This window comes from Kitasatospora sp. NPDC096140 (genome assembly GCF_040303045.1).
Classification (GTDB): domain Bacteria; phylum Actinomycetota; class Actinomycetes; order Streptomycetales; family Streptomycetaceae; genus Kitasatospora.
The window spans coordinates 1-113,046 of sequence record NZ_JBEOUW010000015.1 but is presented as its reverse complement, the minus strand read 5'-3'; the positions used below and the strand labels follow the sequence as shown (position 1 = coordinate 113,046).

Genomic DNA, 113,046 nt, shown 5'->3' with positions numbered 1-113,046 from the left:
CAGCGGGGAGAAGCTGACCGAGGACGTCGGCGACGTCCGCCCGGACCGCGCGGTGCTCGCCACCCGCTCGTACGTCGCGTCGTTCTTCGACCACTGGCTGCGCGGCCAGGACGACCACCTCCTGGACGGCCCGTCGCCGCGCTTCCCCGAAATGGTCTACGAGCGGTAGTGCGCACGGGGAGACGCGCGTGACGGCCCTCGGCCCGGTCGTTTCCGACCGGCCCGAGGGCTGGCGGGCGGCCGCGACGGGGGTGCGGCCGCCCGCCGCGCGGACACCGCCGTGCCCGTGCGCCCGGTGGTGGACAGGCAGAACCAAGGGCACTGAGAACCGCTGAAGGCTCCTCCGGTCGTACCGGGGGAGCCTTCACCGTTCACCCCGTCATGGCGGCGCGGACGCCGGCGCCGGGGCGCCGGAGCTGCCGGGTCGACGGTCCGGCGTGCGGTCAGTGGCCCAGCACGCCGCGGATCCAGCCGTCCACCGTGCCGGTCAGGTCGTGTTGGCCGGCTGCGTGGTCCAACAGGAACGTGCGCACCGAGTCGCCGTTGTGGAACATGCCGCGCTTGTCGAACTCCAGCACCACCTCGACCCGGTGCGGGTCGGTGACGAAGGACAGCTCGATCTCGTTGCAGCGCCGGGCGAACTGCGCCGCCGCCTTGTACTCGATCTCCTGGTAGAACGGCAGCGTCTGGCCCGTGCCGTGGATCCGCCCGGCCTCCAGATCGGCCCGGTGGAAGTGGAAGCCGAGCGCCGCCAGCGCCTCAAGTACCCGTTGCTGCACCGGCAGTGGCTCCACGGCGAGCGGGTCGGTGTCCCCCCGGTCCAGCTGGCCCGCGATGTCCACGTCGGTGCGGACCCCGAGCACCATGCCCGCCAGGTGGTGGCCCCCGATCGCCGTCAGCGGCGTCTCCCACGGCACGGGGAAGGCGAACGGGACGGCGCGCCGCTCCCCGGCGGCCAGCCGCATCGGGCCGCAGACGGGCACCCGGGCGAACTCCCTGACGGTGTGGCTCTCGCCGTCCTCGTGCTCGACCTCGACCCGGGCGGCCAGGCACAGCGTGATGCCGTTGATCTCGGCGTCGCGGTCGCCGCCGACCAGGTCGACCTGACCGTGCACGGTGCCGCCGGGCCGGACGGTCGGCGTGGACAGCACTGTGTCGACGGTGGGTCCACCGACGCCGAGGGCGCCGAGAAGCCGCTTGAACACCATCCGGGGTACTCCTGACAGGGTCGGGGACGCGAGCGCACCGATCGTACTTTGCCTGCGCTTTGCCTCCGGCGGGCGGTCCCCGCCCCGGCGTCTCTCGCCGGCCCACCACCCCGAACCCGCCTAAGCACAGATATTTGCTTCCGGGGCGGCAGGGGTCTACAGTCCTCTTCGCAAGCACAGATCTGTGCTTGCGAGTGAAGGGGAGTGTGTGTGATGAAGCAGCTGCTGTTCCCGAACAACATCCAGTTCTGGTACGAGACCCTGCGCTCGATGAGCCACATCGCCTACGGCGGCGCGGACTTCGGCGAGGTCGTCTCCACCGCCGAGCGCATCACCGAGGGCGACTACGGAAGCTGGTACACCGAGTGGCTGGCCACCGCCGACCGGGTCTCCCGCGACGCCGGGAAGGCACTGGCGGCCGGTCACACGGTCAGCGCCCGGGACGCCTTCCTGCGGGCCTCGAACTACTACCGCTCGGCCGAGTTCTTCCTCCACGGCCACCCCTGCGACCCCCGCCACGACCACGCCTACGAGCGCAGCGTGGCCTGCTTCCGGTCGGCGGCCGCACTGTTCACCCCGGTCATCGAGCCGGTCGAGATCCCGTACGAGGACACCACCCTGCCGGGCTACCTCTACCGCGCCGACGACTCCGGTACACCGCGCCCCACGCTCATCATGCACAACGGCTTCGACGGCACCGCCGAGGAACTCCACTTCTTCGGCGCGCTGGCCGGCGTCGAGCGCGGCTACACCGTGCTGGTCTTCGACGGCCCCGGAATGCCCGGGCCGCGCCACCGCGAGGGCCTGGTCTTCCGCCCCGACTGGGAGAACGTCATCACCCCCGTCGTGGACTTCGCCCGGACCCTCCCCGAGGTCGACGACAGCCGCATCGCGCTCCTGGGGATCAGCATGGGCGGCGTCCTCGCCCCCAGGGCCGCGGCGTTCGAGCACCGCCTGGCCGCGCTGGTCGCCGTCGACGGCCTCTACGACCTCGGCCAGACCTCCGTGCGCAACATCCCCGGCACCCGTGAGGACGCCGAGCAGCTCCTGCGCGCCCGGTCCGCCCCCGAACTCGACGCCGCCCTCGACCGGATCATGGCCACGGACCCGATCGCCCGCTGGGCGATCAACCACGGCATGTACGTCATGGGCGTCGACACCCCGCGGGCCTTCAACGCCTCCTACCTCGACTACAGCCTCGCCGGCGGCATCGCCGAACAGATCCGCTGCCCCACCCTGGTCTGCGATGCCGAGGACGACATGTTCTTCAAGGGCCAGCCCGAGCAGCTCTACGACCACCTCACCTGCCCCAAGGACCTGATGGTGTTCACCGCCGAGGAAGGCGCCGGCGCCCACTGCCACCCCGGCGCCATGCGCCTGACCCAGGCCCGCATCTACGACTGGCTCGACGACACCCTCAAGACCAACGCCTGACGAGCCGACGCCCGGAAGCTCCGAGGGGCCGACGCCCGGAACGGCCGAAGCCCCGAAGAGCCGACGGCCGGACGACCCGATGACCGGACGACCCGGCAGAGCGACGGGGCCCTGCCCGCGGGCCGTCCGTCGACCGTGAGCACAGCGACCGTGAGAGCACAGGGAGACACAGTGCGCCTGATCGTCGGAATGACAGGAGCGACCGGAGCCGTCCTGGGGGTCCGGCTCCTCCAGGAACTGCGCCGGCATCCCGATGTGGAGACCCACCTGGTGCTGACGCGCTGGGCGCGGGCCACCGTCGAGCTGGAGACCGGGATGAGCACCCGCGACGTCTCGGCGCTGGCCGACACCGTCCATTCTCCCGACGACCAGGGGGCGTCCATCGCCTCCGGCTCGTTCCCCGCCGACGGGATGGTGATCGTCCCGTGCAGCATGAAGACGCTCGCCGGGATACGCACCGGCTACGCCGACGGTCTGGTGGCCCGTGCCGCGGACGTCACGCTCAAGGAGCGCCGGAAGCTGGTGCTCGTCCCCCGCGAGACCCCGCTGAGCGAGATCCACCTGGACAACATGCTCGCCCTCGCCCGCATGGGCGCCGCCATCGTGCCGCCCATGCCCGCGTTCTACAACCATCCGGCCACCGTGGACGACGTCGTCGACCACATCGTGGCGAGGATCTGCGACCAGTTCGGCATCGACTCCACACGGGCCCGGCGCTGGGAAGGCATGCGTGCCGCTGCCACCACGCGTCCGACGGCCCTCCGGATCAACCAGTGAAGGAACCGAACCCGTGAACCACCGCAAGGACCTCCGTGAGCACATCGCCGCACTCGAAGCCCTCGGCGACCTCAAACGCGTGAAGCGCGAGGTGAGTTGGGACCTGGAAGCCGCGGCGATCACCCGCCTCTCCTACGAGCGCACCGCTCCCGCGCCGTTCTTCGAGAACGTCGGCGGGGCGGAGCCCGGCTTCCGTCTGATGGGCGCGCCCGCCTCGCTGAGCTCCGTCCCCGGCAAACCGCTCGCCCGTGTCGCGCTCTCCCTGGGGCTCCCCACGGACCTGACGGCCGCGCAGCTCGTGGACACGCTGGCGGCGACCCGCGACATGCCCCCGGTGCCGACCCGGCGCGTGCCCCGCGCCGAGGCCCCCTGCAAGCAGAACGTCCTCCTCGGCGAGGACGCGACGCTGGACCGCTTCCCGGTGCCCCGCGTCCACGAGCAGGACGGAGGCCGGTACCTCAACACCTGGGGCATCATCGTCGCGCGCACCCCGGACGGCTCGTGGACCAACTGGTCGATCGCCCGCATCATGATGATCGACGGCACCCACATGACCGGCCTGGTCATACCGCCCCAGCACATCGGTCTCATCTGGCAGGAATGGGTGAAGATCGGCAAGCCCATGCCCTACGCACTCGTCCAGGGCGGCGATCCGGCGATCCCCTTCGTCGGCGGCATCCCGCTCCCCGACGGTGTCGACGAAGCCGGTTTCATCGGCGCGCTGCGTGGCGAGCCCGTCGAGGTGGTGAGGTGCGAGCTGTCGGACCTCGAAGTACCGGCCGGTGCGGAGATCGTCATCGAGGGCCATCTGTCCGTGGAACGCTCCGCCGTCGAGGGCCCGTTCGGGGAGTTCGCCGGATACGTCCCCGACGAGGTCTCCCACCAGCCCGTCTACACCGTCGAGTGCATCACCCACCGCGATGACCCGATCTGGCCGATCGTCGCCGAAGGGCGCCCGGTGGACGAGTTCCACACCGTCACCGGAATCGGCATCGCCGCCGACGTCCTGCACGACCTGCGCGCCGCCGGCCTGCCGATCACCACGGCCTGGTCACCCCTGCGCGCGGCCTCCCACTGGCTGGTGCTCACCGTCCCTGCGAACTGGCGCGAACTGCTCCCGGACACCGACTCCCGGGAGTTCGTCCACCGCATCGGCGACGCCATGGACACGGTGACCCGGACCGGGAGACTGCACGCCCGGGTCTTCGTCCTCGACGACGACATCGACCCCGCCGACGACACCGACCTGCTGTGGGCCCTGGCCACCCGCATCCACCCCACCGACCGTGCGGAGGCGTGGAACGGCCTGATCCACCCCCTGATGAACTGCTACCACCACAGCGAGCGGGCCGCCATGAGCGGCCCGGTCGTCCTCCACGACGGACTCCAGCCCGCCCCCGGCCAAGGACGCATGCCGCACAGCTCGTTCGCCGGGGCCTACCCGGCCCGGATCCGTCGACTCGTCCTCGACCACTGGGACGAGGACTGAGGACTGAGGACTCAGGGCTCAGGGCTCAGGAAGGGACCGAGGTCCGCCGGCGCCGACCCGGCGGACCGTCGCGGCCGGGCGGCGGGAGCCGGGGCCCGCCCGCGTCGCCGTCAGCCCCCGGTCCGTCTGCGATGCGCCGGAGCGAGCGCATGCCCGGCCGTGCCCGATCGCTTTCCGAGTCGGTCTGCAGCGCTCACCCGGCCCCGGTGAGCAGGGTGAGGACGGCGTCCAGCGGTGACCGGCCCACGGTCGGCACGAGCGCCCCCAACAGGGTCCCTGCCAGTGCGCCGCAGCCGGTCAAGGCCCATCGGGATCTCGGGGCCGACCCGGGTCGTGTCAGCCCGTAGCCGAACCAGGTGAGCCCCGCCACACCGGCGGTCCAGGCCAGCGGCAGGAGCACGAAGGCCGCGGCCCAGTCGATCGAGTGGTCCGGGTGACGGCCGATGGTCGCCAGTGCGATCAGTGTGCCCAGCAGCAGCCAGACGAACGTGGCGATGGCCGTCAGGATCCAGCTGACCAGGCAAAGGGCAGTCCGGTCGGCCGTCGCCGCGCCCGGTGACGGCAGGTGGTGCGTGTTCACGTTTCCCCCGAAGTTGATCATCTGCTGTTCCGGACGTCCGCTCCCCGGAACACGGTTCCCTGCTGCCCGTCGCCGCTTCAGGTCACTCGTGCCCGGTTCAGCCGCCCGTCGGGACCCGGAGGGTGCCGTAGCGCTGCATCCGCTGCCAGCGCAGACGGGATCCCGCGAGCGCGGTGAAGACCGACTGGATCACCACCAGGTACATCAGCTGGCGGTAGACGAACTGCTGCAACGGCAGGCTCCACAGCGGCCCGAGCCGCTCCTTGTCCAGGCGGAACGCGTAGGCGCCCATCAGCATCTGGACCAGGAGGAACGCCGCCCACAGGCCGATGATCCGCGCCGGGTCCAGGAAGACCAGCCCGTACAGCGCGAACACGTCGACCACCGGTGCGAGCAGGGGCAGGAGGACCTGGAACATCAACAGGTAGAGCAGCCCGCGTCGGCCCAGCTTGCCGGCCTGGCCGCCCTGGACGAGGGCGCCGCGGTGCTTCCACATCGCCTGCAGGGTGCCGTAGCACCAGCGGTAGCGCTGGCGCCACAGGGCGTCCAGCGAGGCGGGGGCCTCGGTCCAGGCCTTGGCCCGCTCCTCGTAGACCACTCGCCAGCCGGCCCGGCACAGCGCCATGGTGAGGTCGGTGTCCTCGGCGAGCGTCTCCTCACCCACGCCGCCGACCGCCAGCAGCGCGGAGCGGCGGAAGGCGCCGACCGCTCCCGGCACGGTGGGCATGCACTCGGCGAGGTCGAAGAGCCGGCGGTCCAGGTTGAAGCCGACCACGTACTCGATGTGCTGCCAACGGCCGAGCAGGCCGCCGCGGTTGATCACCTTGGCGTTGCCGGAGACCGCTCCGACCGAGGGGTCGGCGAACGGCTGGACGAGGTGGCGGACGGCGTCCGGCTCGAACACGGTGTCACCGTCGACCATCACCAGCAGCTCCGCGCGGGCGGCTGCGATGCCGGTGTTGAGGGCGGCCGGCTTGCCCGCGTTCTCCTGCCGGATGACCCGGGTGTACGGCAGGTTCAGCGACTCGACGAGGTCGGCGGTGCCGTCGGTGGATCCGTCGTCGACCACGATCACCTCCAGCGGGTGGTCGGAGGCGAGCAGCGAGCGCAGCGCGGCCTCGATCCCGGCGGACTCGTTGTACGCGGGCACGATCACGCTGACGGGCTCGGTGACCGGCGGGCCCCAGGGCCGACGCCGAAGGCGCTCGTGCCGGCGGGCGGCCGCCAGGACGGCGACGGCCCGCAGCACGCTGATCGCGCCCGCCGCCCACAGCAGCCAGCCCAGGGCGGTGAGCGTCCAGTCGCCGCCCCGGAGGAGCCAGATGAACGCGGTCCCCTGGAGCCGGTCGGCGGTCCCGGCCGCGTGCACGGGGTCGGCGAGGCCGACCGCCTCGCTGACGGTGGCGAGGTGCAGGCCGCGGGCCTTCAGCCGGGGCAGCAGGTCGGCGAGCGCGGCCACGGTCTGCGAGCGGTCGCCGCCGGCGTCGTGCATGAGCACGATCCGGCCCGGACCGCCCGGGGCGTCGTCGAGGGTCTGCACGATCTGCGCGGTTCCGGGCCGGCGCCAGTCCTCGCTGTCCTGGGTCGTGAGCACGGTCAGGTATCCCGCTCGCCCGGCCTGCCGTACGGCGTCCCACCCGCGGTCGTCCAGGGCGTCCGGCTGGGAGGAGTACGGCGGCCGCAGCAGGGAGCTGGTCACCCCGGCCGAACCCGCCAGGGTGAGCTGGGTCTCGCGCAGCTCCAGCGAGCGGCGCCAGTCGGGCGCGGCGCCGAGGTCGGTGTGGGTGAAGGTGTGCACGCCGATCTGGTGGCCCTCGGCCACGATCCGGCGGATCAGGTCCGGATGGGCGGCGGCCTGGGTGCCGACGACGAAGAACGTGGCGTGCACCCCCTCCCGGCGCAGGACGTCGAGGATCTGCGGCGTCCACGTCGGGTCGGGGCCGTCGTCGAAGGTGAGGGCGACGGTTCCCGGCTTCGGGGTGGCGCTGCGCGGCTCGGGACCGGCGGCGTCGATCACCGGACCGCCGTCGCGGATCGCCTCCGGCACGGTGGTCGCGCTCGTGTGTGCGGCCGACTGGTCGGGGCGGTCGTCGAAGCTGTGTTGGGTGTACCCCTGGAGCAGCAGGGCACCGGAGAGGGTGAGCAGCAGGGCGGTGAGCAGCAGCCAGTGGGTGCGCAGCGGGCCCTGCCGCACGACTCCTCGACGGCCCCCGCGGGTGCGTGCGGGGGCTCGTCGTCGTCGGTGTGTTGTGCTCATGGTGCTGCTTTCGGGTCCGGGGCGGGGGGGGGGTGTCGTGGGGGCGTGGGGGCGTGGGGGCGTCAGGGCTTGACGGGCTTGTTGCCCGAGTTGCCCGGCGGGGTGGTCGGGCGGCCGTGCCCGGACGGGGCGGCGGGTGTCGGTTTGGGCGCCGACGTGGGGACGGTGACGGGATCGGGGGAGCCGGTGTCGGCGGCGCCGGGTGTGCCCGTGCCGGACCCGCCGGGCGAGGGCGCGCCGTTCGCCTGGGGGCGGTGGTCTCCGGCCGACCCGGTGTCGGCCCGGCGGGCGGCGGGCGCCACCGCGGGCGGTGCGCTGGGCCGGTCCGCTGCCTCCGGCGGGTCGGACGCCGCCTCGGACGGAGTGGCCGCCGACGCGGGAGCAGTCGGTGCCGGCGGCTGGGGAAGCGGGAGGAACGGCGCGTTCACGGTGGGGCCGCCGAGCAGCGTGCTGCCCAGCAGCACGAGGTACCCGCCCGCCGGTACGGCCAGCACCGCCCCGAGCCGGCGGATCCGGCGCTGACGTCGGCCGGAGGCGTCGACGAACACGGGCGGGGGCGCGGGCGCGGGCGGGGCCTGCCGGTCCGCGACATCGGTGGCGGCCTGCTGGTCCACGGCGCCGATGACGGCGGGCAGTTCGACGGTGGACGGGCCGTGCGCGTCGTCGTCGTCGGACCACGAGAGGTCGTCGGCCGGACCGTCGACGGGGGCGAAGTGCCCGGTCGGGGCCCCGTCGGCTCCGACGGGGGGAACGCCGGGGAAGTACCTCGGAACCAGTGGAGGGTGCGACTGCTCCTCGGTGGTCGGCCACGGGCCGTACGACGTGACGGGCACGGTATCGAGTCCAAGCGTTTGTCGGTGCAGGAATGACCACGGATGCCCCCCCATTGATCGTTGGTGGGCGTCCGGCGCGGTGGTCGTACCTGTACAGCGCCGCCGCGCGGCGTGCTGTCACACCCTTCCGGTGGGACCTCGACGGGCCGGGCATCATAAGCAGTTGATCGACATATGAAGGATGATGACCTATGTTCGTCACATGGCGGGCGGCCGACTCCGGAGAACGGACGAGTCGTGGGGTGGGCGCCCGCTGCGCACGCGTGGTCCGGCATGCGACCGGACCCCCGCTTTCCCGAGGGAGGACCCGCAGTGCACCACCGTTCCCGTACGCCCAGGCTGCTCGGTGCCGCAGTGGCCGTCGTTCTGGGCCTCGGCGTCGGCGTGCCGCCGGCGCTCGCCGGACCGGCCGGGGATCCGGCCGCCGACACCGACCCCGTGCCCGGCCTGGTCGCCGGCACGGACACCACCGCCCCGCAGCTGGTCACCGGCGTGGACGAGCCGGCCCCGGGGGACGCCGCGGAGGCGGCCCGCGCCCACCTCGCCGCCCACCGCGAGCGCTACCGGGTCGACCCGGCGCAGCTCGTCGTGACCGGCGTGGAGCGCTCGGCGGACGGCCGGCGCACCGTCCGGTTCGAACAGCGGTACGGCGGCCTGCCGGTCTTTGGCGCCGCCTACCTGGTCCACCTGGCCGGGGAGGGCAAGGCGCAGCACGTCGAGTCGGTCGGCGGCAAGTACTTCACCGGCCTGACCGCCCCGACCGTCCAGGCCCTGCCGGACGAGGTGCTGCGCGGCCTCGCGCTCGCCTCCGTCGAGGACGGTCCGGCCCGCACCGGCGTCACCGCCGAGGACGGCGGTCCGGTGGTGATGCCCGGCGGCACCGGCCGACTGGCCCGGCACTACACCGTGCGCGGCACCGACCGGACGGTCTGGGAGGGCAGGGCCCGCGAGATCTACGTGGACGCCACCACCGGTTCGGTCGCCCTCGCCCACACCGTCCGGGCCCGCGCCGCCGGGGCGCCCGCCGCCGCGGCCGCGACTACGCCGGCGGCCGGCCTCGAACCCGCCGTCGGAACCGCGCCGGACGTCCAAGGCCGTCCGACCCGCGTCAACATCGCCCGCCTGCCGGACGGCACCTACCAGCTGATCGACCTCACCCGGCCCACCGCCCTGACCGTCTACGACGCCGGCGGCCGGGACGAGTACGAGGTGGGCGGCCCGTTGCCCGACGGGGTCCGCCCGGTGAGCTCGCCGACCCCGGACTTCCCGGCCTCGCTCGCCGCCATCGGCGCCGCCGAGGCGCAGCGCAACGCCGGCGCCGTCTACGACTTCTTCCGCGACCGGCTCGGCCGGGACGGGATCGACGGCGTCGGCGGCCCGGTCAACGCCGTCGTGAACGTGACCAGCGGGGGCGAGAGCCTGGCGAACGCCTACTGGGGCAGCGGGCGGATGACCTACGGGAGCGGCAACGCCAAGTACTACCCGTTCGCCGCCGCGCTCGACGTCTCCGGCCACGAGATGACGCACGGCGTCGTCGAGAACACCGCCAAGCTCGTCATGCGGGACCAGTCCGGCGCCCTCGACGAGGCCCTCGCCGACTACTTCGGCAACGCGGTCGAGGCCACCACCCTCGGCATCCCGATGACCGACCCGCGGGCCGCCCTGCTCGGCGAGAGCCTCTGCCGCACCGGCACCCCGCAGGACTGCGCGGCGCGCCGCCTCGACACCGGCCGCAGCACCGTGAACGACTACATCGGGTTCCCGGTCCACTTCAGCGAGGACGCCTCGCACGACAACTCGGCGATCATGAGCGGCGCGCTGTGGGACATCCGGCGCACCCTGGACCCGCTGCTCGCCGACCGGCTGGTCTACCGGGCGCTCGCCGAGTACCTCACCCCGCTGGACACCTTCGTCGACGCCCGCAACGCGGTGCTCGCCGCCGGTCGCTCGCTCGGCCTCACCCGTGCCCAACTCCGCACGGTGACCGCCGCGTTCGACGCGCACGGGATCAAGGAGGGCTGGGAGCGGCGGATCGGCATGGACAGCCGCACCCTGGTGCGCTCGCTCACCGTGGGCACCCAGAACCGGCCCGACGTCGTCAACGGCCGCTGGGTGATGGCCAACGGCGAGGCGGGATTCCTCGGCATCCTCACCGGGACCGTCGGCAGCTCCGCCGAGCCGGTCCGGCTCAGCCCGGTCGGGGACAAGCGCTCGCACAGCGCGCCCGCCACCGACGGCACCGTCGCGGCCTGGGTCTCCCAGGGCGAGACCACCCCGGGCCGGCCGGACTGGTCCGTGCTGGTCCGCCCGCTCGACGGCGGTGCCACGCGCACCGTCCACAGCACCACCGGCCAGATGCTCTCGGGCGTCCGGGTCGCCGGCGGGACCGTCGCCTTCGAGGCGATGGACTTCAGCACCGGCCGCACCCTGCCGTGGCTCTCCGTGAACGGCGCGCCCGCCGCACCGATCGCGCTGCCCGACGGCCACCACGGGCAGGCCCTCTCGCTGCGCGGTGACCTGCTCGCCTGGACCGAGCGCTGGCAGGAGGGCGAACGCACCGTCTACGCACCGACCGTCTACTCGCTCTCCGCGGGCAGGGTCGTCGCCCAGTACGTCGCGGGCGGTGCGGGCAACACCGTGGAAACCCTGGCGGTCCGCACGCTGCTGACCGAGAAGCGGCTGCTCTGGCTGGAGACGCCGTCCGATAGGAGCCGCGGCACCTCGATCCGCTCAGGCGCCCTCGACGGCTCCGGTGTGAGCGACCTGCTGACCGGCAGCACCACGCAGCCGCGCCAGATCGACGAACTGACCGCCTCCGAGAAGGCCGTCACCTTCGCCTACGCCTTCACCTGGCCGAAGGGCCGGCGCGTCGCCAACGCCGACCTGCCGAAGCTGTGGCAGCTCCCGATCGAGGGCGGTACCCCGCAGCGGTTCTCCTGCAACCGGGGCGGCCAGTACATGCCGGCGGCCGACCGCGGCACCCGGGTGCTCTGGGCCGACGCCACGCCCGGCCGCACCGACCTGGTCATGCGCGAGGGCGCGGCCGTGACCTGCTGACCGAGGAACGCTGCCCCCGGGGTCCCACCCCGAGCGTCCCGACCCCGAGCGTCCCGACCCCGGACGCCAGGACCCCGCTGCTCCCCGGTCCCCCCGCCCGGCCGCTTCCCCTTCGCGGCCGGGCGGGGCCTCTTCACGTCGGGCCCGGAGCACGGTCGGGACACCGGGTCACCGGGTCGGCGCCGGGCCAGCCCCGGGCCGGCCCCCGGGCCGGTCGTGTCGGCGTCGGACCGTATCGTGTGCGGCGATCACCAACGGAACGCACACGGGGGCACCACACATGACCGTTCACCGGCCGGGACTGCCGCAGGACCTTCCGCCGGCCGAGGAGTTGTGGGCGCGCTGGGCACTGCTCGCAGCCCTCGGGGCGACCACCGAGGACGAAGAGCGCCCGCCCCGTCACCGCACCGGCCGGTGGATCGACGACGAGGGCCTGCACTGGGACGACTGCGGCTGCACCTGGTGGGTCATGTCCAAGGGCGGCGACGGCCGGTTCGTGCTCTACGGCGAGGACGAGGCCAGCGGCGTCAAGTGGCACGAGCCGGCGATCGACGTGCTCGCGGGCGGCCCGGACTGGCTGCCGTACGAGGAGCTGCGGGACCGGATCGAGGCGTACGAGATCGGGTGCGTCTACTGGTACGAGAACGGCGCCTGGGCCCGGGCGCCGTACCCGGACGACCTCGACGACGACGGCCTGGACTGCGGCATGAGCTCCTTCATCGACCGCGGCGAGGTACTGGCCGAGCTGACGGCCAACCTGGACCGCACGGTCGGCGGGGCGAGCGCCGACAGCCTCCTGGCCGACGCGGAGGCGTACCGGCTGGAGCCGCAGAAGCTGCTTGACCGGTTGGTCCGGACCGACTGCCACGATGACTCGTCGGACCGGGATTCGTCGGACCGGGATCCGTCGGACGGGCCGGCCATCGTCCGGGCGTTGGCCCGCGCAGGCCTGACGGGGGAGTACGCGGCGACTGACACTCCTTGACGCGCAGGGCGGCACGGGCTCGCCCTGCCTTCAGGACTGCCTCCTTGAGAGCCCCGTTCTCCTGGACGCCGCCCGCCCCCGACACGGCAGGCAGGGGCGGGCGGGTCCGTCCGGGAGGCGGATCAGGAGGGGCGGCGGACGTACGGCTCCCAGGACACCTTGATCGACCGTGCCCCCTCGGCGGGGGCCGGGCCGCGCTGCTGCCCGGTGCCGAACGGCGGAGCGCCCGACTCCGACTGCCGAGCGGGCTCCGAGGAGAGCAGCGCCCACGGGTTCGGGCAGCTCACCGGCGACGTGTTGCTCGCGAAGGTGCAACTCGTCTGGTACACCACGCCGTTCGTGGTGATCGCCTGGAGAATGACGTGGTCGCCCTGGTCGACCACGGAGACGCTGCACGCGGGCGAGGCACCCGCAGGCAGGGCCTGGGCGGACGCCCAGGTGGTGGTCCCGGCCCCCGAGCCGTTGAGCGGCTGGCTGCCGACCTGCACGGCGCCGTTCTTGACCACGCCGGTGTAGAGGAACTGACCGTGGACCGCGGTCTCCAGCGAACTGCACGGGCCCTGGGCGCCGGTGGCCCCTGCAGCGCCGGTGGGCCCGGCGCTTCCGGTCGGACCGGTGGGGCCGGTCGGACCGGTGGGTCCCGTGGCGCCTGCGGCACCTGTGAGCCCGGTGGTGCCGGTCGCGCCGGTTGCACCTGTGGCTCCTGTGGCCCCGACCGCGCCAGTGGCTCCCGTGGGCCCGGTGGGTCCGGTGGCGCCAGTATTGCCGGTCGCGCCGGTCGCGCCGGTCGCGCCGGTCGCGCCGGTGGCTCCCGTGGGCCCGATGGGCCCGGTTGCACCTGTAGCCCCGGTCGCGCCGGTGGCTCCTGTGAGCCCGGCACTTCCGGTCGCGCCGGTTGCACCTGGGGCCCCTGTGGCCCCTGTGGCCCCGATCGCGCCAGCGGGCCCCGTGGCCCCATTGGCTCCCGTCGCGCCGGTTGGACCGGTCGCACCTGTCGCGCCGGTTGGACCTGTGGGGCCGGTTGGACCTGTGGCGCCGATGCCGTCTGCGCCGGTCGAGCCGGTTGCTCCTGTGGCCCCGGTCGCACCTGTTGCGCCGGTTGGACCTGTGGGGCCCGTCGGTCCTGTGGTGCCGATGCCGTCTGCGCCAGTTGGGCCGGTGGCTCCCGTGGCTCCTGTGGCCCCGGTGGGTCCGGTCGGTCCGGGTGGACCTGTGATGCCGATGCCGTCTGCGCCGGTCGGACCGGTTGCTCCTGTGGCCCCGGTTGCTCCTGTGGCCCCGGTCGCACCTGTCGCGCCGGTTGGACCTGTGGGGCCAGTTGGACCTGTGGTGCCGATGCCATCTGTGCCGGTTGCTCCTGTGGCCCCGGTCGCGCCCGTCGGACCCGTCGGTCCCGTCGGACCCGCGATGCCGATGCCGTCTGCGCCAGTTGGGCCGGTGGCTCCCGTGGCTCCTGTGGCCCCGGTCGGTCCGGTTGGACCTGTGATGCCGAGGCCGTCTGCACCGCTCGGACCGGTGGCTCCCGTGGCCCCGGTCGCACCTGTCGCGCCGGTTGGACCTGTGGGGCCCGTCGGACCTGTGGCGCCGATCCCGTCTGCGCCAGTTGGGCCGGTGGCTCCCGTGGCCCCGGTCGGCCCGGTCGGCCCTGTGGGCCCTGTGGGCCCTGTGGGTCCGGCCGGGGCGGGGTTGCACCCGTCCCCGTGGCCGTCACTGCCGTGGCCGCCGCTGTACTGGTTGCCGCCGCCGGCGCCCGACGGCGTCGCCGGGCGGGCGCGGCTGGCGGCCGCCGAGCCCTGCCCGTGCTCGTCTCCCTGGCCGAACCAGTGCCCGTGCCCGTGGTCCGGCGGGCAGTGCTGCGAGCCGTCGACCCGGTGGTCGCCGGGGTGGGTTTGGAAGGCGTACAACCCGCCGGCGGAAGCCGTGCCGGCGGTCGACACGACGGTCGTGATGAGCAGTGCCGCACCCGCGGCCAGCTGCACGCGGCGGTCCTGCGCCGCCGTCCTCGGCCCTGTGTTGCGTGGTGACACCCGGTACACCTCATTTCCCTCGGAGAGCGGCAGGGCGGACCGGCCCGCCACAGCGCTCCGATAATTCGGTGAGCTGAGCGGTCCGGATGGCGGCGTCCCGGGAAATCACCGACCTGGCCCACACCGGCCGTGCACATGGGGCGCCCCCGGACGGCGGGAGGCTGTGTTGGACCGCGGAACGAACGGGCGGCCGAAATAGAGTCAGGACCCACCGCGCGGGACCAGGGGCGGAACTCCGCCTGCCCTGCTCCGTTCACCCGCCGCTCCCCACGCCCCCGCGCCCCCGCAGCCCCACCCCCGAGAGGCCGTTGTGGCACCACAAGAGAACCCCCGCCCCCGTGGGGCGCGGCCCACCGTCTGCCTGTGCATGATCGTCAAGGACGAGGCGGCGGTCATCGAACGCTGCCTCGCCTCCGTGCGCGACCTGGTCGACACCTGGGTCATCTCCGACACCGGGTCGACCGACGGGACCCAGACGCTGATCCACCGCGCGCTCGCGGGAATCCCCGGCGAGCTGCACGAGGAGCCCTGGGTCGACTTCGGGCACAACCGCACGCTGAACATCCGGCACGCCCACGGCAAGGCCGACTACCTGCTGCTCGTCGACGCGGACATGGTGGTGCGGCAGGAAGGCCCGCTCCCGGAGCTGACCGCCGACTCGTACCTGCTGCGCCACGCCGCCGACCTGGAGTACCGGATCAAGCGGCTGGTCCGAGGCTCGACGGCCTGGCGCTACGAGGGCGCCACCCACGAGTACCTGACGACGGATCAGGCGGACCGGTCCGCCGACCTCGACGCGCTGGTCATCGAGCACTTCGCCGACGGCGGGTCGCGGTCCGACAAGTTCGAGCGCGACGCACGCCTGCTGCGGGAGGACCTCGAACGCGACCCCGCCAACCCGCGCACGGTCTTCTACCTCGCCCAGACCCTCCGCGACCTCGGCCGCACCGCCGAGGCCGTCGAGCTGTACCGGCGGCGCGCGGGGATGGGGGCGTGGGCGGAGGAGGTCTACTACGCGCTGCTCCAGGTCGGCGTGCTGACCGCCGAGCAGGGCGACTGGCCGTCGGCCATGGAGGCGCTGCTGCGCGCCTGGGAGAGCCGGCCGCAACGGCTGGAGGCCTGTTACGAACTGGTCTCCCGCCTGCGCCTGATGGGACGCCACCACAGCGCTCACGCCTTCGCCCGGGCCGGCCTCGACCGCGCGATGCCCGACGACTGGCTGTTCACCCAGCCCTGGGTGTACCGCTGGGGGCTGCTCTTCGAGTACTCCGTCACGTCGTACTGGGTCGGCGATCCGAAGGGCTCGCTGGAGGCCTGCGACCGTCTGCTGGCCCTCGCCGACCTGCCCGAGCGGTACCGCGAACAGACGCTCGCCAACCGGGAGTTCGCGGAGCGGGCCGCGCGGGCGGTCGTGCCGGTACCGGCCTGAGCCCGCGGCCGGGTTCTCCTGCGACGGAGCCCGGCCCGAACGTCCGACGGTTCAGTCCCGGAGGGAGTCCAGCCAGGAGGTCAGCAGGCGGTTCACCTCCTCGGGACGCTCCTGCTGGACCCAGTGCCCGCAGCCGTCCAGGACGTGGGCGGAGGCCAGGCCGGGGAGGGTGACCGGGTAGGCGTCGATCGCGTCGGCCATCCAGGTCGTGGAGGCGTCCAGGGCGCCGCCGATGAACAGGGACGGCTGCTTGATCGGGGCGCCGGCGTACGGGGCGAGGTCCTCCCAGTCGCGGTCCATGGTGCGGTAGCGGTTGAGGGCCCCGGTCATGCCGGTGCGCTCGAACTCCCCGGCGTACACGTCGAGGTCGTCCTCGGTCAGCCAGGCGGGCAGCTTGCCGGCGGGGAAGCGGTCGCGCAGCCGGCCGCCGGTGCGGGTCACGAAGTGCGGGTCGGGCTCGCCCTCGGTGGGCATGGTGTCGGCGGACAGGGCCGCGTAGAAGCCCGCGAGCCAGCCCCGGAGGTCGGGCTCCATCTCCGCTTCGGCCCGGCCGGGCTCCTGGAAGTACGAGACGTAGAACTCCTGGTCGCCGCCCATCTGCGCGAAGACGTCGGTGGGGCGGGGGCCGCCGGGCGGCGCGTAGGGGACGCTCAGCAGCGCGACGGCCCGGAAGACCTCGGGGTGGAGCAGGGCGGAGGTCGCCGCGATGGTGGAGCCCCAGTCGTGCCCGACGACCACCGCGCTCTCCTCGCCCAGGGCGCGCACCAGGGCGACGTTGTCCGCCACGAGGTCGAGCATCCGGTAGGCGTCCGTCGCGGCCGGCTTGGAGGAGCGGCCGTAGCCGCGCACGTCGAGCGCCACGGCCCGGTACCCCGCTGCCGCGAGGGCCGGGAGCTGGCGGCGCCAGGAGTACCAGGACTCGGGGAAGCCGTGGACGAGCAGGACCAGCGGTCCGGTGCCCTGTTCGACCAGGTGCAGGCGGCCGGCGGGCGCCTCGATGGTGTGGTGGCGCAGGTCGGTGGACGGCGCGGGCTGGTGCATGACTTCTCCTCGGTTCACGGTCGGCCGCGGTTTCCCACCGATCTTGCGACGTGGCGGCCGCCCGACGCGAGCACCCTTGTCATTCTGGCAAACTGGCAGGACAAGGCGGTGGAGGCGGCACGACTGGAGGGAGTCGGGCGACGGTGACGGACGACGTCGTGGCCGAAGCGCTGGCGGCCATGGGCCCGCGGCTGCGGACCGCGCGCGAGCAGCGCGGTGCCACGCTCACCGGCGTCAGCCGCGCGACCGGCATCTCGCTGAGCACGCTGTCGCGGATCGAGACCGGGCGGCGCAAGCCGACCCTGGAGGTGCTGCTGCGCCTCGCGAAGGCGTACGACGTCTCCCTGGACGAGCTGGCCGGCACCGCGCCCGGCCCTGCGCCCGGCACCGTACCCAGCCCTGCGCCCGGCACCGCGCCCGCCGCCGCGGCCGGATCGCGCATCCCGGTGCCGCAGCGTCCCGGTGACGGCAAGGCGGTGCTGCCGTTGACCCGCTACGTCGGGGGCCTGCACGCCCACAAGCACGTGCTGCCGCCCGTCGACGCGCCGCCGGCACGGCCGCGGCAGGTCTCCCACGACGGGTACGAATGGCTCTGCGTCCTGTACGGGCGGCTGTGGCTGGCGCTCGGCGAGCAGGACCTCGTCCTGAGCGCCGGGGAGGTGGTCGAGTTCGACACCCGCACCGCCCACGGGGTCGCGAACGCCGGACCCGGCGGACCGGTCGAATACCTGGTCATGTTCGGGCCGCAGGGGGAGCGCCTACGGCCGCGCATCCCGGCCCCCGGCCGCGCGGCCCGGTAGCGCGGAGCGGACCTCGGGCGTCACCATCCGTCACCCGGGCTTCCGGGGAAGCCTCGCCGGGTACCAGACGCCGAAGCTCGGGCCGGGGCGGGGCGTGCCGTTCACGCTCGGGTTGTCCTCCCAGACCTGGCCGGCGGCCCGACCGGTGACGATCAGGACCGTTCCTCGAACCGGCGCACCTGCTCGGCGGACAGGACGGGATTCATTCCCGCCCTGGTCCGCGCCGGCCACGGTCGGGCCCCTGCCGGCGCTGCGAACCGAGCGCCCCACGCTCCCACCTGGTCTGCTCCCCACCCGAGGTCCGTCCGTCCTGGTCCGTGAGGATGGATCAGCCTTGATCGCGGCTGTCTCACGCCCCGGTGGTGGGTTCACGCGGTCCCGGCGGGCCACTCCTCGCCGGTGGCGCCGTCGAGGCGCCGCATGTCGATCTCGTCCGCGGCGACCAGGGCGACCCGGTCGCCCACCCGGACGGCGCACACCCCCATGCAGGTGTCGTCCTCCCACCCGTCGGCCGGCTCGCCCACCGGCTGCCCGGTGAGCGCGTCGTACCGGTAGAGGCGGTCCGAGGCCACCGCGAGCACGGCCCGGCCGTCCACCTGATAGGCGCACAGGCCCAGCGTGTTCTCGGGTTGCACCATCATCCTGCCGAGCGGCGTCCGGGTCTCCGGGTCCCAGATCCGCACCGAGTGGTCCGTACCGCCGGTGGCCAGCAGGATCCGGCCGTCCGCCGGGTACGCGACGAGGCGGGAGATCGGCCCGTTGTGCGCCTTGACCGGGCCACCGACCGGCCGGCCGGTCGCCAGGTCCCACACCCGGAGCAGCCCGTCGGCGTCCGCGCCGGCCGGCCGGGGCGTGCCGTCCGCCGCGGTGAACGCGGCCAGCGACCACACCTCCCTGCGGCCGGTACCGCGCATCCGGGGCCCCGCGGCCTCCCCGGTCACCGCGTCGACCGGCTCCACCCGCCCGTCGCTCCACCCGAGCAGCAGGCTCCGCTGCCCGTCGGGGCCGAGGTGGGACGCCACCGCCGACATCCGCGGCCACGTGCGGCCCCACGGCTTGCGCCGCTTGCCCCACGTGTCGGGACAGACCCGCTCGCCCGTCACCAGGTCGACCTGGAACAGCGTCCCGCGCAGCCCCCGGAACTGATCCAGGACCACCAGCACCGGCGATCCGCCGCCGGCGTCGACGTGCATCCGGCAGAGCGGGCCGCCGATGAAGCCTGGGCCGAGCGCGAACTCCCGTACCAGGGAACCGTCTTCGGCGTCGTACACCGAGAAGCCCCGGCCCTGGGTCGAGCCCGGCCGGATGACCACCGGTCGCCCGTCGAGCTCGGCACCGAGCAGTTGGCCCGGGCCGGTCAGCACCGGTCCGTCCCGGGCCGTGAAAGGGTCGCCCTGCGCATTCCTGCCGAACCTCACTGTCCTCGAAGAGGGAGAGGGGGGCGTCACCGTCCGCGCGGCGGCCCCCGAACCGCGGACGCTACCAGCCGGACCGACCGGCAACGGGCGCGCCCTCGTCAGCTCCGGCTCCGGCACCGGAGTCGGAGCCGGAGCCGGCGATCCCCCGGCCGCCGGCGCAGCCTCGACCGCCGGCGCCGCCCCGGCCACGGGCTCGGGCCGACTGTGGGCCGGCGTCGGCCGGTGTCACCGTTCCCGGGCGATGCGGGCGACGTGGGCACCCGGGGGAACGGGGGCGGCCTCGGTGGCCGGCGGGCCGGGCGTTGCGGGGGCCTCGGCGCGGCCGAGTCCGACGCGCCGCCGGAGCGCGGTCAGGGCACGTGGGGACCACCAGGCCCAGCGGCCCAGCAGACGCATCGTCGCGGGGACGAGGAGCCCCCGGACCACGGTGGCGTCGACCGCGACGGCAACCACCAGTCCGACGCCGATCATCTGCATGAAGGCGATGGAGGAGGCGAGGAAGCCGCAGACCACGACGATCAGCAGCAGTGCGGCGCTGGTGATCACCCCTCCGGTGCGCTGGAGCCCGAGGGCGATCGACTCCTCGGTGCCCGCGCCGCGGTCGTGGTGCTCCTTGATCCGGGAGAGCAGGAACACCTGGTAGTCCATGGCCAGGCCGAAGGCGATGGCGACGATCAGTACCGGGAAGTCGGCGTCGATCGCGCCGATCGGGGTGAACCCCAACAGGCCGTGCAGGTGGCCGTCCTGGAAGATCCAGGTGATCACGCCGAACGCGGCGAACAGGGAAAGTGCGCTCAGCAGAACGGACTTCAACGGGATCGTCACCGAGCCGAAGGCCAGGAAGAGCACCAGGGCGGAGACCGCCGCGACGAACAGCGCCATCCACGGCACCCGGGAGCCGATCATGCGGACGATGTCCACGCGGGAGGCCGGCATGCCGGTGAGCAGCGCGGTGGCGCCGTCCGGTGGTGTCTGCGCCCGCAGGTCGCGCACCATCGCGGCGGCCTCCTGCGACATCGGGTCCGCGCCGTACCGCAGGGTGATGCGGGCGGTGTCGCCGTGGGTGGCTGTCACCGCGGCGCCGGTGACCCCGGGTACCGCGTCCAGCCGTCGGGCGTAGGCCTCCAGCGCGGGGGAGGCGGTGCCCGCCGGACCGTCGAGCCGGACGACGGCGGTGAGCACCTTGGTCGGGTCGTGGTCGAACCCGGTGCCCAACTGACGGGCGACGACGCGGGCGTCGGCGTCGGCGGGCAGGACCCAGTCGCCGGGGCGGGCCCAGTTCGCGCCGAGGAAGGGCGCACCGGCGGTGAGCAGCAGGGCGACGGCTGCGAGGCAGGTCGGCACCGGACGACGCATCACCAGGCGTGCGGCGCGGTACCAGTGGCCCTGCCCCGGTGCGGGCGCGGCCCGGCGCCGGGAGCCACCGGCCCGGTGGCCCCACGGCAGCGGGATCCGCAGGGCGTCGACGCGGTGCCCGGTGATGCGCAGCAGCGCGGGCAGGACGGTGAGTGAGCTCAGCACGGCGAAGGCGGTGACCGACACGGCGGCGTAGCCCATCGAGCTGAGGAAGCGGGAGGGGAAGAGGATCAGGCTCGCGAAGGAGATGGCGACGGCCAGCCCGGAGAAGGCGACGGTGCGTCCGGCGGTGGCGGTGGTGCGTTCGACGGCGAGGTCCGGCGGCGTGCCGGCGGCGAGCTCCTCGCGGTAGCGGCTGACCATGAACAGGGCGTAGTCGATGGCCAGTCCGAGCCCGAGGATGGTGATCACGTTGATCACGCTGCTGGAGATCGGCACGGCATAGGCGATGATCCGGAGCACGGTGAACGAGCCGAGCGCCACGACGGCGCCGGTGGCCAGTGGCAGCAGGGCGGCGATCGCGCTGCGGAAGACCAGGACGAGCAGGACGAGGAGCAGCGGTACCGAGAGCAGCTCGGCGCGCCCGATGTCGCGGCCGGTCAGCGTGTTGACCTGTTCGGTCATCGCGGTGACACCGCCGAACGCGACGTCCAGGCCCGGCACCCGGAAGCGGTCCGCGATGCGCTGGAGCGCCCTGACCCGCTCCTGGTCGTCGGACGCCGCGAACTGCAGGGTGACGTACGTGGAGCGGCCGTCGCGGCTGACGAAGTCCGCGGAGCCGTGGCTGGACCAGTACGACTCCAGATGCGTCAGGTCCTCGCGCGGGACGGCGTCCAGGGCGGTGCGGAGCCGCGCGGAGAGGTCGGGGTCGTCGATGCGGCGGTCGGCGCTGCGGTAGAGCACCACGGTGTCGGGCTGCAGGCGGCCGAGCGGGCCGGCCAGCACCCGGTCGGCCCGGACGGAGGGGCTGTCGGGGTCGTCGAAGCCGGCGCCGCCGGTGATCGCGCCGAACACCTGGGTGCCCCACAGGCCGGCCACCAGGGTGAACAGGAGGGTGGCGACGACGACCGGTCGTCGTCGCCGGGCGGCGAATCTTCCGAGCAGGGCGAACACGGGTGACTCCTTGGGAGGGTGGGACACGGGGCCCGTGGGGCGTCAGCGGGCGCTGTCCCGAGGTTGGCGGTCCGGGCGGGGTTCCGGCCTCGGGCGACCGGCCCGATCCCGGCCGACCGGAAGGAGGAGGCGTCTCCTCCGCTAGGGGGAGGAGATCCCGTCCTGACGGGACGTAGGGTCTGGTCCCGTGCTGCGTGGACGGATGGATCGCCTCTTCGGTCGCAGGTTCGGCCCGATGCGGCTGGCCCTCGTGGCCTTCGGCCTCGGCTACCTGCTGCTGTTGCGCCGCCCCGGCGAGCTGGGGGCGGCCGACTGGGCGGTGGGCCTCGGGGTGCTGGCGCTGTCCGCGCTCGGCGGCTTCGGGCCGTGGGGGACGGCGATGGGCCAGTGCGCCATGCTGGCGCTGGCGGAACTGTGTGCCCCGCTGGTCACGGTGGAGGCGAAGGTCGGGGCGAGCGCGGCCCTGTTCGAGCTGGCGGTGCGCCGCTGGGGGAGACCGACCGCTGTCGCCTCCGCTGCCCTGGCCCTGGCCCAGCTGGTCCGCACCGGCTGGCCGCCGTCCGCCGAGGTGTTCCCGGCGCTGTACCGGGCCGCGGTGATCGTCGGCGTGCCCGTCCTGCTGGCGGCCTACATCCGTTCCGCGGAGCGCGCCGCCGGCATCGCCCGGGAGCGGGCCCTGGAGGCCGAGCGCAGCCGACACCTGGCCGAGTGGGGCGCGAGGATGGGCGAGCGGGCGGCGATCGCGCGCGAGCTCCACGACATGGTCGCCCACCACCTGGCGTCCACGGTGCTGCGGGTCGGCGTGGCCCGGCACGTGCTGGCACCGGCCGACCCGCGCCTCGCCGAGGTGCTGGACGACGTGCACACGAGCGCGAACACCGCGCTGACCGACCTGCGCAGGCTGCTGACCGCGCTGCGCGAGCCCGCCGCCGACCACCTCGCCCCGCTGCTCGCCGAGACGACGGATCTGCCCGCCGCCGTCCGGGGCGTGGTGGAACGCAGCCGCCAGTCCGGAATGGCGGTCCACGCCGAGGTGGACCCCGGGATCGCCCGACTCGACGCGATGCGGTCGCTGACGGTCCTGCGGCTGGTCCAGGAGGGGCTGGCCAACGCCACCAAGCACGCCGGCCCCGCGGCCCGGATCCGGCTGCGGATGGAGATGGAGGACGGGACGTTGTCCCTTGCGTTGGAGAACACCCTGCCGACGGGCGCGACCCCGCCGTTGCCGGGCCACCCGGAGCGGTCCGGGGGTCACGGCCTGCTGGGCATGCGCGAGCGCGTCGCCCTGGTCGGTGGGACGCTCGACGCCGGGCCCGCCCCGGGCGGCTGGCGGATCGCGGCGACCCTGCCCCCCACGGCGACCGGAGTGGGCCTGTGATCAGTGTGCTCATCGTCGACGACCAGCAACTGGTCCGCGCCGGGGTGCGGATGCTCTGCGAGTCCGCGCAGGACCTCGTCGTCGCCGGGGAGGCCGCCGACGGCGAGGAGGCGGTCCGTCTGGCCGAACGGCTGCGGCCGGACGTGGTGCTGATGGACCTCCACATGCCCGGGACGGACGGCATCGCCGCCACCGCCCGTACTCTCCGCGTCCACCCGGCCGCCCGCGTCGTCGTGTTGACGACCTTCGACGACGACGACCGGCTCTACCCCGCGCTGAGCGCCGGCGCCTGCGGCTTCCTGGGCAAGGACGTCGAACCGGCGGCCGTGCTCGACGCCGTCCGGCGCGCCGCGGCGGGCGACAGCCCGTACAGCCCGACCGTGCTGCACCGGGTGGTCACCCGCGCCGCCCTGGCCTGGGGCGGAACGGCCGGACGACCGAGCATGGGCACACCGTTCACGCAGCGGGAACGGGAGGTCCTGCGGCTCATTGCCGCCGGCCTCTCGAACAGCGAGATCGCCGCCCGCATGCACATCGGCCTGACCACGGTGAAGACGCACGTGTCCAACCTGATGACCAAGACCGACGCTCCCAACCGGGTGCGCCTCGCCGTCCTGGCCATCCAGGAGGGCATCGCCGACGACTGACACCCGGGCCGGGCCGGCCGGTGGCCGGTGGCCGGTACCGTCGCCCGGCGTCCGGCCCCAGCCTCGGGATGTCGGCCGGAAAGAGGCTGACCAGCAGGCCGTAGGCTTCCGCGGTCGGACGCTCGCCCGCGCCCAGCCGTGCTGCCCGCACCCCGGCCTTCTGCAGTTGACCAGGCGGTGGCGCAGCGGGTGCCCGAGGGCCTTGAGCCAGCGTCGATGATCATCGATGCTTGACCCGGCTTCACATCACGTGCCCGCCCCGCATCACACGCCCCACCGCACCACGCTGGCGAGAGGAACCCCATGCCGCTGTCCATCACCCACGTCACCACCGACCGCCCCGAGCGCTACCTCAAGCAGCTCGTCTCCCACCTGGGCCACAAGACCGGTACCACGCTCGACGCCCAGGACCGCGGCACCGTCACCCTCGGCAACGGCGCGAACTGCGTCATGACCGCCCGCCCGGGACAGCTGGAACTGATCGCGGCCGCGGCCGACGCCGAGGCGCTGAGCCAGGTCCAGGACCTGGTCGCCCGTCACCTGGTGCGCTTCGCCGCCCAGGAGGAACTCACCGTCGAGTGGAACACGCCCGTCGACGGCGCCGAACTGGAGCCGGTCCACCCCCTGGTCGACGGCTACGCACTGCGCCACTGCACCCCCGCCGACCAGGTGCTCCACGACCTCGCCGAGCGGACCAGGGAAGCCACCGGCCGGGCCGCCTGGATGCAGGTCTCGGCCGACGAGGGCGCGCTGCTCACCATGCTGGTGCGGATGCTGGGCGCGAAGTACGCCGTGGAGGTCGGGGTCTTCACCGGCTACTCCTCCCTCTGCATCGCCCGCGGCCTGGCCGAGGGCGGCCGCCTGCTCGCCTGCGACACCAACGCCGAGTGGACCGCCATCGGCCGGGAGCACTGGGAGCGCGCCGGGGTGGCCGACCGGATCGACCTGCGGATCGCCCCCGCCCTCGACACCCTCCGGGCGCTGCCGGACGAGCCGCACATCGACATCGCCTTCATCGACGCGGACAAGCAGAGCTACCCCGCGTACTACGAGGAGATCCTGCGCCGGCTGCGCCCGGGCGGCGTGGTCGTCCTCGACAACGTCCTGCTCGGCGGCCGTTCCCTGGACCCGGCCTACCAGGAGGAGCACCACCTGGCGATGCGCCAGCTGAACGAGTTCATCGCGGCGGACGACCGGGTGGACGCCGTGATGCTGACGGTCCGCGACGGGGTGACCCTGGCGCGCAAGCGGTGACCGCGTGGTGACCGCCGCCGACCCTACGCCTCCTCGCGGCGGCGCCGGACCGGGCCCTACGTGTTCAGGGCCCGTCGTGTCGTGTCGGTGAACGTCTCCACGACGTCCCGGAGGTCCGCGCAGCTCGCGGGGAGTCCGGCCGGGTCGCCGGGGCCTTGCAGGATGTTCTCCACGACGTGCGCCCGGCGGATCCGTCCCCGGGGGTGAGTGCCGGGCGCCGCGCCGTGCTCTAGACGCGTGCCTTCCGCGCCGAGTGCCAGGCCGCCCCGGCCAGTGCCCGCGTGGACCGGAGGAGCGACAGCTGCTCGTGATCGCGGTAGAGCCTCCAGTTGTGCTCGACCAGCGACAGCTTGTTCGAGGACAGTGACCCCGCCCGGCCGGACCGGTAGATCGCCAGCGGTTCCCGCAGCCCCCGGGCGGGGTGCCCGTCCCGCATGATCGCCAGCCACAGCGCGTAGTCCTGCCGCTTCGGCATGTCGGGCATCAGCCGGGTGCCCAGCCGACTCCGGTCGTACATCGCGGTCAGGGCCCCGATGTGGTCCTGCACCAGCATGTCCCGGTACGTCACGCGATCCCTGGCCTCGATCACCCGTCCGTTGGGCGTGAAGTCGCAGGCCTCGCCGGAGTGGTCGCCGTCGACCTTGTAGTAGGAGGTGAACGTCAACGGGGCATCGCCGTCGGCGGCGAACGCGAGCTGCCGTTCCAGCTTCTCCGCGAGCCACATGTCGTCGCTGTCCAGGAAGGCCACGTACTCGCCGCGCGCCCGTGCGAGGGCGAGGTTGCGGGCCTTGGCCGCGCCGCCCTGCCCGGGCGCGGCCTCCGGGCGCACCCGTTCGTCCTGGCGGGCCAGGTCCCGCAACAGGTCCATGGAGCCGTCCGTGGACGCGTCGTCGGTGATCAGCAGCTCGACGTCGGCGTGCGTCTGCGCGAGCACGGAGCGCACCGACGCGCCGACGGTGGCAACCGAGTTGTGTACCGGCATCACCACAGAAACCAGGGGCACAGCAGTTCCTCACCCACCCCCGTTCGGAGGCGTCATGGATCTTGTCGTCGCCGGCCAAGGCTACGTGAGTCCGCCGCCGTGTGCGTCGCCGGGGCGGGCCGTCGCGTGGCCGACCACGCCGTGGACCTGCACCGCAGCGAGCAGCGCACCGCCGATCCACTGCCGGACGGCCCCGGCCCCACACGCCGGCCCCACACGCCGGCCCCATGTCCCGGCCCTACGCGCCGACCCCGCCCCCCCAGCCGTCGGCCCGTCGGCGCGGCAGGCCGCGGTGCGGGTGGCGACTTCGGCCGAACCCGTGCCGATCGACAGTGTCCCGCGCAAGGATGTGGTCCGTCACACCGATTGACGGAGGATCAGATCATGGACGAAGTGACGCCGCCGCAGCGGTCGGGGGACGGCGCGGAGGCGGAGAGCCGGACGACCGTCGTCAACGCGATCCACAACTCGACGGTCAACGGCTCGGTGATCCAGGGCGGCACCGTCACCGTCCAGCTGCCGTCGCCCGCTCCGCCGGAGTGGCCGCTGTCCATCGGCGTCATCCCGATCCTGGCCAGCGCCTTCCAGCCGCGCACCGCCGTGCGCGAGGCGATCGACCGGGTACGGGCCGGGAGCGAGACGGTGGTGCTCTCCCAGGTCCTCGCCGGGGGCGGCGGGGTCGGCAAGAGCCAGCTGGCCGCGCACTACGCCTGGCAGGCCCTGGAGGACGGCGTCGACGTGGTGGTCTGGGCGGCCGCAGCCGACCCGGTCTCCGTCCTGCTCGCGTACGCCGAGGCCGCGGCCGCGGTCCAGCTGCCCGGCGCCACCAACGCCCGCGACCGCGTCGCAGAGGACGCCCGGCTCTTCCTGAACTGGCTCAGCAGCACCGAGCGCAGCTGGCTCGTGGTCCTCGATGACGTCACCGACTTCACCGCCACCGGGCCGGTGTGGCCCGGGCGGTCACGCCGTGGCAACGGCCGGGTCCTCGCCACCACCCGCCAGCGCGGCGCCCACGCGTCCGGCGGCGGGCGGGCCGTCGTCCCGGTCGACGTCTACGACGCGGCCGAGGCCGTCGCCTACCTCCGCGAGCGGCTCACCACCGCCGGCTACCCCTACCTGCTGGACCGGCGGGCCGAGGAGCTCGCCGAGGCGCTCGGACGGCTGCCGCTCGCCCTCGCCCACGCCGCCGCCTACATGGTCAACCAGCAGCGCACCTGCTCGGCCTACCTGGAGATCTTCCGGGAGCGCACCCGCACCCTGGACTCGGTGCTGCCGCCCGAGGCCGACACCGAGCTGTACGGCCGGCCCGTCGCCGCGGCGCTGCTGATCTCGCTGGACGCCGCCCAGCAGACCGAGCCCAAGGGCCTCGCCGTCCCGGCCGTCCGACTGGCGGGCCTGCTGGACCCGGCCGGACACCCCCGCGAACTCTGGACCACCAGGGCGGTGACCGACTACCTCACGGAGCAGCGCGCCACGGAGCAGCGAGCCACGGAGCAGGGCGCCGCCGGAGCAGCGGTGCCCGGTCCGGCGGCACCCGGCGGCGGCTCCGACGCGGAGCCGGCCGAAGCGGGAGAGCCCCCGCCGGTCACAGCCGACGAGGCGCTCACCGTCCTCGCCGTCCTGCACACCTACAACCTGATCGGCAACTACCCGGCCGGGGTCGACATCCCGCACCGGGGCACGGTGGCCGCCCACCGTGAGGTCTCCATCCACGCCCTGACCGCCCGCGCGGCCCGGGACACCACCCCGGACCCGACCCCCGCCCGGTCCGCGGTGATGTTCGCGATGTACCGGCTCTGGCCGGAGGAGGACCACCTCGACCACCGCCTCGCCGCCTGCCTCCGGGCCAACACCGAGACCCTTCGTGACACGGTCGGGCCGGAGGCCCTCCGGCTCTTCCCGGGATTCGCGCTGCGGCAGAGAGCAGGGCTGAGTCTCCTCGGCGCCGGTCTGCACGCCGAAGCCCTCGACCACTGGACGCAGGAGGCCGAGGCCGACACGGCGGAACTGGGTCCCGAGGACGAGCGCACCCTCGCCTCACAGGCCAACCTGGCCGCCGCCTACGCACTGGCCGGACGGGCCGCGGAGGCCCTCGCCCTCCGGAAGCGGGTCGCGGTCGAGTTCGAGCGCCTCCTCGGCGCCGACTCCCCCAAGACCCTCGTCGCCCTCGCCTCCGTCGCCGGCTCCTACACGGACCTCGGCTACGAGGGCGACGCCATCACGCTCAAGGAGCACGTCCTGGCCGTCAGGGAACGGGTCCTGGGCCCGTCCCACTCCGACACCGTGAACGCGCGGAACAACCTCGCCCTCGCCTACGAGATCAACGGGCGGCACGACGAAGCACTCGTCCTGAAGGAACGGGTCGTGATGGAACTCGCGACCCTGCTCGGCACGGGCGAACACCCCCGCATGCTCATCGCACTGGCGAGCCTCGCCTCCAGCTACGCCCAGGCCGGGCGGCTGGGGGACGCGATGGAGATCGAGGAGAAGGTGCTGGAGGTCTCCGAGCGCATCCTCGGGCCCGACCACCCCGACACCATCGCCGTCCGGGTCTCGCTCGCTTCCTCGTACGCCGCGACGGGGCGGGACGAGGAAGCCTTCGTCCTGCGGAAGCGGGCCGTGGCGGACCGGTACCGGGTCCAGGGCCCCGAGCATCCCGACACCCTCAAGGCCCTCGCCGACCTCTCGGTGTCGTGCCGGAGGACCGGCCGCCACGAGGAGGCCGTCGCGATCGCGGAGCACGTCCTCCCGCTCCGGTCGCGGATCCTCGGCCGGGACCACCCCGACACCTTGATCTCCGCCGGCAACCTCGTCAACGCCTACGCCACCGCGGGCGAAACGGAGCGGGCGCTGAAGCTCGCCGAGACCCTGCGGCCGCACCAGGAACGCGTCTTCGGCCCCCACGACGACACCACGCTGTCGGGGCGCCACGCCGTGGCACTCCTCCGCGTCCACCGCGGGGAGTCCGTCCTCGCCGAGGATCCGGCGCAGGCCGCGAGGGACGCCGAACTGGCCATCGAGGCGGTCGGCCCGCACGTGCTGCCCCGGTTGCCCGCACTGGACGAGGCACTGGAGGACGCCTACCGCCTCGCCGAGGCGGCCCGGGCCGCGCTGTAGGCGTGCCACGGTGCCCCTGGTGCCGGCGCCGGGGTGGAGGACTGAGAGAGGCGGTACCGCCCGCCGGGGCATGCCGGCCACCACTCGTCGGAGGGCATGTGCCGGCTACCAGTCGTCGGCGAGACGTTCGGCGAGTGCGTGGATCTGCGGGTCGTACGGCCAGCGATCGGCGAGGGCCGTCACGGCCGTTCGCTGCAGCTGCCAGTCGGAGTCGTCGGCGGCCCGCTCGCGCAGCAGTTCCTCGGTGGCGGGGTCGTCGCGCCAGCCGCCTGCCAGTGCCCCGATCGCCGCGCCCCGGCTGATCGGGCCGGTTCCGCCGGTGACGATCCGTCGGAGCAGCGCACCGGTCCCGGGGTCGTGCCAGCCGGCCGCCAGGTCGTGCACGACGGCGGCGCGCAGGTCGTCGTCGGGCTCGTCGACGGCGAGCCGGCGGAGCAGGTCGGCGGTCCGCGGGGTGCGGAAGCCCGTGACGAGGGCGTGGACGGCGTTCCGACGGACGCGGGGCGCGGTGTCGTTCTCGGCCCTGTCCTCCAGCCGTGCGACGGTGTCGGGGTGGTCACGCCAGCCGGTTCCCAGCGCCAGTACCGCCGCCGCGCGGACGAACTCGTCGTCGTCACCTGCGAGTCCGCGCAGCAGTGACCCGGTGGCCGGGTCGTCGTGCCAGCCGCCGGCGAGGGCGAGGACGGCCACCACCCGGCCTCGCGACCCGCCCCTCCCTTCGGCGACGCCGTACAGAAGTGTTTTGGCGTCGGGACGGCCGGGCCACCCCGAGCCGACGGCCCGCAGTGCGGCCCGTCGCACCGGCTCGCCGGCGCCGGAGGCGGCGAGCTCGCACAGCCACGGCAGCGTTCGCGGATGGGTGTGCCACGTCGTGGCCAGGACCCACACCGCGGCCACCCGGACCTCGTCGTCGGGGTGCTCCTCGGCCAGTTCGCGCAGCAGCACGGGGGTCCGCGCATCGCTGCGCCGGTCGACGACGAGGGGCTTCAGCACGGCATGGCGCGGATCCTCCGCAGCGGGCGGCGGCGCCGGCCGGGCGGGATCCGGGGTGACGGGCGGGGCGATGGGCGGATCGACGGCCGGGGCGACGGGCGGATCGACGGCCGGGGTCTCGGGCGGGGTCTCGGCGCGGGTGAGCGCCCGGTTCGCGGCCTCTCGTACCCATGCTTCGCTGCCGGCGTCGGCGGCGACCGAACGCAGCAGTGCCACGGTCTGCGGATCGTCGGGCCGGCCCTCGGCGAGGATGTGGAACGCCCTGGTCCGCAGGTGCGGGTCCGGATCACGGGCGGCGCGGTCGCGCACCACGGCCGCAGCGTCCGGGTCACGCGGCCAGCCCCTCGCGAGGGATTCCAGCGCGGCGAGGCGGACCGAGTCGTCGGGGTCGTCGGTCGCGGACCGGCGTATCAGGGCGAGCGCCCCGGGCTCGCCCCGCCGGCCGTCGGCGAGCGCGGCCAGCGCCCCCTGCCGCAGGTGCCGGTCGTCGTCGGTGAGGCACCTTTCCAGCCACTCCCCGATGGACCGGTCCCGGGGGCAGGCCAGTGCGAGTAGCCGGAGCGAGCCCCTTCTGACGTCTCCGTCCGGGTCCGTCCCGGCGAACTCGCGCAACAGTTCGGCGAGTTGCGGATCGTCGGGCCGTTCCTGGATGAGTGCGCGAAGTGCCTCCTCCCGGCCGGCGGGCACCGGGTCGAAGACCGCCCGGCTGAACAGGCCTTCGCGGAACTCGTCGTCGTCGCGCAGCAACGCGGCGCCGAGCCGCGCAGCCGGCGGCACCTCGAACCAGACGAAGTTCGATCCCTCCCTCATGACGTTCAGGAACCGGCCGTACACCCGGTACCAGTCGTGGTACCGCCGAGCGGCTGCGGAGTCGGCCGCGCCGATCCGGCCGAGCACCGGCGGTAGCGTCTCCGCCAGTGCGCGACTCAGTGCGGACCCGGGAAAGGCCCGCTTCTCGACCACGTACTCGATGAGTTCGATCACCGCGTCGACGACCGCCGAGCACTGGCCGCCGAGCTCGCCGGGCTCACGGACCTCACCGAGGCACCTGGCGGCGAGCACGATGTGCTGTGGTGTCGCGTCCGAGGACGCCCCCGTCCGTCGCAGGAACCACAGCGGATCGGCCGCGAGGAGGTGGTCGACGATCCGGCCCGCGAGACGCGGTTCGACCATCCCCGCGACCAGGACGAGGGTCTCGTGCCAGGTGGGGTCTGCCCATTGCTCGCCGTACACCTGGTCGACGAGGGCGTCCTCGGTCAGGCTTCGCTCGACGGTCAGCCGGTACCGGATGTCCGCCGCGGCGTGGTATTCGAGGAAGCCCTGGTGGGGGAAGCCGAGGCCGTCGGCGCGGTGGACCAGCAGTCCGGTGTGCCGGAGGAGGTTCTCCAGGAAGGCCTCCCAGCGCTCCGGGCGGACCTTGCCGGGGCGGCGCACGGCTTCGTGCGAGGCCAACGCCTCGGTGATCGGCGAGCCGTGGTCCGCGAGCCTCCGGTGGGCGAGGTAGCCGATCAGCTCGGGCAGCCGTTCGTGGACCTGCCGTGCGGCGGCCTCGGCTTCCGCGCGCGCCCGTGGACTCTGGACGCTCTCCACGAGGTGCCTGATCGATTCTTCGTGGCTCCTCGCCACCTGCTTGCTCTGGTTGTTCTGGTAGAGCAGGTCGGTGAAGTCCTCGTACACCGCGGCCCGGCCGTCGGGCAGCGAGCGCCCGGGCTCGGCGAGGTAGAGCCGGCACAGCATGAAGGCCATCAGCGGGACACGCGCCGCTTCGTCCAGGGAGCCTTCGCGGAGCGCACCGGCGAGGTGGCCGGCGTGGCGGGTGGCTTCTTCTCGCGGCCACCGGGTGCCAAAGTACTTCTCCAGGTAGGTGTGCAGGTCGTGCGAGGTGAACGGCTGCAGTTCGTAGTGCGGCGTCCTGAGGCCGAGGACGCGGTCGAGGACGTCGAGTTCGCCCTCGGCGAGAGGGCGGGTCGCGACGACGCACCGGTACAGCGGCGGGTCCGCCGCGACGGCGTTGGCCAGCTTCTCCAGGACGGCGCGGCGCATGCGCGCGTCGGGCAGCTCGTCGAGGTCGTCGACGAGGAGGTGCCAGTGAGCCCCGGCCCAGGGCCGCCGCAGGAAGCGGTCCCGCGTCAGTACGGGGTGCCGCCCGAAGGTGCCCAGCTTCCCGGTGGCGTCGGCGAGCACGTCGGGTACGTGCCTGTCCTCGCCGACGAGGGCGTGAGCGCTCACCCACACCGGGACGGCCGGGCCGTACTTCCCGGGGCTGTGCGTGTCGTCGAGCAGTTCACCTGCCGTGTCGCGCAGCCGCGCACGCAGCAGGGTGGACTTGCCGACTCCGGGGCCGGCGACGAGCACGCACATCCGGTCGGCCTTCCGGAAGACCGCCTCGGCCGGCTCGAACGGAACGACGGCACCGGCGCGACCTCCTCCTCCGGTGGCCGGGCCGTCGCCGGGCCCGGTACGCCCGTCCCGGGCCGCAGGGCGGCTGCGCTGGCGCACATAGACGTCGACCAGGGACGGCGGTTCGGCGAAGTCCTGGTACGGGTGCTTCTCGGCAGCCTTCCGGGCGGCGGCGAGGTAGCCGCGCACCTCCTCGTCCATTCCGGTCCCGCGCCGGGCGTCCTCGTAGAGCTCCTTCCAGCGGGGGAACTCGCGCTGCACGTGGCGCTCGCTCCTCCCGCTGGTCCATTCCAGCATCACGGCGACCACGGCCCACAGATCGGCGAGATCCTTCGGGACGGTGGGCTCCCGCGATCCCCCCGGCTTGGGGAACCACTCGTTGACCGTCGTGACGGGCAGATCCCTGCCGCCGCCGGGTCCTGCTGCTGCGCGCAGGCGCCTGTTGGCCTCCGCGACCGCGGTCTTCTGGTTCTTGTCCCTGGCGCGCAGGTCGCGCAGCGCTTCGCCGAGCCGCCCGAGCTCCTGCGCCAGGGCTCGCCGTCCGGCGTGCTTGTTCCTCGCGCTCACGTCCCAGCCCTCCCGCTCGACTGCCGCTCCGGCCAAGCCGATCCGGCCGATCCGATCCGGCCGATCCGGCGCCCCCGGACCATGGTCCTCCCACCTGGCAGCTCGCGGACGGAAATCCGGCGATCCGGCATCCGTAGCCTCCCTGGCGCGTCATGGAGAAGCTGCCCGTGGCCGCCCCGCCCGGGGAAGGCCGAGGCTCCTCGGGAAGGACTGACGCATGGACATCTGGTGGGCAACGGTGGCCCTGGCCGGGCTCGCGATCCTCGCGATCGCCCTGGTGACCATCACCGGCCTCGCGCTGAAGGACACCGCCTCCGAGGACCGCGCCGGCATCCTGCGCGCCGTCGCGGAATGCGTGCGGGAACTGCGCCGAGGCCGATGACGGCCCTGGCCCCGAGCCCGCCACGGCGCCTCGCCCCCTGCCCCAGCGGCACTTGGTCCGGCTCCACCCCGCCGCCCCCTTCAAGTGCAGGCGCCCCACCCCCGCAAGCTCGACGGTGCTGCCCGACCTCGCCACCGTCGACGCACTGCCGGACGTCGAAGCGGCCGGCCGCCGGCACGAGGCCGCCATCATCCTGACTGGTTGGGGCATGCCGAGTTTCACGAAGACGTTCGCCACGTGTCTGCTCACAGCGGCGCCCGAGAGGACCAGTTCTGCCGCGATCTCCGTGGTGGAGCGGCATCCGGCCATGAGGGCGAGCACCTCCTGCTCGCGGGCGGTGAGCCCACCAGATCTGGGCGGCCGGTCCGGACGGTTCCGGTAGGGGAGAGGGGTGCTCGGGGGTAGGGTTCAGCTCTCGGACTGCCGGGCAGCCGTGAGGAGTTGGCGCTTCACGTGTTCGTAGTCGGCCCGGGCCCGTGGGTCGCCGCGATGGTAGTCGCTCCAGAACCCGGGGCGCTGCCAGCGGGCGTCCGCGAGGCGGGTGCGGCCGTCGGCGATGGCCAGGGTCCAGCCGGGCGGTATGCGGGTGTCCACCGTCTCGAAGCCGACCGGGTCCCAGAGGAGTCCGGGGTCGGGTGAGTCCGGGCCGAGGACACGGATCTGGCAGTCGATGTCGTAGGTGACCATCTCCAGGACCGGGTAGATGCCGCCCACACGAATCCCGTGGTACTCGGCAACAGGGAAGTCGCCGTCGGGATGGATGATCTCCAGGCATCTGACTCTCATGGGTGGCAGTCTCGCCCAGGCCGATCGTCGGGCACCGTCCGGGGCACCGCGACGCGTCCGACGAAGCGTGGAAGGCCGTCGATCAGCCCGGTTCCGACACGTGCGGCCGAATGCGGAAGCCACGCGCGCCGTCAGCAGGCGCCACGCACCTCTTGGCGCCGTCCCCGCCGCCCCCGCCGTCCTCGCCGTCCTCGCCGTCCTCGCCCAGCTCAAGCCGAGCTGGGCGGTCGTCCGATCTGATGGGCATATCGTCCGCTCAATACGGCCGAATGGGTTACCGACGTGCGATCACGAACACCCACCCACCGGTCCCCACTAGCTTGGTGCGTGCACGCCCTGACGGGTGGGCGTGGGTTCGGGAGGAGTGCACCATGCGTAGATTGTCGATCATCGTGGCGGCGGTCACGGGGGCCGTCGCCCTCATCCTCGGGAGTGCCGCCGTGGCGGGGCCGCCGGGGCCGCGGCTCGCCGCGCGCTACCTGAACATCCACCAGTGCGTGTACTACGGCCCCGGTGGGCACTACACCAACCTGCTGCCGAACACCGCCGACACGTCCTTCAACACCGGGACGAACCTCTCCGACACGCCCGACACGGCGCTGTCCTGCGGTCCGGGGAGCGGGGGCTGGATGCCGGCGCCCGCCAACTCGGCGGTGAAGGCGTTCGACCTCGCCGCCGGCCGCTACCTGAACGTCCACCAGTGCGTGTACTTCTCGGGCGGCCAGCACTACACGGCCATCCTGCCGAACACCCCGAACGTCAACTTCAACACCGGTACCAACGTCTCCGACACGCCCGACACCGTGCTGCGGTGCAGCCCGGGCGGGGGCGGCTGGACGCTGACGCTCGCCAACTCCGCCGTCAAGTCCTTCGACCTGGCCGGCAACCGCTTCCTCAACCTGCACCAGTGCGTGTGGACGTCGGCCGGCATGTACTACATGGGCCTGCTGCCGAACACCCCGAACGCCAACTTCAACACCGGCACCAACGCGGCCGACACCGCCGACACCGCGCTCAGCTGCCGCCCCGGCGGTGGCGGTTGGTCGCTCGACCCCCTGGACTCGGCCCTCCGCCCGCTGGGCAGCTGAGCCGGGAGGGTCGCACGGGGCAGTGATCCGCGGGGCGGCGACGGGGGCGCCGACCCGTCGCGGCCCCGCCGCACGTACCGAGGCCGGAACGTGGGCGAGCGCCGGGTGGACGGGTCGTGCAAGCCCGATACCCGGCCTGCCGCCCCGGTGGCAGGGCGCCGCAAACTGACTGGCCGTCATCGATGCCACGCCGTCCGCCTGCACTGCGCCGCTGCGTGCCCGCCGGGGTTTCCTCGTGCCGTCCGGGCCGCTGGTGGGCGGCCTGGGCGACGCTGTTGCGCCCCGGTGGGTCGCTTCGGTCGCTTCGGTCGCTGTGCCGACTGTCGTCTACGGTGTCGGCGCCGTCAGGTAGCGCTGGAGCGTGGGTCCGAGCCAGTCCACGATCTGCTCGGGGGAGAGGTCCACGCTCTCGGGGAATCGCAGTACGTAGCGCGTGAGTGCGAGTCCGAGCACCGTCGAGGCGCACAGTGCCGCCCGCGCCGGTGCCTGCTCGGGTGCGGGGCCGACGCGGCGGGCCAGTGGGATCAGCTGGTCGCGCAGCACGCTGTGCATGCGCTCGGCGGCGGTGGGGTCGGTGGCGCCGACCCGCATCAGGGCGGTGAGCTCGCCGTTCTCCTCCCACAGGGTGAGGAAGTGGCGCACCAGGGTGCGGCCGATCTCCTCGCGCGGTTCGACGGGCAGGCCGGGCAGGCCGGGGTCGATGGCGACGGCAGCCGCGAACAGGCCGGCTTTGTTGCCGTAGTAGCGCATCACCATCGACGGGTCGATCTTCGCGTCGCGTGCGATGGCCCGGATGGTCGCCTTCTCGTAGCCGTCCGCCGCGAACCGCTCGCGGGCCGCGGCGAGGATCGTGGCGCGGGTGGCGTCGGAACGCCGGGCAGCCTGCTGGTTCTCCGTGGTGCCGGTCATGCCAACGACTGTAGGCCAACAGGTGTTGACAGTCCAGAATCGCCGCTCTACGTTTGCCAACAAGCGTTGACCAACAAGCGTTGGCATCGCGGCTGTCGCCGAACAGCCCGTGCGGCAAGGCGACATGAGTGCCCGACAGATCCCCTTGTGCGGCATGGGCGGCGAGCGCCGCCGGATCCGGTGCCGCGGGGCAGACCGAGAGCGAGAGGAAGTACCGGAGATGGCCGAGCTGCAGAGCCTGGACCCGAGCACGCCGCTGTTCGCGCAGTTCACGCAGGACACCGGGCCGATCGTCCTGGCCAACACGTTCGTCGTTCCGAAGGAGAGGACCGAAGCCTTCCTGGCGCTCTTCCGCAGGCAGGCGGAGTTCATGCAGGCCCAGCCGGGATTCGTCAGCCTGCAGATGCACAAGGGGGCGGCGGGCAGTCGGCTCCTGATGAACATCGCGGTCTGGGAGTCCACCGGGGCGCTCGCCGCGGCCTTCGGCAGCCCGGAGTTCCAGCGCCTGGCGGCCGAGTTCCCCGACGACATCGTGTCGTACCCGCACGTCTTCGAGCGGATCGACGCGTGACACCACGCATCGATGCGCAGGGCCGGGGCGCCGCGGCGTCCCGGCCCCGCCATCCGCGCTCACCCACCCGGTTCTGACTGAACCGCACCGAGGCACGCAAGGAGAAGACCCGTGTCACTGAAGAAGATCAACACCGTCCTGGCCACCGCCTTCGTCCTCTTCATCCTCTGGTTCGGGACGGAGTTCATCCTGAGCCCGGCGACTACGGCACCGGGGTTCGGCCTGCCGGCCTGGCCGTCCGGCGACGGCGGCGGCTTCCTCGTCGTCAAGGGGATCCGTGACGTCGTCCTGGCCCTGGTCCTGGGCGTCCTGCTGGTGACGGGCCACCGCCGGGCACTGGGCTGGGTGCTGCTCGTGGAGGCCCTCGCCGCCTACGGCGACATGGCCACCGTGCTCGCCCACCACGGCTCGGCGGCCACCGCTCTCGGCGTCCACGGCCTGACCGCGACCCTCATGGCGTCCACCGGCCTGCTGATGCTTCGCGAGACCCGCAAGACCGTGGCGGCCCCGGGGACGACCGTCCCGCAGCCCGCCTGATTCCATCGCCCCGGGGCCGCGCAGCCTGGGAGCGGCGCCCGGGTCGCGCTGAACCCCGAGTCGAACCCCGATCGCCCGCCGAACTTCGAATGAGCTCCGTGGGACCAGCGCGTCCTCCGGCGACGTCGTCGCAGCCGCAATGGTCGACCGCACGGCCCACCACACCGAGGTCCGCACCCTTCCGGAGACTCCTACCGGACCGCCGACGACGCCGACTCCTGGCGGGGGAGAGCAGCGCTCACCACGACAGGGTCAGCCCTGCCAGTCCGCCGAGCGATAGACGTGCTCACGCCCTTCACGGTCTTCGAACTCGACGCTGAAGGACAAGCGGGTCCCGTTCAAGGTGTCCAACAGGTCAGCGATGCGATCGGGGTCCACGAACCCGCTGAACAAGACGGGCTCACCCGGACACAACTCAAGCGCCGCGCAGGCATTCTCGACCTCGAACTCGGTCCAGCTTGATCGCCGGACCCGCCAGCCTGCGCGGTGGAACAACTCGGCCACGCGTTGAACATCGGCGAGCCTTGCCAGTAACCCCCACACGTTGTTGCCAAGAGCGAGTTGGGCCAAAGCAGCGTCGTCAAGACCTGGCCCGTCGGTCCCGCCAGTGGTGAAGTTCGCGCCGGACAGTACCGGACAGACCTCAGCAGCCTCACGCACGAGTCGGCACTCAAACCCGAACCGACCCCAGGGGCCAACCCACGGAGCCACCAGCCGCAACGAACGGGTCGAGCACGCCCCGCCGATCCGGCTGGACCGAGGTCCGGGACTGGCACTTCGCCACCGGTGCCGAAGCCCCCGGCAGCCCGCCGGCACGGCCGCCTGACCTCACCCGGACCGGCGGCCCGTGACCGCACCGGCCAGACCGGCTCGACTATCCGGGGGATACGGTTCCGCTAAAAACAGTGCCAAGGAAATATCGGTGGACGGGATTCTTTGTCCCAGAGGGGATGTGCACGCACAACTCGGGCAGATTGTTGATCAAGATGCTCAGATCATGCTCAGTTATGACCCTAGGAAACAGTGCGAATGCTTTACTGGTTATGTCGCTACCAGCCAGTAGCAGCAGGCCGGGGGGATCGAGGTGGCGCTTCACAGTGTCATGCAGGGTGCTTGACCTGCTGATTCGTCAGTCTTCGACAGCCTTGGTCGCATTGCGCGGTCGGCATCGGAGCGGGCTGACCGTGTTCGCATCGGGTAAATCCATGACCCTTCTTCGCCATGTCTTTGTTCAGGGGGTGCCTCCATGTGGTTCATGTGGAGCGGAGTGATCGTGTTCGTCATCGTCACGGTCTCCAGAGGATTCCTGCTGGGGGGCAAGCAGCGTGCCGGATTCGCCGTCTACCGTGACGCCGTGGCCATCGGCGCAGGCCTGGCTGCTGCCGTGGTGGCCTACCTCATCGGCACCGTCATGGATCTGCACCAGTCGGTGGCCGGCATGTCCGGACTGTTCTGGGGCCTGGCCGTGCTGGAGATCGCTCACTACGGCCGCCACCGTGCCCACGTGTAGCACCCCGGACGGCGATCGATGAACGCCATGGCAGGCAGCCCACGCGAGCCACGCGTGGGCTGCCTGCCCATAGGCACGAGCCCGCCTGGGCCGCCTAGGCCGCACGCTGAGCACCCCGCCAGGGGCACTGCCCGGCGGCCCGGCCGGTCCGCCGGGCAGTGCCCCTGGCGGATCCGTGGAGACACCGCACGTTGTCGGTCGTCAGGCCACCTCCGGGAGTTCGGTCGGAAGAGACCTGCCGCTGATCGATCGAGCTGTGGGGCGAGCGGGAGAGCCTCGCCTTGTCGGTGGCCGGTGGCATGATCCTCGTCAATGACGCGAGGAGGTCATCGTGGGGACGTGGGACATCGGCCCGTTCGACAACGACACGGCCGCCGACTTCGCCGGAGCGCTGGATGAGGTCGCGCCCGTCGAGCGTGAGGCCATGGTTCGTGGGGTTCTCACCCGGACGTTGAACGCGTCGGGCTACCTCGATGAGGCGCAGGAGGCGGTGGCTGCGGCCGCACTGATCGCGGCCCAGTGCCCTGGAGGTCGGCAGGTCGTCTCCGGATATGGTCCGCAGAGTGTGATGCCGATGTTCGCCGAGGACCTCCGCCTGCTCGCCGGCGAGGCCCTCGTGCGCATCGCTTCCGATGAGTTCGGCATCGCCGAAAGCTGGGTCGCGGCCGCCGACTGCGCTCGGTGGATCGCCATGATCGAGGCTCTTCGTTCCGTCCTCGACCCACCACCTCCGTCGATCGAGGTTCCGCTCTTCGACGACGCGTAGGCGCGACAGGCCGGCTCAGTGACGGGCGGGTGAGGCGAGGCGGCTGCAGCCATCAGTCCGCGCCCAGGTCACCGCTGTCCGACCTTCGGAGCGGCGGCCGGCCGGTGTGGAGGCCGACGCCGATCCCGAACGTGTTCGTTACGATCAGGGTATGGACGTGAAACGAGAGCCGGTCAGCCGCCGTGTGCGTCCCGCGAAGCCCGCTCTGACCCGGCACGGCATCGTGGAGACGGCCATGCGGATCATGCGCGCGGAGGGGCTGGAGAAGGTGACCATGCGCCGGCTCGCCCAGGAGCTGGACACCGGCCCCGCGTCCTTGTACGTCTACATGGCCAACACCGCAGAACTGCACGCGGCCGTCCTGGACGCGCTCCTGGGAGAGGTCGACCTGGCCGCCGGAGAGGCGGGAGAGGGCTGGCGGGAGCGGCTCTTCGCGGTGCTCTCCTCCTATACCCGGGTCCTGTTCGAGCACCCGCAGCTCGCCCGCTCGGCTCTGGTGGCCCGGCCCAGCGGCGTGAACTACCTGCGCCTGGTCGAACGCGTCCTCGGTCTGCTGTCCGCTAGCGGCGCGCCCCGGGGGCAGGTGGCCTGGGGTGTCGACAACCTTCTGCTGCATGCCACGGCCACCGCCGCCGAGCACGGCACCCAGCAGCGCGACCCTGCCTCGCGCGAGGACTGGGACGCGCTGACGCAGGCCGTGAGCGCCGTGGATGAGACGACCCACCCGATGATCAGCGCGCATATGCCGGCGCTGCTCGCCGGAGCTGTCGAGGACCGTCTGGCCTGGGGCTTCGACGTCCTGGTCAACGGCATCACCCACACCCCCCTTCCTTCCGGCGCCGACTGAGCGTCCTCTTTCCGATCCGGCCCCGGGCGCTGCCGCTCCCGGGGTCTTTTCGCATGCGCAGCCGCGACGAACTTGTTCGTAACGAACATGTTCGTTACGTTGGAAGGGCCGCAGCATCCGGCGGCACGGCCGGGCACGGGGCAACCCCTCGCCCGGTCGACACCCGGCACCACGACCTTCCGGAGGCACCCATGAACACGCACTTCCCCGTCGCGATCATCGGCGGCGGCCTGGGCGGCCTTACCGCCGCCCGGGTGCTGCACGTCCACGGCATCCAGGCGGCCGTCTTCGACCTGGAGGCGTCCGCTGAAGCCCGAACCCAGGGCGGCATGCTCGACATCCACGAGGACAGCGGCCAGCAGGCCCTGCGCGCCGCCGGCCTCCACGACGACTTCCTCAAGATCATCCACCCGGGCGGCCAGGCCCTGCGCCTGCTCGGCCCGGACGGCACGGTCCACGTGGCCGAGGAGGACGACGCCACCGGCGGCCGGCCCGAAGTGGACCGCGGCGACCTTCGTGACCTCCTCCTGAACTCCCTGCCCGACGGCACCGTCCACTGGGGAAGGAAGGCCACTGGCGCCCGCCCGCTGGACGGGGGACGCCACGAAGTGTCCTTCGCGGACGGCACCACCCTCACCACCGACCTGCTGGTCGGTGCCGACGGCGCCTGGTCGCGCATCAGGCCGCTGCTCTCGGACGCCGTCCCCGGCTACACCGGCATCTCCTTCGTCGAGACCGACCTCTTCGACGCCGACACCCGTCACCCGCGCAGCGCCGCCGTCATCGGCGGCGGGTTCTTCCTCTGCCTCGGCGGCCGGAGCGGCTTCCTCGCCCACCGGGAGACCGACGGAAGCCTGCACGTCTACACCGCGCTCAAGGCCGCCGAGGACTGGCTGGACACCGTGGACTTCCGTGACGGCGACGCCGCCAAGGCCGCCGTCCTGGCCCACTTCGAGGGCTGGCACGAGGACCTGCGAGCCCTGGTCGCCGACGCCGACACCATCACCCCGCGCCGTATCCACGCCCTGCCGGTCGGGCACCGCTGGGACCGCGTCCCCGGCGTGACCCTGCTCGGCGACGCCGCCCACCTGATGTCCCCCTTCGCCGGCGAGGGCGCCAACCTCGCCATGTTCGACGGCGCCGAACTGGGGCGGGCCATCGCCGCCCACCCCGGCGACACGGAGGCAGGCCTCACCACCTACGAGAACGCCCTCTTCCCGCGCAGCGAGGCCTCCGCCACCGAGTCCGCCGCCAGCCTCAACACCATGTTCGGCGACGACGGCCTGGAGAAGATGACCGCCTTCCTCACCAGCGCCCCGGCCCGCGCGTAACAGCCCCTCGGCGGGAGCGGCAGCCTGCCGCCGAAGACCCTTCAGCGCACGCCCGCCGTCCCACCTGACCGTGTTCTCACCGCCCGGCGGCGGCCGGGCCTTCTCCGACCGGAGGCATCATGCTGAACCTCGCGATCATCGTGGCCAGCACCAGCACCAGCACCAGCACCAGCACCGGACGCGTCGCCGTCCGATCGACAGGCTGACGGCGACCGGGCGCAGCTGCCGCCGACGGTCGGCATCGCGAGGACGAGAGCCCGCTGGGCGGGGTTTGCGGGCGGCGGTCACGCCGCGGACGGGGCCGTGATCCTCTCGCCCAGGCCTGGAGGAGTATGTCGGGCTGCTCCAGATGGCTCTGGCCTTCGAGGGCGTCGAGGTCTGGGACGAGTGCCTGGACAATGTGGCTCAAGGTGAGTACGAGGTCGAATGCCCTTGCTGCGGCGTCGGTTCGAAGCGGCCCCACCGAGGCTGGGCACCAGTGATCTGCTTGGATCCGGGCATGACGGATTGGTCGAAGCTCAGCGACGCGTTCGGTTCTGCGGAGGGTGTGCCCGCCCTGCTCGAACGGTTCGCGGCCGACCCGCGGGGTGTCTGGCCGGAGCTGATGGACCGGCTGTGCCCACAGCTCGACACCGCGTTCTCGGCGAGTTTCGCGGCGCTTCCGAGGCTTGTCGGGATCGCGGCCGGCCGGGAACCGGAGGATCGTGGCTGGGTCCTGTTCGCGGCGGGCCCGATCGTGTCGTCCGCCCGGCGATCGGTCGAAGGCGTCGCCGCGCGGGAGGTCTACTCGTCGGAGATCGCCGAGCTCGCGCGGCTCACCGGAGATTGCCTCCGTCTGCCGCTGGGCCTGGAGGAGTATGTCGGGCTGCTCCAGATGGCTCTGGCCTTCGAGGGCGTCGAGGTCTGGGACGAGTGCCTGGACAATGTGGCGCAAGGTGAGTACGAGGTCGAATGCCCTTACTGCGGCGTCAACTTGTTCATCGTGCTCGGCGAGGAGGGCTTCTTCTCGTGCAGCGATGACTACGCGCTGGGGGAGGCTGAGAAGACACCGCTGCGGGCAACTGGTCCGGCAGAGCTGGAGGGCGTTGCCGGGCGGCTTCACGGTCAAGCCCTCGCCGACGGACAGCCGGTCGTTGCCGAGAGGCTGTTGTATCTGTTCGGGCAGTCGTCCTGCACGGACTGCGGGACGGGGTTCTCAGTGGCGGACCGCGTGGTTGCGAACGCCATGCCTACCTGGTGAGCGTCGGCTACGTGACCGCCTCGACGCTCTGTCGGGCCTTGGTGCGGGCGAGGCGGTAGGGCTCGGTGCCGGTCTCCGCGCGGTCAGCGCCCGGGCGCGGTGCAGGCCAGCCGCAGGGTCGGCCGCGATCCGGAGCAGGAACGGCACGGCCGGTGCGGCCGCGGCCCTGTTGTAGTACCCCCACGACGACCGCACCTCCCGGGCCCGGCACGTCGGGCCCGGAGCGGATCCGGGTATCCGGCCGATCATGCCATCCGCTACGGACAGTCCACCCGCCCCGGCCGCCGGTCAGAGCCGTGGCACTCCGCTGCACGCTCCGTCGTCGCCGGTGATGAGTGGGGCGTGCCCCGGCATCGAGCACCCCAGGGGCACGGCCGTACCCTGCGCGGCAGCTCGCCTCCAGACCGCGTTCAGGCGCGGCGGCGAGTACCCGCGTGCCTCCCTGGAGCGGGAGTTCCGGCTGCGCCGGGCCGCGCTGGTTGACGGCTTGGCGCTGCGCAGCCGCGACGAGTGCGACATCGCCGGGGCCGCGCGTACCGCTGCCCGTCTGCGGTCAGCCCCCGGCCGCAGAGCGGTGCGGGCCGTCGCTACGGCGCCGCAGCCGCGACCGGTTCGTCGTCGATGTGCTGGAGGCGACTGCGGGCGGTGACCCGGTCCTCGCCCGACAGTGCGGCCCAGCGCTCGTCCGCCCACACCGCGTGGGAGGCCTGCCGCTCGGCCTCCTCAAGGCGGGCGGACTCGGCAAGCTGCTCCTCACTCAGCCCCCGCCGGGTGGCACCCGGCATTGCCCGTCCCGCCGCCCGACCCTCTAAGCGGATAGTTCATCCGATTGTGTGCTACCGTCCGAGCAAGCGGATGAACTATCCGGATATCTGGGTGGAGGGGCACATGATGAAGACAGCCGTGGTCACAGCAGGGACGGCCGGCATCGGGCTGGAGACGGCCCTGGGACTGGCCGACGCCGGGTTCTCGGTCACCGTGGTCGGACGCAACACCGACCGCGGTGCCCGGGCGGTCGACCGAATCAACGCAACGAACCCAGCGCATCCCGGACGGTTCCTGCCCGCCGACCTCGGCTCGCTCGACCAGGTGCGCGCGCTCGCCGACCGGATCGCCGCCGAGCACGTCGCCTCCGGCAACCCGCTGACCGTGCTGGTCAACAACGTCGGGGCGATGTTCCCGCAGCGACAGACCCTGGACGGCATCGAAGCGTCGTTCGTCGTCAACCACCTCTCGCCGTACCTGCTGACGGAACTGCTACTGCCCACGCTGACAGGCGGGGCGCCGAGCAGGATCGTGAACGTGACCTCGGGCGCGGTCGGGCTCGCGAAGAAGGCCTTCGACGCCGTCGAGCCGCCCGGCGGCTACTACGGCTTCCACTGGTACGGCCGCGCCAAGCTCGCCAACCTCGCCTACACGCTCGACCTGGCGAACCGGCTGAAGGGCACAGCCGCCTCCGTCTTCGCCGCCGATCCGGGAGGCGCCGCGACCGACATGACCAACGGCACCATGACCGACCCGAAGATCGTCTCACCGGCCCTGCGACTGCTGTGGCCGCTGGTGCGCCGCAAGTTCGACCGCTCCACCGCGGGTCCGGCGTCCGTGGCCGCCCGCTCCTCGATCGTCGCCGCCACCGACGAAGCCCTCGCGGGCCGGACCGGCATCGTCATCGGCGCCCACGCGCACCCGGTGACGCCACTGCGCGCAGCGACCGACCCCCGCATCGCCCGGAACGTGCGCCGGCTCAGTGAACGGTACGCACCTCTCACCGTCGCCTGACCCGCCAGGCGGTGCGGGCGCCGTCGGCGGCATCATCCGGATGGGGAATCCGGTTAGCATGTCCCCATGACGACGCCCCTGCGCAAGGACGCGGCCCGCAACTGGGACCGGATCGTCGCGGTCGCCCGTGCCCTGGTCGACCAGGGCACACCCCTGCAGCTGAACGACGTCGCCGCCCGCGCCGGACTCGGAGTCGGCACCGTCTACCGGCACTTCGCCACCCCCGAGGCGCTACTGGAGACCGTCGCCACGCCCTGCCTGGAAGCCCTGGCCGACCACGGCCGGCAGGCGCTGACCGGCACCGACCCCTGGCTCGCACTCGAAGGCTTCCTGTTCCGAACCGTCGAAGCGCAGGTCACCGACGCGTCCCTCGCCCCGGTCACCGCCGCAGCCACCGACACCCTGCCGCGCACCACGGAACTCAAGGAGACGCTTCGGTCGGTCGGCACCGCGCTCCTCGGCCGGGCTCGCGATGCCGGAGCGGTCCGACGCGACCTGGCCGCCACCGACCTCGTCCCGCTCATGTGCGGCGTCGCCTACGCCGTGAACGTCCACGGCGGCACATCCGCCGACCGGATCGACACCGCACACCGCTACCTGGCCACACTCCTCGAAGGACTGCACGCCACGCCACAGCACGCGTGAGAACACCGCCCGCGCACCAACCGGGGTGATCCGTACCTGCTGAAACGACCTGTATGGCGCACCGGTCTGCGATCGCTGCCCCCCTGGGGATGCGTGACCACGAGGGCGGAGAATTCTGCTACGCGGAAACGGTCAAAGGTGGGGAATCCCGGGCCGGGTTGTCCTTGCCGCTCGCGGATCGCGCCTGTCTTGGCGGCCGTCCGGTCGCCGTTCCGCCGGGCGGTGCTCCGGGAGGTGGACGATCTATTTCATTTGGCAGCCTGACCTGTGCAAACGATAATGAGCACGGCCAAACTTGAAACAACTGAAAGGGAATCAGAGCTGTGCGAGTGAGGGGGAGGGGCATCGCGGTGGCGGCTGCGGGAGCGGCGCTCACGATGGTCCTGGCGGGCTGCGGCGGGGAGTCCCACAGCAGTGCGGCGGGGGCGAGCCCGGCCGGGGACAAGGCCGCGAGCAAGCGGACCGACGCTCCGACCGTGCTGATGGCCGCGTCCAAGAAGACCGCGGAACAGGCCTCGTACCGGACGATCCAGACGGGGGAGGGCGGCTCCGACAAGTCCGAGATGCTCTTCCAGAAGCAGCCGTACGCCTCGTCCATCACGTCGTCGGGGAAGAAGAGTGCGGACAACCCCACCGGCGTCAGCCAGGTGATCGTCACGGGCGACGCGACCTACATCAAGTCGGACCAGATCCCGGGCAAGAGCTGGTACCGCATGGACACGCCGGCGAGCAGCGGCCCCTCCAACGCGCGGGCTGCGGGGTCCATCGACGAGGTCGCGGGCGCGCTCGCCGCCACCGGGTCCACCTCGTGGGTCGGTGAGGAGCAGGTGGGCGGTCGAGCGGCCGACCACTACCGCGGCACGGTGGTCTTCGAGGAGCTGGCCCGCTACACCGGGCCCGCCATCAAGGACGAAGTGCGCGACTACTACGTCCAGTTGGCCAAGCGGCGGGGCGACACCTCGGCGGTCCTCGACATGTGGGTCGGCAAGGACGACCTCGTCCTGAAGTCGCAGCAGGTCACCACCGGCAGCAAGGGCCAGGCCCAGGTCTTCGAGGAGTACTCCGACTTCGGCGCCGTCCCGGCCATCACGGCACCTCCAGCCGAAACCGTCGGCACCTGGGACGAGTTCATCGCCGGCGCGGCGAAGCGCTAGGTGTGCATCTGCCGGTGTCCGCCCTCACCGTGGCGGACTGACGGCACATCGGGGCTCCGGTACAGGGGGACTTGGCAAGGTCACCCCTCGACCGGGGCCTCGCTGCGTCAGCAACGGGCCTGCCAACCGACCTGACCGATAACGCGCTTCGCCCGCCGCGCCGGGCGATCGATCAGTAAGCTGAGCCGCCGATCTGATCGTGCCATCACGACGAGGCCGGGGGGGGCGTTCGTGTCGGATGCAGTGCTGAACATCGTGATCGGGCTTGTCACGAGCATTGTCAGCGGCGGATCCGTATGGGCTTGGAAAAGGGCGAGCACTGCCCGCCTCCTGCATCAGAAGCAGGCCTTTCTCGGCCTGCAGCCCGGCGTGCCGTGCGTCATCATCCTGAACAGTCACTGGCAGATGCCCGCTGTCACCGACCACAGCGACGTGTACGCGATCATCGAGCTTGCGATGCTCGCCGAGGAAGCCGGGTGTCCGTTCTCCCTCGTCGCGGCTGACGCGCGTGAGCTCAACGGGGATCGCACCGAGCTCAGCATAGGCGGACTCGGGTCGAACCAGCGCAACGTCGAGTACGTGGCCTCGCACCTGCCGGGCGTGAGGGTCAACCCGGATGGTGACTTCATGGTCGGTGAGCAACGGTTCCTGCATGAGCAGGGCCGGAAGGACCATGCTCTGGTCGCGAAGTTCACCCCTCCGCAGTCCACACAGCCGGTCCTGGTCATCATGGGGCAGTCGTCGATCGCGAACCAGGCGGCTGTGTACCTCCTCAAGCGCGACTACCGGCGTCTGTCGAAGACCGTCGCATCGCTCGATCGGTTCTGCCTCATGCTGCGGGTCGACGCGGCAGACACCTACGGCTACCAGGCGGTCGAACTGGCTGCTGACCTGTCTGGGGTTGCCTTCCAGGGCCGCCAGCGCCGATAAGATCCTGGCCGCCTCGTCAGAAACCCGCAGCTGGGCGATGGTCCGACATCCGCAAGCATCGCGGCCGACAGGCAGGCGGCGGGCGTCTCTGCGCTCTGCACCCGCGGTCCCCGCCGAGCGGCGCCGAACGCCAAGATCACCTTGACTTTGACACGCCCCTGGTGGCAGACCGGCTCGACCGGTGGCCACTGAACCTCACGGAGTCCTCCAGGCCTCCAGGCGCTTGTTCGTCGAGTTGTCGGAGATCCCCGTGCGTTTCCGTCCCGTGTTCGCGGCCTGGCCGTCGCCGCCGTCCTGCTGCCCGCTGGGCAGGCCCACGCCGCGGGCCGTAGGCTTGTTCTTTATGGTCCTGCCCCGAACGATGCCTCGAACGGGGTCGCTCATCTGGGTGTTCGCCGGACGTGGACACGGCCTCGTCTGACCATGTGCTCCGACGCGGCCGTTGGAACCGAACAAACTCACCCCTGCAAGGGTCCGCCAGGGGTTCAGGAACCTCCGCCCCCATCTGCCCTGCCCGGCTCGTGCGCCCAAACCCATCCGACCCGGCCCCGGTAGGCCGCGCGGCTCCAAGAACCAGCAGCCCGCCACCCGCTACGACGTGGGCAAAACCGTCCGACGGCCCGAAACCGTCAGCGAACGCGGCCGGATCAACCGACAATGGCAGGGCTCATGGGCACAGGACTCTGACCTCCACTGACAATGCGAAGGAGGGAGCAGCGGCCGCTACGGGCCGGGGCGTCGGGTGGGCTTCCGGGTCGCGGGCTGGTTCTTGACGGCGCTGCAGGCGAGCAGTTCGGTGCCGGCGGCGTTGAAGTAGAGGGTGAAGAACCAGGACCGGTCCGGCGCGTCGAGGAGGCCGGTTCGGAACTGTACGTCGCGGTGTCGGGAGAGGATCTCGACCGACTGGTCGAGGCCGACGGTGGTCAGGCCGATTCGTCGTGCGCGGCGCAGCCGTGTGGCGGCGATGCCGCGCACCATCCAGTCGGGCAGCTCGCGGTCGAGCAGCCGCAGCTCGCCGCCGGCCAGGAGAGCTTCGCGGGCCGGGGCGCAGGCGGCGGTCTGGTCTGCGAGCATGGCGGCCAGACCGGGCCGGGTCGGGTGCTCGTTCTGGCTGGTCATGCCGAGACCGTAGTCACCGGCCGGTGGACGGTGCCACCGGATTTGGGCGGTGGGGTCTCCGATGGCGGAGCAACCTGCTTTGACGTCAAGGAAGTTGGCCGAGATCAACTGAAGCTGGTGGCACTTCAGGCGGCGAAGACCGCTCCAGCGCGAGCCCGGTGGATAAAGGACAAGCTTAGAGCCTGCGCCGATAGGCGGGTGGGGCACCCGGGCAGCGAGGCGGGCACAAGTCTCCCTGATCATGGAGTTGCGACGCTCTGTGATCACTGGGAGACCTGTGCCCGTGCTTCCAGCAAGTTGACCGACCTGCGGATCAATTCGCGGCCCTGCTGCCCGGGCGTCCCGCGGTCGATCCGGCCCCAGCCGCTGGTGAGCGCCTTAGGGTCAGCGGCCGATCTTGGCGAGCTCGGCGAGATCGTCGTCGGACAGCGGGAGTCCCGCGCCGGCGGCGTTCTCGCGCAGGTGTGCCACCGATGAGGTGCCGGGGATCAGCAGGATGTTCGGCGACCGCTGCAGCAGCCAGGCCAGGGCGACCGACATGGGCGTCGCTTCCAACCGGGCGGCTACGGCCGTGAGTGCCGAGGACTGCAGCGGGCTGAAGCCGCCGAGGGGGAAGAAGGGCACGTAGGCGATGCCCTGCTCTGCGAGCTCGTCGATCAGGTCGTCGTCGTGGCGGTGGGCGAGGTTGTACATGTTCTGCACGCACACGATCGGCGCGATCGAGCGTGCCTCGGCGACCTGTTCCGCCGTCGCGTTGCTCACGCCGAGGTGCCGGATGAGGCCCTGCCGCTGGAGGTTGACGAGCGTCCCGAACGCCTCCGCGAGCGAACCGGGAACGGGGCCCTGAGCGTCGCCGAGCCGGAGGTTGACCACGTCCAGCGTGTCGAGGCCGAGGTTCTCCAGGTTCTCGGTGACGGCCCGGCGCAGTTCTTCAGGCTTGCGTGCCGGGGGCCAGCCTCCCTCCCCGTCGCGGGTCGCGCCGACCTTGGTCACGATGTGCAGTGAGTCGGAGTACGGGTGCAGCGCTTCGCGGATCAGCTGGTTGGTGATGTGCGGTCCGTAGGCGTCGGCGGTGTCGATGTGGGTGATGCCGAGGCCGACGGCCTCGCGGAGAACGGCGAGTGCGCCCTCGCGGTCGGCGGGCGGACCCATGACCCAGGGGCCGGCGAGCTGCATGGCGCCGTAGCCGAACCGGGTGACGGTCAGGTCGCCGAGGGTCCAGGTGCCGCCGGGGAGCGAGGCGGAGGGGGTGCTCATGGTGTGCCTTTCGTGTTGAGCCGGGGGATGGTGCCCAGTGGCGCCTTGCACCACTATTGGTGCGTAGCTTCTTGACGGGAAGTAGGCACTTCGAGGTGCGTAGGGCACCCACGGGTGGGAGGAATGGTCCATGGCGACGATGACGGCAGCCCAGCAAAGGGCACAGGCCAAGATGGAGTACGACGCCTTCGTGGCGGCCTGCCCCAGCCGCAAGCTGCTCGACCGGATCTCGGACAAGTGGGTCACGCTGATCCTGGCCGCGCTCGGCAGCGACAGCGCGCATCAGCCCGGCGCCGACTGCACTGGCGGGCCCCGCGTGATGCGCTACTCGGAGCTGCAGCGCCTCTTGGCCGGCGTCAGCCAGAAGATGCTCACCCAGACGCTGCGTTCCCTGGAGCGCGACGGCCTGGTGTCCCGGACCGTGGTGCCGACTGTGCCGGTGACAGTGTCCTACGAGCTGACCGATCTCGGCCTGTCGCTGTACGAGATGATGCGCGGCCTCAAGGCATGGGCCGAGGTGCACATGGACGACGTGCTGGCCAACCGCGAGACCTACGACACCCGCGGCGCCTGAACCACACCAGGGTTGCTGATCAGCGGAAACAGTCTGCGTGTAAGGCGCCGGGCAGATGGGCGGGTGGTCACGGGCGTCGTTTGGGGCGGTGGTCCCAGTGGTGGGTGGTCCAGGTCCGGCGGATCAGGCTACGAATGGTGATGATCGTGTCCGCGAGGTCGAAGAAGGCGTTGGCGACAGTCGCACGGCGCTCGTAGCAACAGGCAAGTCGGTGGAAGGCGTTCTGCCAGGCGTGCGTGCGCTCGACGTGCCACCGCTCGCTGGCCTGGATCGGTGCCTTCTCGCCCTTGTGCGCGATGCGACCGTGCAGGTTGCGGGCGGCCAGTTCGGTGCGCGTCTTGTCCGAGTCGTAGCCGGCGTCCAGGCGCACGGTGATGTCGTCGGGCAGCGGTCCCAGGTGCTCCAGCAAGTCCAAGGTCGGGGCGAGCAGCGGGGAGTCGTGGCGGTTCGCTCCGGCGAGGACCCTGCCGAGCGGAATTCCATACCCATCCGTCATGCCCGAGCGGTTGAGGCCTTGCTTGCCGCGGTCGACGGGTGAGCGTCCGGCGACCTCGCCGCCGCCGGGGGCTTTGGTGATCGAGCCGTCGACGGCGATCTGGTCGAGCTCCAGCCCGACGATCCGGTCGTAGGACTCCAGCGCGATCTGCTTGAGCCGGGCGAAGACGCCGACGGAGATCCACTCGTCGCGGCGGTTGCGGATGGTGGTCGCCGAGCAGGTGGTGTCGGCGATCGCCTGGTATGAGCAGCCGAACCGCAGCAGTTGCAGAAGCTTGTCGAACACGATCCGGTCGCCGATGCGGGGCCGGTGGCATCCCACCGGGTGGGCTGGATCGACCGCGGGACGCTCGGGCAGCAGGGCCGCGAATTGGTCCCACAACGGGTCGGCCAGCCACGCTGGAAGGACGGGCACAGGTCTCCCCAGTGATCGCAGAGCGTCGCAACTCCATGATCACGGAGACCTGTGCCCGCCTCGCTGCCCGGGCGCCCCACCCGCCTATCTGCGCAGGCACTAAGGCGGGTCGTTGCGGGTGAGGGGGGTGGTGCCTCGGCCGGGGTGGATGTCCGGCCGAGGCAGCGTGGTGGTCAGGCTGTGCGGACGTGTTCGCTGCGGCGGTCGGTCAGCTTGTGGCGGATCTCCGGTGCCACCGGGGCGGGCCATGCCTGCACGAGGTAGAACTCCACGGGGTCGCCGTAGTTGTCCTCCAGGTCCAGGCCCTCGTTTCGGCCGCGGACGTGGACACGGACCCGGTAGGAGCCCGGACCCGCCGCGGACAGAGGCGGGAGGGTGGTGATGGGGTCGTCCTGGAAGCCGTGTCCGGCGAAGCCGGCCCGCGTGGTGGCGAAGACCATGCCGACTTCGACGACGTCGTCCCACCCGTCGAGGTGGAGTGCCGGCTCCGTCGGGCACGGCTCGTAGGTGAGCGCGATGTTCCCGAAGGCGGTGCCGGTGAGGATGGTCGCGCGGTTCTCGCCTCCGCGGGTCTGGATGAGGCCGTTCAGCCCGGTGTACACGTCGAGTGCGATCACGGCGTCCGGGTCCTTGATCCAGAACTGGGAGTGCGATACCCGGGTCTCGACCGAGAAGGTGCCCGTCATGCCGACACGTAGAACTTGTCGCCGTCCAGGACGCGTTCGGCCGCGTAGAAGGCGCTCAGCGTGCCGCCCTGGCTGTCGTTCTCGCTCTTGGGCACCCAGACGGAACCGCTGTTCGGCGGAGGCGTCTTGGCGGCGCCCTCCAGAGTCGTGGCGAACGGGTACTCGTCGCACGACCACACGGCGCCGACGGGCGTCGTCGGCCCCGCACCCCCGTGCCCGCCGCCTGCGCGCTGCCTGCCGCGCTGACCAGCGCGGCCAGCCCCCCGATCACCCGTCGGCGCACAATCACCAGAACCCCCTTGTCTGCGGATCGCTCCGCGTCCCTCGACGGCCTCGGCGGGCGGTGCGACAACCCACGCGGGCGCCATCGAACATGCGTCGTCTACCGCCGAAGCGGTTCCGGACGGCATTGATCGTTTGCCGCCCGTCCACAGAGCACGGTCCGCAGCGCGCGCCAAGGGTTCACGACTCCCAGACGCGGCCTCACCTCGCTCCGAAACCGCGGCGATCCGCCCGCCCGATCACTGAGCGGGAGGCGGCCCACTCGGACGGCCCCGGCGGCACGAGACGGTGGTGCCGTGCGGCACCGATGAGGATCTGCGTAAGCGCGGCTCTGGCCGGGATTTCGTGAGTGACTGTCGGCATCTCGTCCTGACCGTGGCTGCGTCTACGCTTGACCGAAGGCAGCCAAGCCGGGCGTGGAGGCAGCGATGAGGGTCGTGTTCGTGCATGGGGCGTGTGTGCGGGACGGGTCGTGGTGGTGGCATCGCACTGCCGAACTACTGCAGGAGCGCGGGGTGCTGAGCGTGGCTCCGGCGCTGCCGAGTTGCGGTGAGACGGGCCTGCCCGGCGGGATGGGCGGTCCGGGGCTCTCCGAGGACGTCGCGGCGGTGCGGCAGGCGCTGCTGGACGGCTACGAGCCCACCGTTGTGGTCGCCCACAGCTATGGCGGCATCATCACCGCGGAGGCCGCTGCGGGTGTCCCGTCGGTGCGCCATCTGGTCATGGTCTCCAGCTACCTGCCCGAGGCCGGCCAGAGCCTGTCGGACTTCGGGGACGGCGCCCCCGCGCCCTTCCTCGACGTCGACGCCGATGCCGGCACCTTCGGGGTTCGCCCCGAGCTCCTCGTCGACACATTCCTGCAGGACTGCGACCCCGAGGACCAGGCGCAGGCGGCGGACCACCTCGCCCGCCAGAGCGTGCAGGTGACCGGGCAGCCGGTCGGAGCGGCGGCATGGCAGCACGTGCCGTCGACGTACCTCGTCTGCGCCCGGGACCGGGGCACCCCGCCACGCCTGCAGCGAGAGTTCGCCCGCCGGGCCGGCAACGTCGTCGAACTCGACACCGGCCACCATCCGTTCCTCTCCCAGCCCGCCGCGGTCCGGGACCTGCTGCTGGGCCTGTGACGCCAGCCGCAGACCGTCACCGTGACGCTCCCCCGGCGGCGCGGGCGGCGATCCGACGCGGGCAGCGATCCGACGCTGGCGGCGGGCGCCTCGGCTGGCCGCGACGCGCTTGAGCAGATCGTCCAGGGCCGGGGCGAGTGCGCAATGTGGCGGGTGGTCGGCGGGGTCTAGAAGCGTCGCGCCCACGACTTCAAGCTAAGGACCAGAAAGCCGAAGAACGCCCAGACACCGATGGAAGCGACGGACAGCAGGCCGAGCAGCGTCATGCCGAGCGTGGCCCAGAACCCGGAGATCGACGTGAAGACCAGCAGGGCAACGAACGCAACAAGGATGAACGGCCCGACGAAGGCCAGCAGCCCGAGTACGGATCGTGCGACAGCGTGCGGCGGGCGGGACATGCTTCCCTCCTGAGACAGACGTGCTGCCAGTATTCCGGGCGTGTCGGCGGCTGAGGTGAGTATGCGTACTCAATTGGCGGGTTCCGGCCGCTCGCTGGCCGGGGTGGTGGCGGAGGCCAGGGAGGGGTGGTTCGGAGAGGGCGCGGGTGCGCAGGTGGGGAGCCCCAGGACCATTGGGAGACTCCGGTGAGCATTCCTCAGTGCCCCGCCCGGCCTGACGACAACGGCGACCAGGCCGATGTCGCCGAACCGCCGCGGCAGCCGTCCCGGCCCGGAGCGGACCGCGTACCGGCTCGGTGATATCCAGCCCGAACAAGTCGACCGCTGTGCTGCGCGCCGACGTCCTCGGCGCTCTCGCCGCCGCCGAGCGCGCCCCGGAGCCCGCAGTGACGACCAGGACGAACAATCACCGGAGCCCGGCCGGCGGGAAGCCCGGCCGGGCTCCGGCGGTGCGGACGGTCACGCATCACGGGCATCCGGTGGGGCGTCCGGGTTTGCCTACGTCGGCGGGCGCCGGCGGCCCGGGCGTTCCGGTTCTCGGCGGCAGGCGTCCAGGGGCCGCTGCCGGACCCACTGCCCACCGTCGATCCGTCCTGCTGGACGTGCGTGTGCGGGTAGCGGACCGAGATTTGCTGTGAGCGGGTGATCGATTCGGGTGAGGGGTCCGGGTCGGCCAGGTTCAGCGGTCATGGTTGGTCTGTGGGGGCGGCGGACTCCCCGGCCACACTTCGAACGCCTGTGAGATCCCTGCCGGCGGTCCGGCGCGGAAACGCGCGCGGATCAGTGCATCGACCTCTGCGACGGCATCGGCTCGACCGCTGAGCTCCACCTTCACCGGACCGGCACCGGCATCGGCGATGGCGACCGGCCCTGCGGCGGCTTGTTCGACCGGCGCCGACGTGTCCACCTGCCAGCGGGTGCGGACCACCTGATCGGCGGGTGAGACGTAGTCCCCCGCCGTGCCGGGACCAGGGACGACGATCAGTCTGAACGACTGCCCGACCGTGTCGGCGACCACGTTCGCCACGGGGGGTGCGCCGGAGATCGACATGTGCACCATGGCGCTCGGTTTCCGTGAGCCACTGGTACTGGTCATCGCTCTCCTCTGAGGTTGGGCTCCTTTCCCCAGGGTCAGCCAGTGCGAGGTTCCCCGCATCCGTTCAGCAGGGGCGTCCCGCTCGGGTGCGCGGGACGCCGGCGGCTCGACCCGGCCGAAGCGCGGAGGAATGCCACAGCCGTGCCGTGCTTCATCGAGCAGGACGGCGGCGGCCCGCCGTTGGCCGCGCCAGGGTTGACCAGTTCCAGGTCGGCCCAGCTGCCGGAGGCGGCGGGCAGACAGCTGCGCTGTCAGCCCGGCTCACCCGGCTACGGCCTCACCGTCCGGTGTGCCGTCGAGCCCGCGCTGGCAAAGTCGCCCGCGGAACGATCCCGCAACGGCCGGATTGTCCGCCGATGGCCCTCTCCGACGTCGCGTGATCAACGCTACTCCACGACCCTCCCGCCAACCGCTACCGTCGAATTGGCGAGCGGACCCTGCCGGAGGGATGGCGTCCTCCCCGTGTGAGCGGGGATCAGCCATCTGGGTTGATGAGCCCGAGACGCTACGGCCACTCGCAGTGGAGGACGGTCGACTCCCCGAGCCGACTGACGGACAGGTCCCGGCTCGGTCACGGCATCATCACGCCGCACGCACGGAACGGTGCGTATCACTACCGTCACCCTGACAGTCAGCACCACCTCCCAGGGGACCCCATGCGCCGCACCGCCCTCACCATCCTCGCTGCCACGGCTCTAGCCACCACCGCCGCGTGCTCCAGCAGCAGTACCTCGGACAAGGCCGCGGCTCCGGCTCCGACCACTGCAGCCGCCGCGCCGCAGTCGAGCACCGCAGCCGCCGTCCCCTCGGCCCCTGGCGGCGCCCCGGCCGCAGAATCCGATGCGGCCTCCGTGCTCGCGAAGATCGCCGCAGCAGTCACGACCGTGAAGGCCGGCGGTCAGGTCACCGCCGAGTCCGACCCGAACCACCTGCTCGGGCGCCCGGGACAGTACACCTCGAAGATGACGTTCACCGACAGCCGCATCAAGGCGGCCGACGTCGAAGGTGAGGCAGCTGACTCGGTGGCCCGCGGCGGCGCGATCGAGGTCTTCGCGACCGAGGCCGATGCGAAGACCCGAGCCGCCTACATCCAGGGCATCGTCAAGGGGATGCCGGCGCTCATGGAGTACGACTACGCCAAGGGCCCCGTCGTGGTCCGGGTGTCGAAGTACCTGACGCCTGACCAGGCCAAGGCGCTGGCCGCCGGTCTCTGAGCGCATGACGAAGTGCCCCGCCCGGAAGTCCGGGCGGGGCACTGTCCGGCGGCCGCGATCAGTGCGACGGAATGCGATGCCCGTCGCTCGCGCTTCTCCCACCCACCCGGGCGCCTGCCACCTGCCCTGCCGGACGGCTGGGTACGGGCGGCAACTGCGAGCCGGCGCGGACCGCAGCCGCGTGGGGCCAGCAGTGGTAGGAGTCTGTGATCTGGCCCCCGGCGACGGCTGGCCGCCTTCACTGGCAGCCGACCGGACCGCTCAAGCGAAGTCAGCGGTCGAGGTCGCGCAGGTCGTCGCCGCCGCACAGACCTGTCCGGCAACACACAGGCAACCTGTCGGCCGCGATCTCCCGAACACCTTGCAGGCGAGCCCTGTCGGGCTCCACCACCGTGAGGACCTCGAACGCGATGCCAGCCCAGAGGGATCGATTCGACATCACCTCCTCATAGAGCAGCCAGAGACCTTGCACAACGATGTCTCGGCACAGTTCCGGAAGATCGAGTCCTCGTCGAGCGGACTCCCGATCCGTGCCCTCACCCGCCATCATGCGCTGAAGGAGATCGAGGAATCACTTGCGAGCTGTCGGTGCAACATCGTCCGCGAGCGCCGCCAGAGCAACGGACGTCACCGCAGGAGCCGGCTCCCACAGGACTGTCGGGGACCAGACATGCTTTCGAGGCTGACATGGCTCGGTTCCTGCAGGGCCCCCTGCCCGCAAGCTGCAGCAGATCCCGGGCCAGGTGCTCTGCTGAGCCACCGCGTCGCCATGCCACAACGCTCGGCCGCACTCCTGGAGTCCGCGTTCCACCTCACCCAAGCCCTCCTGGAGCGCCCCGACGAGGACCCGCTCCTGCTGGAGGCCATCGCCAGCCTGTCATCCCCCACTATCTCGCCACCGCCCGCACCCCACCGTCGACACCACCGGCCCCGCTGCGCCCGACGCCGGAGCCGGCGGTCGGCCGTCCAACTCTGAAGCAACTATTGCGAAGTTATTGCTTCATATCTAGCGTGGGTGCATGCGACCGAAGCACGAGCCCGGGCACATCACTGACCTGTCACGGTTGAAGGCGTTTGTGAACCCGCTGCGGATGCAGTTGTACCGGCTGCTGTACGCCGCGGGCACTGCGACCGCCTCCCAGCTCGCCGAGCATGTCGACGAAACACCCTCGCTGGTCAGCTACCACTTGCGCAAGCTGGCCGAGCACGGCTTCGTGACCCAGGCGAGCGACCAGAGCACCGACGGCCGCGAGCGGTGGTGGAAGGTCTCATCCGAAGAGGGCTGGGGCTTTCGCGAATCGGACTTCGCGGACACACCCGAGGGCGCCGCCGCAGTCGGCGCAGTGACCCGAGGGATGTTCGACACCCGCGTCGCCCAGTACCGCACGTATCTCGACCAGAAGTCCGCCTGGGGGGAGACCTGGACCGACGCGTCCTTCTCCTCCGAGTGGCTGCTCGACCTCACCCCGAGCGAACTCGCCGAGATGAGCGACGAGCTCCAGGCGCTCGCCCGACGCTGGCGCGAGCGCGGCAAGGCCGCCAGGGCGGCCGGCGACACCGAGGACCGGGAGCACGTGTCCGTGCACGTCTACGGCTTTCCCTTCCGGCCCTGACCCAGCCGAACTCCGACGCGCACTGGAGCCCACCATGGCCGGCCCGCAAGCAGTCCTGTTCGAACGTGCCACCACACCGGCTCACCGTGACGCCAACGTGCTGCGCTGGCTCACCGCCTACACGCTCTCCCTCGTCGGCGACAGCGTGTACTTCGTCGCCCTGGGCTGGTCCGCCCAGAAGGCCGCCGGTCCCACCGAAGTCGGCCTCGTCATGGCCGCCGGAGCGTTACCACGAGCGTTACTCATGCTCGCCGGGGGCGTGGTGGCCGACCGGTACGACCCCCGCCGGGTGATTCTCGGCAGCGACACGCTGCGCTGCATCCTCATCCTGGCAGTGGCCGCAGGCATCGCACTGACGGCGCCGGCCTTGTGGATCCTGGTCACGGTGGCGCTCGTCTTCGGCGCCGCGGACGCACTGTTCGTACCCGCCGTCGGCGCCCTCCCGTCCCGGATCACCACCCCTGACCAGCTGGCCCGGGTCACCGGCATGCGCTCGCTGTCGACCCGCCTCGGCCAGGTCGTGGGTCCGCCGATCGGCGGCCTGGCCATGGGAGTCGGCGGACCCGCGGCCGCCTTCACCGTCGCCGGGGTGCTCCTCGCACTGTCCCTGCCGCTCCTGCTGACGATACGGATACGGCCCCTCGTGGCGAGCGACGCCGAGCAGCCGGCGCCCGGCACCGCGCGCCAGGACCTGCTCGACGGCCTGCGCTACCTCCGCCGCCACCGCCTCATCGGCCCGCTCGTCGTCGCCGGCGCCGTCTGCGAACTCGGGCTCACCGGCACCCTCAACGTCGGCATGGTGCTCCTCAACGCCGAACGCGGCTGGGGCACGTCCGGCTACGGCTGGATCGTCAGCAGCTTCAGCGCAGGAGCGGCGGCCAGCGCCACACTGCTGGCCATCGCCGGATGGCTACCCCGTGCCGGCCTGATGATGACCTGGATACTGCTCGTGGGCTGCGCGGGCGCGGCCACCATCGCGCTGGTACCCACCCTTTGGCTCGCCGCGGTGCTGGCCGCGGTCATCGGCCTGTGTGCGGGTGTCTTCGGCAGCCTGAACAACGCCCTCATGCAGACCGCCGCTGACCCGGCCTACCTCGGCCGGGTCACCTCCGTCGTCATGCTCACCATGGTCGGCATCGCCCCCCTCAGCTACCCGCTGGTCGGCGCCGCCATCGGAGCCTGGGGCGCCGCCCCGGTGTTCCTCGGCTGCGGCACCCTCGCCGGCCTGGGCGCGGTCCTCGCCCTGGCCTCCGACGCGGTGCGCCACGCCGAACTGCCCCGGCAGCAGAGCAAGCTGACTCGCTGATCGGGCTCCATGCCCTGTCCGGCGCTTGCCTGGTCGAACTGACCACCGACCGCTTCTCGCGCACCGGGGACGACGCCTACCTCACCATCGGTTGCAATCCCGTCCTGCTGTCACCGAACTGGCCCGCCTGACAGAGCGGCAGATCGCACGACCGGCGCGGAGCCGATCCGCCTCGGCTTCGACACCGCGTTTGCGGCCGGCTCGCCTGAGGGCGGCGTGGAGCTGAGGGTGGGCATCAGCTGCCCGGAGGTCCGGACCTCCTGCGCGGTGAGCTTGGTCTTCTCAGGGAGGTGGCCGCGGCGCGGGTCGCGGACCTCGTCGGCGAAGCGTGCATGGTGTTCGATGCCAGCAGCCCGTTGTCCGAGCGCCCGGCGGTGAGGTACCCCTTGCCGCGCATCGCGAACATGGCCAGCCCGGCTTTGCCGACGTCCGGGTACGTCGCGGCGTTCATCCGTGCTCCGATGAGCCCCGCTCCCGTAGGTCCGCTCTCGGTCTCACCGACCACTGCCCGCGCGGTAGGCCGTCACGGCGGCCGGCAGGACGGCTTCGACCCCGACCACAGGCGCCTGCTCGATCAACTTGTCCACCGTCAGCAGCACATCACCCTCCCGGACGAACGCCCTCTCGGTGACCCACGGCTGCGCGTCGTCCGAGGCAATGACGGTGATCCGCAGCACCAGGCCCTCGTCCGCAGGCACGCCTGGATCCTTCGCCGACACGGTGTTGTGCGTCGCGGGGCCGTCCAGCGGAAGCACATCGGAGTAGGAAGCGCAGCGCTGCGCTGCGCCGCGGATGGCCGTCATGACGGCGGCAGCCTGGCCGGGCCCGTACCGGTCGAGCGTCTCCTCGCCGTACCAGCCGTCGGCGAGGCCGTCGGCGCCGGTGGGCTGCCGCTCCAGGCCGGCCGAGACCTCCTCCAAGGGCTGGGTGTGGGTGGCCAGGAAGCTGTCCGTCACCAGGTCCGAGCACGGCATCGACATCAGCGGGGCACGAGGAGCCGGGGAGCCGGGCACGGCGGGCAGCAGCTCGAAGCCGGGCGGGAGCTGAGCGGACGTCAGCAGGCCGGTGGCCAGTCGCGGTGCCGCGGGCCCGGTAGAGGCTGGAGCCCCAGCCCCCGGTCGCCCGTCGGTACAGCCCGCCAGCCCCAACCCCACGGCGACCCCCGCAGCCAGCGCTACAGCACGCACACGCACCGGACAACCCCCTCCGCAGTCCCAAGATCGCGCGCATCCTCTCATGCACCGGTGCGGCCCCGAATCGGAGGCGGTTCCCTCCAGCGGGAGCGGCCCGGAGCTGCCCGTCCGTTCGCGCTGGATCCTGAGGAGCGTGCCCGCCTTCTTGCCGGGCCAGGACCGTTGACGCCCTGGCACACAACCGTGGCCCGGTCGTGCTGCCGCGGCTCGTCGTCCGGCAGGCAGCAGCGGCACCCAGCTGGCGAAGCTGAGGGTCAGCGACGACAGTGCCGGCTTCAACGCCCTGCTGGAGCTGCTGGCCCGCCACGGCGACAGCCCGGAGGAGCCCATACCGGCGGCGATCGAGACTCCGCGCGGTCCGTTGGTAGCCGGCCTGCGGGCCACCAGGCGGAAGGTCTACGCGATCAATCCGCCGGCTGCCGCGCGCTACCGGGACCGCAGCAGCGTCGCTCGGACCAAGTCGGATGAGGCCGACGCCCGCGTCCTGGCCAACATCCTCCGCATGACGAGCTTCTCCGGCTCAGCCCCGACGACGTCGGCCGTCGGAGGCTCGGGAAGTGCCCGGTACGTGGCGCCGGCGACGACGACAGCCGGAGCAGGGGTGCTGGCGTGAGCGGGAGCTGCGGCCGACAGGACGGTCACGGCGAGCGTTGCGAGCAGCGTGGCGGCACAGCGCCAACATCGGCGTCACCGCCACCGTCTGCGCCCACGTCCGGCTCCGCCACCAGCACCAAGCCATCACACCCTGGGCGACGACCTCCGGGCAACGAAGAACCCTCAATCCGCCAAGTGCAGAGCCCGTCCGCTGACGTTGCCGTCAAAGCCCAGGCTGACGGTCGAAAATCGACCGGGCCGCCTGGGTCATGACTATTCCATCCCAAAATCGCCAAGCTCGATCAAAAGTCGCTCGCGCGCCTCGGAAAGCCTTTGTCGATATTCCGGATCGAAAACCTCGGACAAGTTTGTCTCTAGAGATCCACTAATCCTCAGAAGTGGCGACCAGACCGCCCGATCATCGACGACTTGGGCGAATGCATTCTGATGCATCATGCGGTCCAGCCAGTCTGACACCACGATCGCTTGATCAAGTGTCGGCGAGACCTGCACCTGCTTGCGCCTTCGACAACTTACACTCCTTTCGTTGGACTTGGATGAACCGCTCGACGCGCCCACATCCGCACACACAACCGCTGATAGATTTTTCCTTGCCCTGGCAGATAGGCTACTGAACTTGAATGCGTGATGTCGGCTGAATCGTGGTGACGTCCTGATCCGAGACACCTCAGGGCCCCCGGCTGGCCGGGCTCACGAAGGTGGCTGCAGCCACCGACGCGCCGTGGTCAGATTCACCTCGATCTCGTCGCTCCAGGAGCAGACCTCCAGCCACGACAGGTAGCCGCCTTGCGCGAAGACCAGGACCTCGCCGGGGCAATCACCGGTTTCCGTGTAGAGCTGTGCATCGGCTGCCACGACAGTGCCGGGGTCGGTCGGCGCGGGCTCCACGTCGATGGTGTTGAGCGCGAAATAGGTGGTCCCGCACCCGCATGTACAGCGGGTTTGCACGCTGAGGTGGGGCACCTGCCTCCGGAGCGCGACGTGAACCGGCTCGTCCGTGCTCAGGATGAGCCCAAGCACGTCGGCTACGTCGTCGGGCAGGCTTGTGGTCATGGCGTCACCGTAGCTGACCAGTGGCTTTGGGCTTCGACGTTTTTCGGCCCGCCCCCCGTGCGCCCGTGGGCCAGCCGAGGCGCTCACGCCTCCAGGGTCAGGCCGGTGCCACCGAGGCAGCCGTCGACCAGGTTCGAGCAGTACTGGATCTGCTTGAGCCGGCGTTTCACGGCCTTGGTGATCTGGCCGAGGTCAGCGGCGGCGAGGTTCCCGATGTCGCGCTTGACTAGCGCTCAGATGCCCTCCTGCGGATTCAAGTCAGCTGAATGGTTCGGCAGTTGGAAGACGGTGAGCAAGTCGGTGTGGGGAAGCTGACCGGCGAGCTGATGGAGTTCCAGCGGCCCCGGGCCCACGGGTGACACGGCCCCTCACATCGCTGGGATCGGGACACACTCCTTCCGCGGGCCGCCGAGTCCCCGTCGGCACAGGGAAGTTGGCCCGTTCCTCACCCACCGCGGCGCGTCGTGGTGCATGATCGCCACGTGAGCACGTGGTGGAACACACGTCGCAACGCCCAGCTGGCAGGACTGGCGTACACACTGGGTCCTTCGGTGCCGAACCCGTCGAAGACCACGGCGTCGGCGAACTCGCCTACACGGCCCCGGTCCTTGCCGGCGAGTGCTGCTGGGCGCCGGGCTCGCGTGCGCGGTGGCGGTGATGACCGCCACGGTCGCCTTCAGGCGGCCGGGGTGCGGCCGAAGCGCGCGGCGCTTTCGTCGTCGAGCTGTTCCAGGAAGTCGTTCAGGGTGTCGGCGGTCTCATGGAGACAGCGGCTGCTGAAGAGGACGGGCTGGTAGCCGGCGATGTCGTACCGGGTGGCGAGCACGGCCCTGATGTCCAGTGCACGGATTGTGGGCTGTGCCAGGCGGCGGATCTCCCCGTAGGAGGACAGCAGGGCCGCGCCGTAGGCCTTGGGCGTGCCGTCCTCGTCGAGGACGCCGTACTCCAGGGTGAACCAGTAGACATCGCTGATCATCTGCAGGACATCCGGGTTGTCGATGCGCCTGGCCGCGCGTCCGATGAGGCGGTAGAGGTCTGCGAACACCGGGCAGGACAGGTGGATCCCGTGGCCGAGGACGTCGTGGATGACGTCGGGCTCGGGGGTGAACAGCGGGACGGCGGGGTGGCGGACGAACTGCACGGCGTGGAAGTAGCCGTCGGCCATCGAGCCGAGGAACCGCTTGTTGGCGACCACGCCTCCCGCGAGGGTGAACTCGAAGCCCGTCATCCGCCGCAGTCGTGCTCCGACCTCGGCGTGCTGCGGGATGTGGTTCGCGGGGATGGGCGCCTGTTCTCTGGCGTCGAGCACGGCGCGGCAGGCGTGCTCGCCCTGCGCCGCCCAGAGCGCCCGGTGGACGATCCGCCAGGTCCGTTCTTCGCTCGCGTTGTAGTGGACCGGCGGTGCGGGCTCGCCGACCCGGTGCCCGACGGCCGCAGCGGCGACGGCCCGGCGCCGCCGCAAGTAGTGCGGATCGCTGAGACCGGGGTGCTCGGCGGGCGCGCCCAGCCGGCCGTCGGCCGCGATGGGCGTCCGCCCCTCTGTTTCACCCACGGATCGGTACTTTCCCAACGGCGTGGACTTATACGTCCGGTTCGGGCGCCGGCCATCAGACCGGGTTCCGGTTGGTGACAACCACCGCGTTGAAGTGACAACCATTGTGTTCCGGCACAGTGGGTGTGCCGACGCTCGGCACCTGCCACCTGGTGACGTTTGCCACCTGGCCAAAGTCGGTGGGTAAGTTGCCCGCCTTGAAGTCCTTCAGGAGCTGGATGACGCACTCCTCCCGGTTCTTGAACGACCCCGTACTGCCTGCGCCGGAGCTGTCGGTCGCGGGCTGGAAGTTCGAGGGCAGCTTCTCGTCCGCGGGCACGTCGCCCGAGGGCTGCGCCCGGTCGGGCAGTGTCAGCGCGCCGGGGTCGGGGCGGCCCGCGAACCCGGTGTCGGCGAACTCGCCCACACGGCCCGGGTCCTTGCCGGCGAGTTCCGCACCAGCGACCGCGGCCGCGCCGTACACCGTGCCGGCGACCTGCTGGAACGGGCCGCCGACGCACGGCACACCGACGACCGCCCGCGCGGCACCCTGACCCCCGTCGTCAACCACCACCTGCGCTGCGCCGCCCTGGCACTGGCGCACGCCCGCGCCTGCGTACAAGCGCAGGCCTCCTCGCCCGCCGAAACCGTTCCGCCTGCCTGACCCCGGCCGAGTCGCAGCGCCGTCCCACCCCGCCGGAGCCCGCCCGCGGCCGTGCCGCGCACAGCGCCTCCGGCGTGCGGCGCGAAACCCCCGACGTGGCGGTCACCTGCCCGGCCGCCGCCCGATCCGACCCGGTCGTCGGACACGACCACTGACTCCTCAGGCTCTCGGTCACCGGACAGCCGTCTGCCGGTCCGCCGCCGCACCGGACCGCGGGAAACCCCCAGGGGTCCCGTCCGCCGAAGTGGGACAGCCTGCGCCGTGCCTGCGCCGGCCCTGTGATACAGCTAGGGCAGCAGGGGTGGTTGGTGGCCGATCGGAGGGGAAGGCCCATGACGGAGCAGCGAGTTGTGATCGTGACCGGGGGCGGTACGGGCATCGGCGCGGCGACCGCGAGGCTGTTGCGGGAGGGCGGCCACGAGGTCGTCGTCTCCGGACGGCGGAGCGAGCCGCTGGAACACGTCGCCCGGCAGTGCGGCGCGCTGGCCCACCCGGCCGACACGACGGACCCCGCCGCCGTGCGCGACCTCGTGGAGAGCACCGTCGCCCGCTACGGGCGCCTCGACGGACTGGTGGTCAACGCCGGAGTCGGCCTCGGCGGGGGCGTCGGCGAGACCTCCGACGAGGACTGGGACCTGGTGCTGCGCACCAACCTCACCGGCCCGTTCCTGATGATGCGGGCGGCTCTGCCGCACCTGCTGCGGGCACGCGGAGCCGTCGTCGCTGTCGCCTCCGTCTCGGCGCTGCGCAACGGCCTGCGTAACGCCGCTTACGCCGCGTCCAAGGCGGCCCTGCTGCAGCTGTGCAGCTCACTGGCCGTCGACTACGGCGCGAGCGGGCTGCGGGCCAACACCGTGTGCCCCAGCTGGGTGCGCACCGAGATGGCCGACCGCCGCATGGCCCGCTTCGCCGAGGATGCGCAGCTGGGCGACGACAACAGCGACGGCAACAGCGACAGCGACAGCGACGGCAACAGCGACGGCAACATCGACGGCGGCACGGACGCGGCCTATGCCGAAGCCACCCGGCTGCTCCCGGCGGGTCGTCCCGCCGACCCGCGTGAGGTCGCCGAGGCCATCGCCTGGCTGCTGTCCCCGGCCGCCTCCTTCGTCAACGGCGCGACCCTCACCGTCGACGGCGGCGCCACCGTCCTGGACCCGGGCACCCTGCCCTTCGCCTACCGCATCGACCCGCGTGAGTCCGCCGGCTGACCCTGGCGCCAGCCGTCGGGGTGGCCGGTGGCCGGACCGGCCGGCCGGTTCAGGGATCGAGCACGCTGTGTCGGGTAAGCGGGTAAGCGGGCAAGCGGGGGAGCGCGGTCAAGCCCGTCGGGTCACGACCCCCGTGCCGGGCGCTGGTCAGCCGGCGGCCCTGAACCGCACGGATCGGGTGGCGGGTCGGCGGTCGGCTGAGCGGCGTCGTCGGTGACTGAATCCCGGTACTTCGAGGCGGAGTTCACACCGTGAGGAAGACCAGTCCGCCGAGCCCGGCCAGTGAGCAGTACCAGGCGAACGGTTTCAGGGTGTGCGTCTGGAAGTACTTGCTGAGGAAGTGCACGGCCGCGTACCCGCCGACGAAGGCAAGCGCGCTCGCGACCGGGACCTGTGCGCCGAGGTCGGCGCCGTACCCGTCGATCAGCGAGGGCAGTTCGAACAGGGCGGCGGACCCGATCACGGGCGCGGTGAGGAGGAACGCGAAGCGCGCCGAGTCCTCGTGGGACAGGCCGTTGAGGATGCCGGCGCCGATGGTGATCCCCGTGCGGCTGATCCCGGGCAGGAAGGCGGTGATCTGCGCCGCCCCGATGAAGGCCGCCTGCCGGTAGCTCAACTGGACGATCCGGCGGTCCGACTGTCCTTCGGCGGAGAGGTGTTCGTCGCCAGGGGCGATGTACGGCTGCGCCCGGCGTCGGCCGGAGCCGTCGCGGCGGAGCAGCTCGACGCCGAACAGCATGAGGCCGTTCACGGTGAGGAAGACGGCGGCGGGGACGGGCTTGCCCAGGGCCGCCTTGAACACCCCGCTGATGGCCAGTCCGGCGATGCCGACGGGCGTGGCTCCCGCGATCACCAGCCAGGCGAGGCGCTGGTCCGGGTCGCGGATGAGCCGGCGGCGGACCGAGCTGCACAGGCCCCGCGCGATCCGCGCCCAGTCTTGCCGGAACCGGATCACCAGGGCCAGCGTGGTGGCCAGACGCAGCCCGACCAGGACGGCCAGGTACGGCGAGCCCGGCGCGGACACGTCGAGGTCGTGCCGCCAGCGCCCGCCGATCACTGCGGGCAGGAGGATGCTGTGGCCGAGGCTGGAGACCGGGAACAGCTCGGTGACGCCTTGCAGCAGGCCGACACCGACGGCTTCGGGATAGGTCAGGACGGACATCTTCGACGACGACTTTCGCAATCGGCGGGAGGCCGGTGAACGGCCTCCGCACGAGGGTGACGCCGCTTCCCCCGTCCCTCGGCGGAGCGAGGTTACTACAAGATGATCTATGCGTTTCGCCGGGTCGCCTGCGGTCGGCTCGTGCCCGGCAAGCGAATTGACGTCACGACAGCAGCCGCCGAGCCGTCGCGCAAGGCCGGCGTTGCGGCAGTCCTCGTCCCGGCGGCGTGCCGGTGGGCGCAGACCTGTACTCTCGGGGCGCTGTTGATCAAGAGCTCGATCGAACGGGGGAAACATGGGTGTGACGCGCAAAGGTGGCCGGATCCTTGCAACGACGGCGGCGGCGCTGCTGACCGTGGTCGCAGTGCCGGGCGCCGCGGAGGCGAACAGCGGTGCGCCGTACATCGGGTACGGCTACCCGAACTCCGCTGTGGCCGTGTCGTGCGTGCAGAAGTTCTACAACGTCTGGGCCTCCAACGGGGTTTGGATCACCGTGGACGGGAAGTTCGGGCCGATGACCGAGAAGGCCATCAGGATCGTCCAGGACAAGATCAACCGCGTTCCCGGGTACTACGTCGGGCCGCCGGACGGGGTCGTCGGTCGGCTGACCGGTACCGCCATGGTGTTGATCGACCGCGATGAGTCGGTGTTCCCGGGCTCGTACCGGGACACGTGCCGGCTGGCCCTCCCCACGACCTGAGGCCCTGCGGCCGTCGGCCCGCCTGCGGCCCACGGCCGCCCCCGAGCCGTGCCGTGCCGTGCCGTGCCGTGCCAGGCCACGGCACGGCAACCGGCAACCGGCCGACGAGTCAGGCGTAGTCAGCAAGGGGTTGGGCAAGTCCGGGGCCGCCCGTGTGCGGGGTCCGGACGTAGTCCTCGGGAGGCTCGGGAAGGATCTGCAGGCAGGCTGCGGAGCAGGTGTTGACCAGGAGCGGCAAGACGTCGGTGGCAACTCGCAGCGAGATCCATGCCTGGTGGATCTCGGCTCCCTCCAGCGACCGGTCACACACGCTGCACCTGCGGAGTGCCGTAGCACCCCATTCTCCGGGGTCGACGTCGTCGAGGTCGAGGTCTGCGGTCTCCACACCGCCAGGTCGGAGCGGGGGGAACGGCGAGCGGAGCTTCTCGTTGCCGTACAGGGCGCGCGTGCTCACAGTGCTGCGTTTCAGGCTCGGGCACCTGGACAGCTCATACGGGAACCAGTGCAGCCGGTAGGAGGTGTACGGGGTGAATTCCTGCAGGCTGCGCATGGCGCCGATCTCCGGGGGGATCCGGACCAGGTTGCTGCCGCAGAGGATGAACTGCTTGACGGCGGTGAGCTTCGCGATGCTGGCCGGCAGGGTGACGATCTGGCGCCGCTCTCGGGGACTCATCTCCACCAACGGCCGAAACACCTCCCGTCCGTCGGCGGCGGCTTCCTCGATCAGCGCCAGGAGGTGCTGCCAGGCCGCCGAAGAGGTGTCCTGACGCTCACTGTGGAAGTGCACCCGTCGCCGGTTGCTCACCCGGCCCTGGTCGAAGCACGTGCAGACGTCCCGGTAGGACTCGCTGCTGCCCGGGACCGCATTCTCCGTGTTGCCCCACCGATTGGTGTGCGGTGCCGGCTCTGCTTCATTCGCCATGTACATGCGGTGCGGTCACTCGATGGCGGGACGGTCCGGCGAAGACCGTCCCCCACCCTCCTCCACACCACTGCACTCCCCACTCTCGGAGCGATGACCAGCAGAAATGGAGAAACCGCGGCTGGAGGACTAGCTGGCTGCCCAGCCAAGGAGGACCAGGCCCAGCAGCAGCCCGAGCATGATCAGCAGGCAGGAGGACCCGCCACTGCCGCCTGTCGGAGGAGTGGTGTGGGCAGTCGGGCGGGGATTCCAGCCGTACCAGACCAGCGCTCCACTGGAGGCCATGATTTCAGGTGCGAAGACATCCCACAGTGTGTCCCGCCAGTGGACGTAGAACGCCATGCCCGCGTCGCGGGTGACTTGGCCGTTGCGCACCCGGTAGATCGCCAAGGCGTCCTTGAGGTCCCCGTAACTGATCATCACGTCCTCGTCCGTGCGGCAGGAGCGCAGTTGCGAGAGCGCAGTGGGGACCCCCTCCGTCGCAACCGGCATGCGCATCCACTCATCGAGTGCAGCCGCGCGGGCCTCATCGAAGGTGGCGTACACGCGCTCGTCGATCTCGACGTGGTTGTCCCCGTGAGCACGCCAGGGAGTGGAGATCCACATCGTTCCCCAACCGGGACCGCGCTCAGTCATGTTCATCCTCCTCAGGCGTGCCGCGGTGTCGCGGCCCGAGGATCGAGTCTGACGAGGTTCCCGGCTCGGAGCCAGAGCTAGGTGTGCATCTGCCGGAGCCCGGTTACACGGGGGCCCAGGTCTTCTGCTTGAGGCGTTCGTAGGGTGTCTGGCCGCCGAGAGCGCCGTGTGGGCGGCGGAAGTGGTGCCTCACCGGGGCGGCCCGGGATGTCGGGGTCCCAGTGGCCCTGGTGACGCCGCCACCGCCTCGCCTCGGCGGGCCGGGCGCGGTCCCCGGCGTGGTGCCGCAGCCGTTTCGCGTGGTGCCCGGGCCGGGGGCGTGGGGCTGTGCTGGTCAGGGGTGGGTGATGCGGGGAGCGCGTTCGTGAGGAGGCGGATGGCGGCGTCGGCGAGGTCGTCGTCGGTGGGCGGGGCGGCGCCAAGGTGCGGCCGATGGGGGCGTCGAGGGCGCGCCAGTGCAGACCGGCGCACTGTCCGCTTCCCAGGCGTGCAGCCCAGGCCGACCGCCGGGACCTCGAACGGCCGGGCCGCCGCAACACGCGGCGGCCCGGACCCGAAGTCTTCGCCGCGGTCACGACGCGGCAGCCGCGAGCTGCTCCTCCAGGGCAGCCAGCGTCCGGTAGCAGTTCAGCACCTGGGCGATGGAGGAGTTCGGCTCGCGACCCTCGCGGACGGCGGCGACGAACTCGCGGTCCTGCAGCTCGATGCCGTCCATCGAGACGTCGACGCCACTCACGTCGATCGGCTCGTCGTTCCCGGTGAAGAGGTCGTCGTAACGTGCGAGGTAGGTGCCGGTGTCGCCGATATAGCGGAAGAAGGTGCCCAGCGGACCGTCATTGTTGAAGGACAGCGACAGCGTGCAGATGGCCCCGTTCTCCGCGCGCAGCTGGATCGACATGTCCATCGCGATGCCGAGTTCGGGGTGGATCGGCCCTTGGATCGCGTTGGCCTGCACGATCGGCGAGCCGGTCTGATGGGCGAACAGGTCGACGGTGTGCGCGGCGTGGTGCCACAGCAGGTGGTCGGTCCAGGAGCGCTGCTGCCCGAGGGCGTTGAGGTTCGTGCGGCGGAAGAAGTAGGTCTGCACGTCCATCTGCTGGATCCGGTAGTCCCCGGCCTGGATCCGCTGCCGCACCCACTGGTGGCTGGGGTTGAAGCGCCGGGTGTGCCCCACCATCGCGACGAGCCCGGTGCCCTGCTGCGCGGTCAGGCACGCCTCGGCGTCGGCGAGCGAGGCGGCCAACGGGATCTCGACCTGGACGTGCTTGCCCGCCTCCAGGCAGGCCAGCGTCTGCGCGGCGTGCATCGGCGTGGGCGTGGCGAGGATGACGGCGTCGACGTCGTCCATCGTCAGCACCTCCTCCAACGTCGCGACGCCTCGGCCCACGCCCTGATCCTCGGCGAACTTCCGGGCGTTTTCGAGGGAGCTGCTCACGACGGCGGTCACCTCGACGCCCTTGATACGCCTGAGCGCGGCCGCGTGCTTGGCACCGAAGGCGCCGCCTCCGGCGAGAGCGATCCGGACGGTCCGGTCGTCAGTCATGTCACTCCTTCACGGCGGGCACCTCGGCCCGCGGGTGGTTCTCCAGGATCAGGTGTCCGACGGCCGTGTTGGACGCCGGCACGTGGTAGAAGCGGTGCTTGACCTCGATCTCACCGCTTCCGTCGATGTCGCTCATCGCGCCGCGGGCGATCAGCCACATGACCAGCTCGATGCCCTCCGAGCCCGCCTCCTCGACGTACTCCAGGTGCGGCACCTGCGACAGGCCGGCCGGGTCCTGGACCAGCCGGTCCAGGAAGACGTTGTCCCACTCGCGATTGATGAGGCCCGCCCGGGGGCCCTGCAGCTGGTGGCTCATGCCACCGGTGCCCCACACCTGGACGTTCAGCGGCCTGTCGTAGGACTCGATCGCCCGGCGCAGCGCCTGGCCGAGCCGGAAGCACCGCGCGCCCGAGGGCACCGGGTACTGCACCACGTTGACGTGGAACGGGATCACCTTGCACGGCCACTTCTCGACGTCCCCGAACATCAGTGACAGCGGGACGGTCAGGCCGTGGTCGACGGTCATCTCGTTGGCGAGGGTGAGGTCGAAGTCGGCGCGGATCAGTGCGTGCGCGATGTGCGCGGCCAGCTCCGGATCGCCCTCGATTCCGGGGACCGGCCTGGGTCCGTAGCCCTCGTCGGCGGTGGGGAAGGCCGCGCCGGTGCCGAGCACGAAGGTCGGGATCATCGACAGGTCGAAGGTGGAGGCGTGGTCGTTGTAGACCAGGAAGATCACGTCGGGGGCGTTGTCCCGTTCCCACTGCTTGGAGAACTCGTAGCCCTCGAAGACCGGCCGCCAGTAGGGCTCGTCGGTCTTGTGGTGGTCCATCGCCGCGCCGATCGCCGGTACGTGCGAGGTGAAGACCGCGCCGGTGATGACGGTCTGTCCCTGCGGCGAGCGCCGGTCGGTGTGGGCCGCTTCGAGGACGGCGTGGTCGATCCGGTTGCCGGTGATGGAGCGGCCGCCGGCGACCATCATGTCGCGGTAGTCCTGCTCGGTCATGCCGGTCATCGAGCCTGCCATCTGCTGGAACGACAGCCCCAGCGTCGCACCCCACTTGGCGAGGAAGTAGATGTTGCCGCCCTCCCGTATCGCGGCGTTGAGGTCGCGGTCGAGCAGCGCCTGCTTCTGCTCCTCCCGCAGCGGCCAGGCGTCCAGGTAGGCGCGCTCGTCGGCGAGGTAGCGCTCACGGTTCTCCGCCGTCATCAGCGACATGCAGAACTGGTTGAGGTGGTAACCCTTGGCGGACTGCTCGGCGTCGAAGACGGTCGTCCCCGGGACCAGCTGGTAGCTCTTGTCCAGCGACATGGGTGGGTCCTCCGTTCGTGGGACGGTTCAGTGCGATTCGGGCCAGTACAGGCGCATCGGGTTGTCGACGAGGAGCCGGTGCCGCAGCTCCGGTGTCGGCGCGATGTGCGGCACGAAGTCGACGAGCAGGCCGTCGTCGGGCATGTGGTGGGTGAGGTTCGGGTGCGGCCAGTCGGTGCCCCACAGCACCCGGTCGGGGAACTCCTCGACCACGCGTCGGGCGAACGGGACGACGTCGCGGTAGGCCGTCCGTTCCCCGCCGAGGGCCGGCGGGCCGCTCACCGACAGCCGCTCCGGGCAGGTGACCTTGCACCAGATGTCGGGGCGGGCCCGCATGAAGTCCAGGAACGCCTCGAACTCCGGGCCGTGCGGGTCCTTGGTGACATCGGGCCGGCCCATGTGGTCGACGACCAGCGGCACCGGGATCGAGAGGAGGAACTCGCGCAGGTCGGCGAGGTCGGCCGCCTCGAAGTAGACGACGACGTGCCAGCCGTACGGTCCGATCCGCTCGACGACGTCCCACAGGTCCTGCTGCGGCGCCGCGTCGACGAGCCGCTTGACGAAGTTGAACCGCACGCCGCGCACCCCGGCCTCGTGCAGTTCCCGCAGCTCCTCGTCCGGGACGCCCGGGTGCACGGTGGCGACACCCCGGGCCATGCCGTCGGCGGCGTGCAGTGCGTCCACCAGTGCGCGGTTGTCGGTGCCGTGGCAGGTGGCCTGCACGATCACGTTCCGGCTGAATCCCAAGTGGTCGCGCAGTGCGAAGAGTTGGTCCTTGGAGGCGTCGCACGGGGTGTACTTGCGTTCGGGTGCGTAGGGGAACTGCCCGCCGGGGCCGAAGACATGGCAGTGTGCATCGACCGCGCCGGCGGGCAGTTCGTGTGCGGGGCTGCTGGGATCGGCGTACCAGTCCAGCCAGCCGGGGGTCTTCTCGAAGGTCGTCGTCATCCTCAGTCCTCGTACCGCAGCCCGAGCGCGGCCAGCGGGCCGCGCATGTCGTAGATGTCCAGGCCCAGTTCGCCCGCCCGGAACCGCTCGCGCTTGGCCGCCTCGGCCGCCTCGCGCCCGGCCGCCGCCTCGGCGACCTCGGCGGCCCGCTCGCGCGGCACGACGACGACGCCGTCGCCGTCCGCTACGACGACGTCGCCGGGCCGGACCAGGGCGTTGGCACAGACCACGGGTACATTGACCGAGCCGAGGGTGGCCTTGACCGTGCCCTTGGCGTTGATCGCCCGCGCGAAGACCGGGAAGTCCATCTCCTGGAGGTCGGCCACGTCGCGGACGCCGCCGTCGATGACCAGGCCCCGGCATCCCCGGGCGCGGAAGGAGGTGGCGAGCAGGTCGCCGAAGAAACCGTCCTCGCTCTCGGTCGTGCAGGCGGCGACGACGACGTCGCCCTCGCGGATCTGCTCGGCGGCGACGTGCAGCATCCAGTTGTCGCCGGGCTGCAGCAGGACGGTCACCGCCGTGCCGCACAGCCGGGCCTTGGGGTAGACCGGGCGCAGGTAGGGGCGCATGAGTCCGACCCGGCCCATCGCCTCGTGGACCGTCGCGACGCCGAACTCCGACAGCGCGGCGACCGTCTGGGGGTCGGCGCGGGTGATCGACGTGTGGACGACACCTATGTCGGTGTGTTCCATGCCTTCTTCTCCTGGGTTCAACGGCCGGCTGCGGCGAGGCGGGCGGCGAGGCGGGGGTAGACACGCAGGGCGTTGCCCGAGTAGACGGCGGCCCGCTCCTCGTCCGAGAGGTTCGAGGTGGCGTCGACGTACCGCTTCGTGTCGTCGAAGTGGTGGCCGGTGTGCGGGTCGATGTCGCGGACCGCGCCGATCATCTCGCTGGCGAAGAGGACCGACCGGCTGGGGATCACCCGGGTCAGCAGGTCGACGCCGGGCTGGTGGTAGACGCAGGTGTCGAAGAAGACGTTGTGCAGCAGTGTCTCGGGATCGGGCTTGCCGAGCGCCATCGCCAGGCCGCGGAACCGCCCCCAGTGGTAGGGCACCGCGCCGCCGCCGTGCGGGATCACGAACCGCAGCGTCGGGAAGTCCGCGAACAGATCGCCCTGGACCAGTTGCATGAACGCCGTGGTGTCGGCGTTGAGGTAGTGGGCACCGGTGGTGTGGAAGGCCGGGTTGCACGACGTGCTGACGTGGATCATGGCAGGGATGTCGTACTCGGCCATCGCCTCGTAGAGCGGGTACCAGCTGCGGTCGGTCAGCGGCGGCGCGGTCCACCGGCCGCCCGATGGGTCGGGGTTGAGGTTGACCGTCACCGCACCGAGTTCCTCGACGGCGCGGCGCAGTTCGGGCAGACAGCTTGCGGGGTCGGCGCCGGGCGACTGCGGGAGCATCGCGCCCACCGCGAAGCGGTCGGGGTAGAGCGTGCTGACGCGGTGGACCAGGTCGTTGCAGATCCGCGCCCACACCGAGGAGACCGCGAAGTCGCCGATGTGGTGGGCCATGAAGCTGGCCCGCGGGGAGAAGATCGTCAGGTCGCTGCCGCGCTCGTCCATGAGCCGCAGCTGGTTGCCCTCGATCGCCCGGCGCAGGTCGTCGTCGGTGATGCTGAGGGTGTCGGGGTCGGGTGCGTCGCCGCCGGAGCCGGCCGCCGCCACCTGCCGGTCCCGCCACTGCGCCAACTGCGGCGGTGCGGTGGTGAAGTGACCGTGACAGTCGATGATCATGCGTGCTCTCCTGGAGGGCGTTCGGGGTCAGTCCTGGGCCGCGGGCCAGCCGGTGTACTGCTCGGCGAGGAAGGTGCGGCCGGCCCGGGTGCCCACCGCGTTGTCGAGCTCGCCGAGTTGGCGCCGCAGGTCGAACGGCGTGGCACCGGGCGCGGTGTGCAGCAGCCGAGTCATCCAGTACGAGAAGTTCTGTGCCCGCCAGACCCGCTGGAGGGCGCGCGGCTGGTAGTCGTCCAGCGCGGCCGCGCCCTCGCTGCCGAGCGCCCGCAGCAGGACACCGGCGAGGACCTTCACGTCGTGCAGCGCCAGGTTCAGCCCGCGGGCGCCGGTCGGCGGTACGGTGTGCGCGGCGTCGCCCGCCAGCGCCATCGAGCCCCAGCGCATCGGCTCCTGCACGAAGGAGCGGAACCGCAGCACCGTCTTCTCCAGGATCGGCCCCTCCTTGAGCCGGAAGCCGTCCTCGCCGGCCACCCGGGCCTGGAGCGTCTCCCAGATGCGGTCGTCCGGCCAGGCGTCCACGGACTCGTCGGGGGCGCACTGGAAGTACATCCGCTGCACGGTCTCGGTGCGCTGGCTGATCAGCGCGAACCCGTGCTCGGAGTGGGCGTAGACCAGCTCGGGTGCGCTCGTCGGTGCCTCGGCCATGATGCCGAACCACGCGAAGGGGTACTCCTTGCCGTAGCGCGCCCGCCGGTCCTCGGGGACCAGATCGCGGCACATGCTGCGCGACCCGTCCGCACCGACCACGTACCGCGCCCGGACTTCGTGGCGGGTCCCGTCGGGCGCGGTCCAGCGGACCCGGGGAGCGTCGGTCGTGATGTCGAGGACTTCGGTGTCCCTGACACCGAAGTGGACCGTGCCGCCGTCGCGTTGCCGGGCGTCGGCCAGGTCGACGAACACGTCGGTCTGCGGGTAGAGCCACACCGACGCGCCGACCAGCTCCTTGAAGTCGATGCGGTACGGCCGGCCGCCGAACCGGAGCTCGACGCCCTCGTGCTCGTGGCCGTCGAGCAGGACCCGCTCGGAGACACCGGTCTCGACCAGGTCCCGGGCCGCGTCGGCTTCGAGGATGCCGGCCCGCTGCGTCGTCTCGATCTCGTGCCGGGTGCGGGTGTCGAGCACGATCGTCTCGATCCCGGCGCGCCCGAGCAGATGGGCCAGCATCAGGCCGGCTGGGCCGGCACCGACGACGGCGACGGGGACCGAGGCAACGGTGTCGACGATGGCATCGGCCATGGCATCTCCTGAACGGTGGCGCGGGGTTGCGAAGGCTCCGAACACCCCGAACGCTCGCATCCGGGGCCTCGACCGGTCGCCCCCCTTTCCGTCAGGCGGAAACCTCCCCGGGTTTCAGACCGTCGTCCGGGCCCGCCTGCCGAGCTCCTCGGAGATCCCCCGCACAGCCCTCAGCAGCGGCTCGCGCAGCCCGCGCGCACGGCTCGCACCCCGCGCCGCGATGACGATCCCCAGGGCGGCGCTCACCGGGCCGGCCCGGCCGATCCGCACCGGCGCGGCCACCGCGACCGATCGCTCCGAGAGCTGCCGGTCACTGACGAAGACCTGCTCGCGGCGGATCCGGTCCAGCTGCGCCCGCAGCGCCTTCGGTTCGGTGACGGTGTGCGGGGTCCAGGCCCGGAGCGGCGATTCGAGGACTTCCTCCTGGATCTCCAGGGGCGCGTGCGCCAGCAGCACCCGGCCCATCCCGGTGGAGCCGATGGGAAACCGGGATCCGACCATCGTGACGACCTCGACCGACCCGTGTCCCGCGATCCGTTCCACGAAGACCAGCTCCGTGCCCTCGCGCACCGCGAGCTGGACGTTCTCGTGGGTCGCCTCGTAGAGGTCCTGCATGAACGGCAGCGCCGCGTCACGCAGGATCTGGGTCCGCGGACACCCCGAGGCGATCTCCCACAGGCGCAGCCCGACGTGCCACGACCCGTCCTCCGCGCGTTCGAGCGCTCCCCAGCCCGCCAGCTCCGTGACCACGCGGTGCGTGGTGCTCAAGGCCATGCCCGTACGCTGAGCGATCTCCGACAGTGTCTGCGACGGGTGCTCACGGTCGAAGGCCGCAAGGACCTCAAGGACCTTTCCGGCCGCCGTGCTCCGGGGTGTGATCATCCGGCCAGTCTCGCAGACCGGCGCGAAGCCCCCTGGCCCGCGTCGTACCGGCTGCCGGACCCAAGGAGGCGATGTGAACCAAGAGATCTCCGGGCTGTCCTCGATGGCGACGCGGCCGGTCCTGGCCGACCTCTGCGAACACCTGCGGCACACCTGCGGCATCCCGGTGCGCTTCGAGTCCGCAGGCGGCGTCGAGGTCGCACGGCGGGTGCGCGAGGGCGTCGGGGCCGACCTGCTCGTCCTCGCCGCAGGAGCACTGGCCGAACTGGAGGATGAGGGACTCGTGCTGAGGGGCACGGCGCGCCCGCTCTGGGTCTCCCAGGTCGTCGCCGCGGTACCGGACGGGGCGCCGGTACCGGCGCTCGACTCGGAATCCGACCTGCGGGCCGCGCTCCTGTCTGCGACGGGGATCGCGTACTCCACCGGTCCCAGCGGGACGGCTCTCATCGGGCTGATCGCCCGGCTGGGGCTCACCGGCACGCTCTCGGAGCGGCTCGTCCAGGCACCGGCGGGGGTGCCCGCCGGCAGCCTGCTCTCGTCCGGCCGGGCCGACCTGGCCTTCCAGCAGCGCAGCGAGCTGACGGACCTGCCGGGCGTCTTCGTCGTCGGACCGCTGCCAGGCGACACCGCGATCGACTCGGTCTTCAGCGGGGGCGTCCTGGCGTCCTCCGGCCGACCGGGCCGGGCCCGCACGGTCCTCGACCTCCTCGGCTCCGACACGGCGTCGGGGATCGCCCGCGCCAGGGGCATGCGGGCGGTCGGGTAGCAGGGCCCGACACGAGGCCCCGGAAAGCGCGGAACCACCCGGCGGACGATCGTCACGGCTCTTATGACAACAGCATTGACGTGTCTTTGGCTCCCCCGGTTTCATGGCTCGCACTTCCCCCACCCCCACCCTCCACCCCCAAGGCGGTGATCCCTTGGCATCGACGGCGAAGGCCACGGGCAGCGGTCCGGTCGGCGCCCGGTGGGGTGCCGGGCCGCGGACGATGAGCGCCTCCGCGCAGCGCTGCCCGACCAGCCGCAACGCCGTGTCGACGCGTGTCGACGATCAGTTCGCGGACACTGCGCGTTCGCTCGCCCCGGCCGCTACGACAACGCCGTCGACGTAGACGGGTCTTCTGGGTGGCCGAGTGCTTCCCGGGCGCGGTTGAGGTAGGCGCGGAAGGCGGTGCGCTCCCGGGCCGTGAAGCCCGTGAGCATCTCGTCCTCCAGTTCCCGGACGGCCGGGGCATGGAGGGCCAGCAGGGCGCGGCCGTCGTCGGTGAGGCTGATGACGTGGCGGCGCCGGCTCGCCGGGTCCGGGGACCGGGTGATGAGGTTCCGTCGCTCCAGCGCGCCGACCAGGTCGGACATGGACTGCGGTCTGACGAAGGAGTTGCGGGCGAGCTCGGCCGAGGACATGCCGTCCCGGCGTTCGAGCACGGTCAGCGCGGTGTACTGGAGGGCGGTGACGCCCGAGGGCTTGAGCAGTTCGTCGAGCCGGGCCCGGGTGGCCAGCTCGACCTGCTTCACCGCGTACAGCAGCGACGGCGGAGCGGCGCCCGTCACAAGTCCTCCCCATCGTCAGGAAACCTGTCGAAAATCCTAGCCCAACCCCCTTGCCTGACGGCGGCACACCCTCCGATACTCAGGATTCCTGATAATTGAGGAGCCTTTCTGTGAGTACGCTTTCCATCGAACACCGCGCCGGGGTAGCGGTGTTGACCCTCCGGCGCGCCAGCAAGCGCAACGCCCTCGATGACGCCACCGTGCTGAGCGTCGAGGAGTTCTTCCGGAAGCCGGGCGCCGACGTGCGCGCCGTCGTCCTGGACGCCGAAGGTGACCACTTCTCGGCCGGGCTCGACCTGGGCGAGCTGACCGAGCGCTCCACCGAGGAGGCGCTGGAGCACTCGCTCATGTGGCACCGCGTCTTCGACACCATCGAGGGCGGGCGCGTCCCCGTGGTGGCCGCGCTGAAGGGCGCGGTGATCGGTGGCGGCCTGGAGCTGGCGGCCTCCGCGCACATCCGCGTGGCCGAACCGTCCACGTTCTACGCGCTGCCCGAGGGACAGCGCGGACTCTTCGTCGGCGGTGGCGGCTCGGTCCGGATCCCCCGGCTGATCGGCGCGCACCGGATGGCGGACATGATGCTCACCGGTCGCGTGCTCGACGCCGCCGAGGGCCAGGCCGCCGGCCTCTCGCAGTACCTGACCGAGGAGGGCGGGGCGCGCGCCAAGGCGCTGGAACTCGCGGAGCGGATCGCGGCCAACGCACCCCTGACCAACTTCGCCGTCCTCCAGGCACTCCCGCGGATCGCCGAGGCCTCGCCCGCGGGCGGCTTCCTGCTCGAATCCCTCATGTCGGCGGTCGCCGCCGGCAGCCGCGACGCCCAGGAGCGGATGCGGGCGTTCCTGGACGGCCGCGCCGCGAAGATCGCCGCCGGACCGGGCACCCACCGGAAGGACGCCCGATGAGCGAGATCCTCCGCACCCCCGGCCCCAGGGTCAGGGACGAGTCGGAGATCGGCCGCTACCTCCGCTGGCTGGAGTCGGAGCGGCAGCTGAGCTTCCCCGACTACGACAGCCTGTGGCAGTGGTCCGTCACCGAACTGGACGGCTTCTGGTCGTCGATCTGGGAGTTCTTCGACGTCCGCCCGCACACCCCGCCCACCGCCGCATTGGGCCGCAGGTCCATGCCGGACACCGAATGGTTCCCCGGCGCGACCCTCAACTACGCCGAGCACGCGCTCCGTCGCGAGGGGTCCGCCGCCGACGACGCCGCCGTCGCGCTGGTCGCCCGCTCCCAGACCCGGGCACCGGTCGAGCTGACCTTCGGCGAACTCCGCGACCAGGTCGCCCGGGCGCGCGCCGGGCTGCTGCGCCTCGGCGTCCGCAAGGGCGACCGGGTCGTCGCCTACCTGCCGAACATCCCGGAGACGCTGGTGGCCTTCCTCGCCACCGCGAGCATCGGGGCGGTCTGGGCGGCCTGCGCGCCGGAGTTCGGCCCGCGCAGCGTGGTCGACCGGTTCGCCCAGCTCGAACCGAAGGTGCTGCTGACCGTCGCCGGCTACCGCTACGGGGACCGGGACGTCGACCGCCGCACCGAGGTGGCGGAGATCGCCGCTCAGCTGCCCACCGTCGAGCGGGTCGTCCACGTCGCGTACGGACCGAACGCCCTCCCCGACGCGCTGGGCTGGGCGGAGCTGCTGGCCGAACCGGCCGAACTGTCCTTCGCTCCCGTGCCGTTCGACCATCCGCTGTTCGTGCTCTTCTCCTCCGGCACCACCGGCATTCCCAAGGCGATCGTCCACCGGCACGGCGGGATCCTCCTGGAGCACCTGAAGAACAACGCGCTGAGCTGGGACCTGAAGCCGGGCGACCGGATGCTCTGGTTCAGCACCACCGCCTGGATGCTGTGGAACACCCTCGCCTCGGCGCTGCTCGTCCGCGCCTCGATCGTCATGATCGACGGCAACCCGGTCCACCCCGACCTGCGGGAGCAGTGGCGGATCGCGGAGGAGACGGGGGCGACGCTGATGGGCGTGAGCCCCGGCTACCTCATGGCCTGCCGCAAGGCCGGGATCCGGCCCGCCGAGGAGTTCGACCTGTCGCGGCTGCGGCAGCTCGGCGCGGCGGGCAGCCCGCTCGCCGCCGACGGTTTCCGCTGGGTGGCCGAGCAGTTCGGGGACCGGGTCCTCCTGAACGTCGGCTGCGGCGGCACCGACGTGTGCACCGGCATCCTCCAGGGCAGCCCGCTCCAGACCGTGCGCGCCGGGGAGATCTCCGGCCCCTGCCTCGGGGTCGCCGCGTACGCCTACGACAGCGAGGGCCGGCGGGTCGTCGGCGAGCTGGGGGAGCTGGTGATCACCGAGCCGATGCCGTCGATGCCCGTCGGTTTCTGGGGCGACACCGACGGCTCCCGCTACCGGGCCGCGTACTTCGAGGAGTACCCGGGCGTGTGGCGGCACGGCGACTGGGTCCGGTTCGCCCCCGAGGGCCACTGCGTCGTCGCCGGACGCTCCGACGCCACCCTCAACCGGGGTGGGGTCCGGCTCGGTACCGCCGAGTTCTACGCCGTCGTCGAGGACCTGCCCGAGATCGAGGACAGTCTCGTCGTCCACATCGAGGACCCCGAGGGCGGCAACGGGGAGCTGCTGCTCTTCGTCGCGGGCCCCGTGGAGCTGGACGACGCCCTCCGTACCAGGATCGCCCGCGCGCTGCGGTCGGCGCTGTCGCCGCGCCACGTCCCGGACGTCATCGAGCGGGTACCGGCGATCCCGCGCAACCGCACCGGCAAGAAGCTGGAGGTGCCGGTCAAACGGATCCTCCTCGGCGCGCGTCCCGAGTCCGTCGCCAGCACCGACGTCCTCGCCGACCCACGTTCCCTGGCCGCCTTCGTCGCGTACGCCGCCGGGCGGGCCGCCGGCACCGGGCACGGGAGCGCGTCGTGAGGGTCGCCGTCGTCGGCACCGGGGTCATCGGGGCCTCCTGGACCACGCTCTTCCTGTCGTACGGGCACGAGGTCGTCGCCAGCGATCCCGCGCCCGGCGCGGAGGAGCGCCTCCGGGCGGCCGTCGCCGCCGACCAGCGCCGGCTGTCCTTCACCCCGGACCTCGCCGAAGCCGTCGCGGACGCCGACTTCGTCCAGGAGAACGGCCCGGAGCGTCCCGAGCTGAAGGACGAGGTCTTCGCCGTCCTCGACGCCGCGGCCCCGCCGGGGACGATCCTGGCGAGCAGCTCCTCCGGGCTGCTGCCGTCGCGGATCCAACGGGCCTGCGCGGCCCATCCCGAACGGGTCCTCGTCGGGCACCCGTTCAACCCGCCCCACCTCATCCCGCTGGTCGAGGTCGTACCGGGCGAGCGGACCGGTGAGGCCGCCGTCGAAGAAACCATGCGGTTCTACCGAAGCCTGGGCCGCCGTCCGATCCGGCTGCGCCAGGAACTGCCCGGCCATGTCGCGAACCGGCTCCAGGCGGCACTGTGGCGGGAGGCGTACTCCCTCGTCGAGCGGGGCGCGGCGAGCGTCGCCGACATCGACGCGGCCATCGCCCACGGTCCCGGCCTGCGCTGGGCGCTGCTCGGACCCTTCCTCAACCAGCACCTCTCGGGCGGTGCGGGCGGCATCGCGCACGTCCTGGAGCACCTCGGCCCGCCCATGGAGGAGTGGTGGGCCGACCTCGGCGCACCACGCCTCACCCCCGAACTGACGCGCACGATCACCGAAGGCGTCAGCGACGAGCTGGCCGGGACCGCGGAGGCCGACCTCCTCGCGGAACGCGACGCCCTCCTCTCCCTCCTCCTCGACGCCAAGAACCGGACCGACCACCTGTGAGCACTCCGATGAACCCCACCGATCCGATCGCCATCGACTTCCACGTGCACGTGGAGCAGGACGCCCACGGCCATCTCGCGCTCGACGCGGAGCTGATGGACGCCTCGGCCGCCTACTTCAAGTCCGGCCAGGACCGCACGCCGACCGTGGAGCGCCTGGCCGCGTACTACCGCGAGCGCCGCATGGCCGCCGTGATCTTCACGGTGGACGCCACCACGGGCCTGGGCCACCCCGCCCTGTCCAGCGAGGAGATCGCCGAGGCGGCGGCCGCCCACCGCGACGTCCTCATCCCGTTCGGCTCGGTCGACCCGCACCGGCCGGACGCCGTCGCCCGGGCCCGCTCGCTCGTCCTCGACCACGGCGTCCGCGGCTTCAAGTTCCACCCGAGCCTCCAGGCGTTCGCGCCGAACGCCCGTGAGCACTACCCGCTCTACGAGACGATCCAGGAACTGGGTGTCCCCGCCCTGTTCCACACCGGGCAGACCGGGATCGGCGCGGGCCTGCCCGGCGGGCGCGGCATCAAGCTGCGCTGGTCCGACCCGATGCTCCTGGACGACGTCGCCGCCGACTTCCCCGGCCTGACCATCGTCCTCGCGCACCCGTCGGTGCCCTGGCAGGACGAAGCGATCTCCATCGCCACGCACAAGGCCAACGTCTACATCGACCTGTCGGGGTGGTCGCCGAAGTACTTCCCGCCGCAACTCGTGAAGGCGGCCGGCTCCTTCCTCCAGCACAAGGTGCTGTTCGGCTCGGACTTCCCCGTCGTCACGCCCGACCGCTGGCTGGCGGACTTCGACACCCTCGACATCAAACCGGAGGTCCGCCCCCTGATCCTCAAGGAGAACGCCGTCCGCGTCCTGGCCCTCTGACAGCGCACGCGAAGGCGACCGGGCGCGATGGTTTCCCGGCGCCCCGTTCCTCTCATCGGCAACGCGCCCGACTGCCTGTCAGTGAAGAACCGGGCGGCGGCTCCGTGCGGCGGTCGACGCCGAGGGAGCAGCGCCACCGGCCCGCGGCCATTCCAGCCGGGGCCGGATGCGTCACTCAGGCCCGGCACACCGGGCCCCGCGGTCAGCGAGGGCCTTCTCCTCACCGCCCTCGCCATCGGGACGCGGTCCGGCCGGTCGTCTACATCGACATGCTGTGGATGAAAATCCGCTCCGGACCGGTGCCGTCAAAGCCCGTCCACGCGAAGATCGAGGCCGACGCCGGCAGGACGCACCCGCGCGACAGCGTTGGTCCTGCGAACCGCCGTTGCCCATCGGCTGATCAGCCTCCCTGGCACTCTTCTCAGCGAGCCGGTGGGGTGAGGGCGGTGCGGTCGAACGGGCCGCCGTGTGAAGCGGCGTACGTGACGGCCTCGTTGACGGCATCGAGGCCGAACGACCGGACCCGTTCGGGGGCGAGGTCCAGGGTGCCGGAGGCGAGGAGCCGGATGATGCCGACATTCGCCGTACGCGGATACATCCACTGGCCGCGCACCGTGACCGAGTTGCGCATGATCCACGGGTACGGGAGGGCGAGGTCGTCGCCACCGAGCATGCCGACGCCGCCCATGAGAACGACGCGGCCGTACTCGCGCACGGTCATGGCCGCCCTGCGCGCCGCCGAGCTGGGTGCGCTCGGTGGCAGCAGGTCGATCACCATGTCGATCCGGCCGCCCGCCGCCGCGGACATCGCCGCGCGGTCGCCGGCCTCGTCCCCGGACAGCGGGACCGGGCGCACCCGCGGACCGAACCGGTCGGCGAGGAGGTCGAGCGCGGCCCGGTTGCGGCCCGGCGCGACGACGCGGCCCGCCCCCATGGCGAGCGCGACCGCGACCGCACTGCTGCCGAGGTTGCCGGTGGCCCCGCTGACGAGCAGCGTCTCACCGGCCGCGAGCGCGCCGGCCAGCAGCCCGCCGTAAGGGATGACGTGCACGCCGAGCGCGGCCCAGCGGGCCGGGTCGTCCCCTGCCGCTGCGGGCAGCGGGAAGACGTTCTCCGTCGGGACCCGCATGAGCTCGGCGAACGATCCGTCATGCAGGTACCGGGCGAGCCGCGCGCCGCCCTCGCCGCGAGAGCTCCAGCCCTGGAGCGTGATGTCGGGCGTCAGGGCGTCATCCCGCGAGCGCACCGTGCAGTCGCACCACACGAGGTCACCGGGGCGCAGCCGGGTTGCGTCCGGGCCCACGTGGACGACCCGTCCCACGCCGCCGATCCCGGGCACGACGGGAGGGACCAGGGGGTAGTTCCGCGCGCCGCTGAAGACCTCGGCCGCGTACGGGGCGACCGAGGTGGCGAGCACCTCGACCACCACCTCGCCGCCGCCGGCCTCGGGGTCGGGCACCTCCCGCACCGTCAGCGGGGCACCGAACCGCGTCAGGACTGCTGCTCGCACGTGATGACCTCCGTGTTCGTCCGTCTTTCATCGCGATCGACACTAGGAGCCCCACGGCAATGCGGGAAGCGACGATCCTGCATCCGTGGTATGCGTATGCCGCATGGACATCTCCAGCACAGGCCTGCGCGTCCTGCGGCAGATCGCCGAGTCCGGCAGCTTCACCGCAGCAGCCACCCGGCTCGGCTACACCCAGTCGGCGGTCTCACGCCAGGCCGCCTCGCTCGAACGAAGCGCGGGCACCGCCCTGTTCGAACGCCGCCCCGACGGAGTGCGCCTCACCCCCGCGGGTCTGACCCTGCTGCGCCACGCCCGCACGATCCTGGACTGCCTCACGGCCGCCGAGCGCGACCTCACCGGCACCGTCTCGCGGACCGAACCGGTACGGCTCGGACTGTTCCTGAGCGCGGGCGCCGCCCTCCTGCCTCCCTCGCTCGCCCGCCTCGCGGCAACCGACCCGCAGATCACGGTCACGACCTCCGAGGGCACCACGCCCACCCTGGTCCGGGCACTGCGCGCGGGTTCGATCGACCTCGCCGTGCTGACGTCCCGCCCGCCCCACCGGCCCATGGACGGTGAGTCACCGCGCCTGCACGTCGAGACCGTCACGGACACCGAACTGATCGTGGCAGTGCCTTCGACCGGAGATTTCGCCGGCCGCACCGCGGCGCACGTCGACGAACTGGTCGACGCCCCGTGGATCGCCACCCCGGCGTCGGACGCCGAGCCACTGCTCGGCGTCTGGCCAGGCCTGCCCGGACGGCCGCACATCGTCCACTGCGCGCGCGACTGGCTGACGAAGCTTCAACTGGTCGCCGGTGGCTTCGGGGTGACAACGGTGCCCTCCCGGCTCTCCCCGGTGCTGCCCTCCGGGGTGAGTCTGCTGCACGTCGAAGGCGCACCTCCCGAGATCCGCCGGGTACTCGTGGCGCGACTGCCCGGCCGTCCGACCCCGGCGATCACGGCCGTCACCCGAGCAATCTGCTCGACCGCCTGACGCGTGGCCGCAGCGTCCTCGACGACATGGGGCCCGGGTCCGTCAGCAGTCGTTCCAGCAGGTCGGCCCCGGCGTTGGGGTGCCGACCGCGCCCGCGCGCAGGAGGCCTCCGCGCAGTTCCCCGAAGCGTCGCAGCTCCGCGACGGGCGGCTCGGGATCCGTGAGGGCGAGGAGGCGCGTTCTCGGGTTCGGCTTGTCCACGAGGCCGCGCAGCTCTTGACGCGGGAAGTTGGGGTGGTCAGTCGACCAGCGGGGCCGGACGTGGAAGCGCTCGCCGTGGGGGCGGACCAGCCGCAGCAGGCGCGGTTCGCCGACCGCCTGGCACTGAGTAGTGATGACGAGTGCGACGCCACGGAGGCCGCGCGTACCGCCTATCTGCGGTCCTGGTTCTGGTCCGTCCATGGAGCGGCTGTGCCCCGCCCTCGTCCCGGCTCCGCTTGGGCGCCGGTGTCGGGGCTGTTGTCCGGCCGGGTCCGGGCGCCGTCAGGCTGCCTTCTTCGGCGCGCCGAGCGGTTGCTGCCGGTGCGTCGGGGTTCGGGCTGCTGCTCGTCGTCCGTGCTGCTTCGCCTGCTGTGCGGGTCCTGCTCCGGGTGCTCCCGAGCAGGGGGTGGTTGCGCTCGGTGTGGCGCAGCGGACGGGTGGGCGCTCACCCCGATGCTGCCCGACGGTTGCTTGGCCTGCGGCACACTGACCGAGGCCTTCAGGCAGTGAGCACACATTTCACCTCGACCGAGGAGTCAAGAGCGTGATGACGCAGATGTGGGACTGGTCGTCTCTGCAGACCCTGAGCCAGCCGGCCTCCGAGCTTCCCCCGTACCTGGAACGCCTGGTCACCGGCACTCCCAGGGAGAGCCGCGGTGCCCGCTCGGTTCTGTACTGCGAGGTCGCCAACCAGGGCCAGCTCTACACCGCGGCCGCGGCGTGCGTGGACTTCATCGCCGGGCACGTCCGGGCCGGTGGGCGGCTGAACAGCGCCGCGGTGAGGATCCTGGAGGAGATCCTCGACGCCAGGACCCCGGGTTTGACCGTCGAGGTGGGTGAAAGGACGGTCGACACCGCTGCGTACTGCCGGGCTCGGATCTTGGACGTCGTCCCCGACATCCTGCACACCGCCGATCCGGCGGACCTCGGCCGGTTCGGTGCGGTCTGCTTCCTCGTTCCTCAACTCGCTGACTCCGCACCGCAGATCATCGACTTCCTGCATCGCCACGCCACCCACCCCGTCTCCGCTGTCCGCACGCTCGTTCTCGAAGCGCTGGAAGAAGCGGAGGAGGTCGTGAGGGACGGCCACAACCCCTGAGGACCCTGATCTTCACACCGGCGTCCAGCTCCTGGCCGGGCGCCACCGCATCGTCCGCGTGCGACACATGCGAGTCGGGCAGAACAGGAGAAGGACTGCCGTGGAGCCCACCACGGTCACCGCCGAGCAGGAAGCCCCGATGGCCAACGTGGCGGCCTCCCGGGTGCTCCCGCTTCCGGTGCAGCGGGCCGCTGCCGGGCCCGTGAACCCGCTGCCGCTGCACTGGTTCCAGAAGGAGGCCGTCGCGGTCGCCGTGCGCGCGGTGAAGGCTGGCGGGCGGGCCATGGTGGTGGCGGCGACCGGCTCCGGGAAGACGCTGATCGCGGCCGGGTGCGTGAGGTGTATCGCGCTGGCCGGCGGCTTCGGTGTGCTGGTGCTGAACGGGGCGTAGCGGTCGGGCCCGGTCCGCGAGCGCGTGGTCACGGTGGCCCAGCGCGCGGTGGTGGTGGCGGGGGAGTGGCCGGTGCGAGTTCGTCTTCCGCTTCGGCCGGGCTGACACGCAGCCCTTCAACCTCTACCAGCCAGCCTTCGTACTCGGCCTCGGCGATGTTTTGGGCCGGGGTCGGGGCCGACAGGCACGCTTCGGGCGGGATCGGATGAACATAGGCGGACAGCGCTGGACAGTCCCTGTCCTTCCGAGTGGACACCGCGTGATGTGAGTCTGTGGGCCATGGACGCCGCACGGACTGACAACCCGATCGGTCGGGGTTGCGTTGGTCCTGGGTTGTTACTGACGGACAGTTCTTGATGTGTCGTCAACCAAGCACCGTTGAAAATGAGGAGAAGCTCAATGCGTCATCGTCTTTCCGCCAATGCCTTGACCGCCGTCCTGGCCGGTGGTGTCCTGCTCGCGGCCGCTCCGGCTCAGGCCGCCCCGGTCCGGCCGGGCGCGGCCTCGGCCGTGGCCGCCACCGACCACAGCGCGGACGTCGTGAGGATGCGCCACCAGCGCGACCAGCTGCTCGACGACGCCGTGCGGCTGGACCAGATCGGCGATCACAAGGCCGCCTACGACAAGCGCTACCTGGCCGATTTGCTGCAGCGCATGATCGACACCATCATCCGCTCGGAGCAGCACGGTTGATCCGGTGAGAACCCCGGACCACGCCGTCGGCCGGTGTCGGGGCGGATGCCGCGCCGGGTTGCCGGTGCTGGCGGTGCGCGCGGCCGGCAGCCGCCGGGGCATCGCGTTGCGCCCGGCCCGGGTCAGCCGGAACGGGCTGAACACCGCGGCGGAAACGATGTAGGCAGCGGGTCTCGTACGAGGGCGGGCTCTGCCACCGCCCGGCCCTCGGCGACGAGGACCGGAAGCGGGTCGGGCACCATGGTGCCCGACCCGCCCTCGTACGAGGCCCGAGCCGGCCTCGCCCAGGCCGACACCACCGCGCCTGGCCGGGTGCTGCCCCCGGCCGGTGCTGTGGGGGAACGCGTGCGCGGCGAGAGCTTGATCGTGGCCTGCTGAGTGCCTGACGCTGTCGGGGATCTCGGCGATGACGGTCGGTCATGCCTTCGACGTCGCAGTCTTCAAGATCTCCTGCCTCGTCACCCGTGATCAGCTCTGCGTCTCCTCGCGGCGTCCGTTAGCGGCCGCATCGGGTACGACGAGCAGCTTGCCGGTGGTACGCCGAGCCTCCAGATCGCTGTGGGCCTGGGCGGCCTCGGACAATGCGTAGCGGCCCGTTACGGTGACCTCAAGCGCCTTGGAGCGCACCCACTCGAACACATCGGCGGCCCGTCGGAGCAGTTCGGACCGATCGGCGATGAAGTGCCCGAGGCTGGGCCGGATCAGGGTCAGCGAACCGCCGTGGGCGAGCCGCATCGGATCGAACGGAGGCACGGCACCACTTGCCGCGCCGAAGAGCACGAGATGGCCGCGGGTTCGCAGGCTGGCGAGGCTCGCTTCGAAGGTGTGCGCGCCGACGCCGTCGAAGACAACCGGCAGTCCCTGACCGCCGTTGAGCCGCCTTACCTCGGCTGCGAGATCGTCGACCGCGGAGGAGAGGATCACCTCGGCGGCCCCGGCTCGCTTCGCCAGCTCGGCTTTCGCCGTGGTCGACGTCGTGCCGATCACCCTGCCGCCGAGATGAGTGATGAGCTGGGTCAGAAGCAGCCCCATGCCACCGGCGGCCGCATGCACGAGCACCGTGTCGCCTCCCTGAACCGGGTAGGCGTCTTTGACGAGATAGTGCGCGGTCATGCCTTGGAGGAGCACGGCGGCGGCTGTCTCGAAGCCGATGTCGTCGGGCAGCGGCACCAGCCGGGAGGAGTCCACGACGGCCCGCTCGGCATACGTGCCGGGGATCTCCACCCAACCGACCCGGTCCCCGACTGCGACGTCAGCGACGCCGGGTCCGACTTCGACGACCGTGCCGGCGCCCTCGGCGCCCGGGGTGAAGGGCAGCGGGAGGCTGTACCGGCCTTCGCGGTGGTAGACGTCGAGGAAGTTGACCCCGGATGCGGCGACCTCCACGACCGCCTCGCCCGGACCCGGCCGCGGCTGGTCCACCTCGGCCTCCTGCAGCACCTCGGGACCGCCCACTTCGTACACCTGAATCGCTCGCATGGCCCCACCAACCCCGTTGACGGCGATCCGATTCCCGGCAGGCAGACCAGCCCGCCGCCCCCGCCGACAGCTGAGACGCACCTGCCTTGCACCCGGGTCCGGGACAGGAGGCCGAGGCCGTCAAGGATCGACGAAGGCACCACCCGCCGCTTCCGCACCGCCGTACGGCCGCCGACGGCGCGGTCGGCCACCTCGTCCCCGAGTTCCTTCTCCCCTCTCGCCGTATTCGTCGGCAGCAACACCCGGGCCGGACGAGCAGGAACGGCCCGCCGGAAAGGCCGGCGGGCCGTCGTGCACGCTCGAAGCTAGATGGTTACCGTGTCGATGACACAGCGAAGGCCATTGTTGGTTGACGTCGTGCCGCCGGACACCCCAGGTTCTCTTCCCCACCTGTCACAGGTGGCTTGGTCCGCATTCTGGAAATCTACTCTCGTGTTCCGGAACGAAAGCAGAGCGTTGAACGACGCGTCATCGTAGTTCTCGATGACGAATAGCAGCCAGTTCTGTGCCTGGCCGTGAAGATTTTCGCTGAAGGAGACGTGGTCCGGCCCGTCGGTAATGGTCTGGATCCATTTTCCGCTGGCCGAGTCCAGTCGCATGGCGATGTCCAGTTTGTCACCGGGGTTCACTTGCATCGCTTTTCCGGAGAAGCAGCCCTGGTATCCGGGCCGGCTCCCTTCCGTGTTGACGTACTGTCCGGATATCCACCAGGAGGAGTAGCCGGCAGGCGCGCCGGCCGCGGGTGCGCAGGAGGGACCCCAGGTCAGGACTGGTTGCAGCACGCCTTCCCCGATGGGATTGAAGTTCGCTCCGTCAGGGAGGGGCTGGAGTCCGGGCCACAGGAACGTGGTGCCGGTGTGGGACTGTTCCGCTGGCACGGTGAAGCTGGTCTGTACTTTGACGATCTGGTTCGATGCCGGCAAGGTGAACTCCGCCGGAGACCCCGCATCAGCGGCGGCGCTTCCTGCCGTCGACGGCCTGATTGCGGCCGATGCCCGGTTGGAACTGTTGCCGCTTGCCGAAGATGGCGTGATCGCAGCCGACGCCGGATTGGAGGCGGTGGTCAGGTACGTACCGCCACCGATCATGGTCACGGCGGCCAAGGCGGCGCCGGTAATGCGCTTGGTACGACGGTGACGGCCCACAGATTGGTCTCCCGACTCGAATGCGATTGGTTGCGACTCGGTGCGCCTGACCGATCGTAGGGGTGGCGCCGCGGCGAAACCGGCGCGAGAAGGGACTGCTAATGAGCCCCTAAACTTCCGCTTACCCTGATCGACGGTGACGCGCATTCGAATGAAGCGGTCGTCTTCGACGACGGGCCCGGACGCCATGGCGCACGCGCTGCCCCGGCCCACCGGCCCCGGGGACGGTGGACGACAGGATGACCCGCCCGAGCAGCCCTTGGTACCCGGACATCGGCGCCGTCCGCGGTCAGGCCATCCGCCCCGACACTGCCGCGGGCTGCCCGCTGCTGCTCCGGCACCGGCCTACCTCCGCCCTGGTGCTTACCCGGACGCCTGTGACGCTCGTTCAGGTTGCCGCCTGGTCCGGCCGGTGACCGGGCGCTGCGCCGGGACAGCGGTCCGAGGACGTCGGCGAGGGTCTGCTCGAAGGATGGCTCGGGGCCAGCGAGGGTGAAGTCGAGGCTGCCGAAGGCCTCCAGCACCGTGCACGACAGTGCACCGCCCACGCCGCTGCGTACCTCATGGACGCGGACAAGGACGGCGTCATCGACGCGGACGGTCTCAAGGCGTACGTGGCGGCGTGGGGCGAGACCGACGGGGAGGTGGACGACTTCTTCGCGAACGCCGGGAAGGATCTCGAAACGTTCGTGAAGAAGGCCAGGAGCGCGTTCGACGTCCGTAACCCGGACACGGACATCCGCTGCGCACGTTCCTCGGCGGGCGGCGGCCGTCCGACGCGTAGAGCGCGGCCTGCCAGGCAGTCCGTGCGCGTCATGCCCCCGGCTCCCGGCAGCTGCGGTGCCGGGAGCCGGGGGCAGCCCCAGTAGGGTGAGGCGTCCGGAGCGCCCGGGCTGACGGCAGGGAGATCCTGAAGGACGGCCTGCGGCTCGGTTCCACCCGCACGGCCTCCCGCCCCGGCTGCTTTGCGCGGGTGCCAGACGGGGGCGGCCGGGCCGCGTTGGATGAGGTCCTCGATCCGGGCGGCGCCGGCCGGGACGGCGGCGGGCATCCCGGAGGCGGCCGGGTTCTCTTCTGCGGCCAGCCGCCGATCCGCCACCGCAGACCGCACCGCGGCCGCACCGGTGCGGGCCATGACCACCAGCAGCTGCGGGAACGCCCTCCAGCGTCGCCCCCACGCCCGGCCCCGCCGCGCTGCCGGCGCCCACCCCGCTCGGTGTCCGTCTGCATCCTCGTGTTCCGGGGGTGTGACCTGGTGGCGTTCCAGGGGTGGTTCGGGTGGTCCGGTGGTCAGGCCGGGGTGGTGTCCGGGTCCGGGGGTGGGGTGGTGGCCGCTGCCGGGTTCTGTTGACGCTCGGTCACTGCCGGGCTGGTGGGCGGCGGGTCCGGGGTCTGGCCAGGGCGGGGAAGTGGGGTGATTTCCCGGCGGGTTTCCTGGTGTTACCGGCCTGGCTCGTCGGTGTGCGTCGGGTGTTGGCGTTCACGGGGTTGAGGGTCCTGACGCTGAGGGGCGCCTTGTTGCCTGGTCGACTTCCTGAACTCGCTGGTCGGCCGCAGCCTGCTGCAGTTCGCTGTAGCGGTGGAGTGCCTGCGGATCGCCGAGGTGTTCGGCAGCCGCGATGGCGGCGTCGAGGACGCTGTCCATCCAGAGTCGGGGAATCCCCTGCAGATCCTGCTCACTCGCGACGGGGAGACGCTGCGCGGTGGAGGTGTCAGGTGCGACCGGGACGAGAAGGAAGCACTCCTTGACGAAGTGCCGCCGGGAGCCGCCCTCTCTTGGACTCGGTCCCGAAGGCTTACACTGCCCGCCATAGTTGACGTTGTGTCACCAACGGGGTGGGGGACTTGGTGGGTCCGGATACGACACCGGTGCGCGTGATAGGCGGCCGATACCGGCTGCTGGCTCCTCTGGGGGCGGGCGGTATGGGCCGGGTGTGGAGGGCCCTCGACCAGCAGCTGGGCGTGGACGTCGCGGTCAAGGAGGTGTTCCGCCGGCCGGGCATCCCTGACGACTACTGGCAGGAGCTCCTGGTCCGGGCCCGGCGTGAGGCCCGCCACGGGGCCCGGCTGCGGGAGCACCCCAACATCGTCGCCGTCTACGACGTCGTCGTCGAGGACGGGATCCCCTGGACCGTGATGCGCCTGGTGAAGGGCGAATCCCTGGAGGAACGCCTGAGGAGCGCGAAGAAGGGGGTGCTGCCGGTCGGTGAGGCCGCGCGGATCGCGGTCGGGATACTCAAGGCCCTGGGCGCGGCCCACGACGCGGGGATCGTCCACCGGGACGTGAAACCGGCCAACATCATGCTCGCCGACGGCGGCGGCGTGCTGCTCACCGACTTCGGCATCGCGGTCGACGACGCCGACACCAAGCTCACCCAGGACGGCAGCGTCATCGGATCGATGGCCTACATCGCCCCTGAACGCGCCGACGGCGCACAGGGCGGTCCGCCCGGCGACCTGTTCTCCCTGGGCGTCACCCTCTACCAGGCCCTTGAGGGAGTGTCCCCGTTCCAACGCGACACCCTCACCGGCACACTGCGCGCCGTTGCCGCCCATGAGCCTCCGCCCCCGACCCGCGCCGGCCACCTCGCGCCGCTGATCACGGCCCTCCTGCGCAAGGAACCCGGCGCCCGCCCCACCGTCGCCGAAGCGCTCGCCATGGCACGGCGCACCACCGCGGCGATGCCTCCGAAGGGCGGTGTGAAGCCCGCGCCGCGCGTCACGGACGCCGTGTGCAACGTCGTCCTGCAGCGGATCGGCCGACACCGGGACACGGTCATCGCGCTGGTCGGCGAGCTGGCCGGCATCGGCCCCAAGAAGGCCAAGGACCTCGTCGACAGCTCCCCGCCCCGTCTCGTGCTGACCAACGTCGACAGGGCCACCGCCACCATCGCCAAGGCCGCCCTCGCCGAAGTCGGCGCCACCGCGACCATCACCAGGCGAGAACCGGGATTCTGGGCCGACTTCCGAGCAACCCTGATCACCGGGCTTGTCCTCTTCCTCTTCGGCATCGCCGTCCTCGTCGGGGCAGTCCTGCAGCAGCCGACCGACGGCGAGCGCACGAGCGGTGCCTTGATGTTCGGGATAAGCGCCATGTCCGCGAGCGGCGGCGCACCGGGCGCCGTCTTCATCAACCGCGCGCTCTGGGCGAAGACCAAGGAAGACACGGACCTCCGCACCGCGGACCTGTGGGCCACGGCCGTGCTCGGGGTGCTCTGGACAACGGCGATGACGATCTGCGGCGCCAACCACCTCATTTTCCGTTGACGACGCCACCGACGGCGGGCCGCGGGTGACGTGCTCGCCGAGGCCGCGCGCACCGCCTACGAGCTGCTGGCCTTCGATCTGGCGGACGGCCGGTTCGTCCTGGGCCCGGCCGGGCCCGGCTCGCCCGCATGGGAAGCGTCGGCGCGGCCGTATGTCCGTCAGGAGTACGAGCGGTGGGCTCAGCTGACCGACGGCGGCCGCGACGCCTTGGTGAGGGAACCGGGCGACCGCTGACCCCTCGGGCCCCGCAGCCGGGCCGGCCCGCCCGGCTCGCTGCCCGGCTGCGCCTGGGCCTGGTCGATGGCCGCGCCGTTCTGCGGGCTTGGTCCTGCTCCTGGTCCGCCGTGCGCGCCTGTGGCCCGCCTCCGTCCCGGCTCCGCTCGGCTCCGGCTGCCCGCCGGCTCAGGCCTGCTGTCCGGCCGGCGTGGGCGCCGTCCGGCCATTCTCGGCCGAGCGGGCGGTCGCTGCCCGGCCCGGCGGATCCAGGCGGCTGCCCGCCGCCCGTGCTGCGCCGCCTGCTGTGCGGGTCCTGTTACGGGTGCTCGGATCGGCCCGGGGCAGGATCGGCCCCGGTCGTCGACAGGGCCGGTCCGTCGGCCGCGGGGAGAGCGGAACCGGCAGCACGGGATTGCCGTGTCCCGGCCGGGCAGGGGGGATCGGCCGCGTCGGGGTGGTGGCGGTCCGCCGGGCGCGCACTGCTGCTGAGGCACCTGTGAGGTGCGCGCCGCGGGCAATGGGATGCGGCACGCACCGCGGGTTCCGATCCTGCCGGCGCCCCGAGGCGGTCCTTCCCGTGGGGCCGGTCTCTTGCGGCCCGGCGTTGGCCCGGCGCTGCTGCCTGCGGCGCGCGGGTCCGCACCCCGCACCGACCGCGCCGCATGGTGTCGTCGCGCGTCTCTCCTGGAGGTTTGGAGGCGGCCGATGTGTGTCCTTGGCTGGGGTGAAGTCCGGAGGCTGTGCGCGTCCGACGGCGGCTTTCCTCTGTAGTCGCAGGCTTCCTGGGAGCGGTTTCATTTCTGAGTTCGCCGCCCGTCCTTGATGGGGATCTGACAAGATCGGTGTATGGCTGACAGCGCATCAGACCCGGTGGCGCTCGGGGCGGAGGCGGTGGTGTCGTGGGCGTGTGAGTCGGGTCTGGTGGCCGATTCCCACGCGCAGCGGCGTCTTGCCTCGATGCGACTGGAGGTGCTGGCCGGCGGTGCTCTGCCACAGGGCGACGCGGCGGATGTGGCGCTGACGGCGCAGTGGGCGGTGTTCATCTGCTGGGTGGACGACCGGATCGACCGGCGGGGTCTGGGCTCGGTTCCGGGGGAGCTGGAGCGGTTCACCGCGCCCTTGCGCAGGGTGCTCGTCCCCGACACCGGGATGCCCAACGCCGCCTCCCCGCAGGCGGTGGTTTTGGCGGGGCTGTGGGAGCGGACGGCCACCGGGATGTCCGCCCGTTGGCGGGAGCGTTTCACCGCTGACTACGCGGACTTCCTCGATGCCTGCGAACAGGAAGTGGCATTGCGCCGGGCCGGGATCCGGCTGCCCCTGGCGGGCTACCTGGAACTGCGGCGCCGCACGATCACCCTGCTGCCCATGCTGGACGTGCTGGAGCGCACCGGCCACGCCCCGCTGGTGGAGGACCCGCGGGTGGACGCCCCGCTGCAGGACCTGCGCCGGGCGGTGGCGGACATCGCGGGCTGGGCGAACGACCTGGCCTCGGTGGCGGACGACCAGGCCGTCGGGCAGGAGAACCTCGTGACGCTCCTCGCCCGCCGGGACGACTGCTCGACCGACGCGGCCCGGCTACGGGCGGCAGCGATGATCGAGGAACGCCGCGTGAGCCTTGCAGTCACTGCGGCGGCACTGCGTGCCGAGATAGGCCTGCCGCAGGACCGGCGCGAAGAACTGCGCCGCTACGTGGACCTGGTGGAGACGTTCATGGCCGCCACCTTGCACTGGCTGGCCGTCACCGGGCGCTTCACCTGCGCCCCGGAGCCACCCGGAGCACAACGGGAGCACGTGCCACGGTCCTGACGGGCACCCCGGCGACAGACCCGCGACCCACGACGCAGCTCCGCGCAGCCCGAGGACGGACCTGATGAGACTCGCCCCGATCACCGCCGACCTGCCCCGCTGGCCCGACACCGCGTTCCCCACCGGCCTCACGCCGGCCACCGCCCGGCTGCGCGCCCACCTCCTGTCCCGGGTCGACCCGGACGGAGCGGTACGCGACTCCTGCCACAGCCGTGTCCTGGAATCCGCGTTGCTGCTCGCCCTGCTGGACCGTACCCGGCAGGAACCCGCCGCCCGCGGCCGCGTGGCCGCCTACCTCGCCGGACACCGCAACTCCCCTCAGCCGCTGGACCGGCTGCTGGCCCGAGCCGCCCTCGGCGGTCGGCCCGCCATGGCCGACCTGCCGGACGTCGAGGTGCTCCTGCGCCAGGCACCGGACTTCACAGGAGCACGCAAACGCGCCCTCCTGCACGCGGTCCTCGTCCTGCTCGGCGCGACCCCCGACCCGGCCCCGCCCGGCGTCGACGCGTTCGATCTGCGCGGCCTGCACACCTGGGCGCGCGTCCAGGTCACCGCGGTCAAGGCCGTTCTCGCCCACGCCCACCGGCAGCCGAACCTGATCGACGCACCCGATCTGGAACTGCTGCGCTCCACCCAGCGCCCGGGGACCGTGTGGGAGGCCAACCTCCTCATCCACCTGTCGGTCCTGCACGCCCTGGCTCCCGTGCCCGGCCACCAGCACGTGATCACCGACGGGATACGCACCGCACTGCAGTACCAACGCCCCGACGGCGGAATGCCGTTCATCTGCGACGAGGACACCTGGCTCACCGCCACCGCCGGCCTCGCCCTCCACACCACGAAAGCCCCCGTCGCGGTCCTGGACGCCGTCGCCGGGCGCCTGCTGCGCCTCCAGCAGCCCGGCGGCGGCTGGTCCTACACCGAACACGCCCGGCTCGCCGACGTGGACTGCACCTCCGTCGCCGTCGAAGTCCTCCACGTCACCGGCCCGAAGACCCACCGCGCAGCGATCAGCCGCGCGATCGGCGCCCTGCACGCCCTGCGCGGTGCCGACCACGGCTTCCCCACCTACCTGGCCGGCGCGCCCTCGGAAGCCTGCATGACCGCGGCCGCCGCCAACGCCCTCAGCACCCAAGGCGAACACCAGCACGCCACGGTGGCAGAAGCCCTCGACCACCTCGCCTCCCAGCAGCGCCCCGACGGCTCCTTCCCGCCGGACTGGAGCAGCAGCCGCCTGCACACGGTCTTCCGCGCGACCCTCGCCGCCCTTCGCCACCCCAGCCACGCCACATCCGGCGGCCCTGCGCGACGCATCATCCGGCGGGCGACACGGCTGGTGCTGGACAGCCAGAACCCCGACGGCGGCTGGGGTCAGCAGGACGGCCGGGCCAGCGACGCCATCAGCACCGCCTACGCCCTGATCACCCTCAGCTCCCACACCGCCGAGCCGGGCCCCGCCGCCCGAGGCGCCGCCTACCTCCTCACCCGCCAGCGAACCGACGGTTCCATCGCCGACGTCCCGGACTCCATAGGGCCACGCCCGTTCGGCTTCACCGTCCCCGCCCTCGCCGACACCTTCACCCTCCTCGCCCTCGGCCACCTCACCCACCGCCTGACGCCCGCAGCAACCCACACACCCTCACAGCCGTCAACGACCACGGCGACCCGCCACCGCGACGAGCCCGTACCGCGTCCCGCCGAGTGGCGCAGTAGCGATCTCGAAGTAAGCGCTGGCCAGCGGCCCTGGTCAACCTCTCCGACCTCGCCACTGCACCCGATCGATGGCGCGCTTCCTCCCAGCGACCTGCTCCGCAGCCAGGGGCGGCACACCCGGTGAACCCCGACCCGCGAAGGAGGCCGCGTACCCCGCCGCGCTGGGGCCGGCGGCCGAGAACACCCCGGTGACCCGCCTCCACACCGCCCTCAGGCATGACGGCGAGTACCCGCGCGCCTCCCTGAAACGGGAGTTCCGGCTGCGCCGGGCCGCGCCGGGGGTGGTGTGGTGAGGGTCCGCCGGGCGGGCGCACTGCTGCTGAGGCGCCTATGCGGTGCGCGCCGCGGGCAATGGGATGCGGCACGCACCGCAAGTTCCGATCCTGCCAGGGCCCCGCAGCGGTCCCTCCCGTGGGGGCCGCCCTCTCACGGCCGGGCCGGGGCCTGACCCTCCTTCCGGGGCCGGCCAGACAGGCTCGCTGAGTGGGGGTGCGCTCCGACCGTCCGAGGGCGTGCGGTGCCGACTCGTTGCTTCGCGAGGCTCTGTCTGGTGGCCGGGTCGCTCCGGTCGCTGCACTGGAGTGTGACCTGCCAGAGCCGGACTCGACAACAAGGGCGGTTTCAAGCGGTATGCCCGTATCGGTCTGGACCGGCATGGGGGTATCGCGGGAGCAAGCGGGGGTCGTGTCCGTGCACGCGGTTCGGTGACTCTTCGTGTCCTCCGAGCCCGTGCGCCGTTCTTCGCCGAAGGCGCCAGGATCGGGCACCCACCGCGGTGCAGGGGCCGCCGGCCACAGCCGACGCTCGACCCAGCGACAGCTCGGCATGACCTTTGGCACCGTCCAACGGCTGGCCGACGCCGCGAGGCCGGAAGACCTGTTCCAGGGGCAGCGGCAGAACCGCAGGCCCAAGCTCGACGACTTCAAGGCCCACCTGCACGAACGATGGGCCGAAGGCTGCACGAACGCCTGGACCCTCTGGGAAGAGATCAAGACACACGGCTACACGGGCGGCTACGGAGCAGTCCGCGCCTACCTCCAGCCGTTCCGCACATCCCCGACGGCGCCGGCCGCCCGTCCGCCGTCCCCGCGCACGGTCACCGGCTGGATCCTGACTCACCCCGAAACCCTGCCGGAGAGCGAGCGCCTGAAGCTCAAGTCCGTCCTCGCCGACTGCCCCGAACTGGATGCCCTCACCGGGCACGTCCGCGCGTTCGGGCAGATGCTCACCCAGCTCCAAGGCGACCAGCTCCCACAGTGGATCAAGGCGGTCCGCGCCGACGACCTGCCCAGCCTCCACGCTTTCGTCAACGGCCTCGAACGCGATCTCGCCGCCGTCACTGCCGGCCTGACACTGCCGGCCTGACACTGCCGTGGAGCTGACGTCCGTGGCATTCAGGCTGTGATGGCCTGTCTCTCGGCTGATGCGGACGGCTTGGGACGGTATAGGCACCTGTCGGAGTGATACAAGGGCGCCGACCCGGGGCCGGCAGCATCGCGTTGATCAGGGATGCACTGACACCAGGCCCGTCTCGTAGGCGGTGATGACGAGTTGGGCGCGGTCGCGGGCGTTGAGTTTGGCGAGCAGACGGGTCATGTGCGTCTTGACGGTGGCCATGCTGATGGTGAGGTGGGCGGCGATCTCAGTGTTGGAAAGGCCGCGGCCGACGAGGGCCAGTACCTCGCGTTCGCGTTCGGTGACGCCGTCGAGCGACTGCCGCGCCGCAGGAGGTTCGGCGCGGCACGTGTGATGCGCGATCAGACGGCGGGTGACGCTCGGTGCGATCAGGGCGTCGCTGGCAGCGACGACGCGGATCGCCGCGAGGATGTCCTCCAATGCCATGTCCTTGACGAGGAAGCCCGAGGCGCCGGCGCGAAGCGCGGCATAGACGTACTCATCGTCGTTGAAGGTGGTCAGGACGACGATGCGCGCTGTGGTGGGCCCGGCGGTGATCAGGCGGGTGGCTTCGATACCGTCCATGCCGGGCATGCGGATGTCCATCACCACGACGTCGGGCTGGGCGGTTTCGCAGAGTCGGACCGCCTCGGCGCCGTTGCCGGCCTCTCCCACGACCTCGATGTCCGGATTGGTGGCGGTGGCCATCCGCAGGGCGGCACGTACCAGCGGTTGATCGTCGGCGAGGACGATGCGCAGGGTCATCGGGCCCCTGTCGGCAGGGGAAGGCGGGCAGTCACCCGGAAACCTCCCTCAGGGCGGGGCGCGGCGAAGAACTCGCCGCGCAGCAGGCCTACTCGTTCGCGCATTCCGATCAGGCCGTAGCCGGTGCCGGCAGCGGCGGCGCATCCGTGCCCGTCGTCGAGAACCTCGACGGACAGCTCTTCGGGGCGCTGGTCGATGGACACCTGGCACGAGTCGGCTCCGGCATGGCGGACTACGTTGGTGATCGACTCCTGGACGATCCGGAAGGCCGAGAGGTCGATCTCCGGCGGGAGTGGCCGCCGCTCGCCCAGCCACCGCACTTCGACCCGGACCCCGGCCGCGGCCGTCGCCGCGGCCAGCCGTTCGACATCCGCCAGGCCTGGTGCCGGCCCCAGCGGCGCGGACCCGGATGGGTCATCGGGTTCGGCCTGACGCAGCGCGCCGAGCATGCGGCGCAGCCCCGCCAGGGTTTCCCGGCCGGCGGTTTCGACGGCGGTCATCGCCTCGGTCGCGCTCGGTGGATCGATGTTGATCACCATGCGTGCCGCTCCGGCTTGGAGGGCGATGATGCCGATGTTGTGTGCGACCAGGTCGTGCAGCTCGCGCGCGATTCGTAGCCGCTCGGCGGTGATGGCCTGGGCCGCGGTCTGGGCGCGTGATGTGCGGGTGTGGTCGCGGGCCTGGCGTACCGTGTTGCCGATCAGCCAGGCGACCGCGACGGACATGGCGTCGGCCAGTTCTGCCGTGGCGCTGACCGACTCTGCCAGCAGCAGTCGCACGCTCGGGTAGCCGACCAGCGCGCCGAGCGCCATGACTGCCGCAGCGAGCGATGTCCCACGAGGACCGGCGGCGGCGAGGAAGCCCAGCGCCACGTCGGCCGTCAGGAACAGCAGCAGCGGGATCTGCTCCATGTCCAGCGCCATCGAGGCGGCGAACGCGCCGCCGAGCAGCAGGGCGAATGCCGGCAGTGGCCTGCGGCGCAACAGAGTGCTGCCGGCCAGCGTCACGGCGGTGGCCGCCGCCAGGGTCAGCCAGCCCGAGATCGAGGGGCTGGTGCCCGCCTGGGGGTAGTCGATCGGTCGGGACTGGCCCGGGAACGCGGCGTACACGGCCAGCGCGTACACCATCGCCGCGCACCAGGTCAGCGCCGTGAAGACACCCGGCGGCACACGTGTGAGCAGGGACAGGCCCCGCGATTCGGACATGCGCCCGATCGTATCCACGCCTCTCCGTCAGGGCGTCAGACCACGGTCGTACGACGTCAGCTTGACCGGCGGCCACAAGAGCGGACACCGGTCCGACGTCGAAGGTGGGCCGTCCCCGGCACTGTTGCCCCCGTGATCGAAGTAAACGAACTGACGAAGCGCTACGGCAGCACCACGGCCGTCAACGCCCTCACCTTCACCGTGCGGCCGGGGCACGTCACCGGCTTCCTGGGCCCGAACGGAGCGGGCAAGAGCACCACCCTGCGCATGATCCTGGGGCTGAACCGGCCGACGAGCGGCACCGCCACGGTCGGCGGGCGCCGGTTTCGCGACCATCCGCGCGGGCTGCGCCATGTCGGTGCCCTGCTCGACGCCACAGCCGTTCATGGCGGGCGCAGCGCGTACGCCCACCTGTGGGCCCTGGCCCGCAGCAATCGCATCCCGCGCCACCAGGTGGACGAAGTGCTGCAGGAGGTCGGACTGGCCAACGCGGCGCGCCGGCGGATCGGCGGGTACTCGCTCGGGATGAAGCAGCGGCTCGGCATTGCCGCCGCCCTGCTCGGCGACCCGCCGGTGCTGCTCTTCGACGAGCCGCTCAACGGCCTCGACCCCGAGGGCGTGCTCTGGGTACGTGGCCTGTTCCGCCGCCTGGCCGCCGAAGGCCGCACGGTCCTGGTCTCCAGCCACCTGATGAGCGAGATGGAGAACACCGCCGACCAGCTGATCGTGATCGGCCGGGGCGAACTGATCGCCGCCGAGAGCCTGACCGAGTTCGCCGCCCGCGGCACCGGCGCGAGCGTGACGGTACGGACGCACGAGCCCGACGCCCTGGCAGCACTGCTCACCGCGCACGACGCCCTGGTACGCCCGGACGGTGAGGGAACGCTCAACGTAGCCGGCCTGAACGCAGCCCGGATCGGCGAACTCGCCTTCCAACACCACATCCCGCTGAGTGAGCTGACCACACGGGGCGCCTCCCTGGAGCAGGCGTTCATGGACCTGACCACCGATCACGTCGAATACCGCGCCGGAGAATCCCGATGACCACGCCCACGACGACCGTCCGAGCTACCGCGCCCGAGCCCCGCCCACAATTCCGCGACCTGCTCGCCGCCGAATGGATCAAACTGTGGTCGCTGCGCTCGATCCGGTGGACCTTCGCCCTCAGCGCGGCAGCCCTCATCCTGTTCAACACCAACGGTGTGCTCGCCGACTACCGCAACTGGCCCAGCTATTCGCCCCAGCTGCAGGCAAGCTATCCGGCGGCGGGTTATGAGGACATCTTCGTCCCCAGCGCAGCCATGGTCCTCATGCTCGTCACCGGCAGCATCGGAGCGATCACCGTCGTCAGCGAGTACGCCAGCGGCCTGGCGCGCACGACCTTCACGGCCGTCCCCGCCCGAGGCTCCCTGATGGCCGCCAAGTCGCTGGTCGTGGCCGCCGCCACCTTCGCCTACGGCGCGCTGGTCGCCGCGGCCTCGTTCGCCGTCGCCCAGGCCGTTCTGTCCGGCCGGCACATCAACCTGTCGATCGGCCACCCCGGCGCACTGCGCGCCGTCCTGGCCTCCGCCCTGCTCGCACCGGTGTGTGCGCTGATCGGCATGAGCATCGGCGCCATCCTGCGGCACACGGCAACCACCATGGTCACCACGGCAGCCCTGCTCCTACTGGTCCCCGAGTTCTTCAACGAGCGGCACCACTGGACAGCCGCCATCGCGCACGCCATGCCCTACCTGGCCTGGCAGCGCCTGTGGCGCCTCGACGAACTCGGCTTCCCCCCGGGCATCCACTACCCGTCGACGGCCACCGAGGCATGGATCGCACTCGCCGCCTGGCCCCTGGTCGCGGTCCCCGTCGCCACGCTCGTCGTACGCCGCCGCGACATGTGAGAGGAGCTCGCGTAGGGACGCCTGCCGTCGTCAGCGCCCGGGCTGGTGCACCAGGTCGGCTGGCTGGGACCGGGTGTTCAGGTTGGTCATCAGCTCGCGGTTGGCCGCCCGTGCGGCTTCGAGCTCCTGGTCGCGCTCGTCGAGCGTAGTCACGCCGGGGTGATGCACGCGCGCTGGCATGCCCGGGACTCCGAACGCCTCGTCCAGCACTCCGAATTCTCTGATGGACCGGAGCTTGTGGGACCCCGCTTTCGGGGTTGTCTCCTGGGTAGGTCATGATGCGGCGATGAGCGTGCAGCATCCTCAGGAAGTCGGCCAGGGGCATGTCGTGGCCCGGTATGTCGCTGGTGACCAGCGATACCTCGAACTGCTGGGAGGTAGTTTCCTCCACCTTGGGGAAGAAGCGCGGGCCGCCTTCGTCGGCTCGCTGCAAGCTGACTCTCTCCAGGCGAGCGACCAGGAGATCGGCGCACTCCTCGGGTATGAATGGCGTGCCCGATTGACCGCTGCGTGGTTGGTCGGTGTGGCCCGGCGGGTTGAGTGGCGTGAACGCATCGGGGGCCTCCTGCTGGCCAGTGAACTTACATATTCAGGCCAGGGCTACTGCTTTGCGCTTGCTCGGTTCGGCAGCCCGGAGGATGCGGAGATCCTCGTTGCTTATTTGGACCGTTATCTTCCGCAGTTGGAATGCCGGTATGACCAGGGATCTGCCCTTGGAGCTCTTATGAGGCTGGATTCCCAGCTGGGCACACGTCACGCCGAGCGATTCGTCTCTCCGGATGGCCTCTGGGAACGGTGGGTCGATGCGCTTCCACACACGCGCGGGACTGCGGTCGCGTGGGCGGGCAGCTCCAGAGAAGCGATCGACGCATGGTGCGGGCCTTGGGACGCCTGACCTGTGTCGTTCATGAGGGGGAGAACAGTGTCGGCTGTCGGTGGCGCGCCACGTGATCTGGTTGAACGGGCATCCCGAGGTCGACCGCCGAAACTGTTCGGGGCCGGGAGGCCTATGCTAACGACCTCGGCGACGGCCGCTCCCTGGTGGCGGTCTCCGCGCGCAGCAACCGGGCGAAGGCGGACAAGGACATCTCGGAGTTGCTGGCCTACCGCTGCACGTATCTGACGGACTGGACGGCGGTGAAGACGCGCTGGGGTCTTGCCGTCGATGCCCGGGAGCGGGAGGCGATGGAGCAGCTGGTGGCCGGCTGCCCGGACGAGATGCTGACGGTGACCCTGGCCCGCTGACCCGCACCGCGGGGCGCGGGGCGCCCGTGCGCGGTCTGGCGCCCGAGGAGCCGCGCCGTTTTCTGAGGCAGGTGACCCCGGCGCGATCGCGTCGCCTGGTGCCCGCCGGGCCTGGCCGGTTGCACGGCCGCGTGCGGTCTCAGCGGCAGAGTGCGAAGACGACGTCGTCGAAGTCGGGGAACTCTCTGGCGGCCTGTTCGGTGATGGTTTCGGCCGGGCGCCGGCGGTGCGGGGCGAACCGTTCGGCGATGGCGGTCCGCTGCAGGCTGGGGTGCGGGGTTCGGCCGGTGGGGTGGTCGGTGGTTGCTTCCAGGGGGCCGAGGCCGGCGGCGAGGACCCACAGGAAGTCGGCCAGGTCGGCGGCGACGACGCCGGTCTCCCCTTCCGATCCCAGGAAGACGACCGGCTGGTCGGCGAGCGGCCGGCTTGGGTGGGTCAGCCAGAACGCCGCGTAGCCGCCGGTGCCGTCCTGTCCGAAGACCCGGAAAGCGTCGCCGGTCAGCTCGTTGTTGCCGGTCCAGACCCGGAGCCAGTCGGTGGTGTCCTCGGGGGAGAGGAAGGCGTCGAAGGGCTCGAACTCGATGCCCTCGCCGCCGTCGTAGTCGAACGGCACGGCGAGTGCGGCGGCCAGCGCGGCGGGGAAGCGTCGGTCATCGGCAGCGGTCACGCGCAGAACCTACCGGGCTCGATGTCGGTGGTGGGCTCTAGGGTGCGGTGGGTGACGACGACTTCCGGTGTGCGTGCCGGGCTTCCGGTGCCTTTGCCTGATGTTCTGCCGGATCCGTGGGTGGTGGTGCGGGGGACTGCCTGGCCGTCGCTGGACACGGCGTTCGGGAGCGGTAGGCGGCTACCGCGGGCACTGGTCCGCCTGCTGGACCCGGACCTGACTGCGGGAGAGGCCCGGCAGGCTCTCAACGATCTGGACGAGCCGGTGCGGCACCAGAACACGATCTACGAGGCGACTGCGCCGGTCGCGCTGTGTGTGGCTGCTGTGCTGGGCCGCCGCGCAGGGCAGCACCGCGGGGCGGCGGATGGGGCGTGTGTGCTGCTGCTGGCCTGGCTGGCCGGTGTAGCCCACGACAGTGGCGACAAGTGTGTGGCGGTCGGTCAGCGGTACTTCGGAGAGGACTTTCTGGAGGGTTATCCGGCGTTGGTGGCGGTGCGGGCTTTGAGGCCGGTGCTGTTCCAGGCGGTCGAGCCGTTCCTCGACGACCCCGACAGGGACGTCCGCGAGACCGCGCTGTCCGCCGCCCTGGTCTTCGCCGAACACCCCGCTCTGGCCGGGCACCGTGACGGCCTCGCCGAACGTGCCCGCCGTCTCCTGGGTGTCTGCGACACCCGGTGGCGCCGCTGGCAGGCCCTCGATGCCCTGACCGCGTGGGGCCATGACACCGAGGGTCTTGCCCGGCGCGGCGACGACGACCGCAGCCCGTACGTCAGCGGTTCAGGGTGGTCTGTCGGGGACGGGCATCCCGACGACCCTCCGTTCTGATCGTCCGGCCGACACGGGCTGTGCGGGTGGGGGCTTGGGTGTTGTCGTGGGTCGGAGGGCTCGCTCGATGTGCCGGCCCGTCGGCTGGGGTGTTGTGCCGCATCCGGTGGGGTCATGCCCATGGGTTGTCGCGGTCGGTGGGGTCGGGGCTGTTGGGGTGGAGCATGGTGTGCAGGCAGCGTTGGAGGCCGGTGCGGCAACCTGTGGAGGCTGCGTGCATCCAGGGCCCGGGTTCGAGGAGGTGGGCGAGGTCGGGGGTGGCGTGCTCGTTCAGCAGGGTGCGCATCTCGTCGGGGACGGGGTCTTCGGTGAGGCACAGCCAGCCCAGTGCCGCACTGACGCGGACCTCGGGGGGCAGGGTGGGGTCGGACCAACAGGCGCGCATCCAGGCGGTGGTCTGCGCATCGTGGTGTGCGCGGGCCAGTTGGGCGATCGCGAGGACCAGTCCTGCGCGGACCGTGGGGTTGTGTTCGACGGGCAGGCGGGTGTGGAGGGCGGTGAGGATGTCCCGGGCGCGGCCGGTGGCGGCCGCCAGGACGTAGGCGGTGGCGAGGCGGACGGCGGGGTCGGGGTCGTCGAGCAGGGACAGGAGGAGGCCGATGTCGGTGGTGATCGCCTCCCGGGCGGCCTGTACCGACCAGTTCTGCGGGTAGCCGGTGGGCTCGAACATCCAGTCGTCGGCTCCGTGGAGGCGCAGCAGGCCCTCGCGTGTGCAGACGCCGTGGTGGCGCATGCGCGCCACCTCGCCCGCGGCGGTCAGCGCCCGGGCGCGGTGCGGGCCGGCCGTTGGGTCGGCTGCGATCCGGAGCAGGAACGGCACGGCGGGTGCGGCCGCGGCCCTTGTGTCGTTGGCACACAGGCCGATGACCATGTCGACGGCGTGGCGAGCGGCGGCGTCGTCGTCTCCTGAGCGTGCCTGTTCCAGGTCTTTCCTCATGTCGGTGCCGGACGGGAACCGCTCCCAGGGCACTTCCTCGATGAGGAACCTGTCCTTGGCCTCCGGGCGGATGGCCGCGACCACCGTTCGCACGTCCAGGGGTCCGCCGGCCTGGTCGAGCGGGTCCCCGTCGACGAACGCCCGTACCACTGCCAGCTCGGCCGGACTGTACTTCCATGCCTGCACGACAACCCCCACGACGACAGCGCCTCCGGGCCGCCGGCACCGCATGCCTGGCCCGGGACGGATCCGAGTATCCGGCCGATCATGCCAGCCGGCGCAGACAATCCGGCCGCAGTAGACCCCAGGCGGCGAGGGCTCGGCCGAAGGGGTGCGGCGGGGGCCGAGAGTGGCGGATGCGGTTGGCTCCGGCAGGGCTCAGCCTGACGGCGTGGCTGCCCAGGGGTCCTCGGGCGCTGTCCGGGCGCCGTGCGCGGTGAGCATGTCGTCGATGCAGTTGCGCAGGCCGAAACCGGTGGTGTCGATCCAGGTGAGCCAGGGCACCGGGTGGAGCAGCTGGTCGTATCGGCGGATGGCGGGGTCGGTGAGGAGGGTGTGTAGTTCGTCGGGGGCGGGGTCGGTGACCAGGCACAGCCAGGCGAGGCCGGCGCCGATGCGGGTCTCGGGCGGCCGGCTGGGGTCCGACCAGAGGTCCCGGGCCCATCCGGGGGCGTGGCTGTCGTGGTGTTCGCGGGCGCGTTGGGCGATCGCGAGGATCAGGCTCACCCGGGCTACCACGTCGTCTTCGGTCGCCAGTCTGGAGTGCAGGGCCGTGGAGAGGTGGGGTTGTTCGCCGGTCGCCGCCGCCAGGGCGTAGGCGGTCATGGTTCGGACTTCGGGGTCGGGGTCGCAGAGGAGTGGGAGCAGGAGGTGCAGGTCGTCGGTGACGGCCTGCCGGGCGGCCTGGATCGTCCAGTCCACCGGGCACACCGTGCTGCCCTCGACCACCGCCGGATCTTCGGCGACCCGGAGCAGGCCTTCGCGTGATCCGTCCCCGATGTGCTGGCACCGGCCGATCTCGGCGACCAGGCGAAGAGTCTCTGCACGCAGTTCGGGGCGCCCCGTCGCCCCGATCCGCAGCAGGAACGGCACCGCGAGTGCTCCCACCGCGATCGTGCCGCCCTGGTGGTGAAGATTCGTCCAGAGCTGCCCCAAGGCCTTGTCGGCGGCTTCGGCGTTGCCGGACGCGAGCGTGGCGAGCAGGCCTGGGATCTCCTCACCCGGCCCGTAGAAGTGCCGGAACCGCTTCCAGGGGACCTCGTCGTACCTGAACCCCTCCCGGGCTGCCCGCGGGATCGCGCCCACCGCTGCCCGGATGTCGCAGTCCGTGCCGGCCCACCGCTGCGGCCAGTCGTCCCGGGGACCGTCGTCCACGGCTTGGCCTTCCCATCCCCCGACAGCATCCGAACGGCGCGAGTCTAACGACCCGTGATCAAGAGGCGGACCGCTGCTGCCGCCCACGGATCCCCGCGCCCCCTACTGCCCGGTAGGCATTCCGTCACCGCACAGGCACAGAAGGTAGTCTGGCGCCCCGGCGAACCGAACACAGACCATCCCCTGTGCCCAAGGACCTTGGCCTGCAACGGACTTCATCACCCACCACCTGAGGAGCCATCGCCAGTGACCGGCCACCACCCCCACACGGACGAGGGCACCGACACCCCCGCCCCGGAGAGCGCCTACGCTGCCGCCCTGGGACCGGCGGCCGAGAACACCGCGGTGACCCGCCTCCAGACTGCCCTCAGACACGATGGCGAGTACCCGCGCGCCTCCCTGGAACGGGAGTTCCGACTGCGCCGGGCCGCGCTCGCCGACCGCCTGGCCCTGCACACCCGCGCCGAGCACGACATCGCCGAGGCCGCGCGCACCGCCTACGAGCTGCTCGCCTTCGACCTGGCCGACGGCCGCTTCGTCCTGGGCCCAGCCGGGCCCGGATCGCCCGCATGGCAGACATCGGCCCGGCCCTAGGTGCGCCAGGAGTACGAACGGTGGGCTCAACTGACCGACGGCGGCCGCGACGCCATGATGAAGGCATCAGACGGCAACTGACCCCTCGGGGCCCCGCCACCGGGCCGGCCCGCCAGTCCCGCCCAACGCGCCGGCCCGCCGCCCGGCTGGCGCTGCGCCTGGGCCCCTGCCTCGTTCTGCGGTCCTGGTCCTGGTCCGCTGTGCGGAGCTGTGCCCGTCCCCGTTCTGGCTCCGCTGGCCTCGACTGCCCGCCGGCTCGGGTCTGGTGTCCGGCCGGCGCGGGCGCCGTCCTGCCCATCCCCGGTCGAGCGGGCGGTCACTGCCCGGTCCGTTGGGTCCGGGCTGCTGCTCGCCGCTGGTGCCGCGCGGCCTGCTGTGCGGGTCCTGTCGCGGGTGCTCGGATCGGACCCGGGGCAGGATCGGCCTCGGCCGCCGACAGGGCCGGTCCGTCGGTCGGGGAGAGCGGCACCGGCAGCACGGGATTGCAGTGTCCCTGCTGGGCAAGGAGGATCGGCCGCGCCGCGGGTGGTGACGGTCCGCCGCGGGGGCGCACGGCAGTTGATGAGCCTGTGCGGTGCGCGCCGCGGGCAATGGGATGCGGCACGCACCGCGGGTTCCGATCCTGCCAAGGCCCCGAGGCGGGCCCTCCCGTGGGGGCTCGCCTCTTGCAGCTGGGCTGGTAGCTGGCGCTGCTCCGGGCTTCTGCGTCGTGTCCTCTGTTCGCGGTGCGCCTGGACGTCCCGGCCGGAGGTGTCCGGCGTGTGGACGGCCGCGCGCCGCGCGGGACTTGGGGTCTGTTGGCGTTGCCCGCGGTGGCTGGGCGGGACCGGCTGGCCGTGTGGGCTCCGGCCGTCCTGGGCGTGTGGTGCCCGCTCGCTGCTTCGCGAAGTTTGGTCTGGTGGCCGGGTCGCCCCCAACCTGGGACTCGCCGCCGGGTTCGGTGTCTTGGAACGCACGGTGCAGTGGTGGTTGAAGGGTGCTGCGATGCCGAAGCGTGGTTGTGGCGCGGGTCAGACGAGGTGGTGCTCGTATGCGTAGGCCGTTGCCGCGGCGCGGGAGGTCACGGCGATCTTGAGGTAGATGTTGTTCAGGTGGCGGCCCACGGTCTTGTCACTCAGGAACAGGTCCGCCGCGATCTGCCGGTTGCTCTTGCCCGCGGCCACCAGCCGCAGCACTTCGGCTTCCCGGCATGTCAGCCCGCCGGGCAGCTCCGTGCGCTTGGTCCTGCCGAGCAGCCGTTCAGCGTGCCGGCGGTCGGGCGTGGCGCCGAGCCGGGCGAAGGTGTAGCGTGCGGCGTCGATCTCCAGGCGCGCGGTGTCCTCGTCGCAGAGGGCACGGCATGCGATGCCGATCTGTAGGCGGGTGCGGGCCGCCTCATACGGCACGTCCAGTTCCTGCCACAGCTGCCAGGCCCGGCGCAGGGAGGCGAGCGCACCGTTCGCGTTGATCTCGGCCAACTGCACCAGCCCCTGCGAGTACTCCGCTGCCGCCCGCATCGCCGGGCTGTAGTCGGATGCGATGGTCTGAAGCTCGTCGACCGCGGTGCGCGCCTCCTCGATCCGGTCGGCCGCTACAGCGATCTCGACCTGGGCGGGAAGGAGAGCCGCCCGGGCCGCACGGTCGCGGTGAGGTTCGGCCAGGGCCCGGCGGACCGCCGCCCCGGCCTCGTCCACCCGGCCCTGGGCCATCCGCAGCAGCGCCAGACCCGCTTGCGGCTCCCGCCCCAGCCGGCTGGTCTGAACGAAGGCCTCCTCGGCCGCGTGGAGATCTCCGACCAGCCGGCGGAGTTCGCCGACGTCGTACATCGCCTCGGCAGCATCCATGGCGTCCAAACCGCCCAGCTGCTCGGAAGCCAGCCTGGCCTCGCGCTCCGCCTCCGTCCACGCCCCCCGGAGCCGCAGGATCTCCGCCCGGTGCATACGGCACGTGCCGGAGAACATCAGGGCATCCTCGCGGGTGCCCACCCACTGCTCATAGGCCGCGGTCCACTCCGTAGCACGGCGAAACTCCGACACGAGCCGGCACAGGGCAATCGAGCTGCAGTAGACCCAGCACACGAAGTAGGAGTCGAGATCCCCGGCAAGCACAGCGATCATGGCCTCGTCCAGCAGCTTCACCCCCTCGGCCACCCCGTCAAGCCGGCACCGCACGCGGCCCACCTGGTGCAGACCCAGAGTCGCCAAGTCGAGATCCGAGAACCGACTGCCGATCTCCGCCGCCCGGGACGCCCGAACAAACGACCCCTCCAGATCATCACCCCAGTAGAGCGCCTCCGCCTCTACTGCGAGGGCATGGCCCAGCTCGACGCACTCCGGCTCCTCCGCCAGCAACCGCTGCGCGCGGGCCAACCAACCGTCACCAAGCGCCACGTCGCCTCTGAGCATGAAAACCATGCTCAATTGGCAGGCGCACATCGCCGCGCCGCGCGGAGCGCCGACGCGCAGGCGCTCGGCGTAGGAACGGCGGCCGGCCTCCACACAGACCTCGCCCCGACCGGTGAAATACGCGCACTTTGCGAGCAGGTCCAAGTCCTCCGCGCCGAGCGGCGAGGCCGCGTCAACGCTGCTGAGCAGCGTGAACGCCTCCTCCCAGAAGTGCTGCTCATACGCGGTGCGCGCCCGTTCGAGATCTTGGGACACCACACTCATGGCTGCTCCCTGTGCGCGAGATGCCGGCGCGAGACCCCCATGCAGAGCTCCTTATCTCAATCTAGTGGAGAGCTCCGGAACCCGGCGGGTCCGGCGGTCGGCCCGTGGGCTGTTCGACCCATGCCACCGGGCCGGGCGTCTTGAGCGATTCACCCGACGCCGCGTGCGCGCGCGTCCGGATAGGTTCGACAGCGTGATCCGGCAGAGGCGCACGGCGATCCGCAAAGGATCCCGCCGCGTGGGACGCCGGTAACCGCTAACTAGGTTCCAGCCCGCCCCATCCCCTCCGAGCACGCCCCAGGCATTCTTCACGAGGTTCTCGCACCGGGGAGCAGGTTATGAAGCGCAACGCTCGTCGCTTCCTCGTATCCCCCGTACTGGCAGCAGGTCAGTAATCACCGGGCCGGTTCGGCTCATTTTCCATCGCCGATGGTCCCATTTCCGGCCATTCTGATCTATAGCGAGGCAGATTATGAACATCACCATTGACGACTTCCTTCAGGGGCTCGCCAACGACGGCTACCCCTTCACCCGGAACGCGAGCAATCCCGAGTTTTGCATTCAGCACGGCTGGCACCACAGAGAGCATCGCTGCCCTGCCTGTCGCAGACGATTTCTCGCCCTACTCCGCGACACGACCAGGGCTCTCGATCGGCGGCGATCGCCCCATGAGCAGCGGTGATTCCGCTGCAGAAGCAGATGGTAAACCGTGGAGATCTAGAAATGTGGAGATGTGGCCATGTTCAGGCGATTTACGGCCTCGGCAATGGTGGTTGCCGCCGGGATCGGTGGCGGGTTGATCGCACCGTCGGCCGCCCACGCTCAGGACTACGGTCCCAACACCTGCAGACAGGGATATGTCTGGCGGCTCGCGCGTCCCAGCGATCTCGTGTGCGTCACACCCCAGACCCGTACGGACACCGCCAACGAAAACGCTCTGGCCCCCCGCCAGACCCTCCCGAACCGCTTCTGCAAGCAGGGCTATGTCTGGCGTGTGGCCTGGGGACCCGACGACCTCACCTGCGTTACCCCTCAGGCCCGGACGCAGGCACAGTACGACAACAGTCAGGCCGATGACCGGCGGCTGGCGGTGCGACTGTGGACCAATTCGGTGAACGGCACCCTCAAGGTCAGCGGCGACCACTTCAACGTGAACGGCCAGGTCCGCATCGTGGTCTCCGGTGCGGTCAACAAGTCCTGGACGGTCACAGCCACCAAGCACTCCGGATACGCCGGCGGGAGCTTCGGGTTCATCCCCGGATTCACCCAAGCGTGCCCGCCCGGGAACCCGAATGCCGAGATCCGCGCGGTCGATCTGACGTCGGGTCGAAGCACGATCAGCGTCCCGTTCGTCTACTGCATCAGGTATGACGAATGAAGCGAATTCGCTCGGACTGCCAGTCATGGGACGAGTAGACGCTCGGGGCCGGGCTGCGCGCATCAGACTAGCGGTAGGGAGGTTTCGGTCTTTCTGGCATGGCTCACAGAATGTAACTGACTTCTCCGCAGGCAGGCGTTCTGCTGTGCATGCGACAAGGCAATTTGGCTCGCCCACTGGGTGGGACCTTCGAACATTTGAGGTGGTTTCAATGGGTGGCAATGCACGATGCTCAGCGAAGCTGGGCGAAGAAATCAAGCGGCTCGAAGAATCGGGGCTGCACTGTTCGGCTGAGCTGCTGGTTCAGGGGGCCGAGCCAACGCAGGATTCGTCCTCCGCGGAATTGCCGCAGGGAGCCTCCGTACCGGTGGCCACCGCGCACTGGATCGGTTCACGGAGTGTGTTGGCCGCCGAGAATGAAGGCGAGCTCCTTGTGCAGCGACTCAGAAAGTGTTGGGTAATCGGATGATTACTGGTTCTTGAGGTCGTCGGCGAGGCGGCGGGCTGCTTCGGTCTCGATGGGGCCGCGCGGTTCGACCTCCTCGCCGGCGAGGCGGGCGGCCATGAGCCGGATCATCGCAACCTTGATCATCGCTTCGGCGTGCGCGGTCTTGCGCTCGTAATCCCGTGCCAACCGTCTGCACCGTCCCAGCCAGGAGAATGTCCGCTCGACCACCCACCTGCGGGGCAGCACCTGGAACCCTTTCACATCCACATTGCGCGGCACCGCGACGATCTCCAGGTTCTCGTGCTCGGCCGCCCAGCCGACCAGGCCCGCGTCGACCACATTCACGTAGCCACCGTCCACCCAGACCAGCCCGACCTGCGGAAACAGGCCCCGGATCCCGGCGAGGACCAGCTTCGCGCCCGCCCGGTCCTGCACCGAGGC

At 71.6% G+C, this 113,046-nt stretch carries 105 protein-coding genes and 4 pseudogenes (1 of these 109 only partly in view); 56 read left to right on the top strand and 53 right to left on the bottom strand.

The features are described 5' to 3' along the window. A protein-coding gene (locus tag ABT048_RS17950; RefSeq protein WP_350522361.1) for an alpha/beta hydrolase family protein crosses the window boundary here: on the top strand, window positions 1–169 show its end. 1,103 nt of this gene lie to the left of the window's left edge; 169 of the gene's 1,272 nt are visible here — the last part of the coding sequence; its start codon lies off the left edge, out of view; its stop codon occupies window positions 167–169. Window positions 170–443: 274 nt separating this feature from the next. On the opposite strand, the gene ABT048_RS17945 is transcribed toward ABT048_RS17950, so the two are convergent. Further along, on the bottom strand, window positions 444–1,208 hold the full coding sequence (locus tag ABT048_RS17945; RefSeq protein ID WP_350522360.1) for a sporulation protein: 765 nt from the start codon (window positions 1,206–1,208) through the stop codon (window positions 444–446). Between the two features lie 213 nt (window positions 1,209–1,421). On the opposite strand from ABT048_RS17945, the gene ABT048_RS17940 reads away from it, so the two are divergent. From ABT048_RS17940 to ABT048_RS17930, 3 genes are all read left to right on the top strand, one after another. Then, window positions 1,422–2,642, top strand: coding sequence for an alpha/beta hydrolase family protein (locus ABT048_RS17940; protein ID WP_350522359.1), 1,221 nt, complete (start codon window positions 1,422–1,424; stop codon window positions 2,640–2,642). A 171-nt stretch (window positions 2,643–2,813) separates the two neighbouring features. After that, entirely contained in the window at window positions 2,814–3,419 is a 606-nt protein-coding gene (locus ABT048_RS17935; RefSeq protein WP_350522358.1) for a non-oxidative hydroxyarylic acid decarboxylases subunit B, read from the top strand. A 13-nt stretch (window positions 3,420–3,432) separates the two neighbouring features. Further along, window positions 3,433–4,908, top strand: a complete 1,476-nt coding sequence (locus ABT048_RS17930; protein WP_350522357.1) for a UbiD family decarboxylase — start codon at window positions 3,433–3,435, stop codon at window positions 4,906–4,908. A gap of 193 nt (window positions 4,909–5,101) precedes the next feature. On the opposite strand, the gene ABT048_RS17925 is transcribed toward ABT048_RS17930, so the two are convergent. The 3 genes from ABT048_RS17925 to ABT048_RS17915 all read right to left on the bottom strand — a co-directional run bounded on the left by ABT048_RS17925 (window position 5,102) and on the right by ABT048_RS17915 (window position 8,578). After that, window positions 5,102–5,488: a hypothetical protein gene (locus ABT048_RS17925; RefSeq protein ID WP_350522356.1), complete on the bottom strand. Its 387-nt coding sequence runs from the start codon at window positions 5,486–5,488 to the stop codon at window positions 5,102–5,104. A 97-nt stretch (window positions 5,489–5,585) separates the two neighbouring features. After that, a complete protein-coding gene (locus ABT048_RS17920; protein ID WP_402801076.1) occupies window positions 5,586–7,745 on the bottom strand; it encodes a bifunctional polysaccharide deacetylase/glycosyltransferase family 2 protein in 2,160 nt (719 codons plus the stop codon). Between the two features lie 62 nt (window positions 7,746–7,807). Continuing rightward, window positions 7,808–8,578, bottom strand: a complete 771-nt coding sequence (locus tag ABT048_RS17915) for a hypothetical protein (RefSeq protein WP_350522354.1) — start codon at window positions 8,576–8,578, stop codon at window positions 7,808–7,810. 312 nt (window positions 8,579–8,890) lie between these two features. Here ABT048_RS17915 and ABT048_RS17910 point away from each other — a divergent pair, with 312 nt between their 5' ends. Next, window positions 8,891–11,635, top strand: coding sequence for a M4 family metallopeptidase (locus ABT048_RS17910; protein WP_350522353.1), 2,745 nt, complete (start codon window positions 8,891–8,893; stop codon window positions 11,633–11,635). Between the two features lie 280 nt (window positions 11,636–11,915). Beyond that, entirely contained in the window at window positions 11,916–12,620 is a 705-nt protein-coding gene (locus tag ABT048_RS17905) for a hypothetical protein (RefSeq protein WP_350522352.1), read from the top strand. Window positions 12,621–12,742: 122 nt separating this feature from the next. Here the strand turns inward: ABT048_RS17905 and ABT048_RS17900 are convergent, their stop codons facing one another. Then, the gene (locus ABT048_RS17900; RefSeq protein WP_350522351.1) at window positions 12,743–13,126 is read right to left on the bottom strand and encodes a hypothetical protein; all 384 of its coding nucleotides are present in this window, start codon (window positions 13,124–13,126) and stop codon (window positions 12,743–12,745) included. 1,888 nt (window positions 13,127–15,014) lie between these two features. On the opposite strand from ABT048_RS17900, the gene ABT048_RS17895 reads away from it, so the two are divergent. Next, entirely contained in the window at window positions 15,015–16,076 is a 1,062-nt protein-coding gene (locus tag ABT048_RS17895) for a glycosyltransferase (protein ID WP_350522350.1), read from the top strand. A 51-nt stretch (window positions 16,077–16,127) separates the two neighbouring features. Here ABT048_RS17895 and ABT048_RS17890 read toward each other — a convergent pair whose 3' ends face one another. Further along, entirely contained in the window at window positions 16,128–17,117 is a 990-nt protein-coding gene (locus tag ABT048_RS17890; RefSeq protein ID WP_350522349.1) for an alpha/beta fold hydrolase, read from the bottom strand. Between the two features lie 143 nt (window positions 17,118–17,260). Between ABT048_RS17890 and ABT048_RS17885 the strand changes: the two genes are divergently transcribed. Then, window positions 17,261–17,917 carry a helix-turn-helix domain-containing protein gene (locus tag ABT048_RS17885; RefSeq protein ID WP_350522348.1) on the top strand — a complete coding sequence of 219 codons (657 nt, stop codon included), beginning with the start codon at window positions 17,261–17,263 and terminating at the stop codon, window positions 17,915–17,917. A 368-nt stretch (window positions 17,918–18,285) separates the two neighbouring features. Here the strand turns inward: ABT048_RS17885 and ABT048_RS17880 are convergent, their stop codons facing one another. Together ABT048_RS17880 and ABT048_RS17875 are read right to left on the bottom strand one after the other, a co-directional pair. Then, window positions 18,286–19,281: a WD40 repeat domain-containing protein gene (locus ABT048_RS17880; protein ID WP_350522347.1), complete on the bottom strand. Its 996-nt coding sequence runs from the start codon at window positions 19,279–19,281 to the stop codon at window positions 18,286–18,288. 279 nt (window positions 19,282–19,560) lie between these two features. Further along, window positions 19,561–21,804, bottom strand: coding sequence for an MMPL family transporter (locus ABT048_RS17875; RefSeq protein WP_350522346.1), 2,244 nt, complete (start codon window positions 21,802–21,804; stop codon window positions 19,561–19,563). Between the two features lie 235 nt (window positions 21,805–22,039). On the opposite strand from ABT048_RS17875, the gene ABT048_RS17870 reads away from it, so the two are divergent. The 3 genes from ABT048_RS17870 to ABT048_RS17860 all read left to right on the top strand — a co-directional run bounded on the left by ABT048_RS17870 (window position 22,040) and on the right by ABT048_RS17860 (window position 25,083). Continuing rightward, complete coding sequence (locus ABT048_RS17870; RefSeq protein WP_350522345.1) at window positions 22,040–23,182, top strand: sensor histidine kinase; 1,143 nt, start codon at window positions 22,040–22,042, stop codon at window positions 23,180–23,182. Next, window positions 23,179–23,829, top strand: a complete 651-nt coding sequence (locus ABT048_RS17865; RefSeq protein WP_350522344.1) for a response regulator — start codon at window positions 23,179–23,181, stop codon at window positions 23,827–23,829. Before ABT048_RS17870 ends, ABT048_RS17865 begins: the two co-directional genes overlap by 4 nt. Before the next feature lie 303 nt (window positions 23,830–24,132). After that, the gene (locus ABT048_RS17860) at window positions 24,133–25,083 is read left to right on the top strand and encodes a DUF2218 domain-containing protein (RefSeq protein WP_350522343.1); all 951 of its coding nucleotides are present in this window, start codon (window positions 24,133–24,135) and stop codon (window positions 25,081–25,083) included. Between the two features lie 229 nt (window positions 25,084–25,312). Here the strand turns inward: ABT048_RS17860 and ABT048_RS17855 are convergent, their stop codons facing one another. After that, window positions 25,313–26,086 carry a glycosyltransferase family 2 protein gene (locus ABT048_RS17855; RefSeq protein WP_350522342.1) on the bottom strand — a complete coding sequence of 258 codons (774 nt, stop codon included), beginning with the start codon at window positions 26,084–26,086 and terminating at the stop codon, window positions 25,313–25,315. Between the two features lie 363 nt (window positions 26,087–26,449). Between ABT048_RS17855 and ABT048_RS17850 the strand changes: the two genes are divergently transcribed. Then, window positions 26,450–29,182 carry a tetratricopeptide repeat protein gene (locus ABT048_RS17850; RefSeq protein ID WP_350522341.1) on the top strand — a complete coding sequence of 911 codons (2,733 nt, stop codon included), beginning with the start codon at window positions 26,450–26,452 and terminating at the stop codon, window positions 29,180–29,182. Between the two features lie 105 nt (window positions 29,183–29,287). On the opposite strand, the gene ABT048_RS17845 is transcribed toward ABT048_RS17850, so the two are convergent. Beyond that, window positions 29,288–33,142, bottom strand: coding sequence for a HEAT repeat domain-containing protein (locus ABT048_RS17845; protein ID WP_350522340.1), 3,855 nt, complete (start codon window positions 33,140–33,142; stop codon window positions 29,288–29,290). A 217-nt stretch (window positions 33,143–33,359) separates the two neighbouring features. Here ABT048_RS17845 and ABT048_RS17840 point away from each other — a divergent pair, with 217 nt between their 5' ends. After that, window positions 33,360–33,524, top strand: coding sequence for a hypothetical protein (locus ABT048_RS17840; protein WP_350522339.1), 165 nt, complete (start codon window positions 33,360–33,362; stop codon window positions 33,522–33,524). A 216-nt stretch (window positions 33,525–33,740) separates the two neighbouring features. Here the strand turns inward: ABT048_RS17840 and ABT048_RS17835 are convergent. Both ABT048_RS17835 and ABT048_RS17830 read right to left on the bottom strand, forming a co-directional pair. After that, window positions 33,741–33,854 (bottom strand): annotated as a pseudogene (locus ABT048_RS17835) (LuxR C-terminal-related transcriptional regulator); the annotation flags it as partial. 78 nt (window positions 33,855–33,932) lie between these two features. Continuing rightward, window positions 33,933–34,310 carry a hypothetical protein gene (locus ABT048_RS17830; RefSeq protein ID WP_350522338.1) on the bottom strand — a complete coding sequence of 126 codons (378 nt, stop codon included), beginning with the start codon at window positions 34,308–34,310 and terminating at the stop codon, window positions 33,933–33,935. A gap of 371 nt (window positions 34,311–34,681) precedes the next feature. Here ABT048_RS17830 and ABT048_RS17825 point away from each other — a divergent pair, with 371 nt between their 5' ends. Next, window positions 34,682–35,398, top strand: a complete 717-nt coding sequence (locus ABT048_RS17825) for a hypothetical protein (protein ID WP_350522337.1) — start codon at window positions 34,682–34,684, stop codon at window positions 35,396–35,398. 327 nt (window positions 35,399–35,725) lie between these two features. Here the strand turns inward: ABT048_RS17825 and ABT048_RS17820 are convergent, their stop codons facing one another. Beyond that, window positions 35,726–36,307 (bottom strand): TetR/AcrR family transcriptional regulator, encoded by a 582-nt coding sequence (locus ABT048_RS17820; protein WP_350522336.1) that lies wholly within the window; start codon window positions 36,305–36,307, stop codon window positions 35,726–35,728. A 220-nt stretch (window positions 36,308–36,527) separates the two neighbouring features. Between ABT048_RS17820 and ABT048_RS17815 the strand changes: the two genes are divergently transcribed. Beyond that, window positions 36,528–36,878 carry an antibiotic biosynthesis monooxygenase family protein gene (locus tag ABT048_RS17815; protein ID WP_350522335.1) on the top strand — a complete coding sequence of 117 codons (351 nt, stop codon included), beginning with the start codon at window positions 36,528–36,530 and terminating at the stop codon, window positions 36,876–36,878. A gap of 111 nt (window positions 36,879–36,989) precedes the next feature. Then, window positions 36,990–37,415, top strand: a complete 426-nt coding sequence (locus ABT048_RS17810) for a DUF4267 domain-containing protein (RefSeq protein WP_350522334.1) — start codon at window positions 36,990–36,992, stop codon at window positions 37,413–37,415. A 252-nt stretch (window positions 37,416–37,667) separates the two neighbouring features. Here ABT048_RS17810 and ABT048_RS17805 read toward each other — a convergent pair whose 3' ends face one another. After that, window positions 37,668–38,075 carry a hypothetical protein gene (locus tag ABT048_RS17805; protein WP_350522333.1) on the bottom strand — a complete coding sequence of 136 codons (408 nt, stop codon included), beginning with the start codon at window positions 38,073–38,075 and terminating at the stop codon, window positions 37,668–37,670. 586 nt (window positions 38,076–38,661) lie between these two features. Here ABT048_RS17805 and ABT048_RS17800 point away from each other — a divergent pair. The 5 genes from ABT048_RS17800 to ABT048_RS17780 all read left to right on the top strand — a co-directional run bounded on the left by ABT048_RS17800 (window position 38,662) and on the right by ABT048_RS17780 (window position 43,109). Beyond that, window positions 38,662–38,925, top strand: a complete 264-nt coding sequence (locus ABT048_RS17800) for a hypothetical protein (protein WP_350522332.1) — start codon at window positions 38,662–38,664, stop codon at window positions 38,923–38,925. 331 nt (window positions 38,926–39,256) lie between these two features. Next, the gene (locus ABT048_RS17795) at window positions 39,257–39,691 is read left to right on the top strand and encodes a DUF4259 domain-containing protein (protein WP_350522331.1); all 435 of its coding nucleotides are present in this window, start codon (window positions 39,257–39,259) and stop codon (window positions 39,689–39,691) included. Window positions 39,692–39,842: 151 nt separating this feature from the next. Then, window positions 39,843–40,538: a TetR/AcrR family transcriptional regulator gene (locus ABT048_RS17790; protein ID WP_350522330.1), complete on the top strand. Its 696-nt coding sequence runs from the start codon at window positions 39,843–39,845 to the stop codon at window positions 40,536–40,538. A gap of 191 nt (window positions 40,539–40,729) precedes the next feature. Continuing rightward, a complete protein-coding gene (locus tag ABT048_RS17785; RefSeq protein ID WP_350522329.1) occupies window positions 40,730–41,869 on the top strand; it encodes an FAD-dependent oxidoreductase in 1,140 nt (379 codons plus the stop codon). Between the two features lie 349 nt (window positions 41,870–42,218). Beyond that, entirely contained in the window at window positions 42,219–43,109 is an 891-nt protein-coding gene (locus ABT048_RS17780) for a hypothetical protein (RefSeq protein WP_350522328.1), read from the top strand. Window positions 43,110–43,696: 587 nt separating this feature from the next. Here ABT048_RS17780 and ABT048_RS17775 read toward each other — a convergent pair. Beyond that, the gene (locus ABT048_RS17775) at window positions 43,697–43,894 is read right to left on the bottom strand and encodes a DUF8825 domain-containing protein (protein WP_350522327.1); all 198 of its coding nucleotides are present in this window, start codon (window positions 43,892–43,894) and stop codon (window positions 43,697–43,699) included. A 103-nt stretch (window positions 43,895–43,997) separates the two neighbouring features. Between ABT048_RS17775 and ABT048_RS17770 the strand changes: the two genes are divergently transcribed. The 5 genes and pseudogenes from ABT048_RS17770 to ABT048_RS17750 all read left to right on the top strand — a co-directional run. Beyond that, a complete protein-coding gene (locus ABT048_RS17770) occupies window positions 43,998–44,888 on the top strand; it encodes an SDR family NAD(P)-dependent oxidoreductase (RefSeq protein ID WP_350522326.1) in 891 nt (296 codons plus the stop codon). 66 nt (window positions 44,889–44,954) lie between these two features. Then, a complete protein-coding gene (locus ABT048_RS17765) occupies window positions 44,955–45,533 on the top strand; it encodes a TetR/AcrR family transcriptional regulator (RefSeq protein ID WP_350522325.1) in 579 nt (192 codons plus the stop codon). Between the two features lie 350 nt (window positions 45,534–45,883). Further along, window positions 45,884–46,687, top strand: a complete 804-nt coding sequence (locus ABT048_RS17760) for an SCO4651 family lipoprotein (RefSeq protein WP_350522324.1) — start codon at window positions 45,884–45,886, stop codon at window positions 46,685–46,687. Between the two features lie 231 nt (window positions 46,688–46,918). After that, entirely contained in the window at window positions 46,919–47,617 is a 699-nt protein-coding gene (locus ABT048_RS17755; RefSeq protein ID WP_350522323.1) for a hypothetical protein, read from the top strand. A 445-nt stretch (window positions 47,618–48,062) separates the two neighbouring features. Then, window positions 48,063–48,314 (top strand): annotated as a pseudogene (locus ABT048_RS17750) (hypothetical protein); the annotation flags it as partial. Window positions 48,315–48,340: 26 nt separating this feature from the next. Here ABT048_RS17750 and ABT048_RS17745 read toward each other — a convergent pair. Both ABT048_RS17745 and ABT048_RS17740 read right to left on the bottom strand, forming a co-directional pair. Beyond that, window positions 48,341–48,736: a hypothetical protein gene (locus ABT048_RS17745; RefSeq protein WP_350522322.1), complete on the bottom strand. Its 396-nt coding sequence runs from the start codon at window positions 48,734–48,736 to the stop codon at window positions 48,341–48,343. Window positions 48,737–49,120: 384 nt separating this feature from the next. Next, a complete protein-coding gene (locus tag ABT048_RS17740; protein ID WP_350522321.1) occupies window positions 49,121–49,993 on the bottom strand; it encodes an aldo/keto reductase family oxidoreductase in 873 nt (290 codons plus the stop codon). Window positions 49,994–50,123: 130 nt separating this feature from the next. Here ABT048_RS17740 and ABT048_RS17735 point away from each other — a divergent pair, with 130 nt between their 5' ends. Continuing rightward, on the top strand, window positions 50,124–50,567 hold the full coding sequence (locus tag ABT048_RS17735) for a winged helix-turn-helix transcriptional regulator (RefSeq protein WP_350522320.1): 444 nt from the start codon (window positions 50,124–50,126) through the stop codon (window positions 50,565–50,567). A gap of 67 nt (window positions 50,568–50,634) precedes the next feature. Here ABT048_RS17735 and ABT048_RS17730 read toward each other — a convergent pair whose 3' ends face one another. The 3 genes from ABT048_RS17730 to ABT048_RS17720 all read right to left on the bottom strand — a co-directional run bounded on the left by ABT048_RS17730 (window position 50,635) and on the right by ABT048_RS17720 (window position 52,531). Continuing rightward, window positions 50,635–51,477, bottom strand: a complete 843-nt coding sequence (locus ABT048_RS17730; protein WP_350522319.1) for an IS5 family transposase — start codon at window positions 51,475–51,477, stop codon at window positions 50,635–50,637. 173 nt (window positions 51,478–51,650) lie between these two features. Beyond that, a complete protein-coding gene (locus ABT048_RS17725; RefSeq protein ID WP_350522318.1) occupies window positions 51,651–52,163 on the bottom strand; it encodes a hypothetical protein in 513 nt (170 codons plus the stop codon). Next, window positions 52,160–52,531 carry a NucA/NucB deoxyribonuclease domain-containing protein gene (locus ABT048_RS17720; RefSeq protein ID WP_350522317.1) on the bottom strand — a complete coding sequence of 124 codons (372 nt, stop codon included), beginning with the start codon at window positions 52,529–52,531 and terminating at the stop codon, window positions 52,160–52,162. Before ABT048_RS17720 ends, ABT048_RS17725 begins: the two co-directional genes overlap by 4 nt. Before the next feature lie 342 nt (window positions 52,532–52,873). Between ABT048_RS17720 and ABT048_RS17715 the strand changes: the two genes are divergently transcribed. Continuing rightward, entirely contained in the window at window positions 52,874–53,569 is a 696-nt protein-coding gene (locus ABT048_RS17715) for an alpha/beta fold hydrolase (RefSeq protein WP_350522316.1), read from the top strand. 167 nt (window positions 53,570–53,736) lie between these two features. On the opposite strand, the gene ABT048_RS17710 is transcribed toward ABT048_RS17715, so the two are convergent. Both ABT048_RS17710 and ABT048_RS17705 read right to left on the bottom strand, forming a co-directional pair. Continuing rightward, entirely contained in the window at window positions 53,737–53,967 is a 231-nt protein-coding gene (locus tag ABT048_RS17710; RefSeq protein WP_350522315.1) for a hypothetical protein, read from the bottom strand. Between the two features lie 679 nt (window positions 53,968–54,646). Continuing rightward, a complete protein-coding gene (locus ABT048_RS17705; protein ID WP_350522314.1) occupies window positions 54,647–55,063 on the bottom strand; it encodes a hypothetical protein in 417 nt (138 codons plus the stop codon). Window positions 55,064–55,719: 656 nt separating this feature from the next. Here ABT048_RS17705 and ABT048_RS17700 point away from each other — a divergent pair. Beyond that, window positions 55,720–56,277 carry a hypothetical protein gene (locus tag ABT048_RS17700; RefSeq protein ID WP_350522313.1) on the top strand — a complete coding sequence of 186 codons (558 nt, stop codon included), beginning with the start codon at window positions 55,720–55,722 and terminating at the stop codon, window positions 56,275–56,277. A 271-nt stretch (window positions 56,278–56,548) separates the two neighbouring features. Here the strand turns inward: ABT048_RS17700 and ABT048_RS17695 are convergent, their stop codons facing one another. Beyond that, window positions 56,549–56,827, bottom strand: coding sequence for a hypothetical protein (locus tag ABT048_RS17695; protein WP_350522312.1), 279 nt, complete (start codon window positions 56,825–56,827; stop codon window positions 56,549–56,551). Between the two features lie 469 nt (window positions 56,828–57,296). Here ABT048_RS17695 and ABT048_RS17690 point away from each other — a divergent pair, with 469 nt between their 5' ends. Together ABT048_RS17690 and ABT048_RS17685 are read left to right on the top strand one after the other, a co-directional pair. After that, entirely contained in the window at window positions 57,297–57,890 is a 594-nt protein-coding gene (locus tag ABT048_RS17690; RefSeq protein ID WP_350522311.1) for an ArsR/SmtB family transcription factor, read from the top strand. Window positions 57,891–57,924: 34 nt separating this feature from the next. Beyond that, window positions 57,925–59,196 (top strand): MFS transporter, encoded by a 1,272-nt coding sequence (locus ABT048_RS17685; RefSeq protein WP_350522310.1) that lies wholly within the window; start codon window positions 57,925–57,927, stop codon window positions 59,194–59,196. Window positions 59,197–59,690: 494 nt separating this feature from the next. Here the strand turns inward: ABT048_RS17685 and ABT048_RS17680 are convergent, their stop codons facing one another. Continuing rightward, window positions 59,691–60,170 carry a hypothetical protein gene (locus ABT048_RS17680; RefSeq protein WP_350522309.1) on the bottom strand — a complete coding sequence of 160 codons (480 nt, stop codon included), beginning with the start codon at window positions 60,168–60,170 and terminating at the stop codon, window positions 59,691–59,693. A 445-nt stretch (window positions 60,171–60,615) separates the two neighbouring features. Here ABT048_RS17680 and ABT048_RS17675 point away from each other — a divergent pair. Continuing rightward, a pseudogene (locus ABT048_RS17675) lies at window positions 60,616–60,951 on the top strand (IS110 family transposase); the annotation flags it as partial. A gap of 305 nt (window positions 60,952–61,256) precedes the next feature. Here the strand turns inward: ABT048_RS17675 and ABT048_RS17670 are convergent. The 5 genes and pseudogenes from ABT048_RS17670 to ABT048_RS17655 form a co-directional block, all read right to left on the bottom strand. Then, window positions 61,257–61,496: a hypothetical protein gene (locus tag ABT048_RS17670; protein ID WP_350522308.1), complete on the bottom strand. Its 240-nt coding sequence runs from the start codon at window positions 61,494–61,496 to the stop codon at window positions 61,257–61,259. A 198-nt stretch (window positions 61,497–61,694) separates the two neighbouring features. Then, the gene (locus tag ABT048_RS17665) at window positions 61,695–62,057 is read right to left on the bottom strand and encodes a hypothetical protein (RefSeq protein WP_350522307.1); all 363 of its coding nucleotides are present in this window, start codon (window positions 62,055–62,057) and stop codon (window positions 61,695–61,697) included. Between the two features lie 83 nt (window positions 62,058–62,140). Then, window positions 62,141–62,362 (bottom strand): annotated as a pseudogene (locus ABT048_RS41685) (IS630 family transposase); the annotation flags it as partial. A 371-nt stretch (window positions 62,363–62,733) separates the two neighbouring features. Further along, window positions 62,734–63,609: a phenylalanine 4-monooxygenase gene (locus ABT048_RS17660; RefSeq protein WP_350522306.1), complete on the bottom strand. Its 876-nt coding sequence runs from the start codon at window positions 63,607–63,609 to the stop codon at window positions 62,734–62,736. A gap of 55 nt (window positions 63,610–63,664) precedes the next feature. Next, on the bottom strand, window positions 63,665–64,210 hold the full coding sequence (locus ABT048_RS17655) for a hypothetical protein (RefSeq protein ID WP_350522305.1): 546 nt from the start codon (window positions 64,208–64,210) through the stop codon (window positions 63,665–63,667). Between the two features lie 374 nt (window positions 64,211–64,584). Between ABT048_RS17655 and ABT048_RS17650 the strand changes: the two genes are divergently transcribed. After that, a complete protein-coding gene (locus tag ABT048_RS17650; protein WP_350522304.1) occupies window positions 64,585–65,463 on the top strand; it encodes an SDR family NAD(P)-dependent oxidoreductase in 879 nt (292 codons plus the stop codon). Between the two features lie 244 nt (window positions 65,464–65,707). On the opposite strand, the gene ABT048_RS17645 is transcribed toward ABT048_RS17650, so the two are convergent. After that, complete coding sequence (locus ABT048_RS17645) at window positions 65,708–66,625, bottom strand: undecaprenyl-diphosphate phosphatase (protein ID WP_350522303.1); 918 nt, start codon at window positions 66,623–66,625, stop codon at window positions 65,708–65,710. Window positions 66,626–66,926: 301 nt separating this feature from the next. Here ABT048_RS17645 and ABT048_RS17640 point away from each other — a divergent pair, with 301 nt between their 5' ends. Continuing rightward, on the top strand, window positions 66,927–67,325 hold the full coding sequence (locus tag ABT048_RS17640) for a peptidoglycan-binding domain-containing protein (protein WP_350522302.1): 399 nt from the start codon (window positions 66,927–66,929) through the stop codon (window positions 67,323–67,325). 109 nt (window positions 67,326–67,434) lie between these two features. Here the strand turns inward: ABT048_RS17640 and ABT048_RS17635 are convergent, their stop codons facing one another. From ABT048_RS17635 to ABT048_RS17595, 9 genes are all read right to left on the bottom strand, one after another. Beyond that, on the bottom strand, window positions 67,435–68,253 hold the full coding sequence (locus ABT048_RS17635; RefSeq protein ID WP_350522301.1) for a leucine-rich repeat domain-containing protein: 819 nt from the start codon (window positions 68,251–68,253) through the stop codon (window positions 67,435–67,437). Window positions 68,254–68,376: 123 nt separating this feature from the next. Then, on the bottom strand, window positions 68,377–68,883 hold the full coding sequence (locus ABT048_RS17630) for a hypothetical protein (RefSeq protein ID WP_350522300.1): 507 nt from the start codon (window positions 68,881–68,883) through the stop codon (window positions 68,377–68,379). 571 nt (window positions 68,884–69,454) lie between these two features. Continuing rightward, window positions 69,455–70,426: a Gfo/Idh/MocA family oxidoreductase gene (locus ABT048_RS17625; protein WP_350522299.1), complete on the bottom strand. Its 972-nt coding sequence runs from the start codon at window positions 70,424–70,426 to the stop codon at window positions 69,455–69,457. A 1-nt stretch (window position 70,427) separates the two neighbouring features. Continuing rightward, entirely contained in the window at window positions 70,428–71,735 is a 1,308-nt protein-coding gene (ligA, locus tag ABT048_RS17620; protein WP_350522298.1) for a protocatechuate 4,5-dioxygenase subunit alpha, read from the bottom strand. A gap of 27 nt (window positions 71,736–71,762) precedes the next feature. Beyond that, a complete protein-coding gene (locus tag ABT048_RS17615) occupies window positions 71,763–72,683 on the bottom strand; it encodes an amidohydrolase family protein (protein ID WP_350522297.1) in 921 nt (306 codons plus the stop codon). Window positions 72,684–72,685: 2 nt separating this feature from the next. Further along, entirely contained in the window at window positions 72,686–73,375 is a 690-nt protein-coding gene (gene ligK / locus ABT048_RS17610; protein WP_350522296.1) for a 4-carboxy-4-hydroxy-2-oxoadipate aldolase/oxaloacetate decarboxylase, read from the bottom strand. Between the two features lie 17 nt (window positions 73,376–73,392). Then, window positions 73,393–74,418 (bottom strand): amidohydrolase family protein, encoded by a 1,026-nt coding sequence (locus tag ABT048_RS17605; RefSeq protein ID WP_350522295.1) that lies wholly within the window; start codon window positions 74,416–74,418, stop codon window positions 73,393–73,395. 27 nt (window positions 74,419–74,445) lie between these two features. Further along, window positions 74,446–75,654, bottom strand: a complete 1,209-nt coding sequence (locus ABT048_RS17600) for a 4-hydroxybenzoate 3-monooxygenase (RefSeq protein WP_350522294.1) — start codon at window positions 75,652–75,654, stop codon at window positions 74,446–74,448. A 114-nt stretch (window positions 75,655–75,768) separates the two neighbouring features. Next, entirely contained in the window at window positions 75,769–76,536 is a 768-nt protein-coding gene (locus ABT048_RS17595) for an IclR family transcriptional regulator (RefSeq protein ID WP_350522293.1), read from the bottom strand. A gap of 73 nt (window positions 76,537–76,609) precedes the next feature. Here ABT048_RS17595 and ABT048_RS17590 point away from each other — a divergent pair, with 73 nt between their 5' ends. Next, window positions 76,610–77,302: a substrate-binding domain-containing protein gene (locus ABT048_RS17590; RefSeq protein ID WP_350522292.1), complete on the top strand. Its 693-nt coding sequence runs from the start codon at window positions 76,610–76,612 to the stop codon at window positions 77,300–77,302. 323 nt (window positions 77,303–77,625) lie between these two features. Here the strand turns inward: ABT048_RS17590 and ABT048_RS17585 are convergent, their stop codons facing one another. Next, complete coding sequence (locus ABT048_RS17585) at window positions 77,626–78,087, bottom strand: MarR family winged helix-turn-helix transcriptional regulator (RefSeq protein WP_350522291.1); 462 nt, start codon at window positions 78,085–78,087, stop codon at window positions 77,626–77,628. A 110-nt stretch (window positions 78,088–78,197) separates the two neighbouring features. Here ABT048_RS17585 and ABT048_RS17580 point away from each other — a divergent pair, with 110 nt between their 5' ends. From ABT048_RS17580 to ABT048_RS17565, 4 genes are read left to right on the top strand one after another with little or no spacing between them, the layout of a single operon-like run. Further along, a complete protein-coding gene (locus ABT048_RS17580) occupies window positions 78,198–78,992 on the top strand; it encodes a crotonase/enoyl-CoA hydratase family protein (protein ID WP_350522290.1) in 795 nt (264 codons plus the stop codon). Beyond that, the gene (locus ABT048_RS17575) at window positions 78,989–80,968 is read left to right on the top strand and encodes an acetoacetate--CoA ligase (protein ID WP_350522289.1); all 1,980 of its coding nucleotides are present in this window, start codon (window positions 78,989–78,991) and stop codon (window positions 80,966–80,968) included. The genes ABT048_RS17580 and ABT048_RS17575 overlap by 4 nt, the downstream gene beginning before the upstream one ends. After that, entirely contained in the window at window positions 80,965–81,849 is an 885-nt protein-coding gene (locus ABT048_RS17570; protein ID WP_350522288.1) for a 3-hydroxyacyl-CoA dehydrogenase NAD-binding domain-containing protein, read from the top strand. Before ABT048_RS17575 ends, ABT048_RS17570 begins: the two co-directional genes overlap by 4 nt. A gap of 8 nt (window positions 81,850–81,857) precedes the next feature. Continuing rightward, a complete protein-coding gene (locus ABT048_RS17565; RefSeq protein ID WP_350522287.1) occupies window positions 81,858–82,718 on the top strand; it encodes an amidohydrolase family protein in 861 nt (286 codons plus the stop codon). Between the two features lie 421 nt (window positions 82,719–83,139). On the opposite strand, the gene ABT048_RS17560 is transcribed toward ABT048_RS17565, so the two are convergent. Then, complete coding sequence (locus ABT048_RS17560; protein WP_350522286.1) at window positions 83,140–84,228, bottom strand: alcohol dehydrogenase catalytic domain-containing protein; 1,089 nt, start codon at window positions 84,226–84,228, stop codon at window positions 83,140–83,142. Window positions 84,229–84,331: 103 nt separating this feature from the next. On the opposite strand from ABT048_RS17560, the gene ABT048_RS17555 reads away from it, so the two are divergent. Further along, window positions 84,332–85,225 carry a LysR family transcriptional regulator gene (locus ABT048_RS17555; protein WP_350522285.1) on the top strand — a complete coding sequence of 298 codons (894 nt, stop codon included), beginning with the start codon at window positions 84,332–84,334 and terminating at the stop codon, window positions 85,223–85,225. Window positions 85,226–85,267: 42 nt separating this feature from the next. Here the strand turns inward: ABT048_RS17555 and ABT048_RS17550 are convergent, their stop codons facing one another. Beyond that, window positions 85,268–85,627 (bottom strand): hypothetical protein, encoded by a 360-nt coding sequence (locus ABT048_RS17550; RefSeq protein ID WP_350522284.1) that lies wholly within the window; start codon window positions 85,625–85,627, stop codon window positions 85,268–85,270. Between the two features lie 343 nt (window positions 85,628–85,970). Between ABT048_RS17550 and ABT048_RS17545 the strand changes: the two genes are divergently transcribed. The 3 genes from ABT048_RS17545 to ABT048_RS17535 all read left to right on the top strand — a co-directional run bounded on the left by ABT048_RS17545 (window position 85,971) and on the right by ABT048_RS17535 (window position 87,609). After that, entirely contained in the window at window positions 85,971–86,525 is a 555-nt protein-coding gene (locus tag ABT048_RS17545) for a DEAD/DEAH box helicase family protein (RefSeq protein ID WP_350522283.1), read from the top strand. Window positions 86,526–86,625: 100 nt separating this feature from the next. After that, entirely contained in the window at window positions 86,626–86,916 is a 291-nt protein-coding gene (locus ABT048_RS17540) for a DEAD/DEAH box helicase family protein (RefSeq protein ID WP_350522282.1), read from the top strand. Window positions 86,917–87,315: 399 nt separating this feature from the next. Beyond that, entirely contained in the window at window positions 87,316–87,609 is a 294-nt protein-coding gene (locus ABT048_RS17535) for a hypothetical protein (protein ID WP_350522281.1), read from the top strand. A 468-nt stretch (window positions 87,610–88,077) separates the two neighbouring features. Here ABT048_RS17535 and ABT048_RS17530 read toward each other — a convergent pair whose 3' ends face one another. Both ABT048_RS17530 and ABT048_RS17525 read right to left on the bottom strand, forming a co-directional pair. Continuing rightward, window positions 88,078–89,088 carry a quinone oxidoreductase family protein gene (locus tag ABT048_RS17530; RefSeq protein WP_350522280.1) on the bottom strand — a complete coding sequence of 337 codons (1,011 nt, stop codon included), beginning with the start codon at window positions 89,086–89,088 and terminating at the stop codon, window positions 88,078–88,080. Window positions 89,089–89,393: 305 nt separating this feature from the next. After that, window positions 89,394–90,191, bottom strand: coding sequence for a hypothetical protein (locus tag ABT048_RS17525; RefSeq protein ID WP_350522279.1), 798 nt, complete (start codon window positions 90,189–90,191; stop codon window positions 89,394–89,396). Between the two features lie 605 nt (window positions 90,192–90,796). On the opposite strand from ABT048_RS17525, the gene ABT048_RS17520 reads away from it, so the two are divergent. From ABT048_RS17520 to ABT048_RS17495, 6 genes are all read left to right on the top strand, one after another. Continuing rightward, window positions 90,797–91,102: an EF-hand domain-containing protein gene (locus ABT048_RS17520; RefSeq protein ID WP_350522278.1), complete on the top strand. Its 306-nt coding sequence runs from the start codon at window positions 90,797–90,799 to the stop codon at window positions 91,100–91,102. A gap of 967 nt (window positions 91,103–92,069) precedes the next feature. Beyond that, window positions 92,070–93,500 (top strand): ribosomal protein L7/L12, encoded by a 1,431-nt coding sequence (locus tag ABT048_RS17515; RefSeq protein WP_350522277.1) that lies wholly within the window; start codon window positions 92,070–92,072, stop codon window positions 93,498–93,500. A 30-nt stretch (window positions 93,501–93,530) separates the two neighbouring features. Then, window positions 93,531–93,734: a hypothetical protein gene (locus ABT048_RS17510; protein WP_350522276.1), complete on the top strand. Its 204-nt coding sequence runs from the start codon at window positions 93,531–93,533 to the stop codon at window positions 93,732–93,734. Between the two features lie 828 nt (window positions 93,735–94,562). Next, window positions 94,563–95,522 carry a terpene synthase family protein gene (locus ABT048_RS17505; protein WP_350522275.1) on the top strand — a complete coding sequence of 320 codons (960 nt, stop codon included), beginning with the start codon at window positions 94,563–94,565 and terminating at the stop codon, window positions 95,520–95,522. Window positions 95,523–95,586: 64 nt separating this feature from the next. Then, on the top strand, window positions 95,587–97,359 hold the full coding sequence (locus tag ABT048_RS17500) for a prenyltransferase/squalene oxidase repeat-containing protein (RefSeq protein WP_350522274.1): 1,773 nt from the start codon (window positions 95,587–95,589) through the stop codon (window positions 97,357–97,359). A 590-nt stretch (window positions 97,360–97,949) separates the two neighbouring features. Further along, window positions 97,950–98,600, top strand: a complete 651-nt coding sequence (locus ABT048_RS17495) for a hypothetical protein (RefSeq protein WP_350522273.1) — start codon at window positions 97,950–97,952, stop codon at window positions 98,598–98,600. Window positions 98,601–98,738: 138 nt separating this feature from the next. On the opposite strand, the gene ABT048_RS17490 is transcribed toward ABT048_RS17495, so the two are convergent. Then, window positions 98,739–99,395 carry a response regulator gene (locus ABT048_RS17490; RefSeq protein ID WP_350522272.1) on the bottom strand — a complete coding sequence of 219 codons (657 nt, stop codon included), beginning with the start codon at window positions 99,393–99,395 and terminating at the stop codon, window positions 98,739–98,741. Next, window positions 99,392–100,600, bottom strand: coding sequence for a sensor histidine kinase (locus tag ABT048_RS17485; RefSeq protein ID WP_350522271.1), 1,209 nt, complete (start codon window positions 100,598–100,600; stop codon window positions 99,392–99,394). The genes ABT048_RS17490 and ABT048_RS17485 overlap by 4 nt, the downstream gene beginning before the upstream one ends. A 132-nt stretch (window positions 100,601–100,732) precedes the next feature. Here ABT048_RS17485 and ABT048_RS17480 point away from each other — a divergent pair, with 132 nt between their 5' ends. Both ABT048_RS17480 and ABT048_RS17475 read left to right on the top strand, forming a co-directional pair. After that, complete coding sequence (locus ABT048_RS17480) at window positions 100,733–101,644, top strand: ABC transporter ATP-binding protein (RefSeq protein WP_350522270.1); 912 nt, start codon at window positions 100,733–100,735, stop codon at window positions 101,642–101,644. After that, window positions 101,641–102,489, top strand: a complete 849-nt coding sequence (locus ABT048_RS17475; RefSeq protein ID WP_350522269.1) for an ABC transporter permease — start codon at window positions 101,641–101,643, stop codon at window positions 102,487–102,489. The genes ABT048_RS17480 and ABT048_RS17475 overlap by 4 nt, the downstream gene beginning before the upstream one ends. A gap of 30 nt (window positions 102,490–102,519) precedes the next feature. Here the strand turns inward: ABT048_RS17475 and ABT048_RS17470 are convergent, their stop codons facing one another. Further along, window positions 102,520–102,642, bottom strand: coding sequence for a hypothetical protein (locus tag ABT048_RS17470; RefSeq protein WP_350522268.1), 123 nt, complete (start codon window positions 102,640–102,642; stop codon window positions 102,520–102,522). A 133-nt stretch (window positions 102,643–102,775) separates the two neighbouring features. Between ABT048_RS17470 and ABT048_RS17465 the strand changes: the two genes are divergently transcribed. After that, complete coding sequence (locus ABT048_RS17465; RefSeq protein WP_350522267.1) at window positions 102,776–103,384, top strand: DUF6000 family protein; 609 nt, start codon at window positions 102,776–102,778, stop codon at window positions 103,382–103,384. Between the two features lie 146 nt (window positions 103,385–103,530). Further along, on the top strand, window positions 103,531–103,734 hold the full coding sequence (locus ABT048_RS17460; protein ID WP_350522266.1) for a hypothetical protein: 204 nt from the start codon (window positions 103,531–103,533) through the stop codon (window positions 103,732–103,734). A 139-nt stretch (window positions 103,735–103,873) separates the two neighbouring features. Here the strand turns inward: ABT048_RS17460 and ABT048_RS17455 are convergent, their stop codons facing one another. Then, window positions 103,874–104,401, bottom strand: coding sequence for an SMI1/KNR4 family protein (locus ABT048_RS17455; protein ID WP_350522265.1), 528 nt, complete (start codon window positions 104,399–104,401; stop codon window positions 103,874–103,876). 51 nt (window positions 104,402–104,452) lie between these two features. On the opposite strand from ABT048_RS17455, the gene ABT048_RS17450 reads away from it, so the two are divergent. After that, entirely contained in the window at window positions 104,453–105,226 is a 774-nt protein-coding gene (locus tag ABT048_RS17450) for a hypothetical protein (protein WP_350522264.1), read from the top strand. Window positions 105,227–105,338: 112 nt separating this feature from the next. On the opposite strand, the gene ABT048_RS17445 is transcribed toward ABT048_RS17450, so the two are convergent. Then, window positions 105,339–106,349, bottom strand: a complete 1,011-nt coding sequence (locus ABT048_RS17445; protein ID WP_350522263.1) for a serine/threonine-protein kinase — start codon at window positions 106,347–106,349, stop codon at window positions 105,339–105,341. A gap of 192 nt (window positions 106,350–106,541) precedes the next feature. Then, entirely contained in the window at window positions 106,542–107,537 is a 996-nt protein-coding gene (locus tag ABT048_RS17440) for a hypothetical protein (RefSeq protein ID WP_350522262.1), read from the bottom strand. A 246-nt stretch (window positions 107,538–107,783) separates the two neighbouring features. On the opposite strand from ABT048_RS17440, the gene ABT048_RS17435 reads away from it, so the two are divergent. Continuing rightward, on the top strand, window positions 107,784–108,131 hold the full coding sequence (locus ABT048_RS17435; protein ID WP_350522261.1) for a hypothetical protein: 348 nt from the start codon (window positions 107,784–107,786) through the stop codon (window positions 108,129–108,131). A 1,010-nt stretch (window positions 108,132–109,141) separates the two neighbouring features. Here ABT048_RS17435 and ABT048_RS17430 read toward each other — a convergent pair. Together ABT048_RS17430 and ABT048_RS17425 are read right to left on the bottom strand one after the other, a co-directional pair. After that, window positions 109,142–110,779: a LuxR C-terminal-related transcriptional regulator gene (locus ABT048_RS17430; RefSeq protein ID WP_350522260.1), complete on the bottom strand. Its 1,638-nt coding sequence runs from the start codon at window positions 110,777–110,779 to the stop codon at window positions 109,142–109,144. Between the two features lie 388 nt (window positions 110,780–111,167). Further along, a complete protein-coding gene (locus ABT048_RS17425) occupies window positions 111,168–111,356 on the bottom strand; it encodes a hypothetical protein (RefSeq protein ID WP_350522259.1) in 189 nt (62 codons plus the stop codon). A gap of 162 nt (window positions 111,357–111,518) precedes the next feature. On the opposite strand from ABT048_RS17425, the gene ABT048_RS17420 reads away from it, so the two are divergent. Further along, entirely contained in the window at window positions 111,519–112,157 is a 639-nt protein-coding gene (locus tag ABT048_RS17420) for a hypothetical protein (RefSeq protein ID WP_350522258.1), read from the top strand. A 469-nt stretch (window positions 112,158–112,626) separates the two neighbouring features. Here the strand turns inward: ABT048_RS17420 and ABT048_RS17415 are convergent. Next, on the bottom strand, window positions 112,627–113,046 hold a 420-nt coding region (locus ABT048_RS17415), incomplete at its 5' end, for a transposase (RefSeq protein WP_350522257.1).

What these genes read in the sequence shown, in the direction of transcription:
- ligK (WP_350522296.1), bottom strand. Translation starts at nt 73,375, where the DNA reads ATGGAACACACCGACATAGGTGTCGTCCACACGTCGATCACCCGCGCC.
- ABT048_RS17745 (WP_350522322.1), bottom strand. Translation starts at nt 48,736, where the DNA reads ATGACCAGCCAGAACGAGCACCCGACCCGGCCCGGTCTGGCCGCCATG.
- ABT048_RS17690 (WP_350522311.1), top strand. Translation starts at nt 57,297, where the DNA reads ATGCGACCGAAGCACGAGCCCGGGCACATCACTGACCTGTCACGGTTG.
- ABT048_RS17505 (WP_350522275.1), top strand. Translation starts at nt 94,563, where the DNA reads ATGGCTGACAGCGCATCAGACCCGGTGGCGCTCGGGGCGGAGGCGGTG.
- ABT048_RS17680 (WP_350522309.1), bottom strand. Translation starts at nt 60,170, where the DNA reads ATGCCGTGCTCGGACCTGGTGACGGACAGCTTCCTGGCCACCCACACC.
- ABT048_RS17860 (WP_350522343.1), top strand. Translation starts at nt 24,133, where the DNA reads ATGCCGCTGTCCATCACCCACGTCACCACCGACCGCCCCGAGCGCTAC.
- ABT048_RS17550 (WP_350522284.1), bottom strand. Translation starts at nt 85,627, where the DNA reads ATGGACGGACCAGAACCAGGACCGCAGATAGGCGGTACGCGCGGCCTC.
- ABT048_RS17485 (WP_350522271.1), bottom strand. Translation starts at nt 100,600, where the DNA reads ATGTCCGAATCGCGGGGCCTGTCCCTGCTCACACGTGTGCCGCCGGGT.
- ABT048_RS17710 (WP_350522315.1), bottom strand. Translation starts at nt 53,967, where the DNA reads ATGTCCCGCCCGCCGCACGCTGTCGCACGATCCGTACTCGGGCTGCTG.
- ABT048_RS17785 (WP_350522329.1), top strand. Translation starts at nt 40,730, where the DNA reads ATGAACACGCACTTCCCCGTCGCGATCATCGGCGGCGGCCTGGGCGGC.
- ABT048_RS17715 (WP_350522316.1), top strand. Translation starts at nt 52,874, where the DNA reads ATGAGGGTCGTGTTCGTGCATGGGGCGTGTGTGCGGGACGGGTCGTGG.
- ABT048_RS17870 (WP_350522345.1), top strand. Translation starts at nt 22,040, where the DNA reads ATGCGGCTGGCCCTCGTGGCCTTCGGCCTCGGCTACCTGCTGCTGTTG.
- ABT048_RS17530 (WP_350522280.1), bottom strand. Translation starts at nt 89,088, where the DNA reads ATGCGAGCGATTCAGGTGTACGAAGTGGGCGGTCCCGAGGTGCTGCAG.
- ABT048_RS17605 (WP_350522295.1), bottom strand. Translation starts at nt 74,418, where the DNA reads ATGATCATCGACTGTCACGGTCACTTCACCACCGCACCGCCGCAGTTG.
- ABT048_RS17830 (WP_350522338.1), bottom strand. Translation starts at nt 34,310, where the DNA reads ATGAGAGTCAGATGCCTGGAGATCATCCATCCCGACGGCGACTTCCCT.
- ABT048_RS17945 (WP_350522360.1), bottom strand. Translation starts at nt 1,208, where the DNA reads ATGGTGTTCAAGCGGCTTCTCGGCGCCCTCGGCGTCGGTGGACCCACC.
- ABT048_RS17790 (WP_350522330.1), top strand. Translation starts at nt 39,843, where the DNA reads ATGGACGTGAAACGAGAGCCGGTCAGCCGCCGTGTGCGTCCCGCGAAG.
- ABT048_RS17695 (WP_350522312.1), bottom strand. Translation starts at nt 56,827, where the DNA reads ATGATGGCGGGTGAGGGCACGGATCGGGAGTCCGCTCGACGAGGACTC.
- ABT048_RS17565 (WP_350522287.1), top strand. Translation starts at nt 81,858, where the DNA reads ATGAACCCCACCGATCCGATCGCCATCGACTTCCACGTGCACGTGGAG.
- ABT048_RS17765 (WP_350522325.1), top strand. Translation starts at nt 44,955, where the DNA reads ATGACGACGCCCCTGCGCAAGGACGCGGCCCGCAACTGGGACCGGATC.
- ABT048_RS17615 (WP_350522297.1), bottom strand. Translation starts at nt 72,683, where the DNA reads ATGACGACGACCTTCGAGAAGACCCCCGGCTGGCTGGACTGGTACGCC.
- ABT048_RS17685 (WP_350522310.1), top strand. Translation starts at nt 57,925, where the DNA reads ATGGCCGGCCCGCAAGCAGTCCTGTTCGAACGTGCCACCACACCGGCT.
- ABT048_RS17635 (WP_350522301.1), bottom strand. Translation starts at nt 68,253, where the DNA reads ATGTACATGGCGAATGAAGCAGAGCCGGCACCGCACACCAATCGGTGG.
- ABT048_RS17905 (WP_350522352.1), top strand. Translation starts at nt 11,916, where the DNA reads ATGACCGTTCACCGGCCGGGACTGCCGCAGGACCTTCCGCCGGCCGAG.
- ABT048_RS17840 (WP_350522339.1), top strand. Translation starts at nt 33,360, where the DNA reads ATGGACATCTGGTGGGCAACGGTGGCCCTGGCCGGGCTCGCGATCCTC.
- ABT048_RS17825 (WP_350522337.1), top strand. Translation starts at nt 34,682, where the DNA reads ATGCGTAGATTGTCGATCATCGTGGCGGCGGTCACGGGGGCCGTCGCC.
- ABT048_RS17940 (WP_350522359.1), top strand. Translation starts at nt 1,422, where the DNA reads ATGAAGCAGCTGCTGTTCCCGAACAACATCCAGTTCTGGTACGAGACC.
- ABT048_RS17850 (WP_350522341.1), top strand. Translation starts at nt 26,450, where the DNA reads ATGGACGAAGTGACGCCGCCGCAGCGGTCGGGGGACGGCGCGGAGGCG.
- ABT048_RS17475 (WP_350522269.1), top strand. Translation starts at nt 101,641, where the DNA reads ATGACCACGCCCACGACGACCGTCCGAGCTACCGCGCCCGAGCCCCGC.
- ABT048_RS17770 (WP_350522326.1), top strand. Translation starts at nt 43,998, where the DNA reads ATGATGAAGACAGCCGTGGTCACAGCAGGGACGGCCGGCATCGGGCTG.
- ABT048_RS17740 (WP_350522321.1), bottom strand. Translation starts at nt 49,993, where the DNA reads ATGAGCACCCCCTCCGCCTCGCTCCCCGGCGGCACCTGGACCCTCGGC.
- ABT048_RS17630 (WP_350522300.1), bottom strand. Translation starts at nt 68,883, where the DNA reads ATGACTGAGCGCGGTCCCGGTTGGGGAACGATGTGGATCTCCACTCCC.
- ABT048_RS17920 (WP_402801076.1), bottom strand. Translation starts at nt 7,745, where the DNA reads ATGAGCACAACACACCGACGACGACGAGCCCCCGCACGCACCCGCGGG.
- ABT048_RS17575 (WP_350522289.1), top strand. Translation starts at nt 78,989, where the DNA reads ATGAGCGAGATCCTCCGCACCCCCGGCCCCAGGGTCAGGGACGAGTCG.
- ABT048_RS17720 (WP_350522317.1), bottom strand. Translation starts at nt 52,531, where the DNA reads ATGGCGCCCGCGTGGGTTGTCGCACCGCCCGCCGAGGCCGTCGAGGGA.
- ABT048_RS17465 (WP_350522267.1), top strand. Translation starts at nt 102,776, where the DNA reads ATGAGCGTGCAGCATCCTCAGGAAGTCGGCCAGGGGCATGTCGTGGCC.
- ABT048_RS17895 (WP_350522350.1), top strand. Translation starts at nt 15,015, where the DNA reads ATGATCGTCAAGGACGAGGCGGCGGTCATCGAACGCTGCCTCGCCTCC.
- ABT048_RS17800 (WP_350522332.1), top strand. Translation starts at nt 38,662, where the DNA reads ATGTGGTTCATGTGGAGCGGAGTGATCGTGTTCGTCATCGTCACGGTC.
- ABT048_RS17820 (WP_350522336.1), bottom strand. Translation starts at nt 36,307, where the DNA reads ATGACCGGCACCACGGAGAACCAGCAGGCTGCCCGGCGTTCCGACGCC.
- ABT048_RS17705 (WP_350522314.1), bottom strand. Translation starts at nt 55,063, where the DNA reads ATGACCAGTACCAGTGGCTCACGGAAACCGAGCGCCATGGTGCACATG.
- ABT048_RS17700 (WP_350522313.1), top strand. Translation starts at nt 55,720, where the DNA reads ATGCGCCGCACCGCCCTCACCATCCTCGCTGCCACGGCTCTAGCCACC.
- ABT048_RS17645 (WP_350522303.1), bottom strand. Translation starts at nt 66,625, where the DNA reads ATGTCCGTCCTGACCTATCCCGAAGCCGTCGGTGTCGGCCTGCTGCAA.
- ABT048_RS17735 (WP_350522320.1), top strand. Translation starts at nt 50,124, where the DNA reads ATGGCGACGATGACGGCAGCCCAGCAAAGGGCACAGGCCAAGATGGAG.
- ABT048_RS17595 (WP_350522293.1), bottom strand. Translation starts at nt 76,536, where the DNA reads ATGATCACACCCCGGAGCACGGCGGCCGGAAAGGTCCTTGAGGTCCTT.
- ABT048_RS17650 (WP_350522304.1), top strand. Translation starts at nt 64,585, where the DNA reads ATGACGGAGCAGCGAGTTGTGATCGTGACCGGGGGCGGTACGGGCATC.
- ABT048_RS17780 (WP_350522328.1), top strand. Translation starts at nt 42,219, where the DNA reads ATGGCTCTGGCCTTCGAGGGCGTCGAGGTCTGGGACGAGTGCCTGGAC.
- ABT048_RS17890 (WP_350522349.1), bottom strand. Translation starts at nt 17,117, where the DNA reads ATGCACCAGCCCGCGCCGTCCACCGACCTGCGCCACCACACCATCGAG.
- ABT048_RS17500 (WP_350522274.1), top strand. Translation starts at nt 95,587, where the DNA reads ATGAGACTCGCCCCGATCACCGCCGACCTGCCCCGCTGGCCCGACACC.
- ABT048_RS17665 (WP_350522307.1), bottom strand. Translation starts at nt 62,057, where the DNA reads ATGACCACAAGCCTGCCCGACGACGTAGCCGACGTGCTTGGGCTCATC.
- ABT048_RS17490 (WP_350522272.1), bottom strand. Translation starts at nt 99,395, where the DNA reads ATGACCCTGCGCATCGTCCTCGCCGACGATCAACCGCTGGTACGTGCC.
- ABT048_RS17430 (WP_350522260.1), bottom strand. Translation starts at nt 110,779, where the DNA reads ATGAGTGTGGTGTCCCAAGATCTCGAACGGGCGCGCACCGCGTATGAG.
- ABT048_RS17600 (WP_350522294.1), bottom strand. Translation starts at nt 75,654, where the DNA reads ATGGCCGATGCCATCGTCGACACCGTTGCCTCGGTCCCCGTCGCCGTC.
- ABT048_RS17625 (WP_350522299.1), bottom strand. Translation starts at nt 70,426, where the DNA reads ATGACTGACGACCGGACCGTCCGGATCGCTCTCGCCGGAGGCGGCGCC.
- ABT048_RS17555 (WP_350522285.1), top strand. Translation starts at nt 84,332, where the DNA reads ATGGACATCTCCAGCACAGGCCTGCGCGTCCTGCGGCAGATCGCCGAG.
- ABT048_RS17775 (WP_350522327.1), bottom strand. Translation starts at nt 43,894, where the DNA reads ATGCCGGGTGCCACCCGGCGGGGGCTGAGTGAGGAGCAGCTTGCCGAG.
- ABT048_RS17535 (WP_350522281.1), top strand. Translation starts at nt 87,316, where the DNA reads ATGCGTCATCGTCTTTCCGCCAATGCCTTGACCGCCGTCCTGGCCGGT.
- ABT048_RS17725 (WP_350522318.1), bottom strand. Translation starts at nt 52,163, where the DNA reads ATGACGGGCACCTTCTCGGTCGAGACCCGGGTATCGCACTCCCAGTTC.
- ABT048_RS17420 (WP_350522258.1), top strand. Translation starts at nt 111,519, where the DNA reads ATGTTCAGGCGATTTACGGCCTCGGCAATGGTGGTTGCCGCCGGGATC.
- ligA (WP_350522298.1), bottom strand. Translation starts at nt 71,735, where the DNA reads ATGTCGCTGGACAAGAGCTACCAGCTGGTCCCGGGGACGACCGTCTTC.
- ABT048_RS17815 (WP_350522335.1), top strand. Translation starts at nt 36,528, where the DNA reads ATGGCCGAGCTGCAGAGCCTGGACCCGAGCACGCCGCTGTTCGCGCAG.
- ABT048_RS17520 (WP_350522278.1), top strand. Translation starts at nt 90,797, where the DNA reads ATGGACGCGGACAAGGACGGCGTCATCGACGCGGACGGTCTCAAGGCG.